This window comes from Pseudoalteromonas distincta, from assembly GCF_000814675.1.
Classification (GTDB): domain Bacteria; phylum Pseudomonadota; class Gammaproteobacteria; order Enterobacterales; family Alteromonadaceae; genus Pseudoalteromonas; species Pseudoalteromonas distincta.
In genome coordinates this window covers 1-115,343 of record NZ_JWIG01000021.1, presented here as the reverse complement: position 1 = coordinate 115,343, position 115,343 = coordinate 1, and the positions used below count along the sequence as shown (strand labels likewise).

Genomic DNA, 115,343 nt, shown 5'->3' with positions numbered 1-115,343 from the left:
CGATACGCGCCGCTAAACTCAAAGTAACCCATGTATTTATATATGTCTGGGTTGTCGTCGCCATTGGCTTCTAAAATATCTTCTTTTTCGTCCTCAGCTATTCGGTACCAAGGTTTAAAGCTAAAAACAAAGCCTCTGTTTTCCCAGATAAAGTCTGCATAAATACGGTTCCACGAACGTGAGTTTGGTTGGCTTCGACCATTTGATTGATGCGAAATACCTAATGCGATTGCCATTTCGTCGCCCCATAATACGTTTTCTGGGTCGAGGTAATTTATCCAAAATATCTCTGGTTCGTAGTTTGTTTCACGAAATGGAGAAGAAATTTCTGAGTTATAAATTTGCCAATATGATTGCAGTGTAAAGCCAAAAAATATGGCTTGGTCTTTATCCGAAAAATCATCGTAAAGAGGCACTTTTATCGATAGCTGATATTTTGCTTCTAGGTTGTCGAGCGGTTCGCCGTCGTTATCATCTGTTAGTGCATCAAAACCATCAAAAGGGCGATCGTTTGGGTGTGATACGTACGAAAGCGGTAAAATATAGTTACGCTTATGTGGCGTAATTACATTTCTATTTTTTTTACCTACTTCTTCACGAGCTTGGCGTTTATCAAGCGCGGTAAGTTGTTTATTTTCTTCAAGAGCTGAACACTTTTTACGAAGGTCGTCTAATGTCTGTTTACCATCCCCGCCAATTACCTCATTTAAAATACACTGTTTTACAAGCTCGATGTCGTTATCTTGCTCGTTTGTAGCAACTTCTTCTTGTGCGAAGGTAGCGGTACTAATTAAAGCAGAAAGAGTTATCCAGTGGCGCCAGCTCATTGTAATTCCTTGTGAGTTTGGGTTGTTGTATGCGTTAATTTAATTATAACGTCTTTTTACATATGTAACGGTGAACTTTTACTGAATTTGCATTTATAACAAGTTTTATACGTATACAAAGTAAGTATAGATCAAAAGAAAAGCGGCCTAAGCCGCTTTTCTAATGCAAATTAACTTTTTTAGTTAATTTATACCAATTTTATTAAAAACATGATCATTCTAGCGTATTAAATAACTCACTAACTACGTTAAAAATTATTTATATAGAACAACTATGTACCATAATTTTAGCCTTGTTATTAAGCTATTTTCTTATCGCTATAATAGATCACTAATTTAATGCAATTGGTATTACTCTCACGCAATGAGAAGGGTGAGCTAAAGCTCAAATATGTTAGTAAAAAACTTATAAAGCTCGGTACCTTGATTAACACTCGCTGAGGCAAAGTGCAAAATAGCAATTGCATCGCAATCAAGAGTAAGTGTTTGCAGTGGTTGCTCACTTAAGTAGCGCTCCATGCGTAAAATATTGGCAATAGGCTCACCAGCTTTAATGTGCCCGCCAAGTGGGGCTAAGTATTCAACCATGCCGCCAATAGGGGCATAATAGGCAAAGTAGTCATCTAAATTACATGCATAACGAGTGATATTAGCTGGCGTATGCGGTGCGTTTTGTAATACGCCTTTGTGATTTAAGTAACTTAAAATGCTGTTTGCATCGTTTAATGCTTCTTTTAAGTCTATTTTTTCTTGGCTGCCTAGCTCTACAGTAAATGCTTCTACAGGTATTGATAATTCGCGACCTTGTCCGCTAAGTGCATCACTTAAATGCCACCATGGGCAAAAGTTAGCTTCATCCATAGCGCCGTCAAAATCACTAGGAATAAGCAATACATGTTCAATATTAAAGTAACGTGCGCTGTCGGTTGCATAGCTTGGGCAGTACAGATGCTTGCTTGAAATAGGGCCTGTGTGTAAATCGAGTACTATATCAGCCTGATGAGCGAGCTTTTGTAAGTTAAGCGCAATGCGTTTACCCGTATTAAGTAAATAAGCCGGGCCGTTAAGCTTGCTGTCTACTTCGTCAATAAGTGCCTGTTTGAAGTTACTTTTTAATGTAGCGTCGTCATACTGAGTATGATTTTGTGCAAACTGTGCCACTAAATTTTTATTGTAGTGATACATGCGATTCCAATTAGTGCCCGTAATCGGATCGAACCTGCCAAGGGTAAACTCGCCAGATTTTTGATTACAACCAATCGGATTTGCATAAGGTACAAGGGTAATATCGCCACTAAGGTTAAGGTGTTTTAATTGCTCAAGCAGCTGAAAAATAACTGCGTTACCTTGCACTTCAGCGCCATGCATATTGGCCTGAATGTAAACACTTGGCCCTGTGCCATCGCCTTTTAAACGATACACAGGAATTGTAAGCGGTAAGCCGTTTGCAACTTCCCCTACTACAATGTTCTCTTGGCTAATGTGTGTTGTATTACTCATACTTGTTACCTTAAATAATGGCTGGCATTTTCGGCTTGGCGAACACAGGTAAGTGTACCGTTTTGCAAGGTGTACTCAGCAGCTAGCTCATGGCATAAAAAATACGGCATACTTTCGGTAAAGCCGTAAGCACCGCATTGGCTAAACACTAGCCAGTCGTGCTCATTTAAATCGCTTGGTAAGTTATGTTCACCCAAGCAATCAAGCGCTGTACAAAGTGGGCCGTATAAAGTGACCGCTTGAGTTTTAGCACTGGATTCACGCAGTAATGCAGCAGGAAAGTCTTGGCTGGTAACAGCAGGGCGTAATAAGTGATTTATACCGCCGCTTAAAATTACTTGTTCTTGATTGTAGTTTTGTTTGCGCTCTACTACTGGGTTTGCGTAATGACCGCATTCGCCAACGGCATAGCGACCAAGTTCCATCCATAATTCTTCTACACCCGCATCATTTTTAATTTTAGCGAGCGCAGCAATTAAGTCATCCCAATCAAGTGTTGCTTCGTTTTGTGTATAAGGAATACCTAAGCCGCCGCCTAAATCGAGAATCTTAAGGCTAATATTTAAATCGCTGGCAAGTTGGCTAAGAGGTGCAATCATTTGTGACCACAAGTCGCTTAGTTTTTGCGTGCTAAGCATGTTGCCCCACTGAAAAATATGCAGGCCGTCAAATTTAAGCGCAGGGTAGTCAGCTACATTGAGTGCTTGCCACTCATCACAGCCCAAACCAAATGGCGTAAGGCTGTCGCCGCCCAGTGGGTTTTTTTCACCTTCAGGCCAGCGTAATTGTACACGCAGTAATACTTGTAACTGCGTGTTTTGTAGTTGTGCTTGTTGGTTTAACCAACGTACTTGATTGAGGCTTTCTGCTACGAATATACGCACGCCGCGCTCAATAAAGTGTTTTATTTGTTTAGGGCTTTTTGCGGGCCCTGTGTTGAGCACGCGCTGCGAGCTAATACCTTGTGCTAGTACTTGCTCAAGCTCACCTTTACTTGCTACGTCAAAATTAAAGCCAGCACTGTCTAAGCTTTGAATAATTTTAGACAGTGGGTTTGCTTTTACCGCGTACCACAGTTTTACATCGGTTTGCGCAACTAAACGCGCAAGATGCGTGTTTAGTTGATCTAAATCGTAAACAAAAAAAGGTGTATCAATTTGTTGTGTAATAGTATTTACAGCGGTTTTGATATGCGTGCTCAAAAAGCTCATTATCGTAAAACCTCTTCAAGCAATAACGATGCATCGCTTTTCTCGTCGCGGTATTTAACTATTAACGCACACGACATGCTTAGGCCTTGCTCGCGCGCCCATTCGTTTGACGCAGGGCGAGAGCCCGGTATTACAATCGCGTACTCTGGGATTGGCTCGCCTTTATCAAGTTGGCGCTCGTTTACGCAGTCGTATACTGGAATAGTTGCTGATAAACGCACGCCAGGGGCAAGTACTGCGCCTTTTTTAATGACTACGCCTTCAACAATAACACAGCCTGCACCAATAAATGCGTCATCTTCAACCACTACTGGGCTTGCACCAATTGGCTCAAGCACGCCACCAAGCTGAACTGCAGCGCTTAAATGTACGTTTTTACCTACTTGTGCACAAGAACCCACCAATGCGTGGCTATCTACCATTGTGCCTTCGTCGATATATGCACCAATGTTTACATACGCTGGTGGCATAATAATCGTGCCTTTAGCAACATAAGCACCACGGCGAACACTTGAGCCACCTGGTACCATACGAACGCCATCATCAGTACTAAATTCTTGCGGAGCTAGGTTATGTTTATCAACAAAGCCGCCTGCAAACTCAGTATTAGTGCCATTTTTAAAGGCTTCTAAAATGCCTTGCTTTACTTCTACGTTAGCTTGCCATTGGCCGCTTTCGTTTTGTGATGCTGCGCGTACTGCGCCCGATTCTAAATTATTTAATAGTTCTAACCAGCTCATTATAAAAACCTGTATTTAATGCCAAGATAAAATGGTGTTGTTTGCAGTTGTGATGCAATCGGTTTGAGTTAACTCAAGATGTGTTAAAGGTGGACGAAGTTGCGGGCTGCTTAAGCGGCCTTGCAAATGCATCAGTACCTTTACGGGAATAGGGTTTGCGACAGCAAATAGGCTATTAATAGCGCTTGACCACTGGGCAAATAAATTAGGGTGTTGACCACTTAAACTGCGCTTAACAAACTCGTGAGTTTGTTCAGGCCATGCGTTTGCAGCTACCGACACCAAACCTCTTGCGCCAGCTTGAGCAAAATAAGGCATTAGCGCATCGTCGCCACTAAAAATAGCTAAATTAGGCGCCGCTTGGCGGTAAGCTTCAAACTGAGCAATACTACCGCTCGCTTCTTTTAACGCCCATAAGTTTTTATTGTTTTGTAAGTTTTGAATTGTTGCCGCTGGGATGCTAACAGCGCTTCGACCTGGTACGTTATAAAGCATACATGGGTGAGCGCTTGCATTTAGTAGGCTTTCAAACCAATGAGTTTGACCTACAGCGCCAGGCTTTGCATAAAGCGGTGAGCCAAGTAAAAAGCTATGAATTGGGAGTGTATTACAGTAGTTAACCCACTCAATTTGTTGCTTTAAGTTACTACCGCCCACAGCTACCATGAGTGGTACTGTTGGTTTTAGCTGGCATACGTGCTCAACAATGGCTTGTTGTTCTTTTAGCGTTAGTGCTAAACCTTCGCCCGTACTGCCAAGTAGCAAAATACCGTTATGTGCCGCTTCTTGATCACTAACCAGCTTAGTTAACGTGTTGTAGTCAACATCGCCGTGTTGATCAAATGGCGTAACGAGCGCGGTCCACAGTGAGTAGTCGTTTAAATTGAAGTTGTTGATCATCTCTCACGAACTTATAATTTGTACCAATTTTATTAAAAACGTGATCATTTTAGCGATAACTAATTTAATGCAATTGGTATTATTCGAAGAGTTAAAAAGCTTTATGGAAGGAGCCGCATTAACGTCGTTCGAACTAATAATTCGAAGAGCGAATGGGCTTAAAATAATAGGGCGCACGGCCTTAATATTTAAGACCAGAAGCTCTCCACCAAACTAACAAGCTGCTTTTTATAAGCAGCTATTGGTGACAGTCGCTAGGGTTCAACCTAGTCGCCCGAAATAAACACCTCGCAAAAGTGGTTACTTCTCGGCGTTAATTCCCCTCACGTATGCTTACTGGAGTTTGCGCTCCTAACATACGCTACCTGAATAACGCACCTCTTCTAGCCCTTTGCACCTGTTTGTAGGGTAAAACTTACAAACCTGTGCAATTTAAATAGGGTAATTACGGCGATTAAAGCATTTTAGCCGTCTAGGTGTCAAGCGACTAAATACAGATTAATTCATCGAAAAGAGGGGTGGTTACGTATTAGGTGCTTTTCTCGTACACTAGCAATATAAGTAGTGAGGTATTTAATTAGTATGGAAAAATTTAGCGATATTTATAAGCGAGCGGTAGAGCGAAAAGGCTCTGAAAAAATGCTTAAGTTATTACTTGCAAAACCGCTATCTAAAAAACAACTAAGCACGTTAAGTGACGACGATTGGCTTGAAGAATTTACTCGAAAAGTATTTCAAAGCGGCTTTTATTGGTCAGTCATAAATAATAAGTGGGCAGGCTTTAGAGAGGTTTTTTGGGATTTTAGCGTTGATAAGTTATTAATGATGCCACCCGATATGCTGGAACAAAAAGCAACGGATGAGCGCATTGTTCGTAACTATAAAAAAGTAAAAACAATTACCGAAAATGCTTACATGATCCACGAAATAGCAGGGGAACATGGCAGTTTTAGTCAGTTTATCGCTAATTGGCCAACAGACGATATTATTGGTTTGTGGGCGTATTTAAAAAAACATGGTTCGCGTTTAGGCGGAAATACAGGGCCTTACGCGTTGCGAGCACTTGGTAAAGATACATTTTTACTATCACGCGATGTAGAGAATTATTTGCGTGCCCATAAAATTATAGACGGCGGCTTACAAACTAAAAAGTCACTAAATGCAGCCCAAGCTTTTTTTAACGAAATGCAAAAGCAAAGCGGCTTAAGTATGCAAGAGTTAAGCTTAATTGTTGCTTATGGCGTAGGTGACAACCGTGTTGGTATAAATCAGCAATAATAGGAATTACCATGAGATTAGTGCCAAGATACACAGATATTGCGGAAAACTTCGCAATAGAAGATTTCCCTGCAAGTGTCGCCTCTCCTCAGTTATTACTGTGGAATGAGAGCTTAGCAAAAGAGTTTAATATTAACGTTGCGGTTGATTTGCGTGCCAGCACTTTTAGCGGTAATGAAAAACAGGCGATTCCTGCGGTAGCACTTGGTTACTCTGGGCACCAATTTGGACATTTTTCACCACGTTTAGGCGATGGGCGAGCGCATTTATTGGGCGCTATTAATGATGATAAAAACCAGTTGTGGGATATTCAATTAAAAGGCTCTGGTGCTACTCCTTACTCAAGAGGGGGGGATGGGCGTTGTGCTCTTGGTCCTGCTATTCGTGAATACGTAATGAGCGAGGCAATGCATGCACTAGGCATTAAAACCACACGCTTCTTAGCGGTTGTTGGTAGTGGCGAAACGGTTTATCGTAATCCGCCACAAGCAGGTGCTATAGTTACTCGTTTAGCAACGAGCCATATTCGTGTTGGCTCGTTTCAATATTTAGCAACGCAAGGCGATGTTGAAGGGCTTAAAAATTTAGCCGATTTAGCTATAGAGCGACACTACCCAGAAATAACGGATACAGGATCGCAGCGCTATTTAGCATTTTTAGGCGCTGTGATTAAAAACCAAGTTAAGCTAGTTGTGAGCTGGATGCGTGTTGGCTTTATTCATGGAGTAATGAATACCGATAATACGCTAGTAAACGGAGAAACCATTGATTACGGCCCGTGTGCCATGATGAATAGCTTCGACTTTGATACCGTATTTAGCTCTATCGACAAACAAGGTCGGTATGCATTTGGTAATCAACCTAATATAGCTAACTGGAACTGCGCACGCTTAGCTGAGAGTTTAATACCACTTATTAGCGATGATGACGAGCAAGCGGTTTCATTAATGACGCCATTTATTAATAGTTTTGCTGAGCAGTTTAATACTGAGTTTACGGCTATGTGGGCACAAAAACTGGGTTTAAATGAATCTAGCGATAGTAGTGGCGAGTTAATAGCAGAGTTGTTAACGCTATTAAAAGATAATCAGCTCGACTACACCAATGCCTTTGATGCGCTTACTGAATCCTTAAAAGGAGAAAAAAGCGTACCTGAGTCGCTAATTGAATGGAGAGCTAAGTGGGTAAGCTTAACTGACGATAATAGTTATGAAGTAATGAGAGCTGCAAATCCTCGTGTTATACCGCGAAATCATGTGATCGAAGAAATAATTGCACAATATAACGCTACAGGATCTAGCGAGTTACTACAGCGCTTTATAAAAATAGCCGGCAATCCATACTCTAACGGTGAAGAATTATCAGAATTTTGCTCTCCACCGACTAATGATAATGACTACCAGACTTTTTGTGGTACTTAATACTTAACTTTAAATATAACCGCATGATTAAAAAGAGTCATTTTTTAATCAAACATGCGCATATACCTAGGGGAATGCTAATTCTGGTGGTATTATGCGCACAATATAAAGCAAGCAATATTTCTTTGCATTTATAAGTGCATTCAATTTAATTGCTCTTACATTCCTTGCTAAGTACTAATTTACAAAAACTACTATATTTATTTTTCAATAAAGTTTTAATTTCGCCTATAGTAAGTGGATGTGTGTTGTGACAAGGCATAGAAAAAAAGTTATAAACTTTATTTTTCGTTAAGTATTGATTAACAAAGGCTCAGTTAGTCTATATAAAACTGATTGAGCTAGTATCGATTAGCTACAATTTAAAATTGTTCAAATGGGAAGAAAACAATGAAATTAAAAACACTTACAATTGCAATCGCGTTGGCTGCAACTAGCGCATCTACATTCGCTGCTGATAAAGAAGAAGGTTTCTACATTGGCGCATTTGGTGACTACTATGACGCATCTTGGAAAAACATGCGTGATCAAGCCGGTCTTGACGTAAACGAATCAACTGGCTGGGGTGTTGAAGCTGGTTACCGTTTCAGTGATTACTGGAGCGCACGTCTTGAATATGCAGACATGGATTTTAATGCTTTTGATAAAGTTGCTGGCAACCGTAACAATATTGATGGCGAGCGTTACGGTATTGATGCTCTTTACCATTTAGACGGCGGTCCTTTCTATGGTCTTTTCGGTATTAAGGAAATTGACGTAGTTGATGACAACACATTCTTAAATGCAGGTGTTGGTTACCAGCATTTCATTACAGATGGCTTATTTGTAAATGCTGAAACAGCTGTATATCAAGGTCTTGACCGTGGTTATACAGATGTTGGCGCTAAAATTGGTATTAACTACTTATTTGGCCAAAACTCTGCACCGGTTGAGCAAGTTAAACCTGCTCCTGAAGTTGTTGAAGTAGCTGTAGCCCCTGCAGACAGCGATAACGATAATATTGCTGATACAGATGATAAGTGTCCTAACACACCTATGACTGATGCTGTAGATGGTACTGGTTGTACTTTATATGAAGATAAAGAAGTAACAGTAAGCTTATTAGTGACTTTCCCTAACAATGCTTCTGCAGTATCTACTCAATACTTAAATGATATTGAAAAAGTATCTGCATTCTTAAAAGAGTACCCAGATACAACAGTACTATTAGAAGGTCACACTTCTGCTGTAGGTAAAGCAACTTACAACAAATGGTTATCTAAAAAACGTGCTGATGCTGTAGCTAAGCAACTTGTTGCTGATGGTATTGCTGAAGATCGTATTACTACAGTTGGTTTAGGTGAAGAGCGTCTTAAAAATGATGCAAACACTAAAGCTGCAAACGCAGAAAACCGTCGTGTAGAAGCGCATATCAAAACTATCAAAAACGTTAAAGTTTTACGTTAATTAAATAGTTTGTAATAAAAACCCAGCCAAGTGCTGGGTTTTTTTATGCCTGTAATAAATTAATACTAGTTAATGGTAATGATTCTTACTTAACAAGTATTCATGAAAATAGTTTTTACCACAACCACTATTCATAGTATTTATAATCGGTATAATCAGTTGCGCAACTGGATGGATTTTCATCTATCCATAAAAGCTTTATAATTACGCGTTAGAATACTATAAGTATTGGGTAACTTATTTGCGCCCAAAGCGCTACCGGATACTTTCACGTCACCAAGAGGGCAATATTGTGCTACAAGAATATCGTAAACACGTAGAAGAACGTGCCGCGTTAGGTATCGTACCAGCGCCATTAGATGCTCAGCAAACTGCTGATCTTATTGAATTAATAAAAAATCCACCTGCAGGTGAAGAAGAATTCATTTTAGATTTGTTCATTCAGCGTATACCAGCTGGTGTTGATGATGCTGCTTATATTAAAGCGGGATTTTTAGCAGCTGTAGCTAAAGGTGAAGCTAATTCTCCACTTGTTTCTAAAGAAAAAGCGGCAGAATTATTAGGTACAATGCTGGGCGGTTACAATATCGCGCCAATGATTGACCTACTTGATGACGAAACACTTGCACCAATCGTAGTTAAAGGCCTTTCAAATACATTACTTATGTTTGATGCGTTCTACGATGTTGAAGAAAAAGCAAAAGCGGGTAACACATTCGCTAAGCAAATTATTGAGTCTTGGGCAAATGCAGAATGGTTTACTAATAAGCCAGCTGTTGCTGAAAAGATCTCAGTTACTGTATTTAAAGTAACTGGCGAGACAAATACTGATGACTTATCACCAGCACCTGATGCATGGTCTCGTCCAGATATCCCACTTCATGCTTTAGCAATGCTAAAAATTGAACGTGATGGAATTACACCAGACAAGCCAGGCGAAGTAGGTCCAATCTCTCAGCTTGAAGAATTAAAAACTAAAGGCTTACCACTTGCATATGTAGGTGATGTTGTTGGTACTGGTTCTTCTCGTAAGTCTGCAACTAACTCCGTACTTTGGTTCATGGGCGATGATATCCCATTCGTACCAAACAAGCGTGTTGGCGGTGTATGTCTAGGTAATAAAATTGCTCCAATCTTCTTCAATACAATGGAAGATTCAGGTGCATTACCAATCGAATTAAATGTTGATGAGCTTAACATGGGTGAGCAAATCGATATTTACCCGTACGAAGGTGTTGTTAAGAGCCACGGTACTGACAAAGTAATCTCAACTTTTGAACTTAAATCTGATGTAATTTTAGATGAAGTTCGTGCTGGTGGTCGTATACCACTTATCATTGGTCGTGGTTTAACTGATAAAGCACGTACATCACTTGGCCTAGGTCCAACTGATGTATTTAAAGTACCAACAGTGACAGAAGTTTCTGAAAAAGGCTTCACACTAGCGCAAAAAATGGTTGGTAAAGCGTGTAACGTTCCAGGTATTCGCCCAGGCCAATACTGTGAACCTAAAATGACAACTGTTGGCTCGCAAGATACAACAGGTCCTATGACACGTGACGAACTTAAAGACTTAGCATGTTTAGGTTTTTCTGCAGATTTAACAATGCAGTCTTTCTGTCATACGTCGGCTTACCCTAAACCAATCGATGTAAACACTCACCATACGCTTCCTGATTTCATCATGAACCGTGGCGGTGTGTCACTTCGCCCAGGTGATGGTGTAATTCACTCATGGTTAAACCGTATGTTATTACCAGATACTGTAGGTACTGGTGGTGATTCACATACACGTTTCCCATTAGGTATTTCATTCCCAGCAGGTTCGGGTGCAGTAGCATTCGCAGCAGCTACAGGTGTTATGCCTCTTGATATGCCTGAGTCAATTTTGGTTCGCTTTAAAGGTGAAATGCAACCAGGTATCACTTTACGTGACCTTGTACATGCAATCCCTTACTTCGGTATTAAAGAAGGTTTATTAACAGTTGAGAAAAAAGGTAAAATTAACGAATTCTCTGGTCGTGTACTAGAAATTGAAGGCGTTGAACACCTAACTGTTGAGCAAGCGTTCGAACTATCAGATGCATCTGCAGAGCGTTCTGCAGCAGGTTGTGCGGTTAAACTTTCTAAAGAGTCTATCGCAGAATACCTAGAATCAAACATTGTTATGCTTAAATGGATGATCTCTGAAGGTTACGGCGATGTACGTACTATTGAGCGTCGTATTACTGCAATGCAAGATTGGTTAGCTAACCCAGAACTAATGGAAGCTGACGCTGATGCAGAGTACAAACATGTACTTGAAATCGATTTAGCAGATATTAAAGAGCCAATCCTTTGTGCTCCAAATGACCCAGATGATGCACGTTTATTATCTGATGTTACTGGCGAGAAAATCGACGAAGTATTCATCGGTTCTTGTATGACTAACATCGGTCACTTCCGCGCAGCAGGTAAGTTACTAGATGGCTTTAAAGGTCGTATCCCAACTCAGCTTTGGGTTGCCCCGCCAACTAAGATGGATAAAGATCAGCTTACAGACGAAGGTTACTACGGTATCTTTGGTCGTGTAGGTGCACGTATCGAAACTCCAGGTTGTTCACTATGTATGGGTAACCAAGCACGCGTTGCAGACAAAGCAACGGTTGTGTCTACCTCTACACGTAACTTCCCTAACCGTTTAGGTAATGGCGCGAACGTATTCTTAGCTTCAGCAGAACTTGCTGCAGTAGCGGCTATTTTAGGTAAACTACCTACTCCAGCTGAGTACCAAGAATACGCAGCGAAGATTAATGCAACGGCTGCAGATACTTACCGTTACTTAAACTTCCACCGTATGCCTGCTTACACTAAAAAAGCAGACAACGTGATTATTCAACAAGCTGTATAACTTTTAGAGTTTGTTTAAAAACCCGCTTCGGCGGGTTTTTTATTGGTTAAAACAAATATTAGATAGTTCATGCTTCTTTTTTTGTATTATTGTATTAACTCTAGTCTTAAATTGCTTTTAAAGTAATTAATCGCGCAAAAATTCCTATCAAAATGCATTAAAATCCTTATCAATATTCTCATTATTTTAGGCGAGATTTTATGACAGCATTAAACAACCAGAATTTATTGCAACTACGTTTTGTTAACCAAGCAAATATTGATTTGGTTAAACCTTCTTTTGATAACCTTCCTGCAAACCTTTATGCAGATGGTGCCTTTCGTAAACGTCGTTATTCAGTAGTAAAAATGCAAAATGGTGAAATAAAGCTACAGCAAGCCAAAGCATTTGTTCAAGATGATTCAATTAATACTTTTCAAGGTAATGTAGAGCGTACTTACGAAAATTTAGAGCAAAGTTTACTTGAGTCAGAGGGCATGAAAAGCATTGTAAATGAGTTTCGCCAACTTACCGGTATTGATGAGCAGCGTAATATTGAAATTCATCAGTTCCGTATGCTTGCCATCGATAGCGATACACCTGCAGCGCCAGAAGGCGTGCATCAAGATGGTTTTGACCATGTATGTATATGCGGTGTTTCTCACGAGAACTTAGAAGGCGGCGAACTGCTTGTGTACGAAAACAAGCAAGCTGAGCCTTGTTTTAAAATGGAAATAAAAGACGGCATGTTTGCATTAATAAACGACCGTCAAGTGTGGCATAACGCAACACCTATGAACAAAATTGATGCTAGCAAACCAGGTTACCTGGATTGTTTTGTATTAACGTCTTAAGGAAGTTAGGCATGAACATAACGCAATTACGTGAGCAGTTTCCAGCATTAATGCAGAACGTTGATGGTAAATCGCCAATATTTTTAGACGGACCAGGTGGCTCGCAGGTACCAACATCGGTGCTTACTGCGATGACAGCTTATTTAGGTCATTATAATTCGAACTTAGGTGGCGCGTTTTTTTCAAGTGATAAAACGGTTGAGTTGATGGCGAATGCGCGCCAAGCCGCCGCTGACTTACTTAATGCACCTAGCTCACAACAAATTGTGTTTGGTCCAAACATGACCAGCCTTACGTTTAGTTTTAGCCGTGCAATTTCACGCGACTGGCAGGCTGGCGATGAAATGATTGTAACCAATGCCGATCACTTCTCGAATGTATCGTCGTGGCAACAAGCTGCAGAAGATAAAGGCGTTAAAGTTAATACGGCTTTAATTAATGAAGCTGATTGCAGCTTAGATATGGTGCAATTTGAAAGCTTATTAAACAGCAACACTAAGCTTGTAGCGGTAACGTATGCGTCAAATACCACAGGTTCAATTAACAATATCAAACGTATTGTAGAGCTTGCTCACGCTGTAGGTGCACTTGTTTATGTTGATGCCGTACACTATGCACCGCATGAACTTGTTGACGTACAAGCACTTGATTGCGACTTTTTAGCGTGCTCTGCGTATAAGTTTTTTGGCCCGCATTTAGGTATGGTTTATGGTAAAAAAGAACATTTAGACGGGTTTACGCCTTACAAGGTTGAGCCAGCTAAAGACGTAGCACCAGGTCGCTGGGAAACCGGCACGCAAAGCTTTGAAGCAATGGCTGGTTTTATCGCAGCTGTTGATTACATTGCGGCGATTAGCGAACTTGACGATAGCCACTCACGTCGCGAAAAGTTAAGCGTTGCTTTTGCTAAAACTAAGCAGCACGAAATGGCGCTTAGCGAACACTTTTTAACGCGCTTAGTTAATTATCCACGTATTAAGTTATTTGGTATTGATGATTTTGATCGCCTTAATGAGCGTACACCTACTTTTGCTTTAATTTTTGAAGGGCTTGAGCCACGCGCCGTTTCGGAATTTCTAGGTAAGCAGCATATTTGCGTGTGGGATGGTAATTTTTACGCGCAAGGGTTGTGCAAGCAATTAGATGTGCTTGATAAAGGCGGCGTAGTGCGCATTGGTTGTATGCACTACAACACCATTGAAGAGCTAGATCAGTTGTTTAATTTATTTGATGAACTGCTCGGTTAAATAATACTGATTTTGGTGCGCTAACTCTTAGGCGCACCATATATTTGTTCTGCACGGTTAAACAGTACCCACGAGGTTAAAATATACTTATCGGTTGATACTGGTTTATTGCCTCTATGAGTATGTGTGAAGTAGCCAGGTGCTATTACCATAGTGCCTTTTTGAGGGGCTATTTTACGGTTTTGATAATAAAACTCTGTTTCACCACCTTCCTCTACATCGTTTAAGTAAAACATAAATAACAACACGCGATGCAAAGCTTCATTGTGCTGTAGCTGCGGATAAACTTCACTGTGCCAGTAAGGGTAGCCACCTTTGTTTACTTCGTATTTTTGCGCTTGAATGTTACCGAGTCTAAAAATTTGCTGAACTAAAACGGGTAATTGCGGTTTACCCACTTCTTCAAAATTCTCTTGGGTTAAATCGACTACTTCGCCTGTTTTTGGATGATAAACCTTTAAGCCAAATGCCCCAATCATCATAAAAATATGCTCTTCAACATACTTAAAAACATGCTGTGCAGTCGTTTGTTGTATATGTTTTAATTGTTGTGCATATTCGGGGTGATTATTTAAGTGTAGGTCGTGGCTGTCTTTTTTCTTTAAGTCGACACCGCCCGATGTTACCCCTTGTCTTACATGCGGGCTTTGCGCGAATGTGGAAATAAATTCATCGCAAAACTCATCGCTTAATGCGTTATCAATAACGCGTATAAAGTCCGTCATGGTTTACCTTTATATAATTATTATTGGATTTTTATGTTTATTGAAAAAGTGATGCCGCGCTTTAGCGAAACAGATGCACTCGGACACATTAACAATACCGTACTCCCTGTATGGTTTGAAGTCGCACGTGGACCTATTTTTAAGTTTTTTACACCGGACTTAAATCCACATGATTGGAAATTGATTATCGCCAAAGTTGAAGTGTCGTTTGTAGGCGAATTATTTTATGGCCACGAAGTGACCGTAAAAACCTCTGTAGAGCATATAGGAACTAGCTCTTTTACACTTAGGCAAGAAGCATGGCAACACGATAAATGCTGCGCAATAGGCAAAGCTGTGATGGTGAGGTACGACTTTATTGCTAAATCAAAGCAAGCGCTTAGCATTGACGAAAAAGCAGCGCTTAACGAGCACATTACTGCTGAGTTATAACTTAGCTAATAAATGACCTTTTAGTGACAAACGCTTGGTTTGTCATATTCTTAGCATAATTGAATGCTAAATTAATCCTCTTAAATACAACTGCTAACACAGTTGTTTTTACTTTTGAATTAAGAGGTTTTTAAGGTCATTTTATGATTATCGAATCATTTTTTGAAAAGTTATATACCGAGCACAACGGTGAACTAAACCGTAGAGTCCGTGATTTTTTTGGGGCAAGCCTTAGCGATCATGAAGATTTAGTGCAAGAAGCATTTAGTAATATGTTATCGCATCAGCATATTGATAAAATAGAGTTTCCGAAAGCTTATCTGCTTCGTTCAGCTATTAACATTGGTTTAAATTATCGTTCTCGCTTTAAAAACACTCAACATTTTTTAGACGATACCCGCGATAATATTGATGAGCCACTATGTACGCAAGGTAGCCCTGAGGATCTATGTAGTATGAATTTGCGAATTGAATATATTTCAGATGCGATGAATACGCTTACAGATAAGCAGCGAGACCTTATTGTACGTAGTCGTATTCATGGTGAAACATATCAACAAATTAAAGTGGCAACAGGGTTTAGCCTAGGTGATATAAGCCGCCAAATGCAAAGTGCTATTGAGCAATTGCATAGCTACATAAGTGCCAAAAATGCGTGACTAAGTTCCCTAGTCACGCTAATCCTCTCCTTGTACGCGTTATTATATAGAGCCATAGGTTATCTTCGTTTTATTGCGGTTATTTAATGGGAAGAACCATTGAAGGCTGCCTCCCTTGACCATTAATTTTAAGTTGGGTTGGCGAAAATTCAAGAGTGCTAAATGCAGTTGTATCGGTATCAAGCATCGCATGAAAAGTTACAAAGTGAATGCCGTCTTTTTTTGCGTAATTACCTACATGGTTATGACCATTAAACCATGCTTTAACGGTTGAATACTGGCTAATAAGGGTTAGCACTTCTTGCGCGTTCCATAGGTTATGGTTGTTTTCAGGAAAGATAGGGAAGTGACTCAGTAGTACAACAGGTTGCTCTTTTACTTGCGCTACTTTTAGTTTTTCTTCTAACCACTTAAGTTGTTTTATACCAATTGCGCCATTCCAATCTTCGTGCCCTTTATATTGAGAGTTAAACAAGGTCATATTTTGTTGATGTTTTTTACTATTTTTAGGCCATGCGTAAGTGCTCACATCGTTGCCATCTAATGCGATAAAGAGCCAGTTGTTTATTTCAAAACTGTAATAGCGAGATGGCATGTTTAAAGTGTTAGGTATGCGCATTTTAAACTTATCATCTACCGAGAATTCATGGTTTCCTAAAACATGATAAAGGGGAGTATTAAGCGACGATGATATTGTATTTAACGGCGTAAAACTTTTAAATTCACGGTCGATAAAGTCGCCTAAATGCAATACACCCGATAAAGGCAGAGCATTAAATTGCTCAACTGCCGAACTCAATTTTTGAGGGCAAGATGTATAGTGTCGAGTACCTTTATTGGCTTGTTCTGCATATTGGCAATCGGCAATAACACCTAAAGTAAATGAGTCATTTTCAGCAATTGATGGGCAGCAAACTAAAAGCAGTAATAAATTAATGAGAAATGAAACAGTGTATTTTTTCATAACTTTTTTCCTTAAAATCACTGGCTGCAAAAGCAGCCAGTTAAGAGGTGAGAGCTAAAATTTATATGACATACCTAACGCAAAATTACGACCACTTTGTGAGTAAGATTGAGTTCTGTGATCAAGGAATTGGCGAATTGCTTCATCCGTTAAATTTGTTGCTTCAAAGGTTATTTTTACTTGCTCGGTAATATTCATGAACGATTTAAAATCAACAAACGTTGTTTCATCGTATCCTGCAACAATGTTTTGCTCTGAGCCTTCCCCTGTAATATATTCATCACGATAAGAGCTCGATACACGCATGCCCCAATGCGGCGTTTCATAGTAAAGGGTAAAATTGTGAGACAGCTCAGATAAGCCAGGAGGAGTAACGCTTATGCGTTCACCTTCGTTAAATAAAATAGTTTCGCCATCAGCAATGGTTACATTACCGAGCATACCGAAGTAATTAAAAGGCTCTGGTAAAAAATCAAAGTCCATTTGAAACGCAACTTCTAAACCAGTGACATCTGTAGAATCACCATTTATCGGTTGTGAAACGGTAAACTCAGATTGCGGATTTACGCGAGGGTCAAAATCTAAAAACTCTAGAGGGTAACCCGTTTGCTCATAAGGTAGAGTCACTGATTGCTGGACAATAAATGACTCCATATCTTTATGAAACACTGCAATAGCTAAGCTTGACGAATCACCATAAAACTCAAATGATGTTTCGAATGAATCAGCAACAAAGCGCTCTAAGTTAGGGTTACCAGCACTAATAAATTGATCTGCAACACCCACTTGTCCTGCGGCCTTTAATTGATTTAAATTAGGTCGAGAAATATTGCGATTTGCACCAAAGCGTACTAACCAATTATCAGAAATATCAGCAACAACATTTAAGCTTGGTAGTAAATCGGAATAGGTTTTACTAAATTCAATTTGTTCAAAACCTGTTCCAGTATTAACTTCCCCGCTCGATGTTTGTTCAGTTTCGTACCAACGTAAACCTAAGTTACCTCTAATTGGGAAGTTACTTATTTCGGTGTTCCATACATACTGTGCATAAACCCCAATAGTATCTTCTTCAATTTGATATACAGTACCAGGGCGATTATGAGAGGCGTCTAACTCGCGAGAAATTAAACCTGTTGCAACAACACGCTCAAAAGTAGCTTGGTTATCTGCAATAACATAGTCATGTAAAATTGGAATACTAGTTAGTTGAAAAACAGCTTCAGGTGAATTTGGGTCATTTTCCCAATCAACACGGTCTCTGCGTTCAAAACCATCTGATTGATAGTTTTTAGACTGAAGACCAAACTTAAATGAGTGCACATCATTAAGTTCGTAATTAAAATCAACTTGATACGTGTTGTATTCATTGCTTATTTCATCTTCGCGGACATCAGTTCGCATTAATGCCCACTGGTCGATGTCGGTAATATCGAAGTCGTAAGTATTTTGACCAAATTTAGCATTGCGCCAATCAACAGAAAACGCATGATCGACAGATTCACTAAAAACTTTATCGTTTATAGGCTGCTCAAAAGTAGATTTTGATAAACCAAACATGGTTGTCATGTATAGTTTATCGGTTAGTTCAAAATTACCACTGAGTGATATTTGGTGAAAATCAGTTTCGCCAAAACTCACTTTTGACTCGGTACGTAAATCAAGACCTTCAAATGAGGCGTATACTAAATCGTCACCTTCAATGGCTGCATCAACGAGTAATTGATTTGCCGTCACATCGCCAGTAAATGCGTTTGTGCCCGCTGTTGATAATTGATTTTCAATGCGATCGTTAGATAGCTTCCCGTATAAAATATCTAAATCAAAAGACATTGCATCAGAAGGTTGCCACTGAAATGCAGCGGTAATACCGGTACGTTTACGTGTATTAGCCCAAGATGCAATGTTATTAGCGCGAGATACAAACACTCGGTCATTGCCCGTGGCGTTAACTAAGCGGTTTTTGATATCGCCATCAACTGAATCTGCAACATTATCATCACCAAAGCTCGCTTGTTTCCAAGACCACACATGATAGCCTTCTTCAATTGTATCTACTTCAGAATAAGCAACCGATACGAGCGCACCAAAATTCCCCCAAGTATTTGATAACAAACCAGCAAAGCGAGGGTCTGAATGCTCTGTTCTATCATTATAAATACCTTTTACACTTACAGCTCCTTGTAGCCCTTCTTCAGAATTATCAAAAGGTTTTGCAGTATGTAAATCAACAGTACCGGCAATACCCCCTTCATCTAATGATGCATCATACGATTTATACACATCTACGCGATTAAATAGTTCTGAGGCAAAAATACTGAAATCAAAATCTCGAGAGCGGGATGCACCGCCACGTTGGTCAATACCTGAATCGCTTGTAAAAAGTGCTTCCATGCCATTTAAGCGTGTGCGTGTAAAATTAGGACCCAAGCCACGTAGCGATATTTGACGACCTTCACCTGAGTCACGCGAAATAGATACACCCGGTACTCGCTGTAATGACTCTGCTAAGTTAGCATCAGGGAATTCGCCAATGTCTTCAGCGAGTATGCTGTCTTGCGAGCCAATGGCATTTTTTTTGAGTTCTTTACTACGGGCTAGGTTAGAGCGGTAGCCTGTTACCGTGATCGCTTCCATTTCTTGCTGAACTTTATCACTTTGAGCTGCATGTATAGGGCTGCTTGCTAATACAAATGTGCCAGATACAGCGCCAACTAATATGCTCAGTTTATTAAGTTTAAATGGGATCATAATTCCTTTCTTCTCTCAGTTAATGTTTATAAATACTAAAAACAAAGTGCACACGCAGCGATTAAGCTGGATTAAATGGTGCAGACATCAACTAAACAAACTAGGACTGATAATTTTCCAAATAAAAGAGAGGTTTAATAAAAACTTAACATATGCCAATTAATTGAGTTGCTTAAGTCTACAATTGCATTGAACTTTTTATTTGATGGTTAATTAGGTGGGGCTTAGGGGGTAAAAACGATAAATATTCAATCTACTCGCCTCGTGTAAATAAATAATGGCAGCTGTAAATTTTTGTCGAGAAATTTTAACGTATTTAGATTGAGTTGCAGGCTTCAATTATATACTATTTATATTATATATTGTTGCGCCGTTATAACACAAAATGTTAATTCGGTAATTTGATTGGAGTATGCGTGTGACATCTATTGCCAGTAACCAGCCTTTACAAGTTATTCAGCTCAGTGATGGTAAGAATTTAGCAGCTGAAATTTTGCCGTTTGGCGCAATAATAAAAAGCATTAAATTTAAAAAACAAGAAATGACGCTTAGCGTCGATGATCCTCAATACTATCTTGAAAACCCATTTTACTTAGGCGCTACAGTAGGTCGATACGCTAATCGTATTGCAAAGGGGCGTTTTAACTTATCTGGTACGCAGTATCAACTAGAGGCAAATAACGGTCCTAATAGCCTACATGGCGGTGTTAAAGGTTTTAATAAAGTACTTTGGCAAGTAACTAAACAAACTGAAAGTGAAGTTGAGCTTTATTATTGCTCGCCCGACGGCGAACAAGGTTTCCCCGGTGAGTTGCAGGTTTGGCAAACTATTAGCGCTAAAAACGGCGAGCTTACTCTGCACTTTAAAGCGATAACCAATAAAGAAACGCTCGTTAACTTTACTAACCATTGCTACTTTAATCTTGATAGTAGTGAATCAATTAATGAGCATCTTGTTCAAATTAATACCAGTCACTACCTTCCTATTGATACAACTAGTATTCCACTTAATGAAGCCGCTTTAGTTTTCGGTACCTGCTTTGACTTTACTAAGCCAGCTCAAGTTGGTGAGGCCTTAAGCGCCGTTCATCCTCAGCTAGAAGCTGGAAATGGCTTTGATCACTGCTATATTTTTAATGATGACAGCAGTTTAAAGACGATGGCTACATTAACTTCGCCACACACGAACGTTAGTTTAACCCTTAAAAGTACGCAGCCAGGCATGCAGCTTTATACCGCAAACTTTGTTGGTTCGCCTTTTAAAGCACGGCAAGCCTTGTGTTTTGAAGCGCAAAATTGGCCAGATGCGCCAAATCGTGAAAATTTTCCAAAGGCTAATTTATTGCCAGCAGAGAAATACGAACAGGTTATTATTTACGCTTTTTCTGAGTGAATACAGCTCTTTAATGTTAATTAAAAGAAAATCAAAAGAAAATATACGGTAATTAAATGCTATCCATAATTAAGGAAAAGGTTGCACTTTTTGCCGGTTTAAAGTATTTATAATATAAATAGTATTTGAAACTATACGCACTACCACAACGACACAACGACTACACACAATCAGGAGTTTTTAAAAAATGATAATTAACAATAAGTTATCGTTCAACAAGAAAACCGCGCTCAGTATTGCTATCACTGGTATATTGGCAAGCGGAAGCGTTGCAGCTCAAGGCGCTGAAGGCAATACGCCTACAGTAGTAAATGAAGATGTTGAAGTTATCGCAGTAACGGGTATCCGCAGCAGCTTACGTTCATCAATGTTAGATAAAAAAGCATCTAATGTTGTTACAGACGGGATTAAAGCAGAAGATCTTGGTAAATTTCCTGATTTAAACGTAGCAGAGTCTCTGCAACGTATTACAGGTGTAGCAATTGACCGCAGTGGTGGTGAAGGCCAAGCGGTAACTATTCGTGGTTTTGGTCCACAATTTAATACTGTACTTGTTAATGGTCGTCAAATTGCGACAGACAGTGCAGGTCGTGAATTTAATTTTGATGTATTAGCGGCAGATCAAATCACCGGTGCTGATATTTATAAAAGTAATACAGCAACGCTTCAAGAAGGCGGCATTGGTGGTACGGTTAACGTAACTACAGCACGTCCTTTTGATTTTGGTGGTTTACATATTTTAGGTTCAGTTAAAGGTATGTACGAAAGCCTTTCTGAAGAAGTATCTCCATCAACATCATTCTTAATAAGTAATACGTTTAACGATGACAAGCTAGGTGTGCTTTTTGCCATCACTAATCAACAACGTAAACTTCAAAACAACCAAATTTTAACGGCTGGTTGGCGCGGTGGCCAAACAATCTCTAACCCAACTGATGGTGTATTGTTTGAAAATGCCTACATTCCACGTAACTGGGACCAAGTAGTTGATGAGCAAGACCGTGAACGAACAAACGCAAGTTTAGTACTTCAATATGCACCATCTGACGATGTTACGATTACGGTTGATGGCATGATTTCAAAATTTGAAGTTGATTCGTCAGTGCGTGATTTAGCATCTTGGTTCGAACCAGACCGTGTAGGCAGCGCAACAATTCATGCTGAAACGGGTACGCTTTTAACTTTCTCTCAAGAAGTTGGTTTAGGTGCACCAAGTGGCGACCCTGCAAGCGACTTTGTATCACATACACGTAACTCACGTGACGTAACCAACAAAGCATTTGGTATTAATGTTGACTGGCAAGTAAACGAGTCACTAAAAGCAAAATTTGATGTATCTCGCTCAACAGCTGAAAACGACCGTGCAGGTAATGATCGTTTTAACGTAGTGGGTATTATTAACAGCTATAGCTTTGACGGTACAGGCAGCATCCCTACCGTACAGCATGATGGCTTTGAAAATGGTTCATTGCCAGATCCAAGCCTAGCGCGTCTTCACTACAACGAAATTGGTAACCAATTTACTGATGAAGATGAAATCACTGAAGTAAAAGCCGATTTTGAATACGTGCCAGATAAAGGCCCAGTAGAGCGTATTAACTTTGGTGCTTATCGCCAAGAGCGTGAAAAATCAAGCTTCCAAGTATTTGGTAGCCAATGTCAATTTTGTGGTTACGGTACACAAGCACCGCTTGATGAAATTGATTTTGAAGCATATACAGCGAGTAATTACTTCCCTGGTTTGATCGATACATTTTATAGCTACGACGGCGATAAAATGCTTGATTACTTAGCCGATCAAGGTTTCCCAGTAGAGCCAACGCTACAAAATAACCGTTACACAATTAACGAAGACATCACTAGCTTATACATGGACTTTACGCTTGGTTTTGATTTAGCTGATATGCCAGTAACCGTTAATATGGGTGCTCGTTACTCAGAAACCGATATTGAAGTTGCTGCAATACAAAGCTTTATTAGCGATGTTATACCAACTTCAGATGCGACATTGTTTGCTAACGTATTTGGCCCTGCGACTAATATTGAACAAGGTACTAGCTACTCAAACTTACTACCGTCTTTCAACGTTAAGCTTGAGCTACAAGATAATATGATTTTACGTTTTGCCGCGTACGATAGTATTACTCGTCCAACTATGTCTCAGTTATCTCCTGCGACAAACTTTAACGAGCCACGTCGTCAAAACTTAACGGCAAGTGGTGGTAATCCAGCACTTAAACCATTCCAATCAGAAAACTGGGATATCTCTTACGAGTGGTACTACAACGATGCTAACTTATTTAGCTTTGCAGTATTTAGTAAAGAAGTTGACGACTTTATTGTTACGTTAACGGGTGCAGAAACATACGAAATGTCTGACCGTTCAGGTCCTGATTTTGCGTGTACTACATGTACAGACCAAACAGATGACGAACTTATTGGTAGCTCAGAAGTTTACACTGTAAGCCGTCCTCAAAATGGTGAGTCTGCAACTGTAACCGGCTTCGAAGTGGGTGTTACTCACATGTTTGAAAATGGCTTTGGTTTTATTGCCAATGCGACTGTTGTGAATAGCGACATTAGTGTAGGTGATGATACAACTCAAACATTTGCACTAGAAGGTTTGGGCGATTCACAAAACTTAGTATTGTTTTATGAGCAAGACAACTGGCAAGCACGTGTTGCATTTAACAACCGTGAAGGCTTTTTACGCTTAGTTGATAACGGCTTCAATGGTGAACCAGTGAACGTAGAAACGTACGGCCAGTGGGATATTAGTGCAAGCTACGATATTAACGAAAACTTCACTATTTTTGCAGAAGGCATCAATATCACTGAGGAAGAGTTAGTACAAACAGGTCGTTTTGCTAACCAAATTTATTCAGTGGAAGATAATGGCTCACGTTACGCGTTTGGTATTCGCGGATCGTTTTAATTAATGTTTGAGGCGAACTTCTCGCCTCTTGTTTCATTGCAGCACATTAGTGCTAATACCAATTAGGTTAATTTAACAGTAATGTATATTAGTTAACCTAATTGTCTAAAATGAAGCCACATTAAATCCAAATGCCCTACCGGGCATTTGTTGTATAAAACGTTATCAAAGATACTCAAAGAGTAGTCCATTATGAATAAAGCAATAAAAACAATCGCAGTAATTGGTGGCGGCACAGCAGGATGGTTGAGCGCTGCAATTATAGCTTCGTATCACCAAGGTAAAAATGGTGATGGCTTAAAAGTGATGTTGGTTGAATCGTCAGATATTCCAACAATTGGTGTAGGTGAAGGTACCTGGCCCACTATGAAAAACACACTTCAGCAAATAGGTTTGCGTGAAGTTGATGTATTTAAAGCCTGTAACGCTACCTTTAAGCAAGGTGGTAAATTTGTAAATTGGACGTACGGCAACAACGACTTTTACTACCATCCATTTACTGTACCGCTAGGCTACGGCCGCATAGATTTAGCCCCTTATTTAGATAATGTTGAAGATTTTGCACAGCAAACTAATTTTCAACATGATATTTGCGAAGCAAGCTTAGCCCCAAGAGGTATAGCGCAAGGTGAATATCAAGGTAACTGTAATTACGCTTATCACTTAGATGCCGGCGCTTTTGCAGAAATGCTTAAACAGCATTGTAAAAGTAAGCTTGGCGTAGAGCATATTATTGATACTGTTGATCAGGTAAAACTTGATGACGATGGTGCAATAAATGAGCTTACTCTAAAAGATCAAACCCGCATTATAAGCGCCGATTTATTTATAGACTGTACTGGTTTTTCATCATTGTTATTAGGCCAAGCGCTCAACGTACCGTTTAAAAAAATGGACCACGTGCTATTTAACGACAGCGCACTGGCGATGCAAGTCCCTTACGATGAAAACGATGACTCCTTAGCCAGCCATACCATAGCAACAGCGCAAAACGCTGGATGGATTTGGGATATAGGTTTAACGCATCGCCGTGGTGTAGGGCATGTATATTCAAGCAAATTTTTATCAGACGATGAAGCAGAGCAAAACTTACGAAACTATTTAGGCGATGCAGCAAACGGTTTAACTGCCCGTAAAATTAGCTTTGAGTCGGGCTATCGTGAGAAGTTTTGGCATAAAAACTGTGTTGCAGTGGGTATGTCAGCAGGGTTTGTAGAGCCGCTTGAAGCAACCGCTATTATGCTTGTTGAAATTTCAGCACGCTTTGTAGCAGAGCATATGCCAGCAGATACACAAGTAATGCCTATTGTAGCTAAACGCTTTAACGAGCAAATGGACTACCGCTGGCAGCGCATTATCGACTTTTTAAAGCTCCATTACATGCTAACCAAGCGTCCAGAACCTTACTGGCAAGCGCATGTACATCCGGACACTATTCCACAAACCCTGCAAGAAGATTTACTGCTTTGGGGAAGCCGTGGCCCGCTTATTCAAGATTTTCATGGCGCATTAGAGTTATTCCCAGCCGCCAGCTACCAGTACGTTTTATATGGTATGGGCTTCAAACCAGACTTTACTAAACAGGCTTATTTGTATTCACAAGACGCGCAAGCCAAACAAATAATTGAACGTAACAGCCAGCTTACACAGCAGATGTTGCAAACTTTGCCGCCACACCGCGCTTATATTGAGCAGTGGTTAGCGGCTAACCTAGTTTAAGGATGTGTAACTATGGCTATTAGTGAACTAGTAAACACCGAACACCAAACATTAAAAATTAACCCTAATGCAGGTATTGAATATGCAAAAACGCAGCATTTAGTTAATTTAAGAGCTAACGAAGTAGCAAAAGCTGCATGCGACTTACCTATATTTTTAGCACGAAATGCGCAAAACGGCAGTTATACCGTATCGGGTTTAACAAGCTTTAGTGCTGGGCAAAGTTTATTGGTTAATAACCACCAGTGGCAGGCGCTTTACACACCGGTATGTATACAAACTCACCCTCTTTATTTAATGACCCGTGAAGCAAATAGCAGCGACTACTTTATTGCGATTGATGATCAAAGCTCAGCCGTAAATACGCAGCAAGGCGAGGCACTATTTGATGCTAAAGGTAACCCAAGCTTATTTTTAAATTCACAGCAAAAGCTACTTGAGAGCGATTTAAAAAATGATTATCAAACGTATCAATTTACCCAAGAAGTAGCGCGCTTAGGGCTTATTAAAAACATAGATATTGTATTGCAGTTTGAACAAGGCGAAACCCAAACTATTCAAGGTTTGAGCACCGTTGATGAAGACAAACTGCAAACTTTAGATAGCGATACCGTTGCAAACTTACACAAGCAAGGTTACCTAAGTGTGCTTAACAGTATGCTTATTTCACTGTTTCAGTTAAATGCATTAGTAAAGCTGCACAACCAACGTCCCGAACTTATGCCTTTAAAGCAAATTAAGTTAGAACTAAGTCGAGATGCGCACGCGTTGTAGCGTGCACTTTTTTATTACACAGACATTGCGCGTAACGCGTAGGAGACACACACATGTCAGATAACATTTTACAGCTGGTGGTTTTTGTTTTTGTCACCGCTTTAATTGGTGGCCTTACTTATTGGAAATGCCGAGGCCAAAATCGTAATAACGGACAAAGCCAAACCAAAGAGTATTTTTTAGCAGGCGGTGGCCTTACTTGGATGTTTGTTGCAGGTTCAATAACACTTACTAACTTAAGCACCGACCAACTAGTAGGTATGAATGGTAACCAAATGGCTTTGCTTGTTTGGTGGGAGCTTGCGGCGATTATTGGCTTAATTATTTTAGCTAAAGTCTTCATTCCTGTTTATTACAAATACAATTGTACTACCACCACAGAGCTTTTAGAAAAGCGCTATAACAATAAACATATTCGCGCTGTTATTGGGGGATTATTCTTTTTAGGTAATGCACTTATTTACATGCCAGCGGTAATTTACTCAGGTGCGCTGTTTATGCAAACCATGTTTAAGGTTGATATTCCGCTAATGTATATTGCCACCGCATTTGCCATTGTAGGTGCTATTTATGCGTTTTTTGGTGGTCTACGTGCAGTTGCAGTGTCTGATACTTACAACGGTTTACTGGTACTGGGTATGGCTGTTTTAGTGGTATTTTTAGCATTAAATGCCATTGACTACGACTTTACGGGTATTCCAGAGGAGCGCTTAACACTCATAGGCGATGCTGATTCACCTATTCCATGGCCAACACTTTTAACCGGTATGATCTTTATTCAAATGTATTACTGGGGTACTAACCAAACAATTACGCAACGAGCAATGGCTGCTCCTAATGTTAAAGAAGCGCAAAAAGGTATATTTGCCGCAGCGGGAATTCGTTTTTTAATCGTCCCTGCCATTGTGGTATTACCGGGTATTATTTCGTTTAAACTTTACGGCGATATTGGCGACGCTGCTTATGGTAGAATTGTGGGTGATGTAATGCCAGCATGGTTAACCGGTGTGTTTGCAGCGGCAATGGCAGCGGCAGTGCTGTCTACTTACAACAGCTTATTAAATTCAGCTACAGCACTATACGTGTGTGACATTCACGAAGCTTACTTTAATAAAGAGCCAAGTGTTGTAAAGCTAAGCGGTTACGTAACATTGCTACTAACAAGCTTAACACTGGTACTTGTACCAATTTACCAGCAAGCCGACAGTATTATTAACTTGCTACAGCAATTAAATGGCTTATTAAGTATGCCTATATTCTCAATTTTTGTAGTGGGCTTATTATTTAAAAATGTTGATGCACGTGCAGGTATTGCAGCAGTAATTTTAGGTGTTGTAATGTACGGCATGCTTACGTTTGCAAACTCACCACTACATACTGACATTCATTACATTCACTTAATGCCAATTACACTGATTGTATGTGTAGCTTTTGCATTGATAGTAAATAAAGTGGTATTTGGTTTGAATGCGCAGTGGGCAGGTAAAACACCGGCGCTTGATGACGCAGGACAAGTACAAGTACAAAAATAGATTGTAAATAGTTTAAGCTGACAAAATCGGTCATGGGGCAACTCTGGCCGATTTTTATATATATTAAAAGCAATAACAGAGCTTTAAAGTAAAGGTTAGTTTAATACCTTTTATTACAGTGGTACTTCCAGTGAGTTTATCTGACTATTTGCGATGTAAAGACTATCAAAATCTAATTTGTATGATATATACTATTATTGAGTGTCATCATCTGATAGATTGTGGCTCAAGCAAAGAGATACATTTAGTAAATAGTGTAGCTTACTAATTTTCGTTATATTTATAACTCACACAATGAACAAGAGGATAGGAAAATCATGGCCGACACTAAATCATTTTATCGATTAGACAGTGTAAACAGCACCGTTATTTTCGACTGCCAGAGCAAAACACCGGCGTTACTGTACTTTGGTAAACGCCTATCTGAGCAAACAACAGAAACAATGCTTACTCAGCTTGCTACCCGTCAAGAAGTAAAATGTGCCGTGGTTGAAGAAGCGCCTATTTCTCTATCTCCTTTATTAGGCGAAGGCTTTACTGGCGCGCCAGGGCTTGAGCTAGTAAATGATTCAATCGCATGGTCAGTAGGGCCAGAGCTTCAAGAAGTGCGTCAGCCTTCAAGTGCGACTGTTGAGTTTGTAAGTGTAGATAAGCTTCGTGGTATTGAAGTCGTGCACAGCATTACGCTTGACAACAACAGTGACGTACTAAGTGCACATACTGTATTAACTAATTTAGGTGACTCACCACTGAGCGTTAATTTTTGCGCCGCGCCAACATTTCAATTGCCAGACAGCGTAAGCAAAATAGTGAGCTTTGAAGGTCGTTGGTCAAACGAATTCCAGCGTCAATCTGTTGATTTAGTGCTTGGGAGCTTTGTACGTGAAAACCGTAAAGGCAAAACATCACACGATGTGTTTCCTGGTTTATTAGTGCATAACGAAAATGCAGGCGAGCAACACGGCGAATGTTACGGCTTTCATTTAGGTTGGAGCGGCAACAATAAACTACGCGCAGAGCTTTTAGCTGAAGGTCGTCGTTATGTACAAATGGGTGAGCTATTACTTCCTGGTGAGCTTACGCTTGCTAAAGGTCAAACGTATCAAAGCCCGAGCATTTATGGCTCGTTTTCAAGTGAAGGTTTTAGTGCGCTTTCTCGTAATTTCCATCGTTTTGTTAAAGCTAATTTACTTAGCCAAGCGCAACGTGAAAAAGCGCGCCCTGTGCATTACAACACGTGGGAAGGTATTTACTTTGATCACGACGTAGACACGCTTAAGCAACTAGCCGACAAAGTAGCGCCGTTAGGTATTGAGCGTTTTGTACTTGATGATGGCTGGTTTAAAGGCCGCCGTGGCGACAATGCAGGCTTAGGTGATTGGACAGTAGATTACAAAATTTACCCAGATGGCTTATCGCCAGTCATTGATCATGTTAATAGCTTAGGTATGGAGTTTGGTATTTGGTTTGAACCAGAAATGGTCAACCCTGATAGCGATTTATACCGCGCGCATCCAGATTGGGTTTTAGGCTCAGAAAATAACGAGCAGCTAAGCTTTAGAAATCAGCTAGTACTTGATTTAACGCGCTCTGAGGTTGTTGAGTACCTATATAAAGCGATTGACGATATTTTAGTTGAATACCCAACTATTAAGTACATTAAATGGGACATGAACCGCGATATTAACCATGCAGGTAATTTTGATGGCAAGCCTGCTGTGCATCAGCAAACATTGGCACTTTATCGTTTAATTGACCGTATTAAAGCGGCGCACCCTGGTCTTGAAATAGAAAGCTGTTCGTCAGGTGGTGCACGTGTAGATTACGGCGTACTTGCACACACAGACCGTGTATGGACGTCAGATTCAAACGATGCACTTGATCGCCTTGAAATACAGCGTGGATGTTCGTTCTTCTTTCCATCGTCGGTTATGGGTGCACATGTAGGCCCGCGTGATTGTCATATTACAGGGCGTAATGTAAGTATTGAAATGCGTGCTGCGGTATCAATGTTTGGCCACATGGGCATTGAAATGGACCCACGTGAACTGAACGATCACGAATACAATGCACTTAAAGCGGCAATAGCACTACACAAAGAGCATCGTGAGTTTATTCATGCTGCCGATTTATACCGCCTAGATAGCGACGATTTATCAATTAACTTTGGTTTAATCGATACGCAAAAAACAAAAGCGTTATTTGCCTATAACAGCGTTCGCGAAACACCCCGTACAGCGCCTAATAAGCTTCGTTTTGTTGGCCTAGATGCCGATGCGCAGTACACACTTAATTTAGTGTGGCCGGTAAAATTTGAAGAGTATCGCCCATCTTCTATTGCTGCGGTAAATGGTCAAACATTTACCGGTGAAGCGTTAATGCAGTTTGGTTTACAAATGCCAATTTCATTCCCGCAAACATCGCTTATATTTGAGCTTAACAAAGCTTAAATTTAACTAAGAGCGGTAAAGGGCGAAAATCGCTTTTATGCTGCTCTATTGAGATATCAGGAGTCAGCTCTATATTGTTTAGAGCTGACTTTTTTATATCTTTAGTAAGCTAATTTAGTAAATTAACTTAGTAAACTCAAAAGTATAGAAAATAGAGTGGTTACGCTTGCGCGTAATTTTGCTTGTTACCCAACCAACGTTGAATTAGTGGGTCAACAGCCTCTGGGTGTTGCTTAAGCATTTGCTGTGCAATCGGTCTTACTTGATTAAGTATGTGCTTATCGCGGGTAAGATCGGCAATTTTAAACTCGGCTAACCCTGTTTGTTTTGTACCGAGTACTTCACCAGGGCCACGAATTTCTAAATCGCGCTCTGCTATCACAAAACCATCGTTACTATCGCGTAGTACACCTAATCGCTTTTGAGCGGTATGAGACAGTGGTGCGTGGTATAAAAGCACGCAATGCGATGCCGTAGCGCCACGGCCAACTCGCCCACGTAACTGATGCAGCTGTGCTAAGCCTAAGCGCTCAGGGTTTTCTATAATGATTAAGCTCGCATTAGGGACGTCGACACCAACTTCAATAACGGTAGTGGCTACTAATACGTGTATGTTTCCTGCTTTAAACTCGCTCATAATGGCTTGTTTTTCAGCTGATTTCATTCGCCCATGTACTAAGCCTACGTTTAGCTCTGGTAGCGCTTCTTTTAACTGTAGTGCACTATCTTCGGCGGCTTGGCATTGCAGTACTTCAGATTCATCAATAAGTGTACACACCCAATAAACTTGGCGGCCTTGCTCGTTACACGCTAATTTAACGCGGGCAATAATATCGTCTCTGCGAGTATCAGGAAGTGCCACTGTTGTGATTGGCGTACGCCCAGGTGGCAGCTCGTCAATCACAGAGGTTTCTAAGTCGGCATAGGCGGTCATGGCGAGTGTACGTGGAATGGGTGTTGCGGTCATGACTAGTTGATGAGGGTAACAATCACCAAACTTACCTTTTTCACGCAGTGATAAACGCTGGTGGACACCAAAGCGGTGTTGTTCATCAATAACGATAAGCACTAAGTTATTAAACTTAACTTCATCTTGAAATAAAGCGTGAGTACCTACAATCATTTGCGCTTCACCAGAGGCTATTTTTTCAAGTGTTGCTACGCGCTCTTTGCCTTTTGTTTTACCGCCAAGCCAAGCAACTGTTATACCTAGTTGATTAAACCACGTTGTAAAATTAACACCATGTTGCTCTGATAAAATTTCAGTAGGAGCCATTAAAGCTACTTGAAAGCCCTGCGCAATGGCTGTTAGTGCACTAAGTGCTGCTACTAGGGTTTTACCTGAGCCTACATCGCCCTGTACTAAACGCATCATGGGATACGCGTGTTGCATGTCACCTTTAATCTCAGCAACTACGCGGCTTTGCGCATTTGTGGGTGCAAAAGGAAGTTGCTCTAAAAATTGGCTTTCTAATGTGTTTACTGGATTTAATGCCACGGCTTTAACTCGTTGCCCTTGCTCTCGCACTTTTAATAAGCTGAGGTTTTGAGCAAGTAACTCCTCGAATACAAGGCGCTGTTGAGCAGGGTGAGTACCTTGCTCTAATGCAGTTACATCAATATCATTTGGTGGGCGGTGCAGTAATAATAGTGCGTCACTTAGCGGCATATTTGATGGCTGCCACTGTGAAGGCAGTAGTTCTTCTACTGAGTATTTATTTAGTAAATCAATAGCCTGTTCGCTTAAAGCTCTAATCGATAGTTGCTTTAAACCTTCGGTAGTTGAATAAACGGGCGTTAATGTTGTCGCTACCGGCTGCTCGTTAGAGGTATCGCTGATGCTGTATTCAGGATGACTCATTTCAAAGCCAACACGGCCACGGCGCACTTCACCAAAGCAACGTATTATTTTACCAGCGCTAAATGCGTTTTTTTGTGCAGCGGTAAAATTAAAAAATCGTAGTGTTAGCCTGCCAGTACCATCATTGATTTGGCAAACAAGCATGCGCCTTTTACCAAACGTAATTTGGCTTGTTTCAATTGTTGCTTCAACACTTACGTGGCTATGTAGTGACAACTCATTAATCGCGTATAAGCGAGTGCGATCTTCATAGCGAAGTGGCAAATGAAAAAGCATATCTTGCACAGTTAAAATACCTAGCTTTAACAAACGCTCAGCCATTTTTGGGCCGACCCCTTTGAGCTCTGTAATTGGGTATTGATTTAAGCTAGGTTTAGACAAATTATATCAATCTTATTATTTGTGAATAAGTTAAGTGTACTTACAGAGCTTTAGTCCATCAAGTATGTTTTAAAGCTTGCCAAAATTGCTCGTCAGCGACTATTTCGCCGTTTTCATCAAGTGCAGGATAAGGTAATTTTTTTTGTTTACACTGCCTTGCAATAATAGGGTGGCAGCCTTCAAAGTAAAGTGGATGTTTAACTTCGGCGCTCAACATATCCCTATTATATAAACCAGCCAGCTCGCGTTGGCGCTGTGCTTCAAATAATATTAGCGCAGCAGCAACTGAAACATTTAGCGATTGCACCATGCCTTGCATTGGAATAATAATATTTTGATCGGCATATTCTAGGGCTTTTTCTGAGATCCCCGTTTTTTCTTGTCCAACAATAATAGCCGTTGGCTTGGTGTAATCTACTTCTCTAAAATCAACGGCATCTTCTGATAAGTGAGTCGCTAATATTTGTATTTCTGGATTGCGTTCACGCATTGCAGTAACTGCATCATCAATATTTCTATGTAAGTGCGTCTCTAGCCAGTTTTTACTGCCACCTGAGGTGTTATTTGTTAGCCATTTTTGCTTTTCAGGCCATACAGCATGTACGTGATGGCAACCAACCGCATCAGCACTTCGTACTATTGCAGATAAGTTATGGTGTTTGTGCACGTCTTCTAAACACACGGTTAGGTCTGTTTGACGGCGCGAAAGTACGTCTTCGATTCTTTGGTAGCGAGTTTGCTGCATGGTTATCCTCTTTTTTCGGCAATTATACGAGATTTTTGCAGTTAAGGCATTACCGTACGGCTAATTGGATTTTGTAGAGAAATAAGAGTTTCTGTTGACTGAATAGCTTCTATTGCCTGTATTTTATTAATCAGCACATCTTGTAAGTGATCAATGGACTTTGTCATTACCTTTATAAATATACTGTAGTTACCTGTTGTGTAATAAGCCTCTACCACTTCCTCCAATGCTTCTAGCTTTATAAGTGTTTGTGGGTAATCACGTGCGTTATTTAAATTAATACCTATAAAGCAACACACATCGTAGCCTAGCTGTTTAGTATTAATCGTTAATTGGGTGCCTGTAATGATCCCTGCTTGCTTCATTTTTTCAATTCTTACGTGAATTGTCCCAGCGCTTACATTAAATCTTTTTGCTAATTCGGCGTACGCAGTACGGGCATTTTCCATTAATGCATGAAGTATCTGTTTATCGAGATTATCGATTAAATAATTTTCCATTATATTTTTATCATAAAATTATCGAATATATGATTTTTATACCACTTAATTGATGGTTTTAATATGTTAAAGCTATTTTTATTATGGGATGTTGAATTAATACATCAAATCGTTACATTAACCTCATTAAAGGCGCTCATTTGGGCGCTTTTTATCAATTAAGCAAGTAACAATAACTGGGAATGAGGCCAATTATTATGAGTTCACACTATGTGCAGCAACAGCAGCAAATAAGTAAAGTTAAGCAATTTTTTTCACAGCAACTAGAAACCCAACTTGGGCTGGTTGAGGTTCAAGCCCCTATTTTGGCTAAAGTAGGTGACGGCACGCAAGATAACTTAAGCGGCCATGAAAACGCAGTTGCTGTAAATGTGAAAGCGATTACAGATAGCCGCTACGAAGTGGTGCATTCACTGGCTAAGTGGAAACGTAAAACACTCGCAACTTATGGCTTTGGTGTTGGTGAGGGTATTTATACTCAAATGAAAGCTTTGCGCCCAGATGAAGATTCATTAAGTCCTATTCATTCTGTATATGTTGATCAATGGGATTGGGAAAAAGTAATTAACGAAACCACAGAGCGTTCGCTGGCGACACTAAAGCAAACTGTTCAATCTATTTATAAAGGGATAAAAGAGACGGAAGCTTTTGTAAGTGAGTCTTATGGTTTGACGCCTTTTTTACCGGGCGATATTAAGTTTGTGCACAGTGAAGAGCTACGTAAAATGTACCCTGACTTTAGCGCTAAACAACGCGAAAAAGCCATTGCACAAGAATATGGTGCTGTATTTTTAATTGGTATTGGTGGCGCGCTTGGTGATGGCAAAATCCATGATGTAAGAGCCCCAGATTACGATGATTGGTCTACGCCAACATGCGATCAATACATGGGTTTAAATGGTGATATTTTAGTATGGAACCCAGTACTTGAAGACGCCTTTGAAATTTCATCAATGGGTATACGCGTAAGTCCTGAAGTTTTAAAAGCGCAGTTAAGGGTTACTGGAGATGAAGACCGCTTAGAGTTTGATTGGCATAAAGCGCTACTACAAAGTAAATTTCCGCAAACAATTGGCGGTGGAATAGGGCAGTCGCGCTTGGCTATGCTCTTGCTACAAAAGCAGCACATTGGTCAAGTACAAGTGGGTGTATGGCCGCAGCAAACACATGCTGAGGTAAGCGGTTTACTTTAAATGTGAATAAATTTGAGTGCTCAATAGAGCACTCAGTTATTAGCTTGTTTTGAACTCTATTTCAATTTTGTTATTCAAAAGTTTAACGTTGCACGGAGGGTAATTGCGGATTGTTTTGAGTACTTTATCAAAAATATGAATCTCTACACCTGAATGCAAAACAGAATTTACCGCTAAATTAGCGTCGTTAAGTAAATCGTGTAAGTCGTGATCTAAGTTTGAAAGACGTTTTTCTAATTGCTCTGCCTGCTCACAATAATGCTTTTGAGTAGCACCAATTTTAGTAATTAATATTTTTTTCTTTTCGGCATCTTTCACTAAATCAGTTTTTTCTAGCGCTGCTTGCAACGTGTCTAGCTGTGCATCTGTTTTAGCTAAGTCTTTGAAGCAATTATCAGTATCAGCGGTTATTTCGGCGCCAGAAGCCGCTAGGTTAATAATCATTTTAGCGCCTGATTCATTCCCTATTTCGCCAGCAATGAGGGTCGTAGCATCAAGTATTTCGCCACCAAATATTTTACCCTTGGGTAAGTCGGATTGACCAACTTGCAGTAAGCGTTTAGCTTTCATTACACAGTGGCTTGTTTGGCGATCAATAAAAATATTATTTGCTTCTAGGTAGCAATACTGTGAATGAGAGACGTGAATATCACTTTGCGCAATAAGCTTACAAGACAGTGATTGTTCGTCGGCTTTTTGGTGGCCAATAATGCCTTGTTTAACGGTGATGTTTCCGCCTGCGGTAAGCTCTCCTGATTCAACCGTGCCAAATATAGTAATATCGCCTTTGGCTGTTACTTTCATTCCAGGGTCTATATTGCGGGTAACAATAACACTGCCTTGAAAGTCAATGTGGCCGCTTTTTACGTTTACATCTGAAATGGTAAAAATATCGTCGACACGCATACCATTATTAATTTCAACCGGAACACCTGCAATAGTAGAGACTAGTTCAAGCGGATTCAGCTTTGATATTTCGGTGCCTTCGCCTGCCACTAATTGTTTATTTTCTCCGGGTTTTGCGGGCAGTATGTCACCTATTACGGTGAAGCCTTCTTTACCAGGGGTTGCTGGTTGTTGGCGAATAAGCACAGAGCCTGGCTCTACGCTTGCAAGCTTGCCAAAGTCGCGCATATCCACGCTGCCATCTTCTTTGAGCTTGGGGGTTTTTAAACGGTCTTTTAAAGTCTCTACGGTTGTTATTAGTTTAGTGGCCAAACCATCACTTGGTAGTCTGCCTTTAGCTAATACTCCCTTAACAACAGAACCAGCTGTATGCTCAAACTGTTTTTGCAGTAGCAACTCTAAAAATGCTTGCTTATAGCCACGCACAATTCCTGCTTTAACGAGTTGTTTTTTTGCATCTTCTAAACTTAATAATTTTCCGCCTTGGGCAAGGGTTAGCTCGCCAATGGCCAGCATTTTATCGTCGCTAATTGTTACATTTAAAGTGGCATTGTGTTTTGTTGCTACAACCAGAGTGTGTTGTGTGTTTTCGTTTTTAAAAAAATCATTAATAGCGTCATGATCTATTTTGCAGTCGCAAAAAGCTGACTTTTCGAGAGCCTCTAAAATAAATGCAGCGCTGGGAGGAATATGTTCTTTTACATCAAGTAAAACATTTCCATTGTTGGCAAGCTTAAACACGAGTTAATCCTTTTTTACTACTTAAGTTAAGTTTGTTTTTTAAAACACAACTACAGATTGCTAGAAATTTACATTTGAGTCAAGAAGTCACAGAGAACGAAGTGCTAAGAGGGAAAGAAAGGCTATAGAGAGGCTCTATAGCCTGTAATACTTAATTGGTAGAAGGAAGTTCCATTATTCCATCTATTTCAACTTGTGCACCTTTTGGAAGTGCACGAACACCTAATGCAGCTCTCGCTGGGTAAGGTTGCTTAAAGTATTGGCTCATCACTTCATTTACAGTCGCGAAGTTAGACAAATCAGTTAGATAAATATTTATTTTCACTAAATCTTGAATTTGCCCGCCTGCTTTTTCACATACCGCAGTGATATTTTTAAATACCTGATGCGTTTGCTCACTAAAGTCTTCTGAAATCATTTCCATCGTTTCTGGCACTAATGGAATTTGACCAGATAAATAAACAGCGGTGCCTACTTTAACTGCTTGGCTGTAAGTGCCAATGGCAGCAGGTGCTTTGTCGGTAGAGATAAATGCTTTATTCATGTGTTTCCTATTTTACTTTTTACGATAGACTTTTTGTACATCAGGCATAACGCGAATGCGGCGCATAATGTTAGCAACGTGGATACGGTTTTTAACGGTAACCCCTAAATCTATCACGTATAAATTACTTTCTTTTTCATCGGTGGTAATTTCTACAATATTGGCTTGGGTTGTAGTAACAACATTGGTTAATTTAGCCAGGGCCCCTTGATGATTAATAATTTCAACTCTCAGAGCTGCAATATATTCTTTCTCTGGGTTATCGTCCCATTTTACAACTAAGTATTTAGAGCGCTCATTTTCCCAGCCACGGATGTTTTTACATTCTTGGCGGTGAACGGTCAGGCCCTTACCTTGGCTTACATGAGCTGTAATAGCATCGCCAGGTACAGGTCGGCAACACTTAGAGTAGTTAACTAGCATGCCCTCAGTACCAATAATGGTCGCTTTGGCTTGGCTGGTAATATCAGTTAAGTCGTCACTGTCATTTTGTAATAGGCGTTTGGCAATTAACATGCTCATTAGGTTACCAGAGCCAATTTCTACAAGTAATTCAAGAAGCGTTGTTAGTTCTTGCTCCTCAAGTACTCTTGCTATATTTTCATCAGCAATGCTATCTAGTTTGTTTTCACCTAATGCTGAATCAAGTAAGCGGCGCCCTAAAAGCATAGCTTCTTCATGATGCTGACTTCTAAGGTAATTACGAACGCCCAAACGCGCTTTACCAGTAACAATAAAGTTTAGCCATGTTGCATTAGGGTGGGCACCTGAGCTTGTTATTATCTCTATAGTTTGCCCTGTATCTAAGGGCCTACTTAAGGGGTGCGGCTTGCGATTAACGCGCGCGCCTACGCAGGTGTTGCCTACATCTGTATGCACGGCATAAGCAAAATCGACTGCGGTAGCACCCATCGGTAGCTCAACAATACGCCCATCTGGTGTAAATACGTAAATTTCTTCTGGGAATAGCTCAGTTTTTACATTTTCAATAAATTCAAATGATGAACCCGCACTTTGCTGAAGCTCTAATAAGCTCTGCATCCATTGGCGAGCACGTTGCTGCGAAGTATTACCTGCACCATCACCTGCTTTTTTATACATCCAATGCGCCGCTACACCTTTGTCGGCCATATGATCCATATCGTGAGTACGAATTTGAATTTCAACAGGTATACCGTGAGGACCAACTAATGAAGTATGAAGCGATTGGTAACCATTTGTTTTTGGTACTGCAATATAATCTTTAAAGCGTGTTTCAATAGGTTTATAAAGACTATGAGCTACACCTAATACACGATAACACGTATCCATAGAGTCAACTGCAATTCTAAACGCGTAAATATCCATAACTTCGTTAAATAGCAGTTCTTTATTAAGCATTTTTTTATAAATACTATATAAATGTTTTTCACGGCCTGACACAGTTGCTTTAATGCCTGATTCTTCAAGACGTGCTTCTATTTCATGCTGGATATTAGTAATAACTTCTTTGCGATTACCGCGTGCTTTAGCAACTTCCGATTTAAGTGCGCGATGACGCATAGGATATAAAGCTTGAAAACCTAAGTCTTCAAGTTCATTTTTAATATCGTGAATACCTAAACGGTTTGCAATTGGTGCGTAAATTTCTAGTGTTTCACGCGCTATTCTGCGGCGCTTATCTGGGCGCAATGCGCCTAAAGTACGCATATTGTGTGTTCTATCAGCAAGTTTGATTAAAATGACTCGAATATCCTGAGTCATTGCCATAATCATTTTGCGGTAGTTTTCAGCTTGGAATTCTTTTTTATCTTTAAAGCTAAGCTTATCGAGCTTACTCACACCTTCAACTAGCTCTGCAACAGTTTCGCCAAATATCTCGGCTAAATCTTGTTGACTAAAATCAGTATCTTCAATTACATCATGCATTAGCGCGGCCATGAGCGTTTCATGGTCAAGATGCATGCCTGCAAGAATTTGGGTTACTTCTACTGGGTGCGTTATGTAAGGTTCGCCACTCGATCGAGTTTGTCCTTCATGGGCCTCTCGGGCTACCACGTAAGATTTTTGAACCAGCTCTACATCAGCAGCGGGCAAGTATTCTGAGATTTTCTTTTTAAGACCTTCAAAAAGATACATTCACACTCCAATGTTCTAGGGCCTGTTGACCTTTCAGGATTAAAATTTGTTCAATCTAGGGGCGACTTAATTGCGGCGCGAGGTTTTTAGCCTAGCGGGCTAAGTAAAAATCGAGCAACAAAGAGTAAAGTGCCCCTAGGCAGAACCCTTTAGGCAGCGCATGTTTTGCATTTATGCTGCGTTATCGCCTATTTATGGGGAATAACCACACTACATAGGCTCTGCCTTGCCTAAATACCAAACATACTACTGCAAATTTAACCTCGAAAGATAAACAGCCCTAGTGAAGCAAATTAGGTAAGCTACGAATATACGATGAAAAGAGAGGATTGCCAACGGCTATAGTAGAAATACTGCGCCGTTGGCTAAATCAGACCGGGAGGTCGATTATTGGTTGCCACCAACAATAGCAGCAACAGCAGCTAATTCAGCTGCTTCTTGGTGTTGTTGTTCTTCACGGTCAATTAAGTCCATTGAAGAGCTATCAACTAAACCTAGTTCAATTTCACGTAAAGCAACTACCGTTGGCTTATCGTTTTCAGGGTCTACTAGTGGAGTTTTACCACCAACAGCAATTTGGCGGGCACGACGAGCCGCAACTAAAATTAAGTCAAAACGATTACCAACTGCATCTACTGCATCTTCAACTGTTACGCGGGCCATCACAGCACTCCAAAAATAATTTAAATCAAAGACGTAGTTTACTGCAAGCAGCCACTTTCGCCAATAGCCAGTGTTCAATTTTTATCAGTTTTACTTGTCTAAGCCTGATTTAAATAGACTTAAATTATTTAAGCAGGCTATTTAGTAAAACTTGATGGCGTTCTTCTTGCGCTTTTAGGGTTAAGCGCTGAGCCATTACAATCATTTCTATGTCGCCAAGCGCGCTCTCAAAGTCATCATTAACAATTACATAGTCGTATTCGTTATAATGTGATGTTTCAGATTGTGCTTTTGCCATACGAGAGGCAATAACCTCAGCCGAATCTTGGCCACGATTATTTAAGCGTTGCTCTAACTCTTCTTTTGAAGGAGGTAGTATAAAAATAGTTTTTACGCTTGGCATTATTTCGCGCACTTGTTGCGCGCCTTGCCAATCAATATCTAAAAACACATCAATACCCGCATCAAGTTGCGACTCAATAGCCTGCTTTGATGTGCCGTAGTAATTGTCAAACACTTGGGCCCATTCAAAAAAGTCATCTTTGGCAATAAGCGCTTTAAACTCATCTGTAGATGCAAAGTGATAATGCACACCATTTTCTTCGCCTGGGCGAGGGGCGCGAGTTGTATGTGATACAGATACTTTCATATCAGCGTGCTTTTTTAATAACGCATTGATTAAGCTTGATTTACCAGCACCTGAAGGGGCTGATAAAATAAATAAGTTACCGCGAGTTTGTGCCATGCTTTTCTCTACCTAAAAATAAACAGGCTTGGATTACAAGTAAACCAAGCCTTTAATTAACTGCATTGTACTTTAATTAGCTCACCTTGCTCAAGTTAGACGTGCTCAAGTGAGCCATGCTCAGATTGAAGTGGCAGTGTTTTACTAAGTTAGACTTTAAATAAAATTACAGTTTAAAATTGCCTACAGAACTAGCCGCTAGATATAAGTATTTGATAAGGTGAAGTATCACCTATTGAAGGAGCCTTTATGCTTAATAAAACCTTATTTACCGCACAACAAGTAAGAGATAATGAAGCTTTAGCGGCTGAAAATAGTCATTGCGATTTATTTACCCTAATGCAGCGAGCAGGCGAGGCTGTATATAAGCAATGGCAATTATTTGATGCACAGCATACATTAGTCATTGTTGGCCATGGTAACAACGCTGGAGACGGTTACGTTGTAGCTAGGCTTATTATGCAATCAGGTAAAAAGGTAACAGTATGCGCTGCTGAACCTGATAAGACATTAAACGGTGATGCTGCAAAAGCGCAGCAGCTATGGATAGAAGCGGGTGGGGTGGTTTCTCATTTTACAAAAGATGCTCTTAATGAGTGCGATATCGTTATTGATGCGCTCCTTGGTACTGGGCTTAATAGCGCCGTGCGCGATAATTTTGCGAATATAATTAACGCTGTAAATAACAGTGGTAAGCCCGTAATAAGCATTGATATTCCATCAGGTATTGAAGCAAATACAGGACAGCCTTTAGGGTGCGCAGTACAAGCTACTTCAACCGTTACTTTTGTAGGTATAAAGCAAGGGCTCACAACGACGGCAGGTAAACAATATAGCGGTAAGTTAGTTTTTGATGATTTAGCAATTGGTGATGCGTTTACTTGTATAGCTCAGTCATCAGGAACCTTGATAAATATTAATAGCTTTAAAGGAATAGCCACGCGAGCAATCAATAGTCACAAAGGCAGCCATGGCAAGCTTTTATGTGTGGGTGGCAATCAAGGTACTGCAGGTGCAATTAGGTTAAGTAGTGAAGCAGCACTTAGAACGGGGGCTGGCATGGTAAGGGTGTATACACACGAAAACTCAATAACGCCTATTAGTATTGGCAGACCAGAGCTTATGGTAAGCAGTAATAACTTACATCAAGCGCTAGAGTGGGCAAGCTGTGTTGTTATTGGCCCAGGGCTTGGGCAAGACGAGTGGGCACAACAAACATTCGATGAAGTAATGCAATATTGCCAAAACAATAAAATGCCATTGGTTATAGATGCAGACGCCCTTAATTTACTCGCTAAGCAAGCTTCATCGTATATGTTAGAGCAATGCGTATTGACGCCACATCCAGGCGAAGCTTCGCGTCTGCTAAGTGTTAGTACCAGCGACATAGAATCAGACCGCTTTAATTATGCCCGCCTTTGCGCCAAGCGCTATAACGCGACTTGTGTATTAAAAGGCGCAGGAACATTAATAGATAATGCCCAGCACACGTGGGTGTGTGAAGATGGCAACCCAGCACTGGCCGTTGGCGGCAGTGGCGATGTACTCACTGGTATTATTGGTGCATTACTTGCTCAAGGTTTAACTATTGATGAAGCAGCACGCTATGGTGTAGCACTGCATGCTAAAGCAGGTGATATCGCAAGTGAGCGAGATGGGCAAAAGGGCATGCTACCCAGTGATTTATTCGCAATTGTAAGAGAGTTAGTTAATAAAGTGACGTGAGTTAAAGCGTCACTTTACATAACTAATTATTAGGCTGCAGTAAATCCCATTTTGTACCATATAGGTCTTCAAAAACCACTACGGTGCCATAGGGTTCTACTCTAGGCTCTTCGTTAAATGTAACGCCTTTAGAAAGCATTAAATTATAATCTCGCCAGAAATCATTAGTATGCAAAAATAAAAACACGCGACCACCCGTTTGATTACCAATAGCACTGATCTGTTCGGGTGTTGTGGCTTTAGCAAGTAGTAGATTAGTCCTGCTCGAATTAGCCCTGTTTGAATTTGGAGGTGAAATTAACACCCAGCGTTTACCATCACCTAAGTTAGTATCCTCGACTAACTCAAAGTTGAGCTTTTGAGTATAAAACTCAATTGCCTCGTCGTAGTCTTTAACAACTAATGCAATGCTGCCGATATGCTGTTGAGCGTTAGTCATGTTTGGTTTACTCCGTACTATTAGGGTCTGTTGATCTTTCAAGGTTAAATTTGCAGCAGTCTGTTTGGTATTTAGACAAGGCAGAGCCTATGTAGTGTTGTTATTCCCCATAAATGGGCGATAACGTAGCATTAATGCCAAACAGGCGCTGCCCAAAGGGTTCTTCCTAGGGGCTATTTACTCTTTGTTGCTCGGTTTTTACTTAGCCCACTAGGTTACAAACCTCGCGCCGCAATTAAATAGCCCCTAGTTTGAACAAATTTTAATCCGCAAAGATCAACAGACCCTAACTAAATGCGCTTTTTATCATATTAGTTAGCGACTACGCAGGGTATATGCTCGTAGAGTGTAATTTTAACTAACTTGTAAGTTCGTCTTCATCATCTTCATCATCGGGTGGATCACCTGAGTCTTCTTTGCGTTTTTTTTGTTCTTGTTTTGCTTTTTGTACATTTTCGTATGTAGGCGGTGGGATAGGAATAATAGAAATAAGCGGAAATAATGCTAAAAATAAATAAGCCCCCTTAGACATACTTTTACCCCACGTGACCATTTTGAGCATAGCCCAAACTACGAATGAAAATAACCCAGTCACAAGGGCAACAAAAATAAAGAAGATGAATATTGTGTTATTACTTAATAAATCCATTTAATATAAACCTTAGTTATACGCAACTTAGTTATGGTTATAAATTAAACAATTCCAATGGTTTTTCTGCTAAAAAGCAAAAAACCAGCCGAAGCTGGTTTTTTATATAAGCGAGGTGCTTAAACGGTGATGTTTATCACATCATGCCGCCCATGCCACCCATTCCGCCCATGCCACCCATATCAGGTGCACCAGCAGATTCGTCTTTAGGGATTTCAGCTACCATTGCTTCAGTAGTGATCATTAGACCCGCAATAGACCCTGCAAACTGTAGCGCAGAGCGTGTTACTTTAGTAGGATCTAGGATACCCATTTCAATCATGTCGTTGTATTCGCCAGTTGCTGCGTTGTAACCGTAGTTACCATCGCCGCCTTTAACTGCGTTAATTACAACTGATGCTTCGTCGCCTGCGTTTGTTACGATTTGACGAAGTGGCGCTTCCATCGCACGAAGTGCAACTTTAATACCGTGGTTTTGATCTTCGTTGTCGCCAACTAAATCAACTAGCTTGCTAGCAGCACGTACAAGTGCAACACCACCGCCAGGTACTACGCCTTCTTCAACCGCTGCACGAGTTGCATTTAATGCATCTTCAACGCGGTCTTTTTTCTCTTTCATTTCGATTTCAGTAGCAGCACCTACTTTGATTACTGCAACACCGCCAGCTAGTTTAGCCATGCGCTCTTGAAGTTTTTCTTTATCGTAGTCAGATGTAGCTTCTTCAATTTGTGCTTTAATTTGAGAAACACGACCAGTAATACCTGCTTCTTCGCCAGCACCGTCAATGATAGTTGTATCATCTTTAGTGATAATTACGCGTTTAGCTGTACCTAGGTCTTCAACTGTTGCTTTTTCAAGCTCTAAGCCGATTTCTTCAGAAATAACAGTACCGCCAGTTAAAACAGCGATATCTTGTAGCATTGCTTTACGACGATCGCCAAAGCCAGGTGCTTTAACAGCTGATACTTTAACAATACCGCGCATGTTATTAACTACTAATGTAGCTAGTGCTTCGCCTTCAAGGTCTTCTGCAATGATTAGTAGTGGTTTACTTGCTTTAGCAACCGCTTCTAATGTTGGTAATAATTCGCGGATGTTAGATATTTTTTTATCTACAAGTAGAATAAATGGGTTATCTAGTTCAACAGTACCTTTTTCTGGGCTGTTGATAAAGTAAGGAGATAAGTAACCACGGTCAAACTGCATGCCTTCAACAACATCTAGTTCGTTTTCAAGTGATTGACCTTCTTCTACAGTAATAACACCACTGTTGCGGCCTACTTTTTCCATTGCTTGAGCAATGATATTACCAATCTCTTGATCAGAGTTAGCTGAAATAGTACCTACTTGTGCAATTGCTTTAGTATCAGAACAAGGAACAGATAACGCTTTAAGCTCTGCAACAGCAGCAATAACTGCTTTGTCGATGCCGCGCTTAAGATCCATTGGATTCATGCCTGCTGCAACAGCTTTAAGGCCTTCATTAACAATAGACTGTGCAAGTACTGTAGCGGTAGTTGTACCATCGCCGGCTGCATCATTTGCTTTAGATGCAACTTCTTTAACCATTTGTGCGCCCATGTTCTCAAACTTGTCTTCAAGTTCGATTTCTTTTGCTACAGATACACCATCTTTAGTGATAACTGGAGAGCCAAATGATTTGTCTAGTACAACGTTACGGCCTTTAGGACCTAATGTAACTTTTACTGCGTTTGCCAGGATGTTTACGCCAGTTAGCATTTTAGCGCGTGCGTCACCTGCAAAAAGTACTTCTTTTGCTGCCATGTTTTAAATTCCTCTAAATTCTTAAATGTTTATAAACGAAAAGTAGGTTTAGCCTACAATGCCTAAAATATTATCTTCACGCATGATCAGGTACTCTTGACCTTCGATCTTTTCAACTTTTTCAACATATGAGCCAAATAACACAGTGTCACCGGCTTTAACTTCTAACGCTCTCACGTCACCGTTATCTAAAACGCGACCATTACCTACGGCTACAACTTCTCCGCGAGTTGATTTTTCAGCTGCAGAGCCAGTTAATACAATACCGCCAGCAGATTTTGTTTCTTCTTCTAGACGTTTAACGATTACGCGATCTTGTAAAGGACGAATGTTCATGTTTTTTAGTTCTCCTAACAGTTTCTGAACAGTACAGAAAAAAGCTTTTCTAATTTGCATTCATTAATGGGGGTAGAGTGTAAAATTCCAAGAGAAAAAATGATAAATTTTTAATCTTTTCGCTCATATTCGCCATCAATAGTCGTTGGTCGTTCCATTTGCCCTTGCTCTCGTTCAGCATGTTGCTGCCCAGCAAACGGCGATGGCCCTTGTTGCCTACCTGCGCTCATTCTAACAGTTGCTTGGCTAGCAAGGCCTGCGGCCAGTTTGTTACGAATTGCAGGCGTTAATAATAGTAACCCAAACACGTCGGTCATAATGCCAGGAGTAAGTAATAATACCCCTGCAATTACAACGCATATTCCGGTAAATAATTCTTTGGCTGGCATTTGCCCTTGCGCCATTTGCGCTTGTACGTTTTGCAGCGCACCCATACCTTGTGTTTTAACCATTTTGGCACCTAAAATCGCGGTAATAACAACAAGTGCAATTGTTGCAAATCCGCCAATCACATCGCTTACTTGAATCAGTAAGGCGATTTCGATAATAGGGATGATGATAAACAACACAAATAAAAATCTAAACATAGCGCTCTCTAAATAATGACACTCAAAAGAGTTGATGAAATATAAATGAGGGTGACTAGGTCTCTTTTCAAGGTTAGGGCATCGGTATAGTCATTTTACTGATATTTAAGCGTCTACACATTGTATCGGCTATCAGATACTATGAAGCTAGACACTGTCCAATAAGTATAGGTTCATAATGACTACGCATTTTAAAATGATTTTTACGACCTGCAAAGACGAAGCAGAAGCACGCAGCCTTGCAAGGGCGTTGGTAGAAAAAAAACTAGCTGCTTGTGTGAATATTTTACCTAACATGGGCTCTATTTATATGTGGGAGGGCGAAGTAGCAGAAGCAACTGAAGCCAAGCTACTTATAAAAACAAAAGCAGATAAAATGAACGATGTGTTTTTAACAATAAAAGAGCTACATAGCTACGAAGTGCCGGAGATTCAGGTTGTAGAAGTTTCAACCGGTAATTTGGCGTATTTTAATTGGATGGACGAGGTACTGAATTAATGCGTTTTTTCTTTTTATTGTTGGTTACATTATTAACCGTACCCGTAAAGGCTGCGACTAATAATGTGCTTGGTGATCTACTTGGGCCTCCGCAACAGACTTTTTTACCTGTAGACCAAGCGTTTGTTTTTGATTTTGACCAACAAGGCAGTACCTTGTTTGTAGGTTGGGATATAGCGCCAGACTATTATTTATATAAAAAGAAAATAGAAATTATCGCCAAAGGTGCAAACATTCAAGTAGGCGACTCCGGCAGTGGCGAAATTATTGAAGATGAATTTTTTGGTAAAACAGAGGTTTTTTTTAATTCCGCGAGTGTTATTAGTAAGCTAAGTAATGTAACCGAAGGCGCCGTGGTTAAAGTTCGTTACCAAGGCTGTGCAAAAGCAGGGCTTTGCTATCCACCAGAAGTAATTAGCATCCCACTTAGTGTTATTGGTGGCGCACAGGTTAAAAATGTAGATCAAAATAGCGCTACCGATGAAGCGGCAACTGCGCAAAGTACATTTGCGGCACTCAACGAGCCAGCTACTGAACCTACAACAAATTCGGATGATACCGAAAAAGACCTTACTTTTACTGAGCAATTAGCAAGTCAGGGCTTAATAACTAATTTACTTATATTTTTTGTTGTTGGTGTAGGCCTTGCTTTTACGCCTTGCGTATTTCCAATGTTTCCTATTTTGTCGAGCTTAATTGCGGGTCAGCAAAACCTTTCAACTAAAAAAGCGTTTGCGTTGTCGTTTGTATACATTCAGGGAATGGCAGTTACCTATGCGGCATTAGGTTTAGTTGTTGCTGCACTTGGTGGGCAAGTGCAGGGGTATTTACAGCATCCATTTGTATTAATTAGCTTTAGTTTACTATTTGTATTATTGGCTATGTCGATGTTTGGTTGGTACGAAATTAAATTGCCAAGCAGTATGATGAGCAAGCTAACTCAGGTAAGTAACAATCAAAAAGGCGGCAACTACGTTGGCGTATTTTTAATGGGCGTACTGTCGGGGCTAATTGCATCACCGTGTACTACAGCGCCACTGTCGGCGGCGCTCTTATTTGTTGCGCAAAGTGGTGATTACTTAGTAGGTGGGTTAACGCTATACGTGCTTAGTTTAGGTATGGGGTTACCACTTTTATTACTTGGTACATCTGGCGGTAAGTTGCTTCCTAAAGCAGGTGGTTGGATGGAGCAAGTTAAAACTTTGTTTGGCTTTGTAATGCTTGTTGTGCCGCTTATATTACTTGAGCGCCTAATCAGCGCCGACATTATATTATTAATGGCAGGTGTGCTTGCATTAGCAACAGCACTTTACCTACATCACTGGCAAAGTAGCCAAACACAAAGCAAGTTAAAAACTGCATTATGGTTTGCTGCAACGCTATTAGTTATGACAGGGTTTACGTTAACTAAAAACTACTTTTGGCCAGTACAAGCTGTGCAAGTTAGCTCACAAAGTAATGAGTTTAAAAAGGTGGCGGATTTAGCTGAGCTAAAAGAGGCCGTAGCGCAAGCGAGTAATGAAGGTCGAATGGTTATGGTCGACTTATATGCTGACTGGTGTGTGGCGTGTAAAGAGTTTGAGCATTACACGTTTCCAGATGCCAAAGTGCAAAGTGAATTTAGCCATTATCAGCTAATTCAAGTTGATTTAACTAACAGTGACAATAAAACAATTGAGCTAATGGAAGAGTACACCGTGTTTGGTTTACCTAGTATTTTGTTTTTTAACACCCAAGGTAAAGAGCTAACTACACAACGTGTAACCGGCTTTTTAAACGCAGAAGATTTTGCTAAACACCTTGCTACAGTGCGCGCCAGCGCACAATAATAGTGCAATAGAGCCACTTGGATATACCAAGTGGCTTACGACTCCCTTCTAGTTGTTTGTTCCCAAAATAGAGATTGGACCAGTATTTTGCTGCTATTTACATCGAAATCACTATAATAGTTGGTTAACGTGAGAATTTGTTGCTACATTACTTTTTTCTGCTTACTTAAAAGCGAAAAACTACTTAGCAACCGCTTAACTCATTACATATAGGATATATCGCGTATTATGGCTGCAAAATTTAACCTTTTAGTTATAAATGGTCCAAATTTGAACATGCTTGGCAAACGTGAACCGGATAAATACGGTTTTCAAACGCTAAGTGAAATTATGAGCGAACTAACCAGTGCCGCTGATAGTCTAGATGTTGAGTTAGCACATTTTCAAAGTAATAGTGAGCAAGCCCTCATTGAGCGAATACACAGTGCTTGGCAAGCGGTTGATTACATAATAATTAACCCTGCTGCATTTACGCATACAAGCGTTGCATTACGTGATGCATTGCTAAGTGTTGATATTCCGTTTTTTGAAGTGCACTTAAGTAATGTGCACGCACGTGAAGCCTTTCGTCATCATTCGTATTTTTCTGATGTGGCACAAGGCGTGATATGTGGATTAGGTGCAATGGGTTACCACGCAGCATTAAATGCCGCTGTGAGCCGGTTGAAAAACTCGATTTAATTTTAAATTAACACACAAACAAACAGGCGGGTCGTGTAATGGATATTCGCAAGATAAAGAAGCTTATCGAATTAGTAGAAGAATCAGGTATTGCTGAGCTAGAAATCACTGAAGGTGAAGAGTCAGTACGTATTAACCGTAACAACATGAGCGCAGGCCCTGGTTACCCGCAATTTGCTCCACAGCAATATGCACCAGCGCCAGCAGCCCCAGCTCCAGTTGCAGCAGCTCCTGTAGCAGTTGAAGCAGCAGCTCCAGCAGAACCTACTGGCCATCAAGTTAAATCACCAATGGTTGGATCTTTCTATGCAGCAGCGTCTCCTGAAGCTCCAGCGTATGTAGAAGTTGGTCAGCAAGTTAAAGTTGGCGATACGCTTTGTATTATCGAAGCTATGAAAATGATGAACCAAATTGAGTCAGATAAAGCCGGTACAGTAAGAGCTATCTTAGCTGAAAATGGCGAGCCAATAGAATTTGATCAACCTCTATTCATCATTGAATAATAGCGTAACCTAAAAGGCCAACTCTAATGTTAGATAAAGTAGTCATTGCAAACCGAGGTGAAATTGCACTTCGTATATTGCGCGCCTGCAAAGAGCTTGGGATCAAAACGGTTGCTGTGCATTCAACGGCGGATCGCGATCTTAAGCATGTATTGCTTGCAGATGAAACCATCTGTATTGGTAGACCATCAGCAACTGAAAGTTATTTAGATATCCCGCGCATTATTGCTGCGGCTGAAATAACTGACGCTGTAGCGATTCATCCAGGTTACGGTTTCCTTGCAGAAAACGCTGATTTTGCCGACCAAGTTGAGCAAAGTGGTTTTGTATTTATTGGTCCAAAAGGTGACACTATTCGCCTTATGGGTGATAAAGTTTCTGCTATTTCAGCAATGCGTAAAGCAGGCGTTCCATGTGTACCAGGGTCTGATGGTCCGGTATCAGATGATAAAGAACGTAACATGCAAATCGCCAAACGAATCGGTTACCCGGTAATCATCAAAGCCGCTGGTGGCGGTGGTGGTCGTGGTATGCGTGTTGTTCGTAGCGAATCTGAACTTATTGATTCAATTGCATTAACACAGCAAGAAGCTAAGCAGTTCTTTGGTAATAGCATGGTTTACATGGAGAAATTCCTTGAAAACCCACGCCATATCGAAGTTCAAGTATTAGCAGATGGCCAAGGTAATGCAGTACATTTAGGTGAACGTGATTGTTCTATGCAACGTCGTCACCAAAAAGTAGTTGAAGAAGCACCAGCGCCAGGTATTACTGCAGAAACACGTAAATTTATTGGTGAACGCTGTACACGTGCATGTATCGAAATCGGTTACCGCGGTGCAGGTACGTTTGAGTTTTTATACGAAAACGGCGAGTTTTACTTCATCGAAATGAATACACGTATTCAGGTTGAACACCCTGTAACTGAAATGGTTACTGGTATTGATTTAATCAAAGAGCAGTTAAAAATTGCTGCCGGTCAACCATTATCATTCACGCAAGACGACGTTGTTATTCGTGGTCATGCTATTGAGTGTCGTATTAATGCTGAAGACCCTGAAACGTTTATCCCTTCACCGGGTAAAATTACACGTTTCCATCCTGCTGGTGGCTTAGGTATTCGTTGGGACAGCCATATTTACGCTGACTATACGGTTCCACCACATTACGATTCAATGATTGGTAAGTTAATCACTTACGGTGAAAACCGTGACGTAGCTATTGCCCGCGCGCGCAATGCACTTAACGAGCTAGTAATTGACGGAATTAAAACTAATACTCCTTTGCATAAGAGAATTCTTGCAGATGAAAACTTCCAAAATGGTGGTACTAACATTCACTATCTTGAGAAGAAATTAGGATTGTAATTCTAGCCTGTAAAAAGGCGTTTTATCTTAGTTAATAACCCGAGTTATTAAGCTGATTTAAATAATTAAAAATCCGATATCAGGAGACTGATATCGGATTTTTTAATGCCTGTAATTTAAGTTTTATAGGTAATAAAAAAGTCCATAAAATATACTGCAAAGAGTAAATTCTATGGACTCAATATTTATATAATATGTTGAACTAACATTACACTAATTTAGATTCAATTAACTGTAGTGCTTCTTCTAAAATTGTTTCTACTGCTTTTTTAGCGCGCTCAGGATCGCGTGACTTTATGGTCTCTAAAATATCAGCGTGCTTAGCAACATCTGCGCCCGGTACACCTTTAATGTGGTTTGTATAACGAATACTTACTCTAAGGGCTGTACTAATAAACTCAGTTAACTGCACAAAAAAGCGATTGTTACTGGCCACTAATATGCTGGTATGAAAAGCAATGTCGGCTTCTAATGGGTCGTCTAAGCCTTCGTCTGCTTCAGCCATACGGGCTAAGGCACTATCTATATCAGCGAGTTGTTCAGCAGTTGCATTTAGCGCAGCAAGAGCGGCCGCTTGTGGTTCAAGGGCAACGCGTACTTGAGTAAACTCTTTTAATAATGACAGTGACGGCTTACTGCTTAAAATCCAACGTAGTACGTCGGTATCAAACATGTTCCAGCTACTTTCAGGTAATACACGAATACCTTGCTTAGGACGCGATGAAATTAACCCTTTAGCAGAGAGCATTTTTACCGCTTCGCGGGTAGCGCTGCGACTTACATCATACTTTATACATAAATCGGCTTCAGAAGGCAGGCCTTCGCTTACAGGGTAAACACCACGCACAATAGCAAAACCCAAATCGTGGGTTAATTGTTGTGTTAAATTTTGACGGGGTTGGCTTTTCATTGCGCAGGATTCCGAGTTGATATATTGCTTTATTATATATCATATATCATATTAATGTACTTAAGGATATGATATAAACTTTTAATTAGTTAAATATTTTAGCACAGCAATAACAACTTAGTTTGGCTCTTTATACTGTAAATGTAAGTTTATAAAGGGTTTAATTAAAATTGAAAATGCGCTGTATGGAGAGTTGAATTTGAACACCCTAGCTCAATATCATAGTCTTTCTGGTAAAGTAATTTTTATTACAGGCGGTGCATCAGGCATTGGTAGAGCAATGGTTAAATCCTTTGTAAACCAAAATGCAAAAGTAGCATTTATCGATATTGATGATAAGGCAGCGCAATCGCTTATTCGTGATTTACCCAATGCAAAACTATGGTATAGGCAAGTTGATGTAACTGACTCTCATGCACTTCAGCAATCACTTGTGGATGCATGCGCCGCTTTTGGTGCCATTAATGTACTAGTTAATAATGTAGCGAACGATCGCCGTCAAGCAAGCGAAGACGTTACAGTGCAAGACTGGGATCAGTGCTTACAAATAAACTTAAACCCTGCATTTTTTGCCTCTCAAGTTGCTATGTCTTTTATGAAGGGCGATGGAGCGGGCAGTATCATTAACTTTAGTTCTATTAACGCTATTATGGGGCAACCTCAAATGGCAGGCTATGTAACCGCAAAAGCAGGCCTAATAGGTATGACTAAGGCACTGGCTCGCGATTACGGCGAGTTTGGTATTCGCGTTAACGCTATTTTACCAGGGTGGGTGGCTACCGACCGTCAACTAGCAAGCTGGTTTACCGAAGAAGAGCAAGTTAAGTGGATGGAAGCCATGGCGCTTAAAAAATTAGTAACTCCTGAAGATGTTGCTAATTTGGCACTCTTTTTAGCCGCCGATGAAAGCAGTATGATCACCGGGCAAAGTATTAAAATTGACGGTGGGAGGCTTTAAAGCTTGGCTACTTCATCTCTTTTTATTGCTGTTGACTGGGGCACGAGCCATTTACGCGCTTATTTGTGCGAAGTACGAGCGCAATCAACACTTAAACTATTAGCACAACGTGATGGCCCAGGTGTTGTTAAGGCAAATCAAAATTTTGAGCAAACCCTAATCGACACCATTGCAGTGTGGAAGCAAGAATATGGCAGCTTACCTATATATATTGCTGGGCAAATTACCTCAAGCATCGGCTGGCACGAAACGCCTTATTTAGAATGCCCGATTAATCCCGAAGGGTTACTTAATGCTGCGGTTAGCTTTGATTGCGATGGACATATTATTAAAGCGTTACCTGGCACAAAGTGTACGCTGCAAAATGGCTTGTTTGATGTAATGCGCGGCGAAGAGCTGCAAATTTTAGGGTTTTTAAAGCAAAACCCAGAGTATCAACAAGGTAAAATATTACTCTGTTTGCCTGGCACACATACCAAATGGGTGCTTATAAACAACGGCGAAATCATTTGCTTTAAAACAGCCATGACCGGTGAGTTATATGATTTGTTATGTCATCAAAGTGTTTTAATTCCTAACGACTGTGCAGAAGGTGAATTTGACTTTAAAGCATTTGAGCAAGGCTGTGAGCTAACTTTAGGTAGTGATAGCGGTAACTTGGCACATGGTATTTTTAGTGTGCGTACCCGCCAGCTTTCAAAGGAGTTAACGCCAGTACAAGCCAAAGCCTATTTGTCGGGTGTATTAATTGGCAGCGATGTACGAGCAGCTCGCCACGCTAGTGAATGGCAATTATTAAGTGATACACAAGTTGTGGTGATTGGCACAAAGCAGCTGAATAAGTGTTTTACTACGGCGCTTAACCAAATAGGTGTGAAGTGTGTTGAGTTTGATATTAAAACAGCGACGCTTAGTGGCTTTAATTATTTATTTAATTTAGAGTCAAAAAAATAAACCCCTTTATAACGGTTAAATTATAAAGGGGTTAACAGGAAGCTATTATAACTTGATAGTTAAGCGCTTTTAGCTGCTTGGTTATGCTCAATATAATCATGAAGCGCAGCAACTTGCGCCTCATTAAAACGTAGTCCTAATTTACTGCGGCGCCATAAAATATTGTATGCGTTTTCTGCCCACTCTTCATTTAGCAAGTAATCTACTTCTGCTGCAAATAAACCATGGCCAAAATCTTGGCCTAAATCACTCAGCCCAGTTGCACTACCTAAAATATGTTTAGCACGAGTACCATAAGTGCGTACAAAGCGTTTAAGTGTTATTTCAGGTAGCCATTCGTATTTTGCTTTTAGCTCTGATTTAAGTGCTTCTACAGAGCTAAAATCACCACCAGGGAGCGGACTATGTTTGGTCCACGCATTGCTCATTTGCGGATAAAAATCTTCAAGCTTATTAACCGCAGCTTCGGCAAGTTTGCGATAAGTTGTAATTTTTCCGCCAAACACACTCAGTAGAGGTGTTTGTTTAGCATCACTCGAAAGCTCTAATTTATAATCGCGAGTAACGGCTTGTGCATTAACTGATTCGTCATCAAGTAATGGGCGTACACCAGAAAAGGTATGTACTATGTCTTCGCGTTTAATCGGTTGTTTAAAGTAGGTATTAGTAATATCAATTAAGTAATCAATTTCTTCATCACTAATTTTAACGTCTTGTGCTTCACCTTTGTGTTCTACATCGGTTGTGCCAATAAGTGAGAAGTCATCTTCAAACGGAATAACAAACACAATACGCTGATCTTTATTTTGTAAAATATAAGCTTGTTTTTCATCGTGAATACGAGGCACTACAATGTGGCTACCTTTTACAAGGCGAATATTTTGTGGTGATTTTTCTGTTAGTGCTTCGTCAAATAATTTAGCAACCCAAGGACCCGCAGCATTAACAATCCCTTTGGCAGAAATGGTGTATTTAGCTTTACTCTTTTGCTGCTCAAGCGTTACCTGCCATTTACCTTGCTCACGTTTAGCATTTACACACTTAGTTTGCGTGGTAATAACAGCACCTTTTTGTTGCGCTGCTAGGGCGTTTAAAACGACTAGGCGAGAGTCATCAACCCAGCCATCTGAGTATTCAAAACCTTTAGTAATAGAGGGTTCTAAAACGCTATTTTCACCAAATTTAATGCTTCGAGAACCCGCTAGTGTTTCGCGTTTTGCTAGGTTGTCATACATAAACAAGCCAATACGAATCATCCACGCAGGGCGCAGGTGTTTTTGATGCGGCAATCTAAAGGTTAGCGGCCACATAATATGAGGTGCGTTTTTAAGTAGCACTTCACGCTCTGCTAGCGCTTCTTTTACTAATCTAAATTCGTAGTGCTCAAGGTAGCGCAGACCGCCGTGGATCAGCTTAGAACTGTTTGAAGATGTTGCACAGGCAAGGTCTGATTGTTCGCACAATAGAACTTTTAACCCTCTGCCAGCTGCATCAGCTGCTATTCCAGTGCCGTTTACACCGCCACCGATGACTAGTAAGTCATATTCGTTATCTGCTAATTCCACCGAGCTAACCTTTTTATTTGTAATATAAATAAGACATAAGCATCATAAAGCTGCTGTTTTCATTTGACAATAGAAAACCCAGTTTTTTATTCGTTAATTTTGACGCCAATCCATTTTCAATTTTAAGCAGTAAAGCATGCCTTTTAAATCTAGCATTTAGCTAAGTTAAAAAAGCAAAGTGGCTAAAGTATTAGCCTTAGCCTCTTAGTATTTACTGCGGGCAGTTTTTATTCGTTAAGCAGACTTGAGCTACGCAGTGCTGCCATTTTGCGTATAGATCGTTACGCTCGTCGGCACTCATGGTGGGCTCAAAGCGACGGTCGCATGTCCACATTTTAGATAACTGTTCAGTCGACTCGTACACACCTGCTTGCAAGCCCGCTAAATAAGCGACCCCTAAAGAAGTGGTTTCGGTCACTGTTGGTCGCTCAACTGTTGCACCTAAAATATTAGATAAGAAAGTCATAACCCAATTATTTTTTACCATACCGCCATCTACACGAAGCACACTTGGGCGAAGGCCATCACGCTCCATCGCTTTTTGTAAATCTTTGGTCTGGTAGCCAACTGATTGCAAAGCAGCCGCAACAATAGTGCTAATACCAGAGTCGCGTGTTAGCCCTAAAATAGCGCCACGTGCATTAGGGTCCCAATAAGGAGCGCCTAAACCAGTAAACGAAGGCACTAAAAATACACCATGATCGAGCGGTACATCTTTAACCATCGATTCACTTTCGCCAGCATGGCTAAGTAGTTTTAAGCCTTCAACAATCCACTGCATAGTTGCGCCAGCCATAAATATACTGCCTTCAATGGCGTAAGTTGGCTTGCCGTTTAATCTATAAGCAACAGTGGTCAGTAAGCGGTTTTCTGAGGTCAGTGCTTTTTCGCCAGTGTTAAGCATTAAAAAACAGCCAGTACCGTAAGTACTTTTAGCCATGCCTTGTTCAAAACATGCGTGTCCTACAAGCGCAGCTTGTTGATCGCCTGCAATACCACAAACACGAATTGGCGCGCCAAAAATGTCAGCGCTGGTTGAACCAAACTCGTCAGCTGAATCCATTACTTCTGGCAGCATAGATTCTGGAATATCGAATAACTCTAAAAGCTCTTGATCCCACTGCTGGGTATGAATATTAAATAACATGGTGCGCGATGCATTGGTTGCATCGGTGCGGTGCTCTTGACCGCCAGTTAGCTGCCAAAGTAGGTAAGTGTCAACCGTACCGAAGGCGAGTTCGCCTGCAAGGGCTTGTTCGCGTGCGCCTTCAACGTTATCTAAAATCCAACGAACTTTAGTGGCCGAAAAATAAGGGTCGAGCAGTAAGCCTGTTTTATCGCTTATTGTTTGGCAAAGCTCATCAGTTGTTAGGCTTTCGCAATAGTCACTGGTGCGACGGTCTTGCCATACAATAGCGTTATAAATTGTTTTGCCTGTTTTTTTGTTCCACACCAAAGTGGTTTCGCGCTGATTGGTGATACCAATGGCAATAATTTCTTCAGGCTTTACATCGTTTTTAGTTAACACTTCGCGACTAGTGCTAAGCACTGTTTGCCAAATATCGTTAGGGTCGTGTTCTACCCAACCATTTTGTGGAAAATGCTGCGAAAATTCTTGTTGTGCTGTACCAAAAACGTCTGCATCTTTTGTAAACAAGATGGCCCGAGAGCTTGTGGTTCCTTGATCAATTGAGAGTATGTATTTGGACATGATATTTGTGTTATTTATCTTATCTTATATATGACTAGATTGCCTTTAACCGAAGTTAATGGCAATGGTTTTTTCTTAAAATAGCAGATTAAAAAATAAACACGCTAATATTTGCTAGTAACTCTTTTATATAAAAGGCGTTTTATTTTTGCATTATTTTAAGGGCGTACGCGGCTATTGATTAAAACAACCGCTTAAAGCTTATTATTACTTGGTGTGAGGTTTAGCTTGTTGCCAATCCATACCGGTAGAAAAGCGATTATCAAACCCGCGCCACTGTGGCAGCGGCTTACCATCAACAACAGCTTGGTCGCCGTTTTGTGGTAAATCTAAGTATTTACACTCGCTGGCTATGCCTTTTACGTGGCAATCCATCATGGCAAGTACAAAGTGTTTGTTGGTCTCGTTTAGTGTGCGCATAGACCACGAAGGCTCGTAGTAATGGCCTATATCTAGCTCACTGCTGCTTTGTGCAATAGCAGGGGCTGGGTGTGGTGCAATATTATGGCGTGCATTTTTGTAAGTAAGCATGTACTTATCTTTGCTGCCTGTTTGGTTATAAAGACTTTTAATGCCTTCATAGCCTGAAATGTCATCTAAGTTACCGGCTACATAAAGCGAAGGTACTTTAATATTTTCCATTGCTTTGGCGTCAAATATAGCGTGCTGTCCGCCCCATGGTGCAAAGGCCACCATCGCTTTTATACGAGGGTCTACTTTTGGGTTTTGGTATTGCCCACCAGCGCAGCTGTTTAGTAATTGCTGTACTTGTTTAATTTGAGCTGGGTCTTTCATACCCGTAAACATAGCCGTAGTTTGCTCATTAAAAGCGAAACAACCACCTATTGTATTTACCGCGCCATAGCCACCCATTGAGTAACCAATTACACCTGCGCTTTTGTTATCTACTTGCTTGCTTGCAAAGTTGTTTTGCTCATTAAAGTAATTAATAACAAACTGCTGATCGCGTGAGCGATTTATAAGCGTGCTAAAAAAGCCAGAGAACGGTGCGTTTTCAAAATCAACATCGGCATTGGTTGAGTCAGTATGATCAATAGCTACCACAATGTAACCGTGCGACGCTAAATGCTCGCCAAGGTAGTACATAATTGTACGGTAACCGGTATAACCGTGCGAAAGCACAATGACAGGGTAGTGCTCTTTATTATTAATGGCGACATCACGCATTGCATCGGCTTGCAAAGTAAACTCTTTACCTGAGCGAGTTTCATCTTTGTAGCTGGTAAGTGGCGCTTTTGCTGTATTTGCAGCCGGATACCACACTTCTACTTTTAAAGGACGATCTTTTTGGCCTTGTGTAGCGGGGTCAAATTGCGCAGGGTTAACTAAATCAAGTGTTTGCACACCTACATTGTAGCTACCTTTAGCTGCAAGCTCTGGGAGTACTTCGCTAGTGATTGGCGGGTATAGCTGCTCTGGTTTATTAGATTGAGCAACAGCTACACTGGCAGATAAACTGCACGTAGCAAGTAATATGGCTTTTGAAAGCGCCTTGAGTGTGTGTGTCATTGTGTGTCCTTGTTGTGTATTTTTATTTTTTAATTTGTCAGTTCAGCCGACTCGACGGCATTGCTATATTGCAACTGCCATTGTGCTCGTAAGGTATCCATTATGTTCATAACTCGTAAGCTAGTGCTGAGGGGCAACACGCTGCTTTGGGTTTGTTTTTGTAATATACACTGTGTGACATGTGCAATTTCAAACTTAAAGTTTTCATCGTCACTAAAGTTGTATTCAAAGCATTGCGGGTCTTGGTCGTTTATGTGTAGCTCTAGTGTTTTTGCACCTACAAACTGAGGTATTCGAATATAGCCAAGCTCACCATTAATACATGCTTCTGTGGGGCCACTTTGTTGTAGTGCGCTGGCAAGAGATGCAAATTGCCCGTTACCGTAATCAACTATAGCAGTGCTTCGCTCATCAACGCCGGTTGTGCTTTTATGTACAAAGGATTTGATGTGTTCAGGGGCTTTATTAAATACCACATCAGCAATCGAAATAGGATAAATACCTAAATCGAGCAGGGCGCCACCCGCTGTTACAGGGTTCATTAATCGGTGGCTGTCGGCAAAGCTGCCGGGTAAACTAAAGTTGGCATTAACACTGTGCACATTACCAATAACACCTTCATTTAGGAGCTGTTGTAATTTTACTATGGCTGGTAAAAACCGCATCCAAACGCCTTCCATTAAAAAGCAGTTTTGTTGTTTTGCAAGCTCAGTGAGACTTTGCAACTGCTTAGCATTAACGGTAATTGGTTTTTCGCTTAGCACGTGCTTATTGTGTTTTAAGCATTGGGCTATTGTTTTAAAGTGTTGATCGTGCGTATTGGCAATATAAATAGCATCAATGTTTGGGCATTGCATAAGAGCTTGATAGCTCTCATAGCCTTGAATATTGTACGGTGTGGCAAATTCTTTAGCGCGCTGCATACTCGTTGATGCAGCGCCAATAAGCTGTGCATCACTGCAATGCGCAATGCTTGTAGCAAAGGTGTGAGCTATATTGCCACACCCAATAATTCCCCAATTAACCTTTGCCATGCTTATTCCTTAAGTTTATTTAAAAAGACGTAATTTGTAATCCTGAACCCGCTGAACATACATAAATATCAGCATTTAAATTAAAGCGTTCAAAGTAATGCATTTCTACCGCTGCTTTAATTAGTGGTACTTCCGCATCGCGACACAAACATACAATAGCGCCACCAAAACCACCCCCAGTCATACGTACTGCGCCGCGATCGCCCATCGCTTCTTTACAAATTTCTACTAAGCCATCGGTTGCAGGTACGGTTACTTCAAAGTCGTGTTTAAGTGATTGGTGCGATGCTGCCATTAGCGTGCGAAGTGCATCCATATCGTTATTTTGTAGTGCAGTAGTTGCTGCAATTACACGGTCGTTTTCGCTAATTACGTGGTGTGCACGTTTATATTCGTTTTCGCTTAATGTCGCTTTTACTGCTTGCAGGCCAGCCATGGTGGCTTGGCGAAGTGTTTCTACACCCATTTTTACAGCAGCTTGTTCGCAGTCAATACGGCGCTGGTTATATTCGCTATCAACCAACTTACGCGGGTAGTTTGAATTAACAATAACAATATTTAAATCATCAGGAACTTTAACTGATTTAGTTGCTAAGTTTTCACAGTCGATTAATAGTGCATGACCGTTCTCGCCTTTAGCTGAAATAAGCTGATCCATAATGCCGCATTGGCAATGCATAAAGTCGTTTTCGGCTTCTTGACCAAATAGCGCAATTTGCTCTGGCGGTAAACCAAGCTGTGCAATATGGTTAAACATACCGCCTACAGCAACTTCTAGTGCGGCCGATGACGACAAGCCACTACCTTGCGGTAAGTTGCTGTCAATTAGTAGGTCGGCGCCACGCAGTGTGTAGCCCGCTCTTTTAAGAACATAAGTAACAGCACGAATGTAGTTACCCCATTGCGACTGGCCTTCAGTGATTTCTTCATCAACACTAAAGCTGTCTTTTTCGCCAGGGTAATTTAAAGAATGTACAGTGATAATATTGTCGTCGCGCTCTTTAAACATTACTTGGGTGCGAAACTCTAACGAACACGGTAAAACAAAACCGTCGTTGTAGTCGGTAAATTCGCCAATAAGGTTTACACGCCCCGGTGCTGCAGCAATACCTTGAGCAGGCGCGCCATACAGTGACAAAAATTGTTGTTGGAATTCGTTAAGCTTCATCTGTGTGTCCTGCTGTATCTTTATAGTGTGTTGTACTGGCTGCTTTTAAAATAGAAGCAGCGGTTTCTGCGCTTAAATCGCGTTGGCTTTCGCCTAGCATTTCGTAGCCTACCATGTGTTTTTTAACAGTAGCAGAGCGAAGTAGCGGCGGATAAAAATGAGCATGTAAGCGCCAATGTTGCTCATCTGAGCCACGATTAGCCGGTGCATTGTGCCATCCCATTGAGTATGGGAAGCTGCAATTAAATACGTTGTCGTACTTAGTGGTTAATACTTTAAGTGCCTGAGCCAAAGAGTCTGTTTGCGCATCGTTTAGCTGGCTAAAGTTTTGAATGTTATCTTTAGTTACTAGCATTGTTTCAAACGGCCATGCTGCCCAAAATGGCACCACTACAAGCCAATGTTCGTTTTCAAATACAACACGTGTTTGATCTGCTTGCTCTTTTTGCGCGTAATCGGCAAGCATAGCTGTGCCATGCTTTTTATAATAGGCGAGCTGCTGGGTATCTTCGGCTTCTATTTCGGTTGATAAATGCGAGTGAGCCCAAACTTGGCCGTGAGGATGAGGTTGCGAACAACCCATGATCTCGCCTTTATTTTCAAAAACTTGTACGCATTCGTACTGCTGTGCAAGCTCTGTGTAATTTTCTTTCCAGGTTTTTACTACTTCGTGCAATGCATCGTGCTCAAGCTCTGGAAGTGTTTTATTATGCTCTGGAGAAAAACAAATTACGCGGCATTCGCCACTGGCTTCGTCGGCAATAAATAAATCGCTGTCTGATTCTAAGCTTTGTAATTGCTCGCTGGCATTAGGCGTTAATGCACCAAAGTCATTTCTAAATACGTGTGTGTATTTATAATCAGGGTTACTGTCGCCATTTGCACGGGTATTACTTGGGCAAAGTGGGCAGCTTTCATCGTGTTTTGGTAATACGTTTTCGTTAACGGCTTCTGTTGCGCCTAACCATGGACGGTTATTACGATGTGGTGACACTAATACCCAACGACCCGTTAGCGGATTTTTACGTCTGTGAGTACTTTCTAATAAAGCCATATTAACTCTCCAACCCACTTGGGTAATTAGTTTGCCAGCGCCATGTGTCGTTTGTTATGTCGCTAAGTGTTAGTTCTGCGTGCCAGTTAAGTGTGTTTTGCGCTTTTGTGGCATCGGCGTAGTTACAGGCAATATCACCTGCTCGGCGCGGTGCAATCTTATACGGAATATCTTTATTGGCTGATGCGCTAAATGCGTTGATCATATCAAGCACAGAATAACCTTGCCCTGTGCCTAAGTTGTAAGCATGAAATGCGGTATCTGTTTTATGCTGCATAAATGCCGCAACATGACCTTTAGCTAAATCTAAAACATGAATATAGTCGCGCACGCCTGTGCCATCTTCGGTGTCGTAGTCGTCACCAAAAATATTAACCACGTCACGTTTACTTACTGCAGTTTGAGCAATAAAGGGCATTAAGTTATTAGGAATACCATTAGGGCTTTCACCTAATAAACCACTTGGGTGTGCACCTACTGGGTTAAAGTAACGAAGCGCAATACCCATAAATTGACTGTTGGCATTACATACGTCTTGCATGGCTTGTTCAACCATGACTTTAGTCCAACCATAAGGATTAGTTGCGCGTATAGGATGCTTTTCGTCAATAGGGAGGTAGTCTGGCTCACCGTATACTGTAGCCGATGAGCTAAATATAATATGGTTAACGCCTTCATCTTGCATGTTTTGTAGCATGCTTAATGTGCCCGACACGTTATTTTGATAATAACGCAGCGGTTGCTCGGTAGATTCGCCAACGGCTTTTAAAGCTGCAAAGTGAAAGACAGCTTCGGCTTTAGTATGTTTTAGAGCGAGCTTAAACTGTTGCTCGTCTTGTATGTCGCCCAAAATAAACTCAAACCGAGTACCCGTAATCTTTTCGAGTTGGTCAAGTACCCGCGCACTTGCATTAGACAAGTTATCATAAATAACAGGTGTAATACCTGCTTCATGCAATGCAATACATGTGTGGCTACCTATGTAACCCATGCCGCCAGTAACTAAAACTTTCATGTTATTTCTCGAAAAGTGTATTTATATGATAAATACTACTATTAAGGTGGTTTAAAAACAATAGTTATGATTGCTGAGTAATTCAAATAAAAGCATAAAAAATATTCAGCTTAAACACTCATCTGCCTTTTAAAGGAATGCTTTTATATTAACTAACATAGGCTTAGCTTTATCAATTAATTCTATAAACTGATTCAACTATTGGCCTAATTATCAGCAGTAAGTCGGGGTGCTAATATAGCGAAAATAAAGTAAGGAGAGATCAACATGAACAAAACAATTTTACTTACCGGTGCTACCGATGGCATTGGGCTAGAAACTGCAAAGATGTTATTAGCACAAGGTCACACCGTATTATTACATGGCCGCAGCCAAGCAAAGCTCAGCGCGCTACAAGTAGCTTTAACCGAGCAATACCCAAAGGCAAGTACACATACTTATATTGCTGATTTAAGCGATATGAGCCAAGTTCAAACTTTGGCAAAAAATGTATTAGCCGATTTGGCCGAAAATAATAACCAGCTTGACGTACTAATTAATAATGCAGGCGTTTATCAATTAGTTGATGCTACAACAATTGATGGCCTTGATGCTCGCTTTGTTGTAAACACGATTGCGCCATATCTTCTTACAAAACTATTATTACCTGTCCTTGGTCATGATTCGCGAGTTGTTAATGTCTCATCAGCTGCGCAATCAAGCGTTAACTTAAATGCACTTATAGGTAACACTGAACTTTCTGATAGTGCGGCTTATGCACAAAGTAAATTGGCTATTACTATGTGGTCGCGTCATTTAGGGCTTGAGCTTAAAGATACTGGACCATTAGTTGTATCGGTAAACCCTAAATCTTTACTGGGAAGCAAAATGGTAAAAGACGCTTACGGTATAGATGGTGGGGATTTAAAAATTGGCGCAGATATTTTTTGTCGCGCAGCGCTTAGTGATGAATTTAAAGATGCCGCAGGCCTGTATTTTGATAACGATACAGGACGCTTTGCGCCTCCTCATGTTGATGCACTTGATAATGCTAAAAATCAACAATTAGTAGATACGTTAGACAGTATTTTAGCACAGCTTAAATTAGGTAAAGCATAATGAAAAATCATGTTACCTGGACAGTACAAGGCCAAATTAAAGAAGGTAAATACGATGAGTTTTTACTGGTAATGGCACAATTAGTTACTTTGGCTAAAAGTGAAGCGGGCACTTTAGTGTATGAGTGGACAGTAAGTGAAGACAAGCGCAATGTACATATTTACGAGCGTTACCAAGATGAAGATGCTGCTAAAGCGCATCTTGCTGGTTGGGGCGAAAGTGGCCCACTATTTTTAAGCGTAGTTGATATGGATAAAGTAACGGTATTTAGTCAATTATCAGAAGAGTTTGCACAAGCCTTTGCAGGCCCAAGCAGTGTATTTATGAAACCTGTGGGTGGCTTTGTAAAGTTTTAGAGAAAATACCCATTGTTGATCTAAAGAGCTCACCTCATCAGTGAGCTCTTTTTTTAGTTGCATTACTGCTCTTGCTGCAAGCGTTCGTATAGCCAATCTTTTAGTTCTGTACGTTCGTGTTTTAATAGATGCATTTGTTCATCGCTTATGGGCGCATCTTTGAGCTCTAACACTCTAATCTCTTTATCTAGCTTGTCGTACTTATCTGCTTTTTTTGCAAATTCAGTATCGCTTTCATTTAACTCGGCAATGGTCTTTAAGTACTCTGGAAAGTCATTTGTTAATGAGTGGTCTTCGCCTAACATATTCGCTCCTTAGTAGGATATAAATGAGCTCACAAGTAAGTGAGTTGTATAAGTGAATTACTGCCTTTCATATAATACACTGGGGCTTACATAGATATAATTCAACCATCGAGCCACTAATTTGATGTAGCACAAACAACCGTTTTTACTTTTTAGCCGTTACTGTTTTTCCCAATAAGGGACTTCACCAAAGTAGGCAATAAAATGATCGATAAACGCACGCACCTTAGGAGCTAATAATCTATTGCTTGGATATACAGCCCAAATATCGGCATTAGCTACCAGCGGAAAGTCTTTTAACACTTCTACTAGGCTGCCATCTTCTAAATATTTATAGCTACACCAATTTGAACTAATAGTAATACCTAACCCTTGTACGCACGCATCACGAACGGCTTCACCGTTATCAAAACGAAGTGCGCCTTTGGTTTTAATATTAAGAGTGTCTTTACCTGATTTAAAACCCCAGCTCTCTATACTGGCTAAGTTAATAGTTTGATGATTAACTAAATCTTGTGGTGTTTTAGGCAAGCCGTTTTTAGCTATATACTCAGGCGATGCGCATACAATACGGTTATCTGATGCCAGTTTGCGAGCAATTAGGTTTGAATCTTTAAGTGCCGCATCGCGAATTGCAATATCAAAACCGCCTTCTACTAAATCAACAATAGTATCGCTAAAGCGGCAATCTATAGTCAGCCCTGGGTATTTTTGCATAAAACTTTTTAAGGCAGGGACTATATGCATGCGTCCAAAAGAAGCAGGCGCAGTGATACGTAATGTACCTTGCGGCACTAAGCTTCCTGCACCTACCGAGGCGCGTGCGGTTTCTAATGTTGCTAGCACCTCTTGTGCATGAGGTAAAAATGCCTCGCCTTCTTCGGTCAGCGACACCTTGCGCGTAGTACGATGAATAAGTCGTACTCCTAAGTTCTCCTCAAGCTTACTAATATATGCACTCGCTACTGCTGGTGATAAATCAAGCTCTCTTCCTGCAAGGCTTATATTATATGTATTAGCAATGCGTACAAACAAAGCAAGGTGGTCATTATTCATACTTGATTCTCAATATTATGTTGAAACAGATTGTGTATTTAGCCTTATTATCATTTATTAAAGGCAAAGCTACAATGAAACCTCATTACACATTAACTATAAACAGCTAATAGAGGCAACACTCATGAAAGCAATGACAATTAATAATTTTGGTGGCACTGAAGAGTTTGTAGCAGCAGAGGTTGCAAAACCACAAGTAACCGCAGGTAACGTATTGGTTCGCATTGCTGCAACTAGCGTAAATACAATTGATATGATGATTCGTCAAATGGGTGCCGATTTACCATTTGCTCCAAAGTTACCAGGCATTTTAGGTATGGACTTTGCGGGCACTATTGAAGCTGTGGGAGACGGTGTAACAGAGTTTACTGTAGGTGATGAAATTTACGGTTGTGCTGGTGGCCTAGGCGATTTACCAGGTGCACTTGCTGAGTTTATGCTTGCTGATAAGCGCTTAATTGCTCACAAGCCTAAAAATCTAACCATGAAAGAAGCAGCCGCTATTCCACTTGTAGGTATTACTGCACTTGAAGGCTTAACGCGTGCAAATGTAAAAGCAGGTCAAAAAGTGTTAGTGCACGGTGGCGCAGGTGGTGTAGGCCATTTAGCAGTACAACTAGCTAAACACTTTGGCGCTGATGTTTACTCAACTGGCGGTAACGCAGAGCAACTAGCACTAATAGAAAGCTTTGGCGCTACAGGCATTAACTTTAAAGACGAAACCGTAGATCAATACGTTGAAAAACATACCAGCAATGTGGGCTTTGATATGGTATTTGACACAGTAGGAGGCGGTAACCTTACTAACTCGTTTGCAGCAGCAAAGCTAAATGCCCAGGTATCTACAACGCTCTCTTTATTAGAAGTAGACTTAAGCCCAGTACACTTTAAAGGGTTATCGTTAAACGTAATCTTTATGCTTATTCCAATGATTCACGACTTTAACCGTCAAGACCACGGCGACAAACTAGCAAAGCTTGCACAAATTGTAGAAGCAGGCGGTATGCGCCCAGTACTTGATGAGCAAGACTTTAGTTTAGAAGACGCAGCTAAAGCGCATGATCGCTTAGCAAGTGGCCAAGCCATGGGTAAAGTTGTTATTTCTGTACAATAAATTATTAAGGCCGGCATCCTCGCCGGCCTCTTTCTTTTTTATGCCTGCCTGATTAACGTTTGTACACCCTTTTTTATAACCAAATATAAACAATAGTGCTTTTATTAATCGTATATAATTACGTTTTGAAATGAGTTGTTAATATTTTAGGGTCAGAGCAAGCGTTTATATGAAAATATTCACTAATAAATTTGCCAGTAAAGCTAAGCAGTTTTATATCGGTATTGTGCTAGTAGGCTGTGTACTGTCTGCGATGGTTTATTATCAGGCAGAAACCATTAAGCGCACCTCATCGACCTTAATGGAACAACAAATTCCGGCGCTGCGCGATATTCGTTTAATCGAAACCTACCTAGTAAAGCAAGAGCGCTTATTATATGAGTATTACGCAACTAGTAAGCGTGAACTTTATTTAATCGACTTTTTAGAAAACCATGTACGTATACTTGCGCTAATAAAAAACCTAGATAAAAACCACAGCGCATTAGCGCTAGAAAGCAGCTTAAGTGATGAGTTTAAAAGTGGTTTAGACTTAGCACTTAAATTACACGAAAACTTATCAAGCAGCAGCACTAGTTGGGATTTAGCCCGAGAACAACTAGAGCAACTAACCGAACTGCAAGCCCAAGTGATGGGGCACTTAACAAATGCAGAAACGGTTATTTCGAATGCGGTTGATAGCGGCTACAAAGACACCGAAAGCAACCTGCACACCACAGTCAATATTGTGTTTTTGTTTACGTTTGCCATAGTGCTGGTAAGTATTTATACAGGGCGTTACGCATCTAAATTTATAAAACTTAGTACCCGTAACGAACGTTTAGCGCTATTTCCAACGCGCAACCCTAACCCAATTGTTAGTTTAAGTGCCAACCTTGATCTTAACTACTGTAACCCTGCCGCTATTGCTATGCATAAAGCGTATGTAAGCGATAAACACAGTACGCCCATTGCATTACTAAGCCCTAATATAAAGCAGCAACTAATAGACACTAAGCAGTCGGCTAGTCATGTTGAGCGCTTTTATACACAGCTAGATAACCATTATCTCACTTACCAAATACATTGGCTGCAAGAAATAGATGCCTTTGATATACACATACGCGATGTAACAGAGCAATTTGAGGCAGAGCGCTCATTAGAGTACTTAGCCTTTCATCACCCGTATTCAAAGTTGCCAAACCAAGCCAGTTTAGAAACATACACCAATGAGCTAATTTCGCTTGAGCAGCCTTTTAGTCTAATGCTGATTGATGTTAGCCATTTTAAGCTATTGCTTGAGCAATATGGTTTATCGGGCGCTAACGAGTGTATAAATGCCTTTGCTATGCACTTATCGCGCAGCGCTAATAAATTTTCTCAGCAGTTAAAAAGTAAAAACAAACTGACCTTTTATCACATTGCCGATGCAAACTTTGTGGTTATTTATACCGAACAAGATTGCTCAACAACCCTAGATGACTTACTCAAAGGCGTACAAAGCCGTTTAAGCCAAGCTATTAGCACACCGTACGGTGAAATGCGTATGAGCTTTAACTGCGGTGTAACTCGCTACCCAACCAGTAATAACTATAAAACGCTTCTACTGCATGCCAATATTGCCTTAGAAGAGGCGGTAAAACGTAATATTCCCTATGCTTATTTTGATACCGAAAGCGGAGTTAAGCACGCTCAGCAGCTGCATATTGCTCGGCGCCTTGATACCGCCATTGAAAAGCAGCAGTTTGAGCTTTATTTTCAGCCTAAAATGCACCTTAAATCGCAAACCATAGACAGCTGCGAATGTTTAATTAGGTGGTTTGATGATGGGAAGTTTATATCTCCTGCGCAGTTTATTCCTATTGCAGAGCATAGTGGTTTCATATTACCGCTAGGGGAGTGGATACTCGATACTGCGTTTGAGCAAGCTAAAAAATGGCATCAGCAAAACTTAAACATACGCCTGGCTATTAATATATCGGCAAGGCAATTTACACAGCAAGACTTTGTGCAAAGCATAAAACAGCGGTTGGCGCATTTTAACGTGCCCGCACATTTAATTGAGCTAGAAATTACCGAAACCGCCATTATGGACGATGAAGAGTTTGGTATTTCAGTACTGCAGGCGCTGAGTGCACTGGGTATTAGCTTATCAATTGACGATTTTGGTACGGGATATTCATCGCTTGGCTATTTACAGCGTTTTCCGGTTAATAAATTAAAAATTGACCAGTCATTTATACGCAACATGGTAACCGATACCCGCGACCAAGCATTGGTGTTAAGTATTTGCCAATTAGCTAAAAACTTAGGGCTCGAAATTATTGCCGAAGGTGTAGAAGAAGTTGAGCAACTAAAGCAGTTAAGCGACTATGAGTGCGATCAAATACAAGGTTACTTACTAAGTAAGCCAGTACCTGCTAATGACTTTGAAGTATTTTTAGCGAAAGGAGTTAGCTTTTAACGCTTTTTGCTAATTTATGTTGGTTAATTAATAGTGGTAGAATGCAGCGCTTAGTACCACTTGTGTAAAGTAGTGGCCAATAATTTATAAGGTCTGTTGTGTAATGCTGTTGATGATCGACAACTACGATTCGTTTACTTACAACTTAGTGCAATATTTTCAGCGTTTAGATCAAGACGTTTTAGTAAAGCGTAATGACGAGCTAAGCATTGCCCAAATAAAACAGTTAAACCCGCAGCACATCGTGTTATCGCCAGGGCCATGCACCCCTAACGAAGCGGGTATTTCACTAAATGTTGTTGAGCAACTAAAAGGGCAATATCCTATTTTAGGGATTTGCTTAGGGCATCAAACTATTGCACAAGCTTTAGGTGGAGATGTAATACGTGCTAAAAAAGTAATGCACGGTAAAACATCACCCATAGTTCATACTAATAAAGGGGTGTTTAAAGGCTTAGCTAATCCGTTAACGGTATGTCGTTATCATTCTTTAGTGGTTAAAGCGCAAACTCTGCCTAAAGAGCTTGAAGTAACCGCATGGACTCAAACTGAGCAAGGCGAGTTTGACGAAATTATGGGGTTGTTACACAATGAACTTGCTATCGAAGGTGTGCAGTTTCATCCCGAAGCTATTTTAACTGCTCAAGGCTTAGAACTGCTTGATAACTTTTTAACTCGCTTCTAATGTTATAATACACATAGCATTTTATACTTTATTAATGGATGTCATGACTGAACTTGTAGCCCAGCAGCGTACTGCCAAAATACTAAGCCAACGAGCTCATGACTTATTGCTTGGGCATAGCTTTGCGCATCAGCAAATTGGTTTCATTCATACATTAGATATAGATTACGGCGAACCCATGAAGCAGCGTACCTTGCTTCAGGTTGAAGTGGCCGCACAGAATAAACGCCAGCAAAGCAGTACTGCACATCATAAGTACCGCGCTCAAGCGAGTGAACAGCTGCACAAAACTATTGAAACAGCTATATATAAGCAGCTCGAAGATATAGATGGCGTAATTCATAGCACCATAGGTATTGAAGATGGTATTGCCAATATACTCGATATATTAGCGGTAAAGTCAGCGTCGGTAGGGCGTTTAGAGCCATTGGTTAATGATATAAGCTGGTTGGGTAGGGAGTTAGTAACGCTCGTTAATTTACCTTACTATCGTAATCAACGTAGTAAAAACACGTCTGTAAAAGTAGATAAGCCATCGCTCGCCCTTCGTTATATTGGCCTTGATAACTTACAGCTAGTTATTCCTACATTTGCTGCCCGCCATTGGATGCCACATAGTACCGAACCATTTTCGTTATTAAAACGTCGTTTACGTGACAGTGCCATGGCAAACGCCATTGCTGCGCAAAAAATTGCACAAATTAATAATGTAAATGACGTTCATGCATTTACCCTTGGTATGCTTTTAGATGTAGGGCGAATTGCATTAGTGCGCTTGTACTTAAAAACGTTTGAGCAAATATGGCAACGTAAAGTACAGCTAGCCCGAAATGAAAACCAAAAAGATTTACACACCGCATTATTAGAGCTACAGCCCGACCCGTTATTTTTAACCACCCTACTTAGCAATAAATCGATAGAAGTAAGCGCTAAGGTAATAGACAAAATGGCTTTTAAATATTTACCGTTTAAAGGGGTAATGCAGCAGCTAGTAAATGGGGTAGATAAGGGCGATACATTACTGCCATTAACAGAAGTAATGCTAAAAGCACGGTGCTATTCTCAATATCTTAATTTAAAAGAACATCAACTTATTGAACCTGATGAAGCTCTAAGCTGGTTTTCGCACTTTAAGTTCACTAAAACGGAACTAAAAACCCTCCAATCGAGTAATTTTACCAATTTAGCTATTCAAATTGACTAAAAATCTGAATTTTTTGTTAATTTTTTTGCGACTAACCATTCATTCTCATCTTATTGTTATATTACATATTTGCCGATTAAAGCGTGTGCGCCTCTGTACTCATGCGGTTAGTTGCCTAAAAATAAGCATAAATAGCTATGCAAATAGTTATTCACTATCTATGAAATAATATCTTTAGCCCTTTATTTTCAAGGGATACATGAAAGTTTTTAACGAGACAGATATAAGTAATTCTGAAATAATGTGCGTCTGAAAATTGAACCACAAAGCAATTTTGCGCAATTATCAGGTTACTGATCTTGCCTATAAAGTTGGTTACAAATATTAACCAAACACCTATTTTGATGTTTTGTGTTGCTCACAATTAAGAGGAAATAAAATGACAGTCAATCGCGAATTATTTGATCACGTAATGGTTCCTAACTACGCACCTTCAAGCGTAATTCCTGTTCGAGGCGAAGGCTCTCGCGTATGGGATCAACAAGGTCGAGAGTTTATCGACTTTGCTGGTGGTATTGCAGTTAACTGTCTTGGCCATTGCCACCCTGCATTAGTAGGCGCATTAAAAGAGCAAGGCGAAAAAATCTGGCATCTATCTAACGTAATGACCAATGAGCCGGCACTTCGCCTAGCTAAAAAAATGGTTGATGCGACATTTGCTGAAAAAGTTTACTTTGCCAACTCTGGCGCAGAAGCAAACGAAGCCGCGCTTAAATTAGCGCGTCGTTTTGCACTTGATAAGTTTGGCGCAGAAAAATCACAAATCATCGCGTTCAACAAAGGTTTCCACGGTCGTACATTCTTTACCGTAACTGTTGGCGGTCAAGCTGCATATTCAGATGGTTTTGGCCCTAAGCCTGGCGACATTGTACATTGCGATTACAATGACCTTGCTGCTTTTGAAGCACTTATCAGCGATAAAACATGTGCCGTAATGATGGAACCTCTTCAAGGTGAAGGCGGTATTGTTTCACCAACTGATGAGTTTGCTCAAGGCGTTCGCGATTTATGTACTAAACATAACGCACTGCTTATTTTTGATGAAGTTCAAACAGGTGTTGGCCGTACTGGCGATTTATACGCATACCAAGGCTTAAACGTAGTACCTGATATTTTAACTTCAGCTAAAGCACTTGGCGGCGGTTTTCCTATTGGCGCTATGATCACAACAACTGAAATTGCACAGCACCTTAAAGTAGGCACACATGGTTCTACTTATGGTGGTAACCCGCTTGCGTGTGCTGTTGCAGAAGCTGCATTTGATACAGTAAATACTCCAGAAGTACTTGCTGGCGTAAAAGAAAAAGCCGCATTATTTAATGAATTACTTAGCGCGGTTAACGAAAAATACAACGTATTTAGCGAAATCCGTGGCCAAGGTTTATTAATTGGTGCAGTAGTGAACGAGCAATACAAAGGTCGTGCAAAAGAGTTTTTAGTGGCAGGTACTGAGCAAGGCCTTATGTCACTAGTTGCTGGTGCAGACGTAGTACGTTTCACTCCATCTTTAGTAATTCCTGAAGCGGACATTCGCGAAGGTATGGCACGCTTTGAAAAAGCAGTAGCAAGCGTAGTAAACGCATAAGCGACTTAAGCCAACCAATTAAGGGCAAGCACCGCTTGCCCTGCAATTCCTATTTACCGTTATTTATAAGGGAGCAAGCGGACTCATGATGATCCTTCGCCCAATCCAGCAAAATGATTACTCAGCATTACTGAAAATTGCCCACGAATCTGGGCATGGTTTTACGTCTTTGCCATTAAACGAAGAACTATTGCAAAAGAAAATAGACCATTCTGTAAGTTCATTTGCTAAGCAAACGTCACAACCCGGTGACGAAGGCTACCTGTTTGTTCTTGAAGATAGCGAAACCGGTGATGTTGTAGGTACGTCTGCAATTGAAGCTGCGGTAGGGCTTGATGATGCATTTTATCATTATCACTTAAGTAAAGTGATTCACTCTTCGCGCACATTAGACGTATACAAAGCGGTTGATATTTTAACGCTATGTAACGACTACACAGGCGCTACAGAGCTTTGCACATTGTTTTTAAAAGATGGCTATCGTAAAAATTGTAACGGTAAGCTACTTTCCAAAGCGCGCTTTATGTTTATAAAGCAGCATCAAGAGCGTTTTGCACAAACAGTGATTGCAGAAATGCGCGGTGTGTCTGACGAAAACGGCAGTAGCCCTTTTTGGCAGTGGCTTGAAGAGCACTTTTTCTCAATGGATTTTCCAACAGCCGACTACCTAACAGGTATTGGCCAAAAGGTTTTCATTGCTGAACTAATGCCTAAATACCCAATTTATGTAAATTTGCTAAGTAAAGATGCGCAAGCCGTAATAGGTAAAGTACACGACAACACACGCCCAGCAATCGAGTTATTAAAAAGCGAAGGCTTTACGTTTAATGGCTACGTAGACATTTTTGACGGCGGCCCAACGGTTGAAGCAAAAGTAGATAACATTGCGACGATTCGTAATGCAAATAACTTTAACGTTGAAATTGGCGAAATGACTGGCGACACCATGGTGTTACTAGCTAACGAAAAGCTTGAAGATTTTAGAGCAACCGTTGCACCAATGACATTTGACGAGCGCGCAAAAAGCCTTATTTTATCGCAAGAAGTAGCAGATGCATTGCATTTGCAAACTGGCGATATTGTTAGTGCAACCACGATTTAATTTAGGAGAAAGTATATGACTCATCCTGCACAATTTATTAATGGTCAATGGTCACAAGGCCAAGGCACAGAATTTAATTCAGTAAATCCTGCAAATAACGACGTTATTTGGCAGGCATCATCAGCAACTGCGGCGCAAGTAGACACTGCAGTAAATGCAGCGCGCGAAGCGTTTTATGTATGGGCTGATAAAAGCTTTACTGAGCGTTTAGAAATAATTAAAGCATTCGCAGCGCAATTAAAAGAAAACAGCGAAGAGCTCGCTATTACTATCGCACAAGAAACAGGTAAGCCACTGTGGGAAACTCGCACAGAAGCGGGTGCTATGGTTGGTAAAATTGCCATTTCTGAAAAAGCATTTTTAGAGCGCACTGGCGACGTAGAAAACGCAATGCCACTTGGGCGTGCGATGATTCGTCATAAGCCACATGGGGTTGTAGCCGTATTTGGTCCGTATAACTTTCCGGGCCACTTACCTAATGGCCACATTGTGCCAGCGCTTTTAGCAGGTAACACGGTTGTATTTAAACCGTCTGAACTGACTCCTAAAGTTGCCGAGCTTACGCTTAAACTGTGGGAAAAAGCAGGCTTACCAGCCGGTGTAATCAACCTCGTTCAAGGTGAAGTAGAAACGGGTAAAGCCCTTGCTGCTCACAAAGGGATTGATGGCTTGTTCTTTACGGGCTCTTCGCGTACTGGTCATATTTTACATGAACAGTTTGCGGGTCAACCGGGTAAAATTTTAGCGCTAGAAATGGGTGGTAATAACCCACTTATTATTACTGACGTTGAAGACACTAAAGCGGTTGTTCACGATATTATTCAATCAGCGTTTATCTCAAGCGGCCAGCGTTGTACATGTGCACGTAAATTGTTTTTACCTAAAGGTAGCAAAGGCGATGCAATTTTAGAGCGCCTTATCACTGCAACTAAAGCGATTAAAGTAGGTAACTACGATGATGCAGACCAGCCATTTATGGGCTCTATGATCTCATCAGCGGCAGCAGCGGGCATGGTTAAAGCGCAAAACGAGCTTGTTGAGCTTGGCGCTCAAGTATTAGTAGAGCTTGAGCACACAGCCAATACCGGTTTTGTAACACCAGGTATTATTGAGTGTACAAATATTAGTGACTTCCCAGATGAAGAACATTTTGGACCACTTTTAAAAGTATTCCGCTTTGACGACTTTGACCAAGCCATTGATAAAGCAAACGATACAACCTTTGGTTTATCGGCTGGTTTATTGAGTGATAGTGCAGCAGATTACGACCATTTTTTACGTCGTATTCGCGCTGGTATTGTTAACTGGAACCGCCCAATTACTGGCGCATCAAGCGCAGCACCGTTTGGTGGTATTGGCGCATCGGGCAATCACAGAGCAAGCGCGTATTACGCAGCTGATTACTGTGCATACCCAGTTGCTTCAGTAGAGCTTGAAAAAGTAGCGATGCCAGGAACACTAAGCCCAGGCTTAAAAATAGATTAAGTAGTAATACTACTTAATTATTATAAAAGCAGCTTCGGCTGCTTTTTTTGTATTGCTATCGTACAAGGCTAGTAATTATCGACTCTTTCTGCTTAAATCAGCATAATTAAATATATTTAGGTGGTTCGCATAATGGTTTTAGATAGGCAAGGGTACGATGATTTGATCATGTATCTAACTCAAAATTTAGCATTGTTTGAGAAGCCAGGCGAAATAAAACCAGGCGCTCCAACAGTAATGGAATTAATCGAAGACGTTATTGCACAAAATGTGATGCTTATTTGCGAGCAGCACACAGACCTCAACACAGAGCAGCGTAGTCAAATTGTACGTGAAGTTGATGGCATAGTTTACGATTTAGAAGAAGTCCTCAGCAGCATCACCTCACAGCCTGTCACGGTTGAACAGCATGCCTTTATAGATGAATTTGCAGGTTTAGTAAAAAACCTCTTTGATAGCGCATTAGCACAACAATCTTAGCCATTTTATAGCCCTGCGTTGCATTTTCATTTGCAACTACGGCTAAGTTGCTTACAATCAAGAAAATATTTTTTTGAGATATAACAATGCAAGCAAATGTAAAATGGGTTGAAGGCGATACGTTTATTGGCCGTTCTAATTCTAACCACAATGTTGTGTTTGATGGCGGCAGCGATAGCGCAGCACCAAGCCCAATGGAAATGGTTTTAATGTCAGTTGGCTGTTGCTCATCAGTTGATGTGGTTAGTATTTTAAAAAAAGCTAAACAAGATTTTTCAGACGTACAAGTGCAACTCAGTGCAGAACGCGCCGAAACAGCACCGCGCGTGTTTACGAAAATCAACTTACACTTTGTTGTTAAAGGTAATAATGTGTCTGAAAAGCACCTTGCACGTGCAGTTTCACTCTCTGCTGAAAAGTATTGCTCGGTTGCATTAATGCTTGATAAAACAGTAGAAATTACGCATAGCCACGAAGTTGTGCAAGATCAAGCAAAATAACGCTTTTTCCACGAGGAAAATTCGTATAAAATCCGCGAACTTTTCATTCTGCAGGTGCAGAACCCACTAATTTATAGGTTGGTTTATTATGAACAAACCCTTCGATAAACTTAAACTTCATGGCTTTAACAATTTAACCAAAAGTTTAAGCTTTAGTATTTATGATATTTGTTACGCAAAGACCGAGCAACAACGTAAAGAATATATTGAATATATCGATGAGCAGTACAGTGCAGATAGACTAACCGATATTTTAGGTGAAGTTGTTGATATTATTGGTGCTAACATTTTAAATGTAGCGCGCCAAGATTATGAACCGCAAGGCGCAAGTGTAACTATTTTGGTTTCAGAAGAACCAGTAGAAGAGCAGCAAAATTACGATGCTGACGAAGCACCAGGCCCATTACCTGATTCAGTTGTTGCACACCTAGATAAAAGCCATATTTGTGTACACACATACCCAGAAGCTCACCCTGATGATGGTATTTGTACATTCCGTGCTGATATTGAAGTATCTACCTGTGGCATTATTTCGCCACTTAAAGCGTTAAACTTCTTAATTCATAGCCTTGAGTCAGACGTAGTAACAATAGACTACCGCGTTCGTGGTTTTACCCGCGACATAAACGGTGTTAAGCACTACATTGATCATGCTATTAGCTCGATTCAAAACTTCATGACAGAAGATACCAAAGAAGCGTACCAAATGATGGACGTGAACGTGTATCAAGAAAACCTGTTCCATACTAAAATGATGTTAAAAGAAACCGACTTAAATACCTATTTATTCGGCCTTTCTACTGATGAGTTATCGGACGAAGAAGAAGACGAAATTCGCTCTAAGCTGACTCGCGAAATGCAAGAAATATTCTATGGCCGTAACCTGCCAGATACAGAATAATAGCAACGAATTAAATTAAAAATGGCGCTCAGTGAGCGCCATTTTTTTGCTTTATTTTATAAGCAATAATTGTGTTTGTCGGCCATTTAAATACCAGACACCGCTTTTATCAAAAATAGCATCTTCCTCTAGCATTATTCTTATTTCTTTATTCCACGGCTTTATAAACACCGCATTGTTAAGCTCAATTGAGTAAGCCGTATTTAAATGTAGCGGATAGTCCCCATCTCCCGGTACACCTTGCTGAGAATCCCACATACCTAATGTAGTACCAGCAGCATGACCATGAAAGCCAAGAGGATGAGTATAAATAGTGGGTTTTAATCCCTGAGCAATAGCGGCTTTTCGTGCTGCAGCTAAAACTTCATTACCGGTTTTTCCTACCGCAAATTGATTGGTAAATATATCTTGGAGTTTATTACCGCTTTTTAGTGCTTCAACTAAGTAACTAGGCGCACTCGTTTCGTTTTCTTTGAGCACATACGCATGCTGCTGCGTGTCGGTATTTAAACGTAAATAAGTAATACCAAAATCGACATGAAGTAAATCACCGGCTTGTATAACGTTATCATCGTAGCCATTAGTGAAGCTTTCTTCATGATTAAACGACTTCGCATCGGCGCGTTGAATAGCAACGCTTGGATGAAACCATGTTTGTAGTTTTAGCTCTTTTACGCGCTCTCTAAACCACCATACCAAGTCATCGCTAGTTGTTTTACCCACCGTAATTGTTTTACCCGAAAACCCCTCTGCAATAATATGATGAGCAATAGCCACAATATGTTTATACATTTCAACTTCTTCAGGAATGCGTTGCTCTAACCACGCAACACCAAGCGGCTCTGCAGAAATTATTTTATTGTGATAAGTGGCAGGTAAGTTAGCCATTAAGGTTTTGTAATCGCCTAGCACAAGGCCATCGGCATGTGCCCAGTCGGTAGAAGTATTAAGCGCAATGTTGCGAGGTTTGTATTGCTCAATAAGCGTATTGAGTGCCTGCCACTGGCTAGGTTGTGTTTGCTTATCCCAGCCTTTTTTAAATACATTACCTATTTTATAAGGCGCAATAGCGTAAGCATCAACCGCACCTTGTTTATTAAGTGCAAATAGCAAAATAGTGGTGCGTCTGGCTGAAAGCCATGTTGCAGGCAGCATTGTTTTTAATATTGGATCTTCATTGTATTCGCGGCTTATAAGAAGCCACATATCAGTATTGTGCTGCTTCATTAACGAGGGCATTAAGCTATTGATTCTAAGCTCAGTTATTTTATCTATAAACGCTGCGCGCTCTTTCATTGATAGAATTGTTGGAGATTCTGAAGCTTGAACAAAAGGGTTTACAAATAGTGTTGCGAGCAAACATGCGCTTATTAGTAATAATTTATTGTATTGCATAGTTGGGCTATTTTTAGGCTAATTTGTACTTAACATGCCAGAACCCACACTATAAAAAAATAATTTGAGACAAAGCGTACAAACAAAAAAGCCCAGCTAATTAAATTAGCTGGGCTTTTGAATATATAGCGTATTAATTAATCATGCTGTAAATAAGTGCAAATACAGCAAGTGAGCCAACCGCTAATATAAATAGCGTGCTTAAACGGTTGCGGTATTTATGAAGTGCAGGCACTTTATAAACTGCGATCATTGGCATGATGAATAAAATCATTGCGATGATAGGGCCCGATAACTGATCCATCATGTCTAAAATACTTGGGTTTTTAACAGCGCAAAACCAAATAGCTAAAAACATAATTAGCACACCAATTTTATCGGCCGCTTTTGCGCTTAAGCTTGTTTGCTTAGTTACTAAACCCGTAAAGCTTTCACGCGCTCCTAAAAAGTGACCCAAAAACGACGATGTAATAGCAATAAAGGCAACAAGCGGCCCAAGTGTGGCAATAAACGAGTTATCAGTAATATTAGCAAGGTAGGATAAAACCGATACGTTAGCTGCTTTAGCCGCTGCCATTTGCTCGCCTGTAAGCGACAGCACGCAAGAGAACACAAATAACAGCACAAAGGTAATAAGTAGTAAGCTAGTGCGCTTTAAAATCGCCTCAGACTTATGTGTAGCTTGTTCACCGTAGTGACCGCGTTGCACATTTACAAAGCTTGAGATAGCCGCTGCGTGGCTAAACGAAAACACAATAATAGGAATCGATAACCACAACGTTTTTCCAAAGCTGCCCATTTCAGGCATTGTCATATCTGGCATTTGCCAGCTTGGGATTAAATAAAGTGATAAAAAGAACAATATACCCACAAGCGGATAAACTAAAATAGCAAAGGCACGCAGCATTAAGCGCTCGCCGCCCATCATTAAGCTAATCATACCTGCAACTAATACACCCGAAAGCAACACGCGAGAAGGTGATTCCATCCCCATTTGATTAACCATAAAGCTATCAACGGTATTAGTTAAGCCCACACCGTAAATAAGCAAAATTGGGAATATAGATAAAAAGTATAATAAAGAAATTAACCGCCCCGCAGTCACACCAAAGTGCTCTTCAACTACATCGGTAAAATCGGCATCTTTATTTTTTGATGAAAGTACAAAACGCGCTAATCCACGGTGTGCACAAAAGGTCATTGGAAATGCTAAGCATGCCAAAATAATTAACGGCCAAAAACCGCCAATACCAATGTTAATAGGTAAAAATAAAATACCCGCACCAACGGCGGTACCAAAAAGGCTTAAAGTCCACTGCGTATCGTGCAGATTCCATTTAGAAGTGGGTGTGTTTGAAGGTGTGTGTGCACCTGTTGTTGATGCATTTGAAAGCGTTGCATCTTGAGATGTTGTCATGTGTGTGTTTATCCATTATTTAAATAATAATCGCGCGCAAGAATATAGTTTTTAGCTAAAAATTTCATGTTTTGAGAGGATTTGTAGACTAATTAATTAGACCAAATTGAAGGGTAAGTGTCATGAATACGAAACAGCGGTGTAAAAGTGAGCAAACCCTAAGCGGCAGCACCACATTATAATTTTAAAGTAGGTTGGTTAGAGCGCAGCGAAACCCAACACGCTATAGTGTCACGCGAGCAGCAAAGCCGAGGTAGGCGGTTTTCATAACGTAAAAATAGGGACTGGTCATTTTTATTGGTTTGCATTTAAAAATCAAAGTCTGCTCCCAAAAGCTGTTAAGTAGAAGCCATTGATCTGAACTTCATAAGAGATTTTTATTAAACTCCGTTATACTTCCTGCAATTGAATATGCCAAACGAAGTAAATAGGCCACTAACTGTAATGAGCAAAGAGATTCTCTTCCATACTACTTTTGCGCACGAAACCAGTAAAACATGGGTTGTATTTGTCCATGGAGCAGGTGGTAGTTCGGCAATTTGGTTTCGTCAGCTTAAAGCCTATAAAAAAGAATATAATGTGTTGTTGCTAGATCTTCGTGGTCACGGTAAATCGAATAACTTAGTACAAAACTTTGTTGATAATAATTATTCATTTAATAATGTCTCTAGAGACATTATCGATGTGTTAGATCATAACAATATCACCAGCGCACACTTTGTTGGTATTTCATTGGGCACAATACTCATTCGAAATATTGCTGAAATTGCGCCGCAATATGTTTCTAGCATGGTGCTAGGTGGAGCGGTTACTCGTTTTAATACCCGCAGTAATACATTGGTTTATTTAGGCAATACTTTTAAACACTTCTTGCCTTATATGTGGCTGTATCGCTTATTTGCTTTTATTATGATGCCGAAAAAGCGTCATAAAGAATCTCGACTTTTGTTTGTTCGTGAAGCAAAACGCTTGTGCCAAAAAGAGTTTATAAAATGGTTTAAATTAGCCATGGACGTAAATCCTTTAATGCAATACTTCAAAGAAAAAGACATTGATATTCCCATTCTTTACATTATGGGTAAGGAAGATCATATGTTCCTTGGCCCTGTTAAAGAAATGGTTAAGCGTCATAAAAATAGCGTACTGCAAACTATTCACCATTGCGGCCATGTCTGTAATGTAGAGCGCCCTGACTTATTCAATCAGCACTCGCTTGCTTTTATCGCCCAGCAAAATCGTTAAGGGTTGTAGAAGGAATAGGTTCGGTACATTCTTTTTTGATTTTCGCCCTAAACTCAAAACATGTGCAAAACAAACTATTTCAGTAGTGAAGCTATAGAAAAAAATTTTAGAAAACATACTAACGCCTCTAATGCTGAGGCGGTATTTCTCGCATAGGAGTGCATTTTGGAAAAGTTATATACAGCTCTATTGGTTGCGGCTGCAACGGGAATATTCTTTTTGGCATATAACAACCCTAAAGGTTATAGCTACTTGATGGAGAAGCTTGCTGAATTTTTCCCCCAGATGTGGCTGATAATTATATGCTTTTCTGGTGGTATTCATTTTACTTTCTGGGAACTAGAAATTCCTTATGAAGATAATAATCTTTACTCTTATGTGATTCCAAATTTTGCATATATCTGGGGGACGACGGCTTTATTACTAATTTTTTATTTATTATTAATTTCAATAGGTAAACTTCTAAAAGAATTAAAAGTTAAAGGCGATGATTGAACTATAAAAACGATGAAGGTTTATGGTTGAAGTTATTCTATAATAAGTACAACTACTTATAGTATTTATAGCTATCACTTGTCTTGCTGACAACTGATAGCTAACAGCTCGTAACTCTTAGCCCTTACTCTTCTATCGCACTTACAATAAAATACGGATTCAAGTACTCGTCTTTGGTGTTATAAATAAGCGGGCTGCCGTCAAGCTTAGTGACTTTAGCACCAGCTATTTCGGCGATGGCATGGCCTGCTCCTGTATCCCATTCACAGGTTGGGCCTAAGCGGGGGTAAATATCAGCACTGCCTTCGGCGACTAAACACAGTTTTAGTGAGCTGCCTTTTGACACCATTTCAACCTCGTCAAAGCGTTTTACAAACTCGGCTAAATCGGGTGATGGGTGAGAGCGGCTGCCTACAACTCGAATTAACCCTTTGTTAGGTTTGGTAGTTACCTTAAGCTCAATTCGCTCATCGCCTTTATCTTTAAATGCGCCAATGGCTTCGGCGGCTAAGTACGATACGCCAAGGGCAGGTGCATCAACTACGGCCAAAATAGGAATGCCGTTTTTAATTAGGGCGATGTTTACGGTAAATTCACCGTTCTTTTTAATAAATTCTTTAGTGCCGTCGATTGGATCAACTAACCAGTAGCTTTTCCACGTTTGGCGTACATCCCAGCTTATGTCGGCGTTTTCTTCACTAAGTATTGGAATATCAGGTGTGAGCTGTTGAAGCCCTGCCACAATCAGTTTATGAGCTGCTAAATCGGCGTCGGTTACGGGGCTTTCATCGGCTTTGTACTCAACGTTAAAATCCTTTTCGTAAATTCCCATTATCGCTTGGCCTGCTTTGCGGGCAAGGATGAGGGTTTCTTCTAGCAGTTCGGTTTGATTCATGGGGTTAACCTATATTATGTGCTTTTGTTTTAGATACGTTATCAGTTGTGTAACCGATTGGTCTAGGGTGTTTTTACTTGTATCTAAAATTATTTCTGGATTGTTTGGCACTTCGTAGCTTGAATCGATACCAGTGAAGTGTTTTATCTCTCCAGCGCGGGCTTTTTTGTATAAGCCTTTTGGATCGCGGCTTTCGCATACATCCAGTGGGGTATCGATAAAGACTTCGATAAATTCGCCTTCGTCTACTAAGTTACGCACCATGTCGCGTTCTGCTCTAAAAGGCGATATAAACGCAGTAAGTACTAACAAGCCAGCGTCGGTCATTAGTTTTGCGGTTTCGCCTACGCGGCGTATGTTTTCAATGCGGTCTTCGTCGCTAAAGCCTAGATCTTTACACAAACCGTGGCGTACGTTGTCGCCATCGAGCAGGTAAGTGTGCGTACCTTGCTGATTAAGCGCCGCTTCTAGTGCGTTTGCTACGGTGCTTTTGCCAGAGCCTGAAAAGCCGGTAAACCATAAAATAGCGGGCTTATGTTTTTTTTGCTCACTACGCTGTGCTTTTGTCGTTGCGTAGTTATGCCAAACTATATTTTCATCCATAGTGAGAGTCTCTTATGCTGTAAGCGCAGGTATTAAAACGGAAATACCAGCGGGATCAGGGTTAATACCGTGATTGAATAAATAATTGAAAGGGGTAAGCCCATCACTATGTAATCTTTTAAGCGATAGTTACCCGCGCTATAAACCATTAGGTTAGTTTGATACCCAAATGGCGATATAAAGCTGGCTGATGCGCCAAAGGCAACCGCCATAATAAACGGTAGTGGGTCTACATTAAAACCAACCGCGAGCGAGTAAGCAACAGGGAACGACAAGGCAGCTGCTGCGTTGTTAGTTATAAGCTCGGTAAATAATACGGTCATTAAAAATATAGCTATAAACGCGCCGTACGGGCCAAAGTCGCCAAGTACCATAAACATGGCGTCGGATATTTGCCCGGCAAGTCCGGTGCCTATCATTAATTTAGCAAGGCCAATGGCGCTACCTACAACTACGAGTAACTCGATAGGAAAACGGCGTTTTACTTCGTTAAGTTTTATGGTGCCGCTGAGCATTAAGCCAATCAGTAATACTAATAAGCCTTTAACCAGCGGCACTATGCCAATAATGCTTAAACCCAGTACTGCGGCAAAGCTTAGTAGCACAATATTTGATTGCTTAGGTGCAAGGTGGGCTTGTAAGTCAAACCCTGAAATATACACAAATTCGCGCTTTAAATTAGGCAAAGTGTAAAAGTTTTTGCCTGGTGCGAGTATAAGTGAGTCGCCAGCTTGTAATTGCACTTGCCCAAGGCCGCCCTGTAAGCGGTCGTGTCCACGGCGAATAGCAATAACAGCAGCATGAAATTGCTCTCTAAAGCGGGCTTCTTTTACGGTTTTGCCAATAAATTTTGAAGATTGACTTACGACTACTTCTACTAAGTGTTCTATGTCTTTTTGATGATTCTCGTGCACTACTTTTAAACCGTCAAAACGGGTAAGTAATGGCACCGATTTTATGTCACCTACAAACAGCAGCACGTCGTCTTTTTGAATAATTTGCTGTGGAGTGACTGCGCAAATGCGGCTCCCGTCGCGAATGATTTCAGCAAGGAATAAGTCTTTTAAATCACGCAGGCCGTTTTCTTCTACGGTTTGGCCTATTAATTTTGAGTTTGCTTGTACTTTACCTTCTAGGTAAAAAGGCACGACTTCTTGGTCGCTTTTACCGTTGTCGGGTAAGTATTTAAGCATTACTAAAATAGTAATTAGGCCTACGCTTAGCGCGCCCAAACCCACTAAGGTAAAGTCAAAAAAGCCCAGCGGTTCCATGCCCGCATCTACTGCAAAGCCATTGACGATTAAGTTGGTTGATGTACCAATAAGCGTAATAGTGCCGCCCAAAATAGCAGTGTACGACAGCGGTAATAATAGCTTTGAAGGGGAGTGATTAGGGTTGTCTTTTATCGCGGTAATAAGCGATGCAACAACGGCGGTATTGTTAGTGAATGACGATAAAAAGGCGGTTGATAACCCCAATTTTGTTACCGATTTTACTAAACTACCTTTAGATAGCGATTGCGCTAACTTTTGAATTAGGGTGGTTTTTTCTATTGCGGTCGACACTAACACCAATAGTACTAAAGTGATAAGCGACGGGTTAGCGTAGTTAACTAACATACTTTCAAGATCGATTAGCCCTGCTAAGTAGCTGGTGCCAATAGCGCTTACAAATAACCATGCTGGATTAATACGGGTGCCAAAAAGGCACCCGACTAAGATAAGCATAATGCCTGTTAAAACGAGCTGTTCTACCATGCTTTTAAATTCCTAACAGGCTAAAGTTAACTTATAACTTAGAAATATCAAGCGCTTGCCAATGCGGGAAGTGCTTGCGTACTAAGCTGTTAAATTCAACTTCAAATTCGCTAAAGTTACTTTGCTTTGTTTGGCTTTGCAGTACTTGCTCAATCATACCGGCAGCAACTGTTAAGTTTGATAAGCGATCGATTAGGATAAACGAGCCTGTTTCGTGATTGCTGTGGTACTCGTCTGCCAAAATAGTTTCGGTTAGTTCAAGCGTTACAATCGCAATTTCGTTTAACTGTAATGAGTCGCTAGTGCCGTGCTCAAGCGTGTTTACATCAATTGTGTAGTCAATCTTTTTAACAATAGTTGAGGTGTTTTTGCTGCCTAGTTTTAGGTTATAGCTTTTACCTAATACTAATGGCGATTCATGCATCCACACAATTTTAGCTTGCAGCTGGTTAGTAACAGCGGCCGTTGAATTTGCAGGTACGATTACATCCCCTCGGCTAATATCAATTTCGTTATTTAGGGTAACGGTAATTGCTTGGCCTGCTTCGGCGCTGTCTAGGTTGCCATCAAAGGTAACAATTTCTTTAATGCTTGATGTTTTACCCGACGGTAATACTTTTATAGCATCGCCTACGTGTATCTTGCCCGATGTAAGTGTGCCCTGAAAACCACGGAAGTTTAAGTTAGGACGCACGACATATTGCACCGGTAGGCGCGCTTCAAAGCCTGTATCTGTTTCGGCTGCTGGCGAATCTTCTAGTAATTCAAGTAGCGGCTTGTCGGTGTAATACGGTGTATGTGCAGAGCGTGTTACTACGTTGTCGCCTTTAAGCGCCGACATAGGCACAAACTTAATGTTTGATACGTTAAGTTGCTCAGCAAATTTAAGGTAATCAGCCTTAATTTTTTCATACACGGTTTCGTCAAAATCAACGATATCCATTTTATTAACGGCAACAACAAACTGTTTAATGCCCAGCGAGTCACAAATAAAGCTATGGCGCTTAGTTTGTACTTGTACGCCGTAACGCGCATCAACCAAAATAATGGCGACATCGCTTGTTGATACACCGGTTACCATGTTGCGCGTGTATTGCTCGTGCCCAGGCGTGTCGGCAATAATAAATTTACGCTTAGCCGTTGAAAAGTAACGGTACGCTACGTCAATGGTAATACCTTGTTCACGCTCAGCTTGTAGGCCATCAACTAATAAAGCAAGGTCAAGATCTTCACCTGCGTTACCTACTTTTTCGTTATCTTTATGAAGGGCTGCTAGCTGATCTTCATAAATTTGGTGGCTGTCGTGCAGTAGGCGCCCAATCAATGTTGATTTACCGTCATCTACGCTGCCACAAGTAAGCATGCGTAATAAGCTTTTGTCTTGTTGGCGTGCTAGGTAGGCGTCTATGCCTATTTCTTTTACTTCGTTAAATGTATCGTTATTTTGGCTAGACATTAAAAATACCCCTCACGTTTTTTCTTCTCCATTGAGCCGGCTGAATCATGGTCAATAACACGACCTTCACGTTCAGATGACGTAGATAGCAGCATTTCTTCGATGATTTCGGTTAAAGTACTGGCTGTTGACTCAACTGCACCGGTAAGTGGGTAGCAGCCTAATGTACGAAAACGTACAGATTTCATTTGCGGTACTTCACCTTCATTAAGAGGCATACGTTCATCGTCAACCATAATTAAAGTACCGTCGCGCTCAACTACTGGGCGATCTTTAGCTAGGTACAATGGCACCATTTCGATGTTTTCTTGGTAAATGTATTGCCAAATATCAAGCTCAGTCCAGTTAGATAATGGGAAAACACGAATGCTCTCACCCGGATTAACTTGGCTGTTGTAGGTATTCCAAAGCTCTGGGCGTTGGTTTTTAGGGTCCCAACGGTGGTGTTTGTCGCGGAACGAATAAACACGCTCTTTTGCGCGTGACTTTTCTTCGTCGCGGCGTGCGCCACCAAATGCAGCATCAAAGCCATATTTATCAAGCGCTTGTTTTAAGCCTTGGGTTTTCATTATGTCGGTATGTTTACCCGAGCCATGCGTAAACGGGCCTACACCCATTTCAATACCTTCTGGATTTTTGTGTACCAGTAGGTCAAAGCCGTATTCTTTAGCTATACGGTCGCGAAACTCAATCATTTCACGAAACTTCCAGTTGGTGTCTACGTGTAATAACGGAAACGGAATTTTTGCAGGGTAAAATGCTTTACGCGCTAAGTGCAAAAGTACCGACGAATCTTTACCAATAGAGTAAAGCATTACTGGGTTCTCAAACTCAGCGGCGACTTCGCGCATGATTTTGATACTTTCAGCTTCAAGTTGCTGAAGGTGAGTTAAAGCCATTGTTAGTCGTCCTACTAAAATGATTAAAAGTTACAAATTTAAAATTCGGTTATGTATTTGATACATCTGTTAGCGGCTGTGCAAAGCTGCTTGTTTGCTCGTTTTTCCCAAACCACGCTAGTTGCGAGTGCAGGGCGGCTACTTCACCAATAATGAGTAGCGCAGGCGATATAATGCTGTTGCGTTCAATTAAGTCGGCAAGTTCGCCTAATTGGCCTGTTACTACACGCTGATTTTTACGTGTACCGTTTTCGATAATGGCAACAGGGGTGTCGGCTTTGCGGCCATGTTTTAAAAGCTCGCCTTGTATGTGCGGCGATTTAATTACGCCCATGTAAATAGCCAGCGTTTGATTTGCTTTTGCCAGCGATTGCCAATCAAGTTCTTGACCGTCTTTTTTACAGTGGCCAGTTACAAATTGAATGGCTTGTGCATGGTCACGATGCGTAAGCGGAATACCCGCATACGCACTACAACCTGCAGCGGCTGTAATACCTGGTACAATTTGATAATTTACGTTGTTAGCAGCTAGTACTTGTACTTCTTCGCCACCACGGCCATAAATAAACGGATCGCCACCTTTAATGCGGCACACTTTTTTGCCTTGTTTAGCAAGGTCGACCAGCATTTGGTTGGTATCTTCTTGAACAACACTATGATCGCCTAAGCGTTTGCCTACACAAATAAGGTCAGCATCGCGGCGCACTAGTTCCATAATTTCGTCAGAGACTAAAAAGTCATAAACGACGACGTCGGCTTGTTGCATAAGTTGCAGTGCTTTAAGTGTTAAAAGCTCTGGATCGCCAGGACCTGCACCTACTACATATACTTCGCCTTCAGGTTCTGCTTTTGCATCTAGCATTTGCTCTAGTTGCTGCTGTGCGGCTTGGGTATCGCCGGTTTGTACTTTACTCACAACAGATGAGTCGAACACGCCTTCCCAAAATTGGCGGCGGTCTGAAAAATGCTTAAAGCGTTTTTTTACTTTGTCTCTAAAGCCACCGACAAGTGTTGCAAGTGGGCCAATATGATGTGGAATAAGAGTTTCGAGCTTTTCGCGTAAGCGACGTGCAAGTACGGGCGCTGTGCCAGCACTTGATATAGCAATCGTAATTGGGTCACGGTCAACAATGGATGGGAATATAAACGTACATTTAGGCTGGTCATCAACCACGTTTACAAACACATTGCGGGCATTGGCAAGTTCAAATACGTTGTTGTTTACTTCATCGCGGTCGGTTGCTGCAATAACAAGCATTTTGCCATCAAGGTGCGATTCATCAAAATAAGCATCAATAAGCGTTACTTCATTATTATGTGCATGCTCTTTTAGTTCGTCGCAAAACCAAGGTGCTACTAAAGTAACGCTTGCTCTCGCTTTTAAAAACGCGCGACATTTGCGTAATGCGACCTCTCCACCGCCAACAACCAATACTGGTTTGTTGTCGAGTTTGGTAAAGATAGGTAAATACTGCACGTTAATAAGACCCCTAAACAAATTCAAATATAAGAAAACGCTTTATTCTGATAAGCAGAATATAGCGGCTATCAATAAGTAAAAAATAATTAAAACCAAGTTGATATAACCAAAAGTTATAATAGGTGGGCTTTTTAGGCCTAAGAGCTAGTTAACAAGGGATTGCGCCGAGTTACAAGTAAAATAACCAGCTTATAGTGTTTGGTTATGAGCTATAGCGAGTTTGGTTTAATTTGTTAATATGGAGGCATATCAAATTTTGTACTTATACCAATTGCATTAAATTAGTGATCTATTATAGCGACGAGAAAATAGCTCAATAACAAGGCTAAAATTATGATACATAGTTGTTCTATATAAATAGTTTTTAACCTAGTTAGTGCGTTATTTAATACGCTAAATGATCATGTTTTTAATAAAATTGGTATTACATAAGCAACGGAGCTCTAATGACACAACACCAAAAAGATGCCGCATTAGCAGTCGCACTGATGGATTTAACAAGCTTAAACACCAGCGATACCACCAAAAGCATTCAAGCACTTGTTGATAGCATAAATCCTACCTTAGGTACGCCTGCCGCAGTATGTATTTATAGCGATTTTGTTGATGATGCAAAAATAGCACTCGCAGCGCGTGAGCTTAACCACGTAAAAGTCGCAACAGTCACTAACTTTCCAACGGGTGATGCTCCACTGAGTGATGTAATTAACGAAACACTCATTGCTATAGAGCGCGGCGCAGACGAAATTGATTTGGTTATTCCTTATAAAAAACTAATAGCGGGCGATGCTCAAACTGTACTTAGCTATGTAAGCGAAAGTAAAAAAGCGTGTGGGTCGCGCGCGCAACTTAAAGTAATAATAGAAAGCGGCGAGCTAAAAACCGACGCGCTTATTACTCAAGCCACGGAGCTTGCAATTGAAGGCGGTGCTGATTTTGTAAAAACCAGTACGGGTAAAGTGGCTGTAAATGCCACGCTTGAATCAACAAAAATTATGCTAACAGCCATTAAAAACTCAAACAAACGTGTGGGCTTTAAAGCGGCCGGCGGTGTTAAAACTGTTGCCGATGCTAGTGATTATTTAGCACTAGCACGCGCAATAATGGGTGATGATTATTTGCAAGCAAATACATTTAGGTTTGGTGCTTCAAGCTTGTTAAGTGACGTTTATACAATATTAAAAAGTAATTAAAGGAAAGATGATGAGAGCAAGAAACTCCGGGACACAAACATTGTTTAATAACCTATTTAAAGGTGCATTGGTTGTAGGAGTCGTTGGTTTTGGATTAACTGCATGTACTAACCCAAGCACACCCGCAGGTGAAGAAGGCTATGTATTCGAAAAGCCGCGTGTATTTGGTGAAGGTGGTTATCAAGGAACAATGAAGGGCCCATCTAATTACGGTATGTCGTTACTGCGAAATGAAGTGGTAAACATCGATATGCGACCTAATACATATACCGAGACATTTAGAATTTTAGCGAATGATGATTTAAGTATTAAATTTGATTTTCATGCTGTTATTGCTATTGAAAGTGGCTCAGTTAAAACCGTAGTCGAGCAGTACGGTGCCGAAAATTGGTATAAACGTTTTGTACGTGAAACATTTAGAACATATGTACGTGACACGGTGCAAAAATACGATAGTGGTGAACTTAAAACAAATCGTGAAAAAATAGCTAAAGAGGTCACTCTGCGTTTGCAAAATTACCTCACTACAACGCCATTTAAGCTTGCAAGTGTTGTAGTAGGCAACATCAATTACCCTGATATTGTTGCTAATGCAGTTGAGAAAAAGTTAGCAGCTCAGCAGTTATTATCGGAAAAAGAAACACAAAAAGAGATTGCCAAAAAAGACGCTGAAATTAGGGTAGAAGAAGCCAAAGGTATTGCTCAGGCGCAAAAAATTATTAATGCAACGCTAACAGCTAATTATATTCAGCATGAAGCCATAAGTGCACAAATAAAAATGGCATCGTCACCTAACCACACAACAGTGTATATACCGGTTGGAAACAATGGTGTGCCGATTGTTAAAGGTGCGAATTAAGTCTTTTATTATTTAAGTACTTAATTGTTTATAGCGATTTTGCATTGTGGGTACCTTTTAGACTTGTGTAAATGATTTGCGTAAGTATAATAGGCATCCACTTTGCAGGGGCGTAGTTCCAATTGGTAGAACAGCGGTCTCCAAAACCGATGGTTGGGAGTTCGAATCTCTCCGCCCCTGCCAGTTTTACTTGTTATTTGAGTAGTCTGAGATTAAAAACCGGTTTAAGTTAAGTCTGTTTTTAAGTTTAGATTTTAATGGATTAACCCTGCCGTAGTGTAGGGTTGTTGTGTCTGTAGTTAAGGTAATAATATTATGAGCACGAATGTAGAAACACCATCAAGTGCGATGGAGTCAGTAAAGTGGTTAGTAGCAATCGCGCTACTTGCAGGCGCAGTTGTTGGTAATCACATGTATGCAGATCAATCTGTATTACTACGTGCTATTGGCGTTGTTGTTGCAATAGCGGCCGGATTAGCAATTGCCTCGCAAACATTTAAGGGACGTAACTTTCTTGCTTTCGCTAAAGAAGCTCGAATTGAAGTACGCAAAGTTATTTGGCCAACGCGCCAAGAAACTACCCACACGACATTAATTGTAATGGTTGCAACAGTGATTATGGCACTTATCCTTTGGGGATTAGATGGCATTTTATTCCGCGCTGTAGGCTTTTTAACTGGATTGGAGATCTGATCCCATGTCGGATGAGAACGAGAACAAAGAAATTAAGTTACGTTGGTATGTAGTACAGGCCTTTTCTGGTTACGAAAAGCGTGTAGCTCAAACGTTAATTGAACATATTAAAATCGAAGGTCTAGAATCGAGCTTTGGTGAGATATTAGTACCAACTGAAGAAGTTGTTGAGATGCGCGCTGGCCAAAAGCGTAAATCTGAGCGTAAATTCTTCCCAGGTTATGTATTAGTACAAATGGATATGAATGACGCAAGCTGGCACTTAGTGAACAGCACAGAACGCGTTATGGGCTTTATTGGTGGTACGTCTGATCGTCCTGCTCCTATCAGCCCTAAAGAAGCTGAGCGCATTCTTAATCGCCTACAAGAAAATGCTGAAGCACCTAAACCTGCTACATTATTTGAACCAGGTGAAGTTGTACGCGTTACAGATGGTCCATTTGCAGATTTCAGTGGTGTAGTTGAAGAAGTTGACTATGAAAAGAGCCGCGTAAAAGTATCTGTACTTATTTTTGGTCGTTCTACGCCAGTTGAGCTTGAATTCGGTCAAGTTGAGCAAGATAAGTAATTGATTAAAAAAGCTTCGCTAATTTTTATTTAAATTTTGGCATGAAGCTTGAAAAAGGCCGCTGATTAACTTATAATCAGCGGCCTTTTTGTATTAAGGTAAAATTTATTTTTTACTGTGCAAAAAGTACGAAACCAATTTTTAAACTGGGAAGCCGTTAGAGTACGCGTCCTCGCGCGCACAAGGCTGAGACCCACCAAATGAGGTATTTATAATGGCTAAAAAAGTTGAAGCTCTAATCAAGCTACAAGTTGCCGCTGGTATGGCTAATCCTAGTCCTCCAGTAGGTCCTGCACTAGGTCAACACGGTGTAAACATCATGGAATTCTGTAAAGCGTTTAACGCACGTACAGAGTCTATCGAAAAAGGCGCTCCAGTTCCTGTAGTGATCTCTGTTTACGGTGACCGTTCATTTACGTTCGACATGAAAACGCCACCTGCTGCTTACTTACTTAAGAAAGCTGCTGGTATCAAGTCAGGCTCAGGCCGTCCTAACACTGATAAAGTAGGCACAGTAACTCGTGCTCAACTTGAAGAAATTGTTGAGACAAAACGAACTGACCTTACAGCTGCCGATATGGACGCAGCGGTTCGCACTATCGCAGGTTCTGCGCGTGCGATGGGCTTGAACGTAGAGGACTAAGAAATGGCTAAATTAACTAAACGTATGCGTACTATCCGCGAAAAAGTGGAAGTAACTAAAGATTACGAAATCAATGAAGCAGTTGCTCTTTTAAAAGAGTTAGCGACAGCTAAATTCGTAGAAAGTGTTGACGTTGCCGTTAACCTTGGTATCGATGCTCGTAAATCTGATCAAAACGTTCGTGGTGCTACTGTACTACCTAACGGTACTGGTCGTGACGTTCGTGTTGCTGTATTCACACAAGGCGCTAATGCAGAAGCTGCAAAAGAAGCCGGTGCTGAATTAGTAGGTATGGAAGATCTTGCTGAACTAGTTAAAAAAGGCGAGATGAACTTTGACGTTGTTGTTGCATCACCAGACGCTATGCGTGTTGTTGGTCAACTAGGTCAAATCTTAGGCCCACGTGGTCTAATGCCAAACCCTAAAACTGGTACTGTAACGCCTAACGTTGCAGAAGCAGTTAAAAATGCTAAAGCAGGTCAAGTACGTTACCGTAATGACAAAAATGGCATCATCCATACTACTATTGGTAAGGTTGATTTCACTGCAGAGCAGTTACAACAAAACCTTGAAGCTCTAATTGTTGCGCTTAAGAAGGCTAAACCTTCTCAAGCTAAAGGTGTTTACTTGAAGAAAGTAACTATCTCTACAACAATGGGCGCAGGTGTTTCTGTTGACCAAAACACTTTAAGCACTATTGTTGCTTAATTGAGTGTTTACATGGCGTGAAATTTGTACTATAATTTCGCGCCATTTTGTTGATTAATTTATTAATTTGCAAAGTAAAGAATTCGGGTTGAAGTCCATAATTTCGTTAAGCCTTTGGGGTTAACGATAAATTGGGCTTCCGTCCAAGACCGTAGGTGGCTTCGGCCTTAATATTCACCTACGTAGACGGTGTAGACCCCAGATAGATTTTTCCTAATCCTTCTGGCTCTCGCCGTAAAAAGCATCTCTACCTTGTTTGGTAGGGAAGAGTAGAACAGGGGAATCCGATAATCGGTACCCCCATTAAACCAGGAGTAACACCCATGGCTTTAAATCTTCAAGGCAAAAAAGCAATAGTTGCTGAAGTCAACGAAGCAGCCAATGGTGCTCTATCTGCAGTTGTTGCAGATTCTCGTGGTGTAACAGTTGGCGCAATCACTGCCCTTCGTAAAGAAGCTCGTGCAAATGGTGTTTGGATGAAAGTTGTCCGTAACACTTTAGCAAAACGTGCTCTTGAAGGAACAGATTTTGAGTGTCTTTCTGATTCATTTGTTGGTCCAAGCTTAATCGCTTTCTCATCAGAGCACCCAGGTGCTGCTGCGCGTATCTTTTCAGATTTCGCGAAAAAGAATGAGAAATTCGAGCTTAAAACGGCCGCTTTTGAAGGAAATGTTGTTGATGCAGCAATGCTTGCTACATTACCTACATACGATGAAGCTGTTGCACGCTTAATGAGTGCTATGAAAGAAGCGTCTGCTGGCAAATTGTGTAAAACAATTGAAGCAGTACGTGTACAGAAAGAAGAGCAAGCTGCTTAATTTTAAGCTGTTTAATCTCACTTTCGGTGTAAAATTTATTTGGACTTAATGTCCGTTAATTATTAGGAAATTTGTAATGTCTGTATCTAAAGACCAAATCCTTGACGCAATTGCTGAAATGTCAGTAATGGACGTTGTTGCTCTTATCGAAGCAATGGAAGAAAAATTCGGCGTAACTGCTGCAGCTGCAATGGTAGCTGGTCCAGCTGCTGAAGCTGCTGAAGAGAAAACAGAATTTGACGTAATCCTTACTGGCGCTGGCGCTAACAAGGTTTCTGCAATCAAAGCTGTTCGTAGCGCAACTGGCCTTGGCCTTAAAGAAGCGAAAGCTCTTGTTGAAGCTGCTCCTACACCTGTTAAAGAAGGTGTATCTAAAGAAGAAGCTGAAGCACTTGCAAAAGATCTTACTGAAGCTGGTGCTGAAGTTGAGGTTAAGTAATTTAGCTTTTGCTAAGTTCGCTGCCTGAGAAATCAGGCAAGGGCTGGTGATTATTTAATCACCGGCCTTTTTGCGCTATAGAGTGATGCACTCTTTTAGTTCAAATAAAATCTGATTTTTTCTTTACTTTCAACGCTTTATAGTTTGCTAGTGTTAAAGTGGGATCTAATTAGAACAACAGTTAAATGTTGTAAAATCTTGGCATAGCTGCCAGTTAAGTCTGTTCTTACAAGAACAGGTCGGGTCAAAGATCAGCAAGCTGAGGAACCCCATGGCTTACTCTTATTCTGAAAAGAAACGTATCCGTAAGGATTTTGGTAAACGTCCACAAGTTTTGGATATACCTTTTTTACTGTCTACACAGTTAGAATCGTTTAAAAAATTCTTAGTGCCGGACGCTGATGGCGATCATGGTTTGGAAGCTGCCTTCCGTTCTGTGTTCCCTATTAAAAGCTACTCGGGAAATTCTGAGCTTCAATACGTAAGTTACCGTATTGGTGAGCCAGTTTTCGATGTAAAAGAATGTCAAATTCGCGGTGTGACTTATTCTGCTCCACTTCGCGTGAAACTGCGTCTTGTTGTTATGGACAAAGAAGCACCAGGCACAGTTAAAGACATTAAAGAGCAAGAAGTTTACATGGGCGAAATTCCGCTCATGACAGATACCGGTACTTTTGTAATCAATGGTACAGAGCGTGTTATCGTTTCTCAGCTACACCGTAGCCCTGGTGTATTCTTTGATAACGACCGCGGTAAAACCCATTCATCGGGTAAAGTATTATATAACGCACGCGTTATACCTTACCGTGGTTCATGGTTAGACTTCGAATTTGATGCAAAAGATAACTTATATGTACGTATTGACCGCCGTCGTAAATTACCGGCGTCTATCATCCTACGTGCACTAGAGTATTCTAGCGAAGAAATCCTAGATATGTTCTTCGATAACACTACGTTTGAAGTAACGAATGGTAAAGTTCTTATGGAACTTGTACCTTCGCGTTTACGTGGTGAAACTGCCGCTTTTGATATCAAGAGCGAAGACGGTGAAGTATTTGTTGAAAGCGGTCGTCGTGTTACGGCTCGCCACATCAAGAGCATCGAGAAGAAAGGCATTAAGCAATTAGAAGTACCACATGAGTACATCATTGGCCGTATTGTAGCTAAAAACTATGTTGATGAGTCAACTGGTGAAGTTATTGCAAATGCAAATGACGAGCTAACTCTAGAGCTAATGGCTGAATTGGTTAAAGCCGGTCACACTAAAATTGATACGTTATATATCAATGAAGTGGACAGCGGTGCTTACATGTCAAATACATTGAACATTGACTCTTCAAGCAGCCGTTTAGAAGCACTAGTAGAAATTTACCGCATGATGCGCCCAGGCGAGCCACCGACGAAAGACGCGGCTGAAGCCTTATTCCAGAACTTGTTCTTCTCTGAAGAGCGTTATGACTTATCTACTGTAGGTCGTATGAAGTTCAATAGCCGTGTTGGTTACGATACAGACACAGGCCCAGGCACATTAAGCAAAGAAGACATCGTGTCTGTTATGAAAGTATTAATTGCTATTCGTAACGGTCAAGGCGATGTTGATGATATCGATCACTTAGGCAACCGTCGTATACGTAGTGTTGGCGAAATGGCTGAGAACCAATTCCGTGTTGGTCTAGTACGTGTTGAACGTGCTGTACGTGAGCGTTTAAGCTTAGGTGACCTTGACGCGATAATGCCACAAGATCTTATTAACGCTAAGCCTATTTCGGCAGCGGTTAAAGAGTTCTTCGGCTCGTCTCAGTTATCACAGTTTATGGACCAAAATAACCCACTATCAGAAGTTACGCATAAACGTCGTATCTCTGCATTAGGTCCGGGCGGTCTAACTCGTGAACGCGCAGGCTTTGAAGTACGTGACGTTCACGTAACTCACTATGGTCGCGTATGTCCAATCGAGACTCCTGAGGGTCCAAACATCGGTCTAATTAACTCGTTGTCTACGTACGCACGTACGAATGACTACGGTTTCTTAGAAACACCTTACCGCAAAGTGGTAGATGGTGTTGTAACTGATGAAGTTGATTACTTATCAGCCATTGAAGAAGGTCAGTTTGTTATCGCACAGGCGAACTCAAACTTAACTGAAACCAATGAGTTTGTTGATGAACTTATTCCATGTCGTCACAAAGGTGAATCTACCTTTATGGGTCGCATGGACCAGCAGTATATGGATGTATCACCACAACAGGTGATCTCTGTAGCGGCAGCACTTATCCCGTTCCTAGAACACGATGATGCTAACCGTGCATTGATGGGTTCAAACATGCAACGTCAAGCAGTACCAACATTGAAAGCGGATAAACCGTTAGTAGGTACTGGTATTGAGTTAACACTAGCGAAAGACTCTGGTGTAACTATCGTTGCTAAACGTGGTGGTGAAGTAATGTATGCTGACGCAAGTCGCATCGTTGTAAATGTACATGAAGAAGAACGCATCCCTGGTGAAGCGGGCATCGACATCTACAACTTAACCAAATACACACGTTCTAACCAAAATAAATGTATTAACCAAAAACCAACTTGTATGGTTGGCGAACCGGTTACTCGTGGTGACGTGTTAGCAGATGGTCCTTCGACTGACTTAGGTGACTTAGCCCTTGGTCAAAACCTTCGCGTGGCATTCATGCCATGGAACGGTTACAACTTCGAAGATTCAATCTTGTTATCAGAGCGCGTAGTTGAAGAAGATCGTCTAACGACTATCCATATTCAAGAACTACAGTGTGTTGCCCGTGATACTAAATTAGGTCCTGAAGAGATCACTGCAGATATCCCGAATGTGGGTGAATCTGCGCTAGGCAAGCTTGATGAATCAGGCGTTGTATATATTGGTGCTGAAGTTAAAGGCGGCGATATCCTAGTAGGTAAAGTGACTCCTAAAGGCGAGACACAGCTTACACCTGAAGAGAAGCTACTTCGTGCTATCTTCGGCGAAAAAGCGTCTGACGTTAAAGACAGCTCTTTACGCGTACCAAACTCTGTAACTGGTACTGTAATTGACGTGCAAGTTTTCACCCGTGATGGTGTTGAAAAAGATAAACGTGCGTTAGAAGTTGAAGATATGCAGCTTCGCGAAGCGAAGAAAGACTTCAACGAAGAGTTCCGTATTTTAGAAGCAGGCGTTTTAGACCGTGCACGCAAGCTACTTATAGCTGCTGGTTTTGATGAAGATAAACTTGCATCTCTTAATGCTGAAAAAGTACTTACGCAAAGCCTTGCTGAAGAAGACAAGCAAGCTGAGCTTGAGCAACTAGCTGCACAGTACGATGAGCTTAAAGCTGAATACGATAAAAAGTTTGAAAACAAACGTCGTAAAATTACCCAAGGTGATGATTTAGCACCAGGCGTACTTAAGATTGTTAAAGTATACCTAGCTGTTAAACGTCGTATCCAACCGGGTGATAAAATGGCGGGTCGTCACGGTAACAAAGGTGTTATCTCGACTATCGTACCAGTAGAAGATATGCCTTACGATGACAAAGGTCGTACGGTAGATATCGTATTGAATCCACTAGGTGTACCATCGCGTATGAACATCGGTCAGATCCTTGAAACACATATGGGTCTTGCTGCACGTGGTATCGGTGAACGTATTGAAGAGATGATGAAAGAACAACGTGAGCTTCATGAGCTACGTGAATTCATCAAGCAAGCTTACGAAATTGGTGAATCTCGCCAAGTTGTAGACATTGCTAGCTTCACTGATGACGAAATTCGTCGTCTAGCTGAAAACTTAAAAGGTGGTTTACCAATAGCTACTCCTGCATTTGATGGCGCGAAAGAAAGCGAAATCAAAGACATGCTTGAGCTTGGTGGATATCCTCGAAGTGGTCAGGTTACACTTTATGATGGCCGTACTGGCGATCAGTTTGAACGTCAAGTAACTGTTGGTTACATGTACATGCTTAAACTTAACCACTTGGTTGACGATAAGATGCACGCACGTTCTACTGGTTCTTACAGCCTTGTTACTCAGCAGCCGCTGGGTGGTAAAGCACAGTTCGGTGGCCAGCGTTTTGGTGAGATGGAAGTATGGGCACTTGAAGCTTACGGTGCTGCTTACACTCTACAAGAAATGCTAACAGTGAAATCGGATGACGTGAACGGTCGTACTAAGATGTATAAAAACATCGTTGATGGTAACCATAAAATGGAACCAGGTATGCCAGAATCGTTCAACGTATTGTTGAAAGAAATCCGCTCACTGGGTATCAACATCGAGTTGGAAGAAAATTAAGCCAATTAGATGCTGCAGTTAACGCTGCAGCATCTGTTACGGCTGAATAGAATGTAGGGACGAGACTATCCGTCCTCAAGATTAACTCCGACAGGAGAGCTAAGGTGAAAGACTTACTTAAGTTTCTGAAGCAACAAAATAAGACCGAAGAATTCGATGCAATTCGCATTGGTCTTGCTTCACCAGACATGGTTCGTTCATGGTCATACGGTGAAGTAAAGAAACCTGAGACTATTAACTACCGTACTTTCAAGCCTGAGCGCGACGGCTTATTCTGTGCCCGTATTTTCGGCCCAGTGAAAGATTATGAGTGTTTATGTGGTAAATATAAACGCCTTAAACACCGTGGTGTGATCTGTGAAAAGTGTGGCGTTGAAGTAACACTCACTAAAGTGCGACGCGATCGTATGGGTCATATCGACCTTGCGAGCCCAGTTGCACATATATGGTTTTTAAAATCATTACCGTCACGTATTGGCTTAATGCTAGATATGACGCTTCGTGATATTGAACGTGTTCTTTACTTCGAATCATTCGTAGTAACTGAGCCTGGTATGACAACGCTTGAGCGTGGTCAACTATTAGGTGAAGAAGAATACTTAGATTCACTAGAAGAGCACGGTGATGAATTTGAAGCGAAGATGGGTGCTGAAGCAGTTTTAGACTTGCTTCGTGAACTTGATCTTGCTCAATTAATTGCTGAGATGCGTGAAGAGTTACCAACAATTAACTCTGAAACTAAGCGTAAAAAAATCACTAAACGTCTTAAGTTAATGGAATCGTTCCACCAATCAGGTAATAACCCTGAGTGGATGATCATGACAGTACTTCCAGTATTGCCACCTGATCTACGCCCATTAGTACCATTAGACGGTGGTCGTTTTGCGACATCTGATCTAAACGACCTTTACCGTCGTGTTATTAACCGTAATAACCGTCTTAAGCGTCTACTAGATTTAGCAGCACCAGACATTATTGTACGCAACGAAAAACGTATGTTACAAGAAGCGGTAGATGCGCTACTTGATAACGGTCGTCGTGGTCGTGCAATTACAGGTTCTAACAAACGTCCTCTTAAATCTCTTGCTGATATGATCAAGGGTAAGCAAGGTCGTTTCCGTCAGAACTTACTTGGTAAGCGTGTAGATTATTCAGGCCGTTCTGTAATCACAGTAGGTCCTACACTTAAGCTTCACCAATGTGGTCTTCCTAAGAAGATGGCACTAGAGCTATTCAAACCATTCATCTATGGCAAGTTAGAGCGTCGCGGCATGGCTACGACAATCAAAGCAGCTAAGAAGATGGTTGAACGTGAAGTTCCGGAAGTATGGGATGTACTTGACGAAGTAATTCGTGAACATCCAGTATTACTTAACCGTGCACCAACACTTCACCGTTTGGGTATCCAAGCGTTTGAACCTGTGCTTATCGAAGGTAAAGCGATTCATTTGCATCCATTAGTATGTGCGGCCTACAACGCCGATTTCGATGGTGACCAAATGGCGGTACACGTACCGTTAACAATCGAAGCACAGCTTGAAGCTCGTGCCTTAATGATGTCAACAAACAACATTCTATCTCCTGCGAATGGTGAGCCAATCATCGTTCCTTCACAGGATGTTGTATTGGGTCTTTATTACATGACTCGTGACCGCATTAACGCTAAAGGCGAAGGCGCGATATTTAAAGATCCAAAAGAAGCAGAAAAAGCATACCGCAGCGGCAATGCAGACCTTCATGCAATCGTGAAAGTACGTATTAGCCAATCAGTTAAAAACGAAGACGGCATAGTAGAAGACACTGTTACTGTTATCGATACAACTGTTGGTCGTGCAATTCTGTCTCTAATTTTACCTAAAGGCATGCCGTTTGCGTCAATCAACCAGCCGCTAGGTAAAAAGCAGATTTCTGGCTTATTGAATGAGTGTTACCGTCGTCTGGGTCTTAAAGATACAGTTATCTTTGCTGACCAAGTTATGTACACCGGTTTCCATTATGCAATGAAGTCAGGTGTTTCTATCGGTATTGATGACTTAGTTATCCCACCGATTAAAGCACAGATAATTGAATCAGCTGAAGCTGAAGTGACTGAAATCAACCAACAATTCCAATCAGGTCTTGTAACGGCTGGTGAAAAGTACAATAAAGTTATCGATATCTGGTCACGTGTAAACGAAAACTTATCACGTGAGATGATGGCTAACTTGTCAAAAGATACAGTTATCAATGCAAAAGGTGAAGAAGTAGAGCAACCGTCATTTAACTCAGTGTTTATGATGGCCGACTCAGGTGCTCGTGGTAGTGCTGCACAGATTCGTCAGTTGGCGGGTATGCGTGGTCTAATGGCACGTCCAGATGGTTCAATCATCGAGACGCCAATCACAGCTAACTTCCGTGAAGGTCTAAACGTACTTCAGTACTTCATCTCAACGCATGGTGCGCGTAAAGGTCTTGCCGATACAGCACTTAAAACAGCAAACTCGGGTTACCTAACGCGTCGTCTAGTAGACGTTGCACAAGATTTGGTAATCAATGAAGATGACTGTGGCACAGAAGATGGCTTAACAATGAAACCGCTTATTGAAGGTGGTGATGTTGTAGAAGCACTTCGCGAACGTGTTCTAGGTCGTGTTGTTGCTGAAGATATTGTAATTCCAGGTACTAATACTGTACTTGTTGAACGTAATGTTATGCTTGACGAAAAACTGTGTGACCTTTTAGAAGAGCACTCAGTAGATGAAGTTCGCGTACGTTCTGTTATCACATGTGATAATGACTTTGGTGTTTGTGCTAACTGTTACGGTCGTGACCTAGCACGTGGTCACATCATTAACGCTGGTGAATCAGTGGGTGTTATCGCGGCTCAATCAATCGGTGAGCCGGGTACACAGTTAACAATGCGTACCTTCCACATCGGTGGTGCGGCATCTAGAGCATCTGCAGAAAATAATGTACAAGTTAAAACTAACGGTACATTAAAACTTCATAACTCTAAGTACGTATTAAACACAGACGGTAAGATTGTTATTACCTCTCGTTCTACGGAAATTACTATCATCGATAGTCATGGTCGTGAGAAAGAGCGTTATAAAGTACCTTACGGTGCGGTACTAACAGTGCAAGACAATGCAGAAGTTCAAGGTAACGACATCGTTGCTACTTGGGACCCGCATAGTCACCCAATCGTTCTTGAGCATAAGTCAAAAGTATCGTTCAGCGATATCGATGATTCAAATACTGAAGCACAGACAGATGAACTAACCGGTTTAACCCGTGTAGTTGTAAAAGATCTTGCTAAAGTAAATACGAAAGAACCAAAGCTTATCATTGAAAGTGAAGAGCGCGGTCTGCAAGAAACACGTCTTCCTTCATTCACTACGATTGAAGTTATTGACGGCGTTACAGCAAACCCAGGTGACGTGTTAGCACGTATTCCGCAAGAAGGTTCGAAAACTCGTGATATCACGGGTGGTCTACCACGCGTAGCCGACTTATTTGAAGCTCGTAAGCCAAAAGATCCAGCTATATTAGCTGAAGTAACTGGTACAATTAGCTTCGGTAAAGAGACTAAAGGTAAGAAGCGTTTAGTTATTACTCCAGCTGAAGGTGATCATTACGAAGAGATGATTCCTAAGTGGCGTCAACTTAACGTGTTTAAAGGTGAGCAAGTGTCTAAAGGTGAAGTTATTGCCGATGGTCCTGAATCACCACATGACATCTTACGCCTACGTGGTGTGACTCATGTTGCTAACTATATCGTTAACGAAGTGCAAGAGGTTTACCGTTTGCAAGGCGTTAAGATCAATGACAAGCACATTGAAACAATTATCCGTCAAATGTTACGTAAATGTACCATTATGCACGGCGGTGATACTGACTTCTTAGCTGGTGAACAAATCGAAGTGGCGCGCGTTAATATCGCAAACCGTGACCTTGAAAAACAAGGTAAGATACCAGCTAAGTTTGAAATCCAGTTAATGGGTATCACAAAAGCATCACTAGCAACAGAATCTTTCATCTCTGCAGCGTCTTTCCAAGAGACAACACGTGTTCTTACAGATGCGGCAGTGAATGGTAAGAGCGATGAGCTTCGCGGTCTTAAAGAAAACGTAATTGTGGGTCGTTTGATCCCAGCCGGTACCGGTTTTGCGTATCATCAAGAACGTATGGCTCGCCGTAAACAAAGCAAAGTAGTAGTAGAAGAGCAAACAGTAAGTGCAGAAGAGGCGACTCAAGCACTTACAGACGCTCTAAATGCTGATTTGTCTGGAAATCAATAAACTGTTCTTAATCAATAGATTAAGTGATCGTAAGGCAGTTATATGCTGTCTTACGATTAGTTTAGGTTGACAGGTTAAACTTTGCTCATTAAAATTCCGCCACCCATTTACTTGTGTGCTTAATGCAGGCTCGTAAATAAAGGGCGGATTTTTTTATTTTTTTCAGTAGTAATTTTAATTTCAGGAGCTATTTAAATGGCAACTATTAACCAGCTAGTGCGTAAGCCACGCCGTAGCAAGGTTACGAAAAGTAACTCAGCTGCACTAAAAGCGTGTCCGCAAAAGCGCGGTGTATGTACTCGCGTATATACAACTACACCTAAGAAACCAAACTCGGCGTTACGTAAAGTAGCTCGTGTACGTTTAACTAACGGTTTCGAAGTAACTTCATACATTGGCGGTGAAGGTCATAACCTTCAAGAGCATAGTGTAATCCTAATCCGTGGTGGTCGTGTTAAAGATTTACCAGGTGTGCGTTTTCACACTGTTCGTGGTGCACTTGACTGTGCAGGCGTTAGCGATCGTCGTCAAGCTCGTTCTAAATACGGTGCAAAACGCCCTAAAGGGTAATTGTATTCCGTTAGTAAGGCCAAGCACTAAATATTTATAATTATTGTTTTGGGTGATTGACTCGAAAGAGCAAACCTGAATAAACCGGAGATACAAAATGCCTAGAAGACGCGTAATCGGTCAACGTAAAATTCTTCCAGATCCTAAGTTCGGATCGGAACTTCTTGCTAAATTCGTTAACATCGTGATGTTAGACGGCAAGAAATCTACTGCTGAAAAAATTGTTTATGGTGCGCTAGACGTGGCTGCTGAGAAATCAGGCAAGTCGCACCTAGAAATCTTTGAAACTGCACTTGATAACATCCGTCCACAGGTAGAGGTTAAATCTCGCCGTGTTGGTGGTTCAACTTATCAAGTACCAGTTGAAGTACGTCCAGTTCGTCGTAACGCATTAGGTATGCGTTGGTTAGTAGACGCTGCACGTAAGCGTGGCGAAAAATCTATGGGCTTACGTTTAGCTCAAGAAATCGTTGACGCTTCTGATAATAAAGGCACTGCGGTTAAGAAACGTGAAGACGTTCACCGTATGGCTGAAGCGAATAAAGCATTCGCTCATTACCGTTGGTAATCTGTCTTTAACCTTTAAGAGGATCATATGGCACGTACAACTCCACTTGAGCGCTATCGTAATATAGGTATTGTTGCTCACGTAGATGCAGGCAAAACCACCACAACAGAACGTGTTCTGTTCTACACAGGTCTTTCTCATAAGATCGGTGAAGTACATGATGGCGCTGCAACTATGGATTGGATGGAGCAGGAACAAGAGCGTGGTATCACAATCACTTCTGCTGCAACAACGTGTTTTTGGAAAGGGATGGACGCTCAATTTGACGCCCATCGTATCAATATTATTGATACTCCAGGACACGTAGATTTCACTATCGAAGTAGAGCGTTCTTTACGCGTACTAGATGGTGCGGTAGTTGTTCTTTGTGCTTCATCTGGTGTACAGCCGCAAACTGAGACAGTTTGGCGTCAAGCGAACAAATACGAAGTTCCGAGAATGATCTTCGTAAATAAAATGGATCGCACGGGCGCAGACTTCTTAGCAGTGGTCAGCCAGGTGAAATCTCGTCTTGGAGCAACGCCTGTTCCAATTCAGTTGCCTGTAGGCGCTGAGGACGACTTTAAAGGTGTTATTGACCTTATAAAAATGAAAGTGATTAACTGGAACGAAGCGGACCAGGGTATGACTTTCTCTTATGAGGCAATACCGGCAGAACTTCTGGAATTAGCTGAAGAATGGCGCGCTCATTTAGTTGAAAGCGCTGCTGAAGCAACAGAAGAACTAATGGATAAATACTTAGAAGGTGAAGAGTTAAGTGAAGCAGAAATTAAAAATGCTTTACGCCAACGAACATTAGCAAATGAGATTGTTCCAGTTACTTGTGGTAGCGCATTTAAAAACAAAGGCGTTCAAGCTGTGCTTGATGGCGTTGTTGAATATATGCCGTCACCAGAGCAAGTGAAACAAATCCAAGGTATCTTAGAAAATGGTACTGAGGAAGAACGTCCAGCTAATGATAAAGCGCCGTTTGCTGCACTCGCATTTAAGATTGCAACAGACCCGTTCGTTGGAACCTTGACCTTTTTCCGTGTTTACTCTGGTACTGTTAAACAGGGTGACACGGTATATAATCCAGTAAAAAGTAAGCGTGAGCGACTTGGCCGTATCGTACAGATGCATTCAAACTCTCGTGAAGAGATCAAAGAAGTTTTCGCAGGCGACATCGCGGCAGCTATTGGTCTTAAAGACGTAACAACAGGTGAAACACTGTGTGATCCGAATTCTATTATTACGCTTGAGCGTATGGAATTCCCAGAACCAGTAATCTCTATTGCGGTTGAGCCCCGCACTATAGCTGACCAAGATAAGATGGGTATCGCACTAGGTAAACTAGCTGCTGAAGATCCTTCTTTTCGCGTACAAACTGACGAAGAATCAGGCCAGGTTATAATCTCTGGCATGGGTGAACTTCACCTAGATATCATCGTCGACCGTATGAAACGTGAATTCAGTGTTGAATGTAACGTTGGTAAGCCGCAGGTCTCATACCGAGAAGCTATTCGTTCAACTGTTAAGGTTGAAGGGAAGTTTATACGTCAGTCAGGTGGTCGTGGCCAATATGGACACGTTTGGATTAAACTTGAACCGATGGATATTACGGATGATGAGTCACCAATTTACGAGTTCGTTAACGAAACCGTAGGTGGTTCAGTTCCTAAAGAATTCGTTCCTGCGGTAGACAAAGGTATCCAAGAGCAAATGTCTCAAGGTGTACTGGCAGGCTACCCATTACTTGGCGTTAAAGCGACTTTATATGATGGTTCATTCCATGATGTAGATTCGAATGAAATGGCATTTAAAATAGCAGGTTCACTGGCAATGAAAAACGGGGCGCTTGAAGCTAACCCTGTACTTTTAGAGCCAGTAATGAAGGTTGAAGTACTCACTCCTGATTCAAATATGGGTGATGTAGTTGGCGACTTAAACCGTCGCCGCGGCATAATCGAAGGCATGGAAGATGCATTAGGTGGACTTAAGCAAATTAATGCGCAAGTTCCTCTTTCTGAAATGTTTGGTTATGCAACTGCTTTACGATCTGCAACACAGGGCCGTGCCTCATACTCTATGGAGTTTGTGAAGTACGCTGAAGCCTCTAAAAATGTCGCAGATACAATAATTTCAGCTCGCGCTGTTATATAATTTTAGCTTGTCTGGCTCAATAGTGAGTCAGGCTTTAATTTCTTTATTAGGAATTTTTTAAGATGGCAAAAGAAAAGTTTGAACGCGTAAAACCGCACGTAAACGTTGGTACAATCGGCCACGTTGACCACGGTAAAACTACACTAACTGCAGCAATCACTAACGTACTTGCAAAAGTATATGGCGGTGTTGCTAAAGATTTCGCATCAATCGATAACGCTCCAGAAGAGCGCGAACGTGGTATCACTATTTCAACGTCTCACGTTGAATACGATACACCTACACGTCACTACGCACACGTAGATTGTCCTGGTCACGCCGATTATGTTAAAAACATGATCACTGGTGCTGCTCAAATGGACGGCGCGATCTTAGTAGTTGCTGCGACAGATGGCCCTATGCCACAAACGCGTGAGCACATCCTTCTTTCTCGTCAGGTTGGCGTTCCTTACATCATCGTATTCATGAACAAATGTGACATGGTTGATGACGAAGAGCTACTTGAACTAGTAGAAATGGAAGTTCGTGAACTTCTTTCTGAATACGATTTCCCAGGTGATGACTTACCTCTAATCGCTGGTTCTGCGCTTAAAGCGTTAGAAGGCGAGAAAGAGTGGGAAGATAAGATTGTTGAGCTTGCAAACGCACTTGATTCTTACATCCCAGAGCCAGAGCGTGACATCGATAAGCCATTCATCATGCCTATCGAAGACGTTTTCTCAATCCAGGGTCGTGGTACTGTTGTAACTGGTCGTGTTGAAGCTGGTATCATCCGCATCAATGACGAAGTAGAAATTGTTGGTATCAATGATACAACTCGTTCTACTTGTACTGGTGTTGAAATGTTCCGTAAGCTTCTTGACGAAGGTCGTGCTGGCGAAAACATCGGCGCACTTCTACGTGGTACTAAGCGTGAAGACGTTGAACGTGGTCAAGTACTAGCTAAGCCTGGTTCAATCAACCCACATACTACATTCACTTCAGAAGTATACGTACTTTCTAAAGATGAAGGTGGTCGTCATACTCCATTCTTCAAAGGTTACCGTCCACAGTTCTACTTCCGTACAACTGACGTAACTGGTGACGTACAGTTACCAGATGGCGTAGAAATGGTAATGCCTGGTGATAACATCAAGATGACAGTAACTCTAATCGCACCAATCGCGATGGATGAAGGTCTTCGTTTTGCTATCCGTGAAGGTGGTCGTACTGTAGGTGCTGGTGTTGTAGCAACTATCGTAGCGTAATTATTAGCCTAGCTAATTATTACCAAAAAGCCCGAGCTTAGTCTCGGGCTTTTTAATGTCTAAAATAAAGTACGATTTAAGATGGCGCTTTAACCTTAGGTGAAGATACTTGGTAACAATACTCAAAGTATCATTAGTGGTATTACTAAAAACCCGAGCTAAGCTCGGGTTTTGATAAGTTATGAATGTGTCATACTTAGCTGAAAACTATTCAATATTTTGAATTTGAATATAGAGTAATTATTTAAATCTCAATATTATCATTGGCTTATTGTAATTTTAGTGTGTTTATATTGCAGTTGGTAACCGCTATGGTAACCACTTGGAATAGGTTTCTGATAAATAGAGATTATTTTACTAAAGAGGAAATAAGCTTAAACTAGTAGCGAATAACACACATAAAAATTGATAAACTGTTTAGTTTTTGTATTATACACCCAATCATAATCAAATAATCAAGGAGGAGTGTTTTATGAAACCGCTACACGCATACCCTCATCCCGAGAGACCTCAAAATCCTTCACCATTAGAAATGGCTATTTATAACTATGAGTTAAAAGCTAAAGAGTTCCATAACAAGCGAATAGCTCAAAAAGGGCAGGCGAGTGAAGATCTTAAAAATAAGATGGCTCGTGATTTTAATCATTTGCAAAAAGAGAAAGAGAGAATTACTGCTCATGCTCGCTTACAAACTGATTTAAAAGAATACCGAGAGCTAAGTGCAAGCTCTACAGTCACGCAATTAAAACAAGAAAAGCACCATCCAACTCAAAAGCTTGCTCGTCACTTGGCTGCAATAGGGGAGCCTAAACCAACTAAGCTGCACGAGGCTCACCATATTATTTGTGGCACAGGGCAATACCAGTCAGCGAATATGTTACAAACAAGGCTTAATCTTCATCTGCATGGAGTTGGTATTAACGATCCAATCAACGGTGTATGGTTAATTAACTTTGAAAAAAATAAAGAGCAAAATTGGGATAGCCCAGCTTCGCCACCTCATCGAAAGCTACACAGATATAACTATGAGACATGGATTAATACTAACTTTGGTAATGCGGCTACGCCTAAAGCTTTATTTTTGAATAGATTGAGAACCGTTAAAGTTAAAATAAAAACGGGTACTGTACCTGCAGGTTTACTTGAACCAAAAAATGAAAATTGGAAGGCTTTATAGTGACTGTATATCAAATCAAAAACGAAGCTTACACATACGACGTGATCGACCTTGATATTGTTGAGCTCTCAGAAACAATTTCGAAAAATAACGACCTTGATACAGATACTGTACTAAGGATGTTTATGTCATCCTCACTAAATAATATCGAATTTAGCCCTCTATGGCCTCAAGGGTTAAATTTTGACTATTTTGGTAAAGCTAAAAAGCAAGACTATGACATATCGCGGCTAGGTCATTTTTTAATAATGAAGATGCCAGTATATGAGTTGTTAAAAGAGCGCTTAGCAAATTTTGGAGAGTTTTTACCCGTTAAAGCTGAAGGCAACAACATGATATTGTTTAACTTGCTTACCTTCGGGCAAGAGCAAAAAGACATGTGTTTAACCAAATACGAAGATGGCTTCGAAGACGGTTTAGAGTTACTTACCTTTGAGCAAGACGATATACAAAATAAACTGCTATTTAAATCTAAGCTGGAAGGCGCTCAAAAAGTTTATTGTACTGATGGGTTTAAAAATATTATCCAAAGTAACAACCTTAAAGGTTTAGTATTTGACGAAGACTTATTAGATCCGTTTGTTTAGTATCGCTCAACTCAAAAGCTAATTTATTGAGTAGCTAATGAATCGTTAATTGTGAATACAATACTTTCAGACTCTTTATAAAACAACACCCCTCCCGCTACCCGTAAGCTCAGCGCCCTGTGAGGGGTTAATTATTTATAAAGCACAGTAAAGCTGCTTACATAACCTTTGCCCCATAATCTTAATTTGTATATTATCTCAACTAATAAGAACAATGGATTAGCTTTATAGTAACTAACTAATACGGCTTGGCAGGGAATAGTATGTCGTTACCAGGTTACCAATCATTCATGACCCCATTACTGCAATGCTTAGCTAACGGCGAAACAGTAAAGCTCAAAGAGATTGAAGCACACGTTTATCAAAGCATAGGCTTATTTGTAGAGCAGCTTAAACTGCGCATTCCTAGCGGCAAGCAAACTTATGCCTACCACCGCTTAAGTTGGGCTAAAACTTACCTTGTTAAAGCAGGTTTATTTGGAAGCTGTGGTGTGCCACTCATTAGCCATCCTCCGAGAATATATCTTCAATGGTATCCCAGTCTGGTAGAGAGTGTTGTTTTGAGGTAACTTCAAATTGTAAATCAACTGCATCAAGCAGTCGCTCAAATATATCGAATGAACCCATAAAGCGACCGTTCTCAATCTCGGAAATCGTTGTTTTATTAATTCCCGCGATCTCTGATAGCTTTTGTTGCTTGTAGCCTAAAGCTTTCCTGCTAGTACTTATTTTTTTCCAATATCTGCTCTACTCGACATATATTCACTTATTTGATGTTAGCTATATAGCTAATAAAAATTATCAATATTTCACAGGCATTGCATTATTTATATAAGACGGTTTAGCTTAAAAAACCAAACCGCCAACCGTTGACGGTTACTACCAATTAAACTTAAAGGCTTTATTAATAGGTAAAAACTGTTTTTTTGCTTCTTTACTTTTATCTTTAAACTAGTCATTAAATAGGTCATTCATTGTTATAATAATGTCTGTCCCTGCCTTATCTCTTTCAGCAAGCGGATCTATACCATTTTTAATTTTTTGTTTTGGTTTCTTTTACATTAATTGAGTTGTATGAAAATGGCTATCAAGGATTTTAAAAGTGGTTACGGTGATATCAAGTAGTTTGGTAACCACTTGGACACGTACAATAGGGGGCTAGTATGAACGGTAGAAAACAAAAAGCCTAGAAAAATCTAGGCTTATTAATGAGTTATAAATAAGTTGAAACAGGCTAAAACGCTATTCTATGTTTTGGATCTGCTCACGCATTTGTTCAATTAGTACTTTTAGCTCTACGGCTGCAGTAGTGATGTCACTATTGATAGACTTAGACGCTAGCGTGTTAGCTTCACGATTAAATTCTTGCATCATAAAATCTAAGCGGCGGCCACATGCACCTCCTTTTTTAAGGATTTTTTTAGTTTCTTTAACGTGAGACTTTAAGCGATCTAATTCTTCAGCCACATCTTGTTTTTGCGCAAGGTAAATTAGTTCTTGTTCAAGGCGTGACTCGTCAATGTTTGCTGTTAAGTCTTCTAGCTTTTGAGCAAGTTTTTCACGCTGCCATTTAGCAATCTCAGGCATATGCGTTTCTACAATTTCTACTTGCTCTAGAATTGCATCAAGGCGTATTGCTATCATTTCTTCAAGGTTTGCACCTTCATCGCCACGTGCAGATTTAAAATCTTCGATTACTTGATCAAGACCAGCTATTAATGCTGTATTAACGCTATCCATATCAAGCTCTTCTGCTTCCATAACGCCAGGCCAACGTAATATATCAACAGGGTTAATATCACCACTACTTTGTTGTTGAACCCATTTAGCGCTATTTATTAGTTGTTCAGCAAGGGCTTGGTTAATTGATAGCTCGCCAACATGGGCTGGATTTGCCACGAACTTTAAAAAGACCTCAACTTTACCGCGTTGTAAGTGTTTGCGTAAACGCTCACGAATAACTGGCTCCATGCCACGAAATTGCTCTGGTGCGCGTATAAATGTTTCAAGGTAACGCTGGTTTACTGAGCGAACTTCCCAAGTGCCAGTACCCCAATCGCCTTTTATTTCGCGACGCGCATAAGCTGTCATACTGTGGATCATGGATATTTTCCTAAATTTATAAATACAATATTATGATGATTATACCGTAACACTGCTTAAGCTCTAGGGAAAATTTAATACACTGAATATTTTGCATACAGCTATTTATTTAAATCAACATGGTATCTATACCCACATACACTTATAATGTCGCAAATTCTGAATTAAGGGGATCGTCAATGCGTCCAAGCGAAAGAACACCTAACCAAATTAGACCTGTTACATTTACACGTAATTATACTTTGCATGCTGAAGGCTCAGTACTTGTTGAGTTTGGTAACACCAAAGTACTTTGTACAGCTACTGTTGAATCGGGCGTTCCTCGTTTCATGAAAGGTCAGGGTAAAGGTTGGATCAATGCTGAATACGGTATGTTACCGCGAGCAACGCATACGCGTAATGCTCGAGAAGCTGCACGTGGTAAGCAGGGCGGTCGTACTATGGAAATTCAACGCTTAATTGCACGTGCACTTCGTGCTGCTGTTGACTTAAAAGCACTTGGCGAAAACACAATTACCATTGACTGTGACGTTATTCAAGCTGATGGCGGTACACGTACAGCTTCTATAAGTGGTGCATGTGTTGCACTTGTTGATGCACTAACACATATGCGTGCAAAAGGTATGATTAATTCAAACCCACTTAAACATATGATTGCAGCTATTTCAGTTGGTATTTACAAAGGCCAAGCAATTAGCGATTTAGAATACATTGAAGATTCAGCAGCAGAGACTGATATGAACGTAATTTTAACTGAAACAGGTAAAATTATTGAAATTCAAGGTACAGCTGAAGGCGAACCTTTTTCGTTTGATGAGCTAGATGAGTTACTTACTTTAGCTAAACATTCTATTCGCGAAATTATTGACGTACAAAAGCAAGCATTAGCATAAATAGGTAGGCCACAAGATATGAAAGATTATCAAAAAGAGTTTATAGAATTTGCTCTAGAGAAGCAGGTGTTAAAATTTGGTGAGTTTACATTAAAGTCTGGACGTACAAGTCCTTACTTTTTTAATGCTGGTTTGTTTAATACTGGTCGAGACTTAGCGCGTTTAGGTCGCTTTTATGCATCGGCACTCGAAGATTCTGCTATAGAGTACGATGTATTATTTGGTCCTGCGTATAAAGGTATTCCAATAGCGACAACAACAGCGGTTGCCTTAGCGGATCATCATGATAAAGATGTACCTTACTGCTTTAATCGTAAAGAGAAAAAAGCACACGGTGAAGGCGGTACATTAGTAGGCTCAGAACTCAATGGCAAAATTATGCTAGTTGACGATGTAATTACTGCAGGTACTGCTATTCGTGAGTCGATGGAAATCATTGCACAAAATGGTGCTGACCTTAGTGGTGTTTTAATTGCGTTAGATCGCCAAGAAAAGGGTAAAGCTGAATTATCAGCTATTCAAGAAGTTGAGCGTGACTTTAATACCAAAGTGATTTCAATTGTAAAATTAGCTGATCTTATCAGTTACCTTGAAAGCCAAGGCACAATGGATGAGCATTTAGCCTCAGTTAAAGCTTACCGTGATCAATACGGCGTAGCATAAATAAAAAGCCTCGCAGTGCGGGGCTTTATTTTGACCTTCATTCATAGAGTTTATTAATGAAAGATGTATTAAAACCAAATGGCTTAGGCCTCAAGCGTGTTTTCAAAGCAACCTATTGCTCTTACCTTGGCTTTAAAGCAGCATTTAAAGAAGAAGCAGCATTTAGGCAAGAGCTACTATTAAGCCTTATATTATTTCCTATTTCATTTTGGCTTGCTTCATCACTATTACACTGGGCAATACTAATTAGCTCACTGCTTATTATATTAATAGTTGAATTACTAAACTCCGCCATTGAAGCATTAACAGATCGAGTAAGTACAGAGCTGCATGTATTGTCAGGTAGAGCCAAAGATATGGGATCTGCAGCCGTAACACTTTCATTAACGATCGTATTGATCATCTGGGGTGTAAGCCTCTATATGAAGATCGTTTAACTCTACTTCTAATATAAAATAGGTTTAAACCCCCTTAGTTGTTAATAACTTGATGGTTATGTTGTGTTTTTAACGTGTTTAGCTCAAATTCTCAGCGAACAGCACATTATTTCAAGTTTTCTTTAAAAAAGGGTTGATCTGTTTTTGGATCTCCCTATAATGCGACCCCACTGAGACGGGAAACGCCAACGCATAGCGAGGCACGAACAACTCAGGGTGTTAAGTAAAACTTAGATTGAATCTTTTTAGAAAGTTTAAATTTAAGTGTTGACAAAAAAATAGGAAAGCGTAATATGCGCAGCCCTAGCGAGATAAAGTTCAACTTTATAATCGCAACGTTCTTTAACAATATAAAGCAATCATCTGTGTGGGCACTCGTACAGATTGAGTTCTAACAGCTAAGCTACTTAGGTAGTGATGCAAACAAATTAGAGTCTCAATTGAAACTGAGTGACCATATGTTATTAAAAGATTCAGCCTTGAGCTGTTTTGATTTCACTTTTTTTAAAAGTGAAAATAATAACGCACAGTCAATTCGTTTTTGGCAACAAAAACAAAAATTCAGAATTCATTGAGCTGTCGAAAGACATAAAACTTTTTAATTGAAGAGTTTGATCATGGCTCAGATTGAACGCTGGCGGCAGGCCTAACACATGCAAGTCGAGCGGTAACAGAAAGTAGCTTGCTACTTTGCTGACGAGCGGCGGACGGGTGAGTAATGCTTGGGAACATGCCTTGAGGTGGGGGACAACAGTTGGAAACGACTGCTAATACCGCATAATGTCTACGGACCAAAGGGGGCTTCGGCTCTCGCCTTTAGATTGGCCCAAGTGGGATTAGCTAGTTGGTGAGGTAATGGCTCACCAAGGCGACGATCCCTAGCTGGTTTGAGAGGATGATCAGCCACACTGGGACTGAGACACGGCCCAGACTCCTACGGGAGGCAGCAGTGGGGAATATTGCACAATGGGCGCAAGCCTGATGCAGCCATGCCGCGTGTGTGAAGAAGGCCTTCGGGTTGTAAAGCACTTTCAGTCAGGAGGAAAGGTTAGTAGTTAATACCTGCTAGCTGTGACGTTACTGACAGAAGAAGCACCGGCTAACTCCGTGCCAGCAGCCGCGGTAATACGGAGGGTGCGAGCGTTAATCGGAATTACTGGGCGTAAAGCGTACGCAGGCGG

General features: G+C 40.8%; 97 protein-coding genes, 1 tRNA gene, 1 rRNA gene, 1 pseudogene and 1 riboswitch (1 of these 101 running past the window's edge). Of the genes and pseudogenes, 59 read left to right on the top strand and 41 right to left on the bottom strand.

Features of this window, described 5'->3' with window-relative positions; genetic code table 11:
* The 5 genes from QT16_RS12890 to dapA all read right to left on the bottom strand — a co-directional run.
* Window positions 1-827, bottom strand: the 5' portion of a protein-coding gene (locus QT16_RS12890; RefSeq protein ID WP_002958796.1) for a phospholipase A. Its footprint begins 208 nt before the window's first position; only the first 827 of its 1,035 coding nucleotides appear in the window; it begins with the start codon at window positions 825-827; its stop codon lies beyond the left edge, outside the window.
* A 378-nt stretch (window positions 828-1,205) separates the two neighbouring features.
* On the bottom strand, window positions 1,206-2,327 hold the full coding sequence (locus QT16_RS12885; RefSeq protein ID WP_039488628.1) for a succinylglutamate desuccinylase/aspartoacylase family protein: 1,122 nt from the start codon (window positions 2,325-2,327) through the stop codon (window positions 1,206-1,208).
* Between the two features lie 5 nt (window positions 2,328-2,332).
* Window positions 2,333-3,538, bottom strand: a complete 1,206-nt coding sequence (locus QT16_RS12880; RefSeq protein WP_039488627.1) for a PLP-dependent decarboxylase — start codon at window positions 3,536-3,538, stop codon at window positions 2,333-2,335.
* A complete protein-coding gene (locus QT16_RS12875; RefSeq protein WP_039488626.1) occupies window positions 3,538-4,278 on the bottom strand; it encodes a 2,3,4,5-tetrahydropyridine-2,6-dicarboxylate N-succinyltransferase in 741 nt (246 codons plus the stop codon). Before QT16_RS12875 ends, QT16_RS12880 begins: the two co-directional genes overlap by 1 nt.
* Window positions 4,279-4,293: 15 nt before the next feature.
* Window positions 4,294-5,178 (bottom strand): 4-hydroxy-tetrahydrodipicolinate synthase, encoded by an 885-nt coding sequence (dapA, locus tag QT16_RS12870; protein WP_039488624.1) that lies wholly within the window; start codon window positions 5,176-5,178, stop codon window positions 4,294-4,296.
* 190 nt (window positions 5,179-5,368) lie between these two features.
* Window positions 5,369-5,569: riboswitch (Lysine riboswitch) on the bottom strand.
* A gap of 191 nt (window positions 5,570-5,760) precedes the next feature.
* Between dapA and QT16_RS12865 the strand changes: the two genes are divergently transcribed.
* The 6 genes from QT16_RS12865 to QT16_RS12840 all read left to right on the top strand — a co-directional run bounded on the left by QT16_RS12865 (window position 5,761) and on the right by QT16_RS12840 (window position 14,293).
* Complete coding sequence (locus tag QT16_RS12865; RefSeq protein WP_039488622.1) at window positions 5,761-6,456, top strand: DNA-3-methyladenine glycosylase I; 696 nt, start codon at window positions 5,761-5,763, stop codon at window positions 6,454-6,456.
* A gap of 11 nt (window positions 6,457-6,467) precedes the next feature.
* Window positions 6,468-7,877, top strand: a complete 1,410-nt coding sequence (locus QT16_RS12860) for a protein adenylyltransferase SelO (RefSeq protein WP_039488621.1) — start codon at window positions 6,468-6,470, stop codon at window positions 7,875-7,877.
* 390 nt (window positions 7,878-8,267) lie between these two features.
* On the top strand, window positions 8,268-9,323 hold the full coding sequence (locus QT16_RS12855) for an OmpA family protein (protein WP_039488619.1): 1,056 nt from the start codon (window positions 8,268-8,270) through the stop codon (window positions 9,321-9,323).
* Window positions 9,324-9,615: 292 nt separating this feature from the next.
* Window positions 9,616-12,213: a bifunctional aconitate hydratase 2/2-methylisocitrate dehydratase gene (gene acnB, locus QT16_RS12850; RefSeq protein ID WP_039488618.1), complete on the top strand. Its 2,598-nt coding sequence runs from the start codon at window positions 9,616-9,618 to the stop codon at window positions 12,211-12,213.
* Window positions 12,214-12,413: 200 nt separating this feature from the next.
* A complete protein-coding gene (locus QT16_RS12845; RefSeq protein WP_039488617.1) occupies window positions 12,414-13,046 on the top strand; it encodes a 2OG-Fe dioxygenase family protein in 633 nt (210 codons plus the stop codon).
* An 11-nt stretch (window positions 13,047-13,057) separates the two neighbouring features.
* Entirely contained in the window at window positions 13,058-14,293 is a 1,236-nt protein-coding gene (locus tag QT16_RS12840) for a cysteine desulfurase-like protein (RefSeq protein ID WP_039488615.1), read from the top strand.
* A gap of 20 nt (window positions 14,294-14,313) precedes the next feature.
* Here the strand turns inward: QT16_RS12840 and QT16_RS12835 are convergent, their stop codons facing one another.
* Entirely contained in the window at window positions 14,314-15,018 is a 705-nt protein-coding gene (locus tag QT16_RS12835; protein WP_039488614.1) for a 2OG-Fe(II) oxygenase, read from the bottom strand.
* A 33-nt stretch (window positions 15,019-15,051) separates the two neighbouring features.
* Here QT16_RS12835 and QT16_RS12830 point away from each other — a divergent pair, with 33 nt between their 5' ends.
* Entirely contained in the window at window positions 15,052-15,450 is a 399-nt protein-coding gene (locus QT16_RS12830) for an acyl-CoA thioesterase (protein WP_039488613.1), read from the top strand.
* A 143-nt stretch (window positions 15,451-15,593) separates the two neighbouring features.
* Complete coding sequence (locus QT16_RS12825) at window positions 15,594-16,109, top strand: RNA polymerase sigma factor (RefSeq protein WP_039488612.1); 516 nt, start codon at window positions 15,594-15,596, stop codon at window positions 16,107-16,109.
* Between the two features lie 79 nt (window positions 16,110-16,188).
* On the opposite strand, the gene QT16_RS12820 is transcribed toward QT16_RS12825, so the two are convergent.
* Entirely contained in the window at window positions 16,189-17,073 is an 885-nt protein-coding gene (locus QT16_RS12820; protein WP_039488610.1) for a metallophosphoesterase, read from the bottom strand.
* 54 nt (window positions 17,074-17,127) lie between these two features.
* Window positions 17,128-19,824 (bottom strand): TonB-dependent receptor, encoded by a 2,697-nt coding sequence (locus QT16_RS12815; protein WP_039488609.1) that lies wholly within the window; start codon window positions 19,822-19,824, stop codon window positions 17,128-17,130.
* Between the two features lie 418 nt (window positions 19,825-20,242).
* Here QT16_RS12815 and QT16_RS12810 point away from each other — a divergent pair, with 418 nt between their 5' ends.
* The 6 genes from QT16_RS12810 (at window position 20,243) to QT16_RS12785 (ending at window position 30,627) form a co-directional block, all read left to right on the top strand.
* On the top strand, window positions 20,243-21,217 hold the full coding sequence (locus QT16_RS12810; RefSeq protein ID WP_039488731.1) for an aldose epimerase family protein: 975 nt from the start codon (window positions 20,243-20,245) through the stop codon (window positions 21,215-21,217).
* A gap of 187 nt (window positions 21,218-21,404) precedes the next feature.
* Window positions 21,405-24,152: a TonB-dependent receptor gene (locus tag QT16_RS12805; RefSeq protein ID WP_039488608.1), complete on the top strand. Its 2,748-nt coding sequence runs from the start codon at window positions 21,405-21,407 to the stop codon at window positions 24,150-24,152.
* A gap of 192 nt (window positions 24,153-24,344) precedes the next feature.
* Window positions 24,345-25,871 carry a tryptophan halogenase family protein gene (locus QT16_RS12800; RefSeq protein WP_039488607.1) on the top strand — a complete coding sequence of 509 codons (1,527 nt, stop codon included), beginning with the start codon at window positions 24,345-24,347 and terminating at the stop codon, window positions 25,869-25,871.
* Window positions 25,872-25,883: 12 nt separating this feature from the next.
* Complete coding sequence (locus tag QT16_RS12795; RefSeq protein WP_039488606.1) at window positions 25,884-26,645, top strand: SapC family protein; 762 nt, start codon at window positions 25,884-25,886, stop codon at window positions 26,643-26,645.
* Window positions 26,646-26,698: 53 nt separating this feature from the next.
* Window positions 26,699-28,177, top strand: coding sequence for an SLC5 family protein (locus QT16_RS12790; RefSeq protein ID WP_002958818.1), 1,479 nt, complete (start codon window positions 26,699-26,701; stop codon window positions 28,175-28,177).
* Between the two features lie 317 nt (window positions 28,178-28,494).
* Window positions 28,495-30,627, top strand: a complete 2,133-nt coding sequence (locus QT16_RS12785) for an alpha-galactosidase (protein WP_039488604.1) — start codon at window positions 28,495-28,497, stop codon at window positions 30,625-30,627.
* Between the two features lie 160 nt (window positions 30,628-30,787).
* On the opposite strand, the gene recG is transcribed toward QT16_RS12785, so the two are convergent.
* Genes recG through asnC form a run of 3 tightly spaced genes read right to left on the bottom strand, consistent with a single transcriptional unit; the run spans window position 30,788 to window position 34,114 of the window.
* Window positions 30,788-32,869 (bottom strand): ATP-dependent DNA helicase RecG, encoded by a 2,082-nt coding sequence (gene recG, locus QT16_RS12780; RefSeq protein ID WP_039488603.1) that lies wholly within the window; start codon window positions 32,867-32,869, stop codon window positions 30,788-30,790.
* Between the two features lie 58 nt (window positions 32,870-32,927).
* Window positions 32,928-33,614: a tRNA (guanosine(18)-2'-O)-methyltransferase TrmH gene (trmH, locus tag QT16_RS12775; RefSeq protein WP_007580009.1), complete on the bottom strand. Its 687-nt coding sequence runs from the start codon at window positions 33,612-33,614 to the stop codon at window positions 32,928-32,930.
* Window positions 33,615-33,655: 41 nt separating this feature from the next.
* Window positions 33,656-34,114, bottom strand: a complete 459-nt coding sequence (gene asnC / locus QT16_RS12770) for a transcriptional regulator AsnC (protein ID WP_024595831.1) — start codon at window positions 34,112-34,114, stop codon at window positions 33,656-33,658.
* A gap of 197 nt (window positions 34,115-34,311) precedes the next feature.
* On the opposite strand from asnC, the gene asnA reads away from it, so the two are divergent.
* Window positions 34,312-35,307, top strand: a complete 996-nt coding sequence (gene asnA / locus QT16_RS12765) for an aspartate--ammonia ligase (protein WP_002958823.1) — start codon at window positions 34,312-34,314, stop codon at window positions 35,305-35,307.
* A 39-nt stretch (window positions 35,308-35,346) separates the two neighbouring features.
* On the opposite strand, the gene QT16_RS12760 is transcribed toward asnA, so the two are convergent.
* The 5 genes from QT16_RS12760 to gmk all read right to left on the bottom strand — a co-directional run bounded on the left by QT16_RS12760 (window position 35,347) and on the right by gmk (window position 41,024).
* The gene (locus QT16_RS12760; RefSeq protein WP_039488602.1) at window positions 35,347-36,954 is read right to left on the bottom strand and encodes a flagellar assembly protein A; all 1,608 of its coding nucleotides are present in this window, start codon (window positions 36,952-36,954) and stop codon (window positions 35,347-35,349) included.
* Window positions 36,955-37,105: 151 nt separating this feature from the next.
* Entirely contained in the window at window positions 37,106-37,498 is a 393-nt protein-coding gene (gene ridA / locus QT16_RS12755) for a deaminase RidA (protein ID WP_039488601.1), read from the bottom strand.
* Between the two features lie 12 nt (window positions 37,499-37,510).
* The gene (gene spoT, locus QT16_RS12750) at window positions 37,511-39,616 is read right to left on the bottom strand and encodes a bifunctional GTP diphosphokinase/guanosine-3',5'-bis pyrophosphate 3'-pyrophosphohydrolase (protein ID WP_039488599.1); all 2,106 of its coding nucleotides are present in this window, start codon (window positions 39,614-39,616) and stop codon (window positions 37,511-37,513) included.
* Window positions 39,617-40,003: 387 nt separating this feature from the next.
* On the bottom strand, window positions 40,004-40,279 hold the full coding sequence (rpoZ, locus tag QT16_RS12745) for a DNA-directed RNA polymerase subunit omega (RefSeq protein WP_002958829.1): 276 nt from the start codon (window positions 40,277-40,279) through the stop codon (window positions 40,004-40,006).
* A 124-nt stretch (window positions 40,280-40,403) separates the two neighbouring features.
* Window positions 40,404-41,024, bottom strand: coding sequence for a guanylate kinase (gene gmk / locus QT16_RS12740; protein ID WP_024596677.1), 621 nt, complete (start codon window positions 41,022-41,024; stop codon window positions 40,404-40,406).
* 249 nt (window positions 41,025-41,273) lie between these two features.
* On the opposite strand from gmk, the gene QT16_RS12735 reads away from it, so the two are divergent.
* Window positions 41,274-42,749, top strand: coding sequence for a bifunctional ADP-dependent NAD(P)H-hydrate dehydratase/NAD(P)H-hydrate epimerase (locus QT16_RS12735; protein WP_039488598.1), 1,476 nt, complete (start codon window positions 41,274-41,276; stop codon window positions 42,747-42,749).
* Between the two features lie 22 nt (window positions 42,750-42,771).
* On the opposite strand, the gene QT16_RS12730 is transcribed toward QT16_RS12735, so the two are convergent.
* The 5 genes from QT16_RS12730 to QT16_RS12710 all read right to left on the bottom strand — a co-directional run bounded on the left by QT16_RS12730 (window position 42,772) and on the right by QT16_RS12710 (window position 46,546).
* Window positions 42,772-43,188 (bottom strand): VOC family protein, encoded by a 417-nt coding sequence (locus QT16_RS12730; protein WP_039488597.1) that lies wholly within the window; start codon window positions 43,186-43,188, stop codon window positions 42,772-42,774.
* 358 nt (window positions 43,189-43,546) lie between these two features.
* Window positions 43,547-43,837 carry a hypothetical protein gene (locus tag QT16_RS12725; RefSeq protein ID WP_039488596.1) on the bottom strand — a complete coding sequence of 97 codons (291 nt, stop codon included), beginning with the start codon at window positions 43,835-43,837 and terminating at the stop codon, window positions 43,547-43,549.
* Window positions 43,838-43,973: 136 nt separating this feature from the next.
* Complete coding sequence (gene groL / locus QT16_RS12720; RefSeq protein WP_002958835.1) at window positions 43,974-45,623, bottom strand: chaperonin GroEL; 1,650 nt, start codon at window positions 45,621-45,623, stop codon at window positions 43,974-43,976.
* A gap of 48 nt (window positions 45,624-45,671) precedes the next feature.
* Window positions 45,672-45,959, bottom strand: a complete 288-nt coding sequence (locus QT16_RS12715) for a co-chaperone GroES (RefSeq protein ID WP_002958836.1) — start codon at window positions 45,957-45,959, stop codon at window positions 45,672-45,674.
* Window positions 45,960-46,069: 110 nt separating this feature from the next.
* Window positions 46,070-46,546, bottom strand: coding sequence for an FxsA family protein (locus QT16_RS12710; RefSeq protein ID WP_002958838.1), 477 nt, complete (start codon window positions 46,544-46,546; stop codon window positions 46,070-46,072).
* Between the two features lie 178 nt (window positions 46,547-46,724).
* Here QT16_RS12710 and cutA point away from each other — a divergent pair, with 178 nt between their 5' ends.
* The 5 genes from cutA (at window position 46,725) to accC (ending at window position 51,425) form a co-directional block, all read left to right on the top strand.
* Window positions 46,725-47,045 carry a divalent-cation tolerance protein CutA gene (gene cutA / locus QT16_RS12705; RefSeq protein WP_002958839.1) on the top strand — a complete coding sequence of 107 codons (321 nt, stop codon included), beginning with the start codon at window positions 46,725-46,727 and terminating at the stop codon, window positions 47,043-47,045.
* Window positions 47,045-48,874 (top strand): protein-disulfide reductase DsbD, encoded by a 1,830-nt coding sequence (locus tag QT16_RS12700; RefSeq protein WP_039488595.1) that lies wholly within the window; start codon window positions 47,045-47,047, stop codon window positions 48,872-48,874. Before cutA ends, QT16_RS12700 begins: the two co-directional genes overlap by 1 nt.
* A 228-nt stretch (window positions 48,875-49,102) precedes the next feature.
* Entirely contained in the window at window positions 49,103-49,555 is a 453-nt protein-coding gene (aroQ, locus tag QT16_RS12695; RefSeq protein WP_002958841.1) for a type II 3-dehydroquinate dehydratase, read from the top strand.
* 38 nt (window positions 49,556-49,593) lie between these two features.
* Window positions 49,594-50,058 carry an acetyl-CoA carboxylase biotin carboxyl carrier protein gene (gene accB / locus QT16_RS12690; RefSeq protein WP_002958842.1) on the top strand — a complete coding sequence of 155 codons (465 nt, stop codon included), beginning with the start codon at window positions 49,594-49,596 and terminating at the stop codon, window positions 50,056-50,058.
* Between the two features lie 26 nt (window positions 50,059-50,084).
* Window positions 50,085-51,425 (top strand): acetyl-CoA carboxylase biotin carboxylase subunit, encoded by a 1,341-nt coding sequence (gene accC / locus QT16_RS12685; protein ID WP_002958843.1) that lies wholly within the window; start codon window positions 50,085-50,087, stop codon window positions 51,423-51,425.
* Between the two features lie 208 nt (window positions 51,426-51,633).
* On the opposite strand, the gene QT16_RS12680 is transcribed toward accC, so the two are convergent.
* The gene (locus QT16_RS12680) at window positions 51,634-52,335 is read right to left on the bottom strand and encodes a FadR/GntR family transcriptional regulator (protein WP_024596672.1); all 702 of its coding nucleotides are present in this window, start codon (window positions 52,333-52,335) and stop codon (window positions 51,634-51,636) included.
* Between the two features lie 199 nt (window positions 52,336-52,534).
* Between QT16_RS12680 and QT16_RS12675 the strand changes: the two genes are divergently transcribed.
* Entirely contained in the window at window positions 52,535-53,293 is a 759-nt protein-coding gene (locus tag QT16_RS12675) for an SDR family NAD(P)-dependent oxidoreductase (RefSeq protein ID WP_002958845.1), read from the top strand.
* 3 nt (window positions 53,294-53,296) lie between these two features.
* Entirely contained in the window at window positions 53,297-54,247 is a 951-nt protein-coding gene (locus tag QT16_RS12670; protein ID WP_024596671.1) for a 2-dehydro-3-deoxygalactonokinase, read from the top strand.
* A gap of 59 nt (window positions 54,248-54,306) precedes the next feature.
* On the opposite strand, the gene glpD is transcribed toward QT16_RS12670, so the two are convergent.
* The 7 genes from glpD to galE all read right to left on the bottom strand — a co-directional run bounded on the left by glpD (window position 54,307) and on the right by galE (window position 63,324).
* On the bottom strand, window positions 54,307-55,812 hold the full coding sequence (gene glpD, locus QT16_RS12665; protein ID WP_039488594.1) for a glycerol-3-phosphate dehydrogenase: 1,506 nt from the start codon (window positions 55,810-55,812) through the stop codon (window positions 54,307-54,309).
* Between the two features lie 211 nt (window positions 55,813-56,023).
* Window positions 56,024-57,523, bottom strand: coding sequence for a glycerol kinase GlpK (gene glpK / locus QT16_RS12660; RefSeq protein ID WP_033020697.1), 1,500 nt, complete (start codon window positions 57,521-57,523; stop codon window positions 56,024-56,026).
* Window positions 57,524-57,730: 207 nt separating this feature from the next.
* On the bottom strand, window positions 57,731-59,053 hold the full coding sequence (locus QT16_RS12655; RefSeq protein WP_039488593.1) for an alpha/beta hydrolase family protein: 1,323 nt from the start codon (window positions 59,051-59,053) through the stop codon (window positions 57,731-57,733).
* Window positions 59,054-59,082: 29 nt separating this feature from the next.
* The gene (locus tag QT16_RS12650) at window positions 59,083-60,087 is read right to left on the bottom strand and encodes a Gfo/Idh/MocA family protein (protein ID WP_039488592.1); all 1,005 of its coding nucleotides are present in this window, start codon (window positions 60,085-60,087) and stop codon (window positions 59,083-59,085) included.
* 19 nt (window positions 60,088-60,106) lie between these two features.
* Window positions 60,107-61,255 carry a galactokinase gene (galK, locus tag QT16_RS12645; protein WP_039488591.1) on the bottom strand — a complete coding sequence of 383 codons (1,149 nt, stop codon included), beginning with the start codon at window positions 61,253-61,255 and terminating at the stop codon, window positions 60,107-60,109.
* On the bottom strand, window positions 61,245-62,309 hold the full coding sequence (locus QT16_RS12640; RefSeq protein ID WP_039488590.1) for a UDP-glucose--hexose-1-phosphate uridylyltransferase: 1,065 nt from the start codon (window positions 62,307-62,309) through the stop codon (window positions 61,245-61,247). Before QT16_RS12640 ends, galK begins: the two co-directional genes overlap by 11 nt.
* A 1-nt stretch (window position 62,310) precedes the next feature.
* Window positions 62,311-63,324, bottom strand: coding sequence for a UDP-glucose 4-epimerase GalE (gene galE / locus QT16_RS12635; protein WP_039488589.1), 1,014 nt, complete (start codon window positions 63,322-63,324; stop codon window positions 62,311-62,313).
* Between the two features lie 267 nt (window positions 63,325-63,591).
* On the opposite strand from galE, the gene QT16_RS12630 reads away from it, so the two are divergent.
* Together QT16_RS12630 and QT16_RS12625 are read left to right on the top strand one after the other, a co-directional pair.
* A complete protein-coding gene (locus QT16_RS12630) occupies window positions 63,592-64,422 on the top strand; it encodes an SDR family NAD(P)-dependent oxidoreductase (protein WP_039488588.1) in 831 nt (276 codons plus the stop codon).
* The gene (locus QT16_RS12625; protein ID WP_039488587.1) at window positions 64,422-64,778 is read left to right on the top strand and encodes a putative quinol monooxygenase; all 357 of its coding nucleotides are present in this window, start codon (window positions 64,422-64,424) and stop codon (window positions 64,776-64,778) included. Before QT16_RS12630 ends, QT16_RS12625 begins: the two co-directional genes overlap by 1 nt.
* A 62-nt stretch (window positions 64,779-64,840) precedes the next feature.
* Here QT16_RS12625 and QT16_RS12620 read toward each other — a convergent pair whose 3' ends face one another.
* Entirely contained in the window at window positions 64,841-65,083 is a 243-nt protein-coding gene (locus QT16_RS12620) for an HP1242/YdcH family protein (RefSeq protein ID WP_002958856.1), read from the bottom strand.
* Between the two features lie 159 nt (window positions 65,084-65,242).
* Window positions 65,243-66,139, bottom strand: a complete 897-nt coding sequence (locus QT16_RS12615) for a LysR family transcriptional regulator (protein WP_007580072.1) — start codon at window positions 66,137-66,139, stop codon at window positions 65,243-65,245.
* 124 nt (window positions 66,140-66,263) lie between these two features.
* Between QT16_RS12615 and QT16_RS12610 the strand changes: the two genes are divergently transcribed.
* From QT16_RS12610 to speD, 10 genes are all read left to right on the top strand, one after another.
* Window positions 66,264-67,253, top strand: a complete 990-nt coding sequence (locus QT16_RS12610) for a zinc-dependent alcohol dehydrogenase family protein (protein WP_039488586.1) — start codon at window positions 66,264-66,266, stop codon at window positions 67,251-67,253.
* A 169-nt stretch (window positions 67,254-67,422) separates the two neighbouring features.
* Complete coding sequence (locus QT16_RS12605; RefSeq protein ID WP_039488585.1) at window positions 67,423-69,696, top strand: putative bifunctional diguanylate cyclase/phosphodiesterase; 2,274 nt, start codon at window positions 67,423-67,425, stop codon at window positions 69,694-69,696.
* A gap of 103 nt (window positions 69,697-69,799) precedes the next feature.
* Complete coding sequence (locus QT16_RS12600) at window positions 69,800-70,381, top strand: anthranilate synthase component II (RefSeq protein WP_024596662.1); 582 nt, start codon at window positions 69,800-69,802, stop codon at window positions 70,379-70,381.
* A 43-nt stretch (window positions 70,382-70,424) separates the two neighbouring features.
* Window positions 70,425-71,585, top strand: a complete 1,161-nt coding sequence (locus QT16_RS12595; RefSeq protein WP_002958858.1) for an HDOD domain-containing protein — start codon at window positions 70,425-70,427, stop codon at window positions 71,583-71,585.
* Window positions 71,586-71,964: 379 nt separating this feature from the next.
* Window positions 71,965-73,170 (top strand): aspartate aminotransferase family protein, encoded by a 1,206-nt coding sequence (locus QT16_RS12590; RefSeq protein WP_002958859.1) that lies wholly within the window; start codon window positions 71,965-71,967, stop codon window positions 73,168-73,170.
* Window positions 73,171-73,255: 85 nt separating this feature from the next.
* The gene (gene astA / locus QT16_RS12585) at window positions 73,256-74,272 is read left to right on the top strand and encodes an arginine N-succinyltransferase (RefSeq protein WP_002958860.1); all 1,017 of its coding nucleotides are present in this window, start codon (window positions 73,256-73,258) and stop codon (window positions 74,270-74,272) included.
* Window positions 74,273-74,287: 15 nt separating this feature from the next.
* Window positions 74,288-75,757, top strand: coding sequence for a succinylglutamate-semialdehyde dehydrogenase (gene astD, locus QT16_RS12580; protein ID WP_002958861.1), 1,470 nt, complete (start codon window positions 74,288-74,290; stop codon window positions 75,755-75,757).
* 132 nt (window positions 75,758-75,889) lie between these two features.
* Window positions 75,890-76,237 (top strand): DUF3802 family protein, encoded by a 348-nt coding sequence (locus QT16_RS12575; RefSeq protein WP_002958862.1) that lies wholly within the window; start codon window positions 75,890-75,892, stop codon window positions 76,235-76,237.
* A gap of 86 nt (window positions 76,238-76,323) precedes the next feature.
* Window positions 76,324-76,737: an OsmC family protein gene (locus QT16_RS12570; RefSeq protein ID WP_002958863.1), complete on the top strand. Its 414-nt coding sequence runs from the start codon at window positions 76,324-76,326 to the stop codon at window positions 76,735-76,737.
* Between the two features lie 88 nt (window positions 76,738-76,825).
* The gene (speD, locus tag QT16_RS12565) at window positions 76,826-77,638 is read left to right on the top strand and encodes an adenosylmethionine decarboxylase (protein ID WP_024597058.1); all 813 of its coding nucleotides are present in this window, start codon (window positions 76,826-76,828) and stop codon (window positions 77,636-77,638) included.
* A 51-nt stretch (window positions 77,639-77,689) separates the two neighbouring features.
* On the opposite strand, the gene QT16_RS12560 is transcribed toward speD, so the two are convergent.
* On the bottom strand, window positions 77,690-79,033 hold the full coding sequence (locus QT16_RS12560) for a M24 family metallopeptidase (RefSeq protein WP_039488584.1): 1,344 nt from the start codon (window positions 79,031-79,033) through the stop codon (window positions 77,690-77,692).
* 133 nt (window positions 79,034-79,166) lie between these two features.
* Window positions 79,167-80,450, bottom strand: coding sequence for an aromatic amino acid transport family protein (locus tag QT16_RS12555; RefSeq protein ID WP_039488583.1), 1,284 nt, complete (start codon window positions 80,448-80,450; stop codon window positions 79,167-79,169).
* A gap of 444 nt (window positions 80,451-80,894) precedes the next feature.
* Here QT16_RS12555 and QT16_RS12550 point away from each other — a divergent pair, with 444 nt between their 5' ends.
* Window positions 80,895-81,692, top strand: coding sequence for an alpha/beta fold hydrolase (locus QT16_RS12550; protein ID WP_024597059.1), 798 nt, complete (start codon window positions 80,895-80,897; stop codon window positions 81,690-81,692).
* A 165-nt stretch (window positions 81,693-81,857) separates the two neighbouring features.
* The gene (locus QT16_RS12545; RefSeq protein WP_039488582.1) at window positions 81,858-82,187 is read left to right on the top strand and encodes a hypothetical protein; all 330 of its coding nucleotides are present in this window, start codon (window positions 81,858-81,860) and stop codon (window positions 82,185-82,187) included.
* Window positions 82,188-82,311: 124 nt separating this feature from the next.
* On the opposite strand, the gene cysQ is transcribed toward QT16_RS12545, so the two are convergent.
* Genes cysQ through cysG form a run of 6 tightly spaced genes read right to left on the bottom strand, consistent with a single transcriptional unit; the run spans window position 82,312 to window position 89,274 of the window.
* Window positions 82,312-83,082, bottom strand: coding sequence for a 3'(2'),5'-bisphosphate nucleotidase CysQ (gene cysQ, locus QT16_RS12540; protein WP_024589584.1), 771 nt, complete (start codon window positions 83,080-83,082; stop codon window positions 82,312-82,314).
* A gap of 9 nt (window positions 83,083-83,091) precedes the next feature.
* The gene (gene cysC / locus QT16_RS12535; RefSeq protein WP_002958870.1) at window positions 83,092-83,685 is read right to left on the bottom strand and encodes an adenylyl-sulfate kinase; all 594 of its coding nucleotides are present in this window, start codon (window positions 83,683-83,685) and stop codon (window positions 83,092-83,094) included.
* 32 nt (window positions 83,686-83,717) lie between these two features.
* The gene (locus QT16_RS12530; RefSeq protein WP_039488581.1) at window positions 83,718-85,442 is read right to left on the bottom strand and encodes an SLC13 family permease; all 1,725 of its coding nucleotides are present in this window, start codon (window positions 85,440-85,442) and stop codon (window positions 83,718-83,720) included.
* 31 nt (window positions 85,443-85,473) lie between these two features.
* Window positions 85,474-86,898, bottom strand: coding sequence for a sulfate adenylyltransferase subunit CysN (cysN, locus tag QT16_RS12525; protein WP_039488580.1), 1,425 nt, complete (start codon window positions 86,896-86,898; stop codon window positions 85,474-85,476).
* The gene (gene cysD / locus QT16_RS12520; protein WP_002958873.1) at window positions 86,898-87,797 is read right to left on the bottom strand and encodes a sulfate adenylyltransferase subunit CysD; all 900 of its coding nucleotides are present in this window, start codon (window positions 87,795-87,797) and stop codon (window positions 86,898-86,900) included. Before cysD ends, cysN begins: the two co-directional genes overlap by 1 nt.
* A 49-nt stretch (window positions 87,798-87,846) precedes the next feature.
* Complete coding sequence (cysG, locus tag QT16_RS12515; protein WP_002958874.1) at window positions 87,847-89,274, bottom strand: siroheme synthase CysG; 1,428 nt, start codon at window positions 89,272-89,274, stop codon at window positions 87,847-87,849.
* 449 nt (window positions 89,275-89,723) lie between these two features.
* Here cysG and deoC point away from each other — a divergent pair, with 449 nt between their 5' ends.
* The 18 genes and pseudogenes from deoC to QT16_RS21040 all read left to right on the top strand — a co-directional run.
* Complete coding sequence (gene deoC, locus QT16_RS12510) at window positions 89,724-90,470, top strand: deoxyribose-phosphate aldolase (RefSeq protein ID WP_039488579.1); 747 nt, start codon at window positions 89,724-89,726, stop codon at window positions 90,468-90,470.
* A gap of 10 nt (window positions 90,471-90,480) precedes the next feature.
* Window positions 90,481-91,329: an SPFH domain-containing protein gene (locus QT16_RS12505; protein ID WP_039488578.1), complete on the top strand. Its 849-nt coding sequence runs from the start codon at window positions 90,481-90,483 to the stop codon at window positions 91,327-91,329.
* A 106-nt stretch (window positions 91,330-91,435) separates the two neighbouring features.
* Window positions 91,436-91,512, top strand: a tRNA-Trp gene (locus tag QT16_RS12500).
* 132 nt (window positions 91,513-91,644) lie between these two features.
* On the top strand, window positions 91,645-92,022 hold the full coding sequence (gene secE / locus QT16_RS12495) for a preprotein translocase subunit SecE (protein WP_002958877.1): 378 nt from the start codon (window positions 91,645-91,647) through the stop codon (window positions 92,020-92,022).
* 4 nt (window positions 92,023-92,026) lie between these two features.
* Window positions 92,027-92,590, top strand: coding sequence for a transcription termination/antitermination protein NusG (nusG, locus tag QT16_RS12490; protein WP_002958878.1), 564 nt, complete (start codon window positions 92,027-92,029; stop codon window positions 92,588-92,590).
* A 214-nt stretch (window positions 92,591-92,804) separates the two neighbouring features.
* Entirely contained in the window at window positions 92,805-93,233 is a 429-nt protein-coding gene (rplK, locus tag QT16_RS12485; protein ID WP_002958879.1) for a 50S ribosomal protein L11, read from the top strand.
* Window positions 93,234-93,236: 3 nt separating this feature from the next.
* A complete protein-coding gene (gene rplA / locus QT16_RS12480) occupies window positions 93,237-93,941 on the top strand; it encodes a 50S ribosomal protein L1 (protein WP_002958880.1) in 705 nt (234 codons plus the stop codon).
* 323 nt (window positions 93,942-94,264) lie between these two features.
* Window positions 94,265-94,759 carry a 50S ribosomal protein L10 gene (gene rplJ / locus QT16_RS12475; RefSeq protein WP_002958881.1) on the top strand — a complete coding sequence of 165 codons (495 nt, stop codon included), beginning with the start codon at window positions 94,265-94,267 and terminating at the stop codon, window positions 94,757-94,759.
* 76 nt (window positions 94,760-94,835) lie between these two features.
* Window positions 94,836-95,198 carry a 50S ribosomal protein L7/L12 gene (gene rplL / locus QT16_RS12470; protein ID WP_002958882.1) on the top strand — a complete coding sequence of 121 codons (363 nt, stop codon included), beginning with the start codon at window positions 94,836-94,838 and terminating at the stop codon, window positions 95,196-95,198.
* 271 nt (window positions 95,199-95,469) lie between these two features.
* Complete coding sequence (gene rpoB / locus QT16_RS12465) at window positions 95,470-99,495, top strand: DNA-directed RNA polymerase subunit beta (protein ID WP_039488577.1); 4,026 nt, start codon at window positions 95,470-95,472, stop codon at window positions 99,493-99,495.
* Window positions 99,496-99,599: 104 nt separating this feature from the next.
* A complete protein-coding gene (rpoC, locus tag QT16_RS12460) occupies window positions 99,600-103,775 on the top strand; it encodes a DNA-directed RNA polymerase subunit beta' (RefSeq protein WP_039488576.1) in 4,176 nt (1,391 codons plus the stop codon).
* Window positions 103,776-103,970: 195 nt separating this feature from the next.
* The gene (gene rpsL, locus QT16_RS12455) at window positions 103,971-104,345 is read left to right on the top strand and encodes a 30S ribosomal protein S12 (protein ID WP_002958885.1); all 375 of its coding nucleotides are present in this window, start codon (window positions 103,971-103,973) and stop codon (window positions 104,343-104,345) included.
* A 97-nt stretch (window positions 104,346-104,442) separates the two neighbouring features.
* The gene (gene rpsG / locus QT16_RS12450; protein WP_010555004.1) at window positions 104,443-104,913 is read left to right on the top strand and encodes a 30S ribosomal protein S7; all 471 of its coding nucleotides are present in this window, start codon (window positions 104,443-104,445) and stop codon (window positions 104,911-104,913) included.
* A gap of 27 nt (window positions 104,914-104,940) precedes the next feature.
* Complete coding sequence (fusA, locus tag QT16_RS12445; protein WP_002958887.1) at window positions 104,941-107,055, top strand: elongation factor G; 2,115 nt, start codon at window positions 104,941-104,943, stop codon at window positions 107,053-107,055.
* Between the two features lie 62 nt (window positions 107,056-107,117).
* Window positions 107,118-108,302: an elongation factor Tu gene (gene tuf, locus QT16_RS12440; RefSeq protein WP_002958888.1), complete on the top strand. Its 1,185-nt coding sequence runs from the start codon at window positions 107,118-107,120 to the stop codon at window positions 108,300-108,302.
* 472 nt (window positions 108,303-108,774) lie between these two features.
* On the top strand, window positions 108,775-109,479 hold the full coding sequence (locus QT16_RS12435; RefSeq protein ID WP_039488575.1) for an AHH domain-containing protein: 705 nt from the start codon (window positions 108,775-108,777) through the stop codon (window positions 109,477-109,479).
* Window positions 109,479-110,066, top strand: a complete 588-nt coding sequence (locus QT16_RS20455; RefSeq protein ID WP_052201246.1) for a hypothetical protein — start codon at window positions 109,479-109,481, stop codon at window positions 110,064-110,066. Before QT16_RS12435 ends, QT16_RS20455 begins: the two co-directional genes overlap by 1 nt.
* Before the next feature lie 263 nt (window positions 110,067-110,329).
* Window positions 110,330-110,533 (top strand): annotated as a pseudogene (locus QT16_RS21040) (winged helix-turn-helix domain-containing protein); the annotation flags it as partial.
* Between the two features lie 34 nt (window positions 110,534-110,567).
* Here QT16_RS21040 and QT16_RS21080 read toward each other — a convergent pair.
* Both QT16_RS21080 and QT16_RS12420 read right to left on the bottom strand, forming a co-directional pair.
* Complete coding sequence (locus QT16_RS21080; RefSeq protein ID WP_275077100.1) at window positions 110,568-110,693, bottom strand: hypothetical protein; 126 nt, start codon at window positions 110,691-110,693, stop codon at window positions 110,568-110,570.
* A gap of 615 nt (window positions 110,694-111,308) precedes the next feature.
* A complete protein-coding gene (locus QT16_RS12420) occupies window positions 111,309-112,169 on the bottom strand; it encodes a YicC/YloC family endoribonuclease (RefSeq protein ID WP_039488572.1) in 861 nt (286 codons plus the stop codon).
* 179 nt (window positions 112,170-112,348) lie between these two features.
* On the opposite strand from QT16_RS12420, the gene rph reads away from it, so the two are divergent.
* The 4 genes from rph to QT16_RS12400 all read left to right on the top strand — a co-directional run.
* On the top strand, window positions 112,349-113,062 hold the full coding sequence (rph, locus tag QT16_RS12415; protein ID WP_002958890.1) for a ribonuclease PH: 714 nt from the start codon (window positions 112,349-112,351) through the stop codon (window positions 113,060-113,062).
* A gap of 18 nt (window positions 113,063-113,080) precedes the next feature.
* Window positions 113,081-113,725 carry an orotate phosphoribosyltransferase gene (pyrE, locus tag QT16_RS12410; RefSeq protein WP_002958891.1) on the top strand — a complete coding sequence of 215 codons (645 nt, stop codon included), beginning with the start codon at window positions 113,081-113,083 and terminating at the stop codon, window positions 113,723-113,725.
* 56 nt (window positions 113,726-113,781) lie between these two features.
* Window positions 113,782-114,162: a diacylglycerol kinase gene (locus QT16_RS12405; protein WP_002958892.1), complete on the top strand. Its 381-nt coding sequence runs from the start codon at window positions 113,782-113,784 to the stop codon at window positions 114,160-114,162.
* A gap of 599 nt (window positions 114,163-114,761) precedes the next feature.
* Window positions 114,762-115,343 (top strand): 16S ribosomal RNA (locus tag QT16_RS12400); the annotation flags it as partial.

Coding starts and splice junctions, on each gene's coding strand:
- QT16_RS12885 (WP_039488628.1), bottom strand. CDS start 2,327: ATGAGTAATACAACACACATTAGCCAAGAGAACATTGTAGTAGGGGAA.
- QT16_RS12880 (WP_039488627.1), bottom strand. CDS start 3,538: ATGAGCTTTTTGAGCACGCATATCAAAACCGCTGTAAATACTATTACA.
- QT16_RS12875 (WP_039488626.1), bottom strand. CDS start 4,278: ATGAGCTGGTTAGAACTATTAAATAATTTAGAATCGGGCGCAGTACGC.
- dapA (WP_039488624.1), bottom strand. CDS start 5,178: ATGATCAACAACTTCAATTTAAACGACTACTCACTGTGGACCGCGCTC.
- QT16_RS12865 (WP_039488622.1), top strand. CDS start 5,761: ATGGAAAAATTTAGCGATATTTATAAGCGAGCGGTAGAGCGAAAAGGC.
- QT16_RS12860 (WP_039488621.1), top strand. CDS start 6,468: ATGAGATTAGTGCCAAGATACACAGATATTGCGGAAAACTTCGCAATA.
- QT16_RS12855 (WP_039488619.1), top strand. CDS start 8,268: ATGAAATTAAAAACACTTACAATTGCAATCGCGTTGGCTGCAACTAGC.
- QT16_RS12845 (WP_039488617.1), top strand. CDS start 12,414: ATGACAGCATTAAACAACCAGAATTTATTGCAACTACGTTTTGTTAAC.
- QT16_RS12840 (WP_039488615.1), top strand. CDS start 13,058: ATGAACATAACGCAATTACGTGAGCAGTTTCCAGCATTAATGCAGAAC.
- QT16_RS12835 (WP_039488614.1), bottom strand. CDS start 15,018: ATGACGGACTTTATACGCGTTATTGATAACGCATTAAGCGATGAGTTT.
- QT16_RS12830 (WP_039488613.1), top strand. CDS start 15,052: ATGTTTATTGAAAAAGTGATGCCGCGCTTTAGCGAAACAGATGCACTC.
- QT16_RS12825 (WP_039488612.1), top strand. CDS start 15,594: ATGATTATCGAATCATTTTTTGAAAAGTTATATACCGAGCACAACGGT.
- QT16_RS12820 (WP_039488610.1), bottom strand. CDS start 17,073: ATGAAAAAATACACTGTTTCATTTCTCATTAATTTATTACTGCTTTTA.
- QT16_RS12815 (WP_039488609.1), bottom strand. CDS start 19,824: ATGATCCCATTTAAACTTAATAAACTGAGCATATTAGTTGGCGCTGTA.
- QT16_RS12805 (WP_039488608.1), top strand. CDS start 21,405: ATGATAATTAACAATAAGTTATCGTTCAACAAGAAAACCGCGCTCAGT.
- QT16_RS12800 (WP_039488607.1), top strand. CDS start 24,345: ATGAATAAAGCAATAAAAACAATCGCAGTAATTGGTGGCGGCACAGCA.
- QT16_RS12795 (WP_039488606.1), top strand. CDS start 25,884: ATGGCTATTAGTGAACTAGTAAACACCGAACACCAAACATTAAAAATT.
- QT16_RS12790 (WP_002958818.1), top strand. CDS start 26,699: ATGTCAGATAACATTTTACAGCTGGTGGTTTTTGTTTTTGTCACCGCT.
- QT16_RS12785 (WP_039488604.1), top strand. CDS start 28,495: ATGGCCGACACTAAATCATTTTATCGATTAGACAGTGTAAACAGCACC.
- trmH (WP_007580009.1), bottom strand. CDS start 33,614: ATGCAGCAAACTCGCTACCAAAGAATCGAAGACGTACTTTCGCGCCGT.
- asnC (WP_024595831.1), bottom strand. CDS start 34,114: ATGGAAAATTATTTAATCGATAATCTCGATAAACAGATACTTCATGCA.
- asnA (WP_002958823.1), top strand. CDS start 34,312: ATGAGTTCACACTATGTGCAGCAACAGCAGCAAATAAGTAAAGTTAAG.
- ridA (WP_039488601.1), bottom strand. CDS start 37,498: ATGAATAAAGCATTTATCTCTACCGACAAAGCACCTGCTGCCATTGGC.
- spoT (WP_039488599.1), bottom strand. CDS start 39,616: ATGTATCTTTTTGAAGGTCTTAAAAAGAAAATCTCAGAATACTTGCCC.
- rpoZ (WP_002958829.1), bottom strand. CDS start 40,279: ATGGCCCGCGTAACAGTTGAAGATGCAGTAGATGCAGTTGGTAATCGT.
- gmk (WP_024596677.1), bottom strand. CDS start 41,024: ATGGCACAAACTCGCGGTAACTTATTTATTTTATCAGCCCCTTCAGGT.
- QT16_RS12735 (WP_039488598.1), top strand. CDS start 41,274: ATGCTTAATAAAACCTTATTTACCGCACAACAAGTAAGAGATAATGAA.
- QT16_RS12730 (WP_039488597.1), bottom strand. CDS start 43,188: ATGACTAACGCTCAACAGCATATCGGCAGCATTGCATTAGTTGTTAAA.
- QT16_RS12725 (WP_039488596.1), bottom strand. CDS start 43,837: ATGGATTTATTAAGTAATAACACAATATTCATCTTCTTTATTTTTGTT.
- groL (WP_002958835.1), bottom strand. CDS start 45,623: ATGGCAGCAAAAGAAGTACTTTTTGCAGGTGACGCACGCGCTAAAATG.
- QT16_RS12715 (WP_002958836.1), bottom strand. CDS start 45,959: ATGAACATTCGTCCTTTACAAGATCGCGTAATCGTTAAACGTCTAGAA.
- QT16_RS12710 (WP_002958838.1), bottom strand. CDS start 46,546: ATGTTTAGATTTTTATTTGTGTTGTTTATCATCATCCCTATTATCGAA.
- cutA (WP_002958839.1), top strand. CDS start 46,725: ATGACTACGCATTTTAAAATGATTTTTACGACCTGCAAAGACGAAGCA.
- QT16_RS12700 (WP_039488595.1), top strand. CDS start 47,045: ATGCGTTTTTTCTTTTTATTGTTGGTTACATTATTAACCGTACCCGTA.
- aroQ (WP_002958841.1), top strand. CDS start 49,103: ATGGCTGCAAAATTTAACCTTTTAGTTATAAATGGTCCAAATTTGAAC.
- accB (WP_002958842.1), top strand. CDS start 49,594: ATGGATATTCGCAAGATAAAGAAGCTTATCGAATTAGTAGAAGAATCA.
- accC (WP_002958843.1), top strand. CDS start 50,085: ATGTTAGATAAAGTAGTCATTGCAAACCGAGGTGAAATTGCACTTCGT.
- QT16_RS12680 (WP_024596672.1), bottom strand. CDS start 52,335: ATGAAAAGCCAACCCCGTCAAAATTTAACACAACAATTAACCCACGAT.
- glpK (WP_033020697.1), bottom strand. CDS start 57,523: ATGTCCAAATACATACTCTCAATTGATCAAGGAACCACAAGCTCTCGG.
- QT16_RS12655 (WP_039488593.1), bottom strand. CDS start 59,053: ATGACACACACACTCAAGGCGCTTTCAAAAGCCATATTACTTGCTACG.
- QT16_RS12650 (WP_039488592.1), bottom strand. CDS start 60,087: ATGGCAAAGGTTAATTGGGGAATTATTGGGTGTGGCAATATAGCTCAC.
- galK (WP_039488591.1), bottom strand. CDS start 61,255: ATGAAGCTTAACGAATTCCAACAACAATTTTTGTCACTGTATGGCGCG.
- QT16_RS12640 (WP_039488590.1), bottom strand. CDS start 62,309: ATGGCTTTATTAGAAAGTACTCACAGACGTAAAAATCCGCTAACGGGT.
- galE (WP_039488589.1), bottom strand. CDS start 63,324: ATGAAAGTTTTAGTTACTGGCGGCATGGGTTACATAGGTAGCCACACA.
- QT16_RS12630 (WP_039488588.1), top strand. CDS start 63,592: ATGAACAAAACAATTTTACTTACCGGTGCTACCGATGGCATTGGGCTA.
- QT16_RS12625 (WP_039488587.1), top strand. CDS start 64,422: ATGAAAAATCATGTTACCTGGACAGTACAAGGCCAAATTAAAGAAGGT.
- QT16_RS12620 (WP_002958856.1), bottom strand. CDS start 65,083: ATGTTAGGCGAAGACCACTCATTAACAAATGACTTTCCAGAGTACTTA.
- QT16_RS12615 (WP_007580072.1), bottom strand. CDS start 66,139: ATGAATAATGACCACCTTGCTTTGTTTGTACGCATTGCTAATACATAT.
- QT16_RS12610 (WP_039488586.1), top strand. CDS start 66,264: ATGAAAGCAATGACAATTAATAATTTTGGTGGCACTGAAGAGTTTGTA.
- QT16_RS12605 (WP_039488585.1), top strand. CDS start 67,423: ATGAAAATATTCACTAATAAATTTGCCAGTAAAGCTAAGCAGTTTTAT.
- QT16_RS12600 (WP_024596662.1), top strand. CDS start 69,800: ATGCTGTTGATGATCGACAACTACGATTCGTTTACTTACAACTTAGTG.
- QT16_RS12595 (WP_002958858.1), top strand. CDS start 70,425: ATGACTGAACTTGTAGCCCAGCAGCGTACTGCCAAAATACTAAGCCAA.
- QT16_RS12590 (WP_002958859.1), top strand. CDS start 71,965: ATGACAGTCAATCGCGAATTATTTGATCACGTAATGGTTCCTAACTAC.
- astA (WP_002958860.1), top strand. CDS start 73,256: ATGATGATCCTTCGCCCAATCCAGCAAAATGATTACTCAGCATTACTG.
- astD (WP_002958861.1), top strand. CDS start 74,288: ATGACTCATCCTGCACAATTTATTAATGGTCAATGGTCACAAGGCCAA.
- QT16_RS12575 (WP_002958862.1), top strand. CDS start 75,890: ATGGTTTTAGATAGGCAAGGGTACGATGATTTGATCATGTATCTAACT.
- QT16_RS12570 (WP_002958863.1), top strand. CDS start 76,324: ATGCAAGCAAATGTAAAATGGGTTGAAGGCGATACGTTTATTGGCCGT.
- speD (WP_024597058.1), top strand. CDS start 76,826: ATGAACAAACCCTTCGATAAACTTAAACTTCATGGCTTTAACAATTTA.
- QT16_RS12560 (WP_039488584.1), bottom strand. CDS start 79,033: ATGCAATACAATAAATTATTACTAATAAGCGCATGTTTGCTCGCAACA.
- QT16_RS12555 (WP_039488583.1), bottom strand. CDS start 80,450: ATGACAACATCTCAAGATGCAACGCTTTCAAATGCATCAACAACAGGT.
- QT16_RS12550 (WP_024597059.1), top strand. CDS start 80,895: ATGAGCAAAGAGATTCTCTTCCATACTACTTTTGCGCACGAAACCAGT.
- cysQ (WP_024589584.1), bottom strand. CDS start 83,082: ATGAATCAAACCGAACTGCTAGAAGAAACCCTCATCCTTGCCCGCAAA.
- cysC (WP_002958870.1), bottom strand. CDS start 83,685: ATGGATGAAAATATAGTTTGGCATAACTACGCAACGACAAAAGCACAG.
- QT16_RS12530 (WP_039488581.1), bottom strand. CDS start 85,442: ATGGTAGAACAGCTCGTTTTAACAGGCATTATGCTTATCTTAGTCGGG.
- cysN (WP_039488580.1), bottom strand. CDS start 86,898: ATGTCTAGCCAAAATAACGATACATTTAACGAAGTAAAAGAAATAGGC.
- cysD (WP_002958873.1), bottom strand. CDS start 87,797: ATGGCTTTAACTCACCTTCAGCAACTTGAAGCTGAAAGTATCAAAATC.
- deoC (WP_039488579.1), top strand. CDS start 89,724: ATGACACAACACCAAAAAGATGCCGCATTAGCAGTCGCACTGATGGAT.
- QT16_RS12505 (WP_039488578.1), top strand. CDS start 90,481: ATGAGAGCAAGAAACTCCGGGACACAAACATTGTTTAATAACCTATTT.
- secE (WP_002958877.1), top strand. CDS start 91,645: ATGAGCACGAATGTAGAAACACCATCAAGTGCGATGGAGTCAGTAAAG.
- nusG (WP_002958878.1), top strand. CDS start 92,027: ATGTCGGATGAGAACGAGAACAAAGAAATTAAGTTACGTTGGTATGTA.
- rplK (WP_002958879.1), top strand. CDS start 92,805: ATGGCTAAAAAAGTTGAAGCTCTAATCAAGCTACAAGTTGCCGCTGGT.
- rplA (WP_002958880.1), top strand. CDS start 93,237: ATGGCTAAATTAACTAAACGTATGCGTACTATCCGCGAAAAAGTGGAA.
- rplJ (WP_002958881.1), top strand. CDS start 94,265: ATGGCTTTAAATCTTCAAGGCAAAAAAGCAATAGTTGCTGAAGTCAAC.
- rplL (WP_002958882.1), top strand. CDS start 94,836: ATGTCTGTATCTAAAGACCAAATCCTTGACGCAATTGCTGAAATGTCA.
- rpoB (WP_039488577.1), top strand. CDS start 95,470: ATGGCTTACTCTTATTCTGAAAAGAAACGTATCCGTAAGGATTTTGGT.
- rpsL (WP_002958885.1), top strand. CDS start 103,971: ATGGCAACTATTAACCAGCTAGTGCGTAAGCCACGCCGTAGCAAGGTT.
- rpsG (WP_010555004.1), top strand. CDS start 104,443: ATGCCTAGAAGACGCGTAATCGGTCAACGTAAAATTCTTCCAGATCCT.
- fusA (WP_002958887.1), top strand. CDS start 104,941: ATGGCACGTACAACTCCACTTGAGCGCTATCGTAATATAGGTATTGTT.
- tuf (WP_002958888.1), top strand. CDS start 107,118: ATGGCAAAAGAAAAGTTTGAACGCGTAAAACCGCACGTAAACGTTGGT.
- QT16_RS12435 (WP_039488575.1), top strand. CDS start 108,775: ATGAAACCGCTACACGCATACCCTCATCCCGAGAGACCTCAAAATCCT.
- QT16_RS21080 (WP_275077100.1), bottom strand. CDS start 110,693: ATGGGTTCATTCGATATATTTGAGCGACTGCTTGATGCAGTTGATTTA.
- QT16_RS12420 (WP_039488572.1), bottom strand. CDS start 112,169: ATGATCCACAGTATGACAGCTTATGCGCGTCGCGAAATAAAAGGCGAT.
- rph (WP_002958890.1), top strand. CDS start 112,349: ATGCGTCCAAGCGAAAGAACACCTAACCAAATTAGACCTGTTACATTT.
- pyrE (WP_002958891.1), top strand. CDS start 113,081: ATGAAAGATTATCAAAAAGAGTTTATAGAATTTGCTCTAGAGAAGCAG.
- QT16_RS12405 (WP_002958892.1), top strand. CDS start 113,782: ATGAAAGATGTATTAAAACCAAATGGCTTAGGCCTCAAGCGTGTTTTC.